Here is a 115,343-nt window from a genome sequence, read left to right as displayed (position 1 = left end):
GTCGTGGCATCCGCGAGGTGGGCGATGCCGAAGTCGGTGAGGACGACGCGGTCTGCTCAGAAGCCCGTTGTCCGGCTTGATGTCGCGGTGGACGATCCGCGCGTCGTGTGCCTCGGTGAGTGCGTCAAGCACGGCGGAGCCGATCTCCGCCACCCGCCGCACGGGCAGTCGGCCCTGCTCGCGGATCGCTGCGGCCAGGGACTGTCCGCGGATGAACTCCATCACGATGACGGGGGCGCCGTTGTGCTCCACGATGTCGTGGACGGTGATGATCCCGGGATGGCTGAGGGTGACCGCCGCGCGGGCCTCGCCGGTGAAGCGTCTGAGCAGCGTGCCTCGGTCCCCATCGTCCAGCCCAGGAGGGAAGGGGATCTCCTGGATGGCGACCTCGCGCCCGAAGAGCTGCCGGTCGAGACCCCGCCAGACCCGGCCCATGCCGCCCTGGCCGATCCGTTCGACAAGCTGGTACCGCCCGGCGATGAGTTCGGGGTTCTCCTCGGTCACGCGCCATACTGTAGGACCTGCTCCGACGATGATGTGACGATCGAGAACATGCACGCCGGCCGGCTGGAGAGGACACAGGCGGGTAGGGCGGGACCACCACAGTCGAACCTTGATCTCGGTAACTCCTCACCGTCACCACCGACGGCGCCACCGTCCTGGCCGACGAAGTCCAGTACAGCATCCGCGCCATCGACACCGGGGACGTCAATCCCTACTGACCCACCTCATGGCGCCGACCACTGACGGGGGCTGTGCGCCGAGTCTGCCAAGACGTGGTCATCACGGCCTCGCAATCGTGGTCCGGGATGAGTGAGCGCACCGCTCTCAGAGCGTCTTCGGCGGCCCGGCGAATACGTGTGACTGATTCCCAATCATGTTTGTCAAGGGCGTCGGGTACGTGGTGGAGGCCGGAAAGTGATCCTGGCTGCTCGCCGTTGCAGCGGGTGAGATCCTGAACGGATGAACGAGACATCCGCTGCTCTGGCGACCGCTCGGTGGCCGCTGACCGCGGCTGGGGAGACTGATTGGCTGCGGGACCTGGCCGACGATGACGGGCTCACCGGCTTCATGCCGCCGGCACTGCCCGACGCCGCCTGGGTGCTCCACTCCATGTACGAACACGAACTCGGGCCCACCGACATGTCCTATGTCGCGTATCAACGAGCCGTGCTGAATGGCGGCGGGCCCGAGATCATCCCGGGCCTCGATCCCGCGGACGTGTTCGGGGGGACGCCGGGTGAGCCCCGCGGCCCCCGTTGGCGCCGACTGCGCTGGGCGGAGCTCTCGCGGCGGACCGGTGATCCCGTGGCGCCCGAGGGGCGGCCCTGCTACCGCTCCTTCCCTTCGCTCCGGGAGCCGAGCGGCTGGCCTGTCGGCATCGACGGGCCGTCCGAGGGCAGCCTGGACCGGACCGACTGGAACCGCCTGGTCGACATCCTCACCGAGCACAGCCCGCAGGGTGCCGAGACACGCTGCCTGGCCTACTACAACCCGCTGTTGCAGAAGGCTGAGGACTTCGACAACCTGCACGTCCGGGCCGGCACGCTCGCGGATGCCAAGGCGTTGTACGACCACCCGGAGGAGGACGGTTGGACCCCGTCCAACCTCTGGGCCCAGGACCGGTCCTGGGTCCTCTGCACGGACTACGACCTCTGGGCCACCAAAGTGGCGGGCCCCGCCCCGCTTGTCGAGGCCCTCCTGAACGACACGGAAATCGAGGCCCTCCGACTGCCCTGGGCCCTCTGATCCCGACCGCCCAACCTGGGAACGATTAGGTGCGTCCAAGAGGCCACACGGAGCGCACAGTCACAAGAGCGCTATGCCGAGGTGAGATCGGGTTGGGGCGGCTCGGTGGTGAAGGTGCGGTGGTCGCGGATGAGAGCCCATAGGACGTCGAGACGGCGGCGGGCCAAAGCGAGGATCGCCTGCTTGTGGCTCTTGCCCTCGCTTCTTTTCCGGTCGTAGAACGTCTTCAACGTGGGGCAGAAACGGGCGGCGATTTGGGCGGAGAGGTAGAACACACGCAGGAGCCGGCGATGGTAGCGGTGTGGCCGGCGCATGTTGCCGCTGATCCGACCGGAGTCCCGTGGGACCGGTACGAGGCCGGCGACGCCGGCGAGGCGTCCCGCGGTGCCGAAGGCGTCCATATCCCCGCCGGTGCAGGCGATGAACTCCGCCCCCAGCTACGGGCCCATGCCGGGCATGCTGAGAACCACTTCCGCGTGGCGGTGCTCTCGGAATCGGGCCGCGATCCGTGCGTCGATGTCAGCGATCTCTTCGTCCAGAGCCAGGACCGTCCGGGCCAGGGTGTTCACCACGGTGGCCGCTGTGCTCTCCCCGGCCACGGCGGTGTGCTGGGCCCGAGCCGCGGCGACGGCCACATCGGCCACCGCCTGGGCGCCATGGACTTTGCGGTTCTTCAGCCAGGTCGCGAGCCGGGCCGATCCGGCGCAGGCTAGCCGGCGTTTGGTAAGCGGTCATCAGCACGAGGGCACCCTTGGAGGCGGCGTAGTCGAAGGCCCGTTCCAGGGCGGGAAAGTATTCCAGGAGTTGTGCCCGCATTCGGTTGATGGCGCGGGTGCGATCGGCTGCGAGGTCGTAGCGGCGGGCGGTGAGGATCTTCAGATCCACCGCGATCTTGTCCCATTCCTGCAAGGGCTGCAGGTCCTGGCGCATCCGTGCCTGGTCGGCTATGACGTAGGCATCCTTCGCATCGGTCTTGCCGTCGCCTCGGTAACCACGGGAGGCGTGGTGGACGGTCCGGCCAGGGATATAGCGGAGCCGCTGGCCGTGGTTGGCCAGGAGAGCGATCAGTAGAGCGCCGCCGCCGGCGTTCAGGTCGACGGCCCAGGTCACCGGGCTGTCCGCCGCGAGCGCGAGGACGTCACCTATCAGTTCTAGGAGCTCAGGCTCGTTGTTGGGAACCCGGCGTGAGAGCACCTTCGTCCCGTCCGTGTCGATCACCGTGCAGTGATGCGCGGCCTTGCCGGCATCCGTCCCCGCCCAGAGCTCGGGCACCCGAGCCTCCCTCGTCGTCCGGTGGACTGGTCCCTGCAGACGACCACGCCGACGTGTCCTTACGAAGCGATCTCTGTTCGCTTATCCCAATGAGTGGCCGTGTCGTCGCGGGGCGCTGGGCGGCCAATGCGCACCGCCCGGCCGGGGTACGCGGCGCCGACCTCGTGCGCGGCGCAACTCCACAGGGGGTACCGCGGGGGGCGGCGTGTTCGAACGTAGCGGCTCTTTTGCGGACGCGGGCACGGATCGCGAGAAGACCACCCGGGTGTGTGCCGGCCGCCTCGAAGGTGCCGATGCTAGCCGCCGTCCCGACCGCCCAGAGGTGTGACGCTCCGGGTGCTCACCCAGCCGCGAACCAGATCGAGCCACTCTCGCGGGCGCCGGATCTCGGGCCGGACCTGAAAGTACAGGAATCCTTTCCTCTGACATCGCCCCAGGTCAAAGCGCTCTCCTGCGCGAGTGGCGCCTGGCGTGAGGGGAGGCCAGAGATGACCGGATCACGGTACTGGTAGCTGCGGATTGTCAGTGGCGTGGGCGAGGGTCCGTCCGCAGAGCACAGCCGCACCACACCGAAGGAGACGGGTGCTGTCGACGCGTCATGCAAGCCGCCGCTCGGGCGACCGTCCCGCCGCCTTCCCCGTACGTGTGAATCGAACGAAGCGAGAGGAGCCGCCCACGCAGACGGCCCTTGCCGTCCGCGTCCCGCGTCGAACCTTCACTCGACTCGTCGCCCGCGGCTGCCCGTAGCGGCCCTGCGATCAGGTCCGTTTCCCGGGTGCTCTGCCCCCCCGTTCCGACCCCAGGAGAAATCGTGAATCCCGTCCGCTTGGTCACCCTTCACCCTGTTCTCGAGAACCCTCCTGCTGCGGCCGCCGAGGCCCTCGCGCATCGGCGGCCCGTCGACGTCCGCCGCGCTCTGTTCGCCGCAGCATCACGACCGTCATCGGGGTGGGGGGCATGATCAACCCGACCACTCCGCCTCCCGCCCTGCTCGCGTGGGCCAGCCGGGAACTCGCCGCCCGCCCTGCCGTCCAGGACGTCAGCCATCCACGCGAGAACTCACGCGTCTGGCAGCTAGACCTGCCCGGGGCTTCCCGCTTTTACCTGAAGATCTCACCCAAGGCCGTGATGTACGAGCGCGAAACGTTCGCGCTACGAAGTGTCGCACCGGCCCTCGGCGCCGGCGGTGCGCCGCAGCTGCGCGCCTCGAACGCCGAAGATCTGGCACTGCTGCTGACCGCCGTCCCAGGACGACCGCTCAAGCAGCTGGAGCTTTCGCCCTTGGAGGAAGCCCGCGCGCACTGGCATGGCGGCGCCCTGCTGGGCCGCCTCCACTCGGCCGGTGACCTCTCCGGCCGTCGCCGGGCCGAGGCAGAGCAGGCGCTGCGAGCCGCTGCTGACGGCGCCGAGGGGCACCTGGCGACGGCCGGGAACCGGCTGACCGTGCTGGAGCAGAGGCTCGTGCGCCGGCTGGCCGAGGAGCTGCGGGCCCTGCCGCCGGTGCCGCTCGCGTACATCCACGGCGACGCGTGGGACCGCAACCTCATGTGGTCGAGATCCCGGCAGCAGGCCGGATGGATCGACTTCGAGCGCTCCCGGCCCGCGACCGCCGTGCAGGACTTCGTGCTGATGGCGTCCTCCACCTGGACCGATCGGCCCGACCTGCGCGCCGCATGCCTCCAGGGCTACGGCCGCAACCTCACGCGCGAGGAGCAGCACGCCTTGAAGTGCCTCGCAGCGATCGACGCGGTGAGCTGCCTGGTGTGGGGACCGAAGCTCGACGACCCCCGCGTCACCGCACGCGGACGGCGCACCCTGGACCGGCTGATGGCGGGGGTGTTCGCATGACCGCACCGCACCACCGGACCGACTCCCCGGCCACCGCAGCGACCGTCGGCGGCGAAGCGGCGTCCCTCCCGGCCGCGCGGACGGGCGCTCCGCAGCCCTCGGCGCCGCCGGAGCTCGACTACAACGGGCGCAAGCACCGGCGGGCGATGGACGACGCCACCTTGTGGGACATGGCCCGCCGCATCCCCGCGGCCCTGATCCAGACGGCCCGCCTGGCCTGGTGCGTCGACCGGCACATGGCACTGACGATCGTGGTGTGCCAGCTGCTGTCCGGCGTCGGCACGGGGGTGATGCTCACCGCTGTCGCGAAGGCCATGCCGCAGCTGATGGTCGACGACCCCCGCCAGGGCCTGGCCCAGGCGTGGCCGGCGCTGACCGTCGCCGTCGTCGCGATGGCCACCGGCGCGTCCATGTGGATCCTCGCGGACTGGGCGACCCGGCGCCTGAACCCGCAGATCGCCTCGGCCGCGGACCTGCAGCTCGTGGATCTCCACATGCGGGCCGAACTCGCCGCCTACGACGCGGAAGGGTTCGGCGACCGGAGCCAGGCGGCGGAGATCGGCGCGCTGCGCGCCGTCGACCTCGCCGACGACGCCAAGACCCTCACCAACGGGCTCATCCAGCTCGCCTCCGCGGCCGTGGTCCTCACCACCTTGCACCCGCTGCTCTTCGGCGTGCTGCTGCTGTCCGTCGTCCCCCGCGGTCTCGGCGGCGTGATCGCCGCCCGGGTCGACTACCGCGTCCACGACCAGACCATCTCCGCCCGCAATGTCCGCGGCATGATGCGCTGGTGGCTGACGACGGCCGAGCTCGCCGACGAGCTCCGCGCCAACACCATGCGCGGCTACCTGCACTTTTGGTACCGGTCCATGTGCGACCGCGTCGAGACGCGGGAGGTCGCCGGGGCCCGCCCGTATCTGCGGATCACGCTGCTGGCCGCCTCGCTCGGCGGCCTGTTCACCCTCGGCATGTGGGCCTCGCTCGCCGGCCTGGTCCTCGCCGGTGCCATGACGACCGCGATCGCGGGCACCGCGGTCGTCGCGTCGCAGACCGCGGGTCGCGCACTGAACTCGATCATCCGCTACAGCACGGTGATGTTCCACCACGGCCTCTACCTCTCCGACTATTACGACTTCATCGACGAGGTCCGCGCCATGACCACCGCGCGCGGCACCGTACTGGCCAGGCCTCCGCAGCAGATCCGACTGGAAGGCGCCTCCTACACATACCCGAGCAAGGAGGCCGCGGCCGTCAAGCCAATCACCCTCACCCTGAACCGCGGCGAAGTCGTCGCCCTCGTCGGGGAGAACGGCGCCGGCAAGTCCACGCTGATCCGCATGCTCACCGGACTGACCGTCGCGAGCGACGGCAAAGTCCTGTGGGACGACATCGACCTGACCGACGCCGACGCGGAGTCGGTGTGGCGGCACGTGGGCCTGGTGCCGCAGAAGAACGGGCACTGGCCGCTCGCCGCCCGGGAGAACATCACCCTGGGCCAGCCCCGCGAGCACGGCGACGAGCGGATCTGGGACGCGGTCGAACGGGTCGGCATGACCAAGGCCCTGCGTGAACTCCCCAAGGGCTTGGAGACGCTGCTCGCCCGGTCGGTGTGGGGCGGCCACGAGCTGTCCGGAGGGCAGTGGCAGAGGCTGGCCTGCGCGCGGGCGATGTACAGGGAGCCGGCCGTGCTCGTCCTGGACGAGCCGACCAGCGAGATGGACGCCCGGGGAGAGCACCAGATCTTCCGGGAGCTGCGGGCCATGGCCTCGGACCGGATCACCGTGGTGGTCACCCACCGCCTCGACAACGTGAGGATGGCCGACCGAGTGATTGTTCTTGACCGGGGAACTGTCCGGGAACAGGGCTCCTTCGACGAACTCGTCGCGACCGAGGGGAGTCTGCTCGGCGAGCTGTACGCCCTCGCCCAGGACCGCTGACTCTCGGCCCCCAGCAGAGGTCCATGCGGGGCCGTGCAGCCGGCGCGGCCCCGCCACTCCCCCGACGCCAAGGAGCGCCATGCACAGCACCGAGCCCGAAGCCGTAAACGTCCGCGCCTGGAACACGTACGGCACCCACCATCTGCAGCGAGGCACCGACATCCCGGAAGTCGACCGCATCTCCTGGGGATTCTGGCCGACCGGCCCCGGCGCCGAAGTCCTCGGCGACCTGACCGGCCTGCGCGTCCTGGACCTGTGCTCCGGCCTGGGCAAACACGCCGCCCACCTGGTGCGCGAGCACGGCGCCACGGTCGACGCCGTCGAAGCATCCGCCAGCCAGCCAGCCAGCACGCACGCGCCGTCGCCCGCCACGACGGCCTCCCAGGTCTCACCCTCATCCACGCCGACGCCGTCGACCACCTGAACCATGCCGAACCCTACGACGTGATCTACTCCATCCACGGCTTCGGCTACCTCGACCCCCATCGCCTGCTGCCCGCCCTCCGGCCAGCCATGAAACCCCGCGGGCGCCTCGCCTTCTCCGTCCTGCACACCAACTCACACGGGCACGGCCCCTCTTCGAGCGTCACGCCGCGCGCGGAGATCCTGCCGCTCGCCGGCGCCCCGGACCAGAACGTCGAGATGTGGGTGCTCACCCCGAAGCTGTGGGAGGACCTCTGCGTCGACAACGGCCTCCTCATCGACGGGATCGACGCACTAGACGCCCCCGAGGACGACAATCCGGTCTCCGTCCGCCTCTACCGCGCGCACAGCCGATCCGCGTACTCGCGCGCATGACCCTTGACGAGCCCCGAGACTATGGGAGCCAGGGCGAGGTCGTACGTGAAGCCGCATTCCGCACAATCCGTCATGCACTCACGTTAAGCCGTCCGTCCCTGCCATGGCGTTCTGCCTGCGTCGATTCGTCGGCGTGAGGCCTCCGCGGCGCAGCTTGCTCGGCGTTGATGCGACGGTCACGAAATTCAGGCGACAGGACGATGCGCCTGCCGGACGATGACGGGCGGAGCGGGGAGGACGACGTATTGAAGAACGGGGAAGTGGTGACTCGGGGGTTGCTGGAGGCGCTGGATGCCGTCGTGTGGGACGGGCTTGAGACGGCATCTCCGGAGGAACCGGTCAAGAACGTGCAGCGGGCACTTCGTCGGCTCGCCTCGCGGGGTGCACAGGCGGTGGAGGGTGACTGCGACCCGCTCTACTCTCTCGTCACGCTGGACGGACGCGAGACGCCGTCCGCGGCCGCGGTCGCCCTGCCGTTCATCATCGCCCTTGCGGCCGACCCGGACAGGGGTGCGCGGGTTGGCCTCGTCGAACTCTTGGTGGCGCTGCACGCTCCGGCCTTGACGGGCGAGGACTGGTCCGGGGCGTGGGCACTGCTCTCGGACCCGGAGCCGGCGGTGCGGCGGGCGGCGCTGGCGCTGCCCGTCGGGATCGGACGGCTGCTGGAGCGGTGGCGGGTCGAGGCGGACCCGACGGTACGGCTGCCGCTGCTGCTCGCCTTGGGCGAGGCGGTTGCCGGCGCGGCAGTTTCCGGCGCGGCAGTTTCCGGCGCGGCGGTTTCCGGCGCGGCCAGGGAGCATGCCGACGACGCGCGAGCGGTCCTGGTCGGCGTACTGGACGGTGACGACCCGTTGCTGTGGGTCGCGGCCGTGCACGCCTCGGCGAAATCCGACCGGGAGATGCCGGTTCGTCAGATGGACCGACTGATCAAGGTGTTCTCCGATCTCACGCTGCGACCACGGTTCGAGGCGGTCTGGTACACCCCGGGCATAGAGAGTCCCTGGACCCGCGAGGACCTGGTCGTGTCGACGGCCTGGCTGCTCCGGCACGACCCCGGTGCGGAACTCGCCTTCGCCGTGAGGACGGTCGAAGCGGCGCAACGCTCCGGCGATGCCGCGCTGTGCCGGGAGGGGCTGGACGTCGCGTGGCGGCTCCTCACCGAACGGCGTTCCGTGGAGGCTGCCCTGCTGCCGCTCGCCGGCGGCCTGCTGACCGATCCGGACGGCGCCGTGCGGCTGAGGGCGGCGAACATCCTCGCGGTGCTGGGCCGGCGGGCGGCCCCGTACGCCGATCTGCTCGCCACCCTGCTCGACGACGACGCGGCCGACCCGTACCTCGACGGAACGGTCCGGGAGATCGCCCGGTGGGCCTTGACCCGGATCGATGACCCACGAGCGCTGCCGGGACTGGTCGAACAGCTCCGGGCCCAGGCAGAGGAGCAGGGCCGAGGTTATGTCGTGGGTGAGCCCCGGCGGCCGGAGATCGAGGACGTGCTGATCCCGCTGCGCGGGCACGCGGACGTCCTGCTGCCCGCGATCCGGGAAACGATCCGCAAGGGCACGGCCCGCGGCTTCCTTCAGGTGCTGGAAGCCTGGGGCGAGGACGCGCTGCCCGCCCTGCCCGAGCTCCTCCCGCTCCTGGCAGACACCCGGACCTCGGTCACGGTGCTCAGGATGCTGCTGGCGATGGGGCCGGCGGCCGCCTCAGCCGAGGAGGCCGTACGGACCTGCCAGATTCTGGACTACCCGGGCAATCACCACCTGGTGGCCAGGACGGTCGCAGCCATCGGAGGTGACCGCGAGGCTGCTCTGAGGCTCGTCGACGAGGCGGTGGCGGCCGCGGAAGAACCCGTCTTCGGGCCGATCAGCGCCCTTGCCGGATTCGGGCGCGACGCGGCGTCGCACGCGGACCGCGTGCGGGTCGCGATGGAAAGCACCGGGTACTGGCCGCGGCTCACCGCGGCGATCACGCTCTGGGAGATCACGGGCCGGGTCGAACCGAGCATGCGGGTCCTGGAGGAGTTCATCCTGCCGATCGCCGACGGCGGTGACGGCTTCGGCTTCTTCCAGGACGCCCTCCGTGCCGTGATCCGAATGGGCGAGATCAGTCCGGCGATCCGGGAAGCGCTGCTGGCGGTCCGGCAGTCGGAGCGCCGCCTGTCCGCGGAGGGGGGATATCCGATGGTTCTCCGCGACGAGGAACTGCGCGGCCTGATCGGCGAAGCCCTCGCGCTCGCGGGATGACCCCCCTTAGGATCATGGCGTGTTCGAGTACCACGGCTGGATCACCCTCAGGGAGACCGCCGGTGATGACGACGCAAGTCCTTACCTCCTTGACCTCCGGTGGATGAACGGCGAGCCCTTCATCCACCTGGGTGGCCATTCCAATCACCGCTCGTCGCCCGATGCCGTCGCTCTGTTCGAGTATGTGGCGACCGTTGCTCCCGGCTCCTACGGACTCCTCCACATCCGCGATGGCCCGCCGAGCGGCCGCTGTCCCGTCTCATTAGATCTTGCAGAGACAGGGCCGCTGACCTGCGGGCTGACAGGTTGAGTCGAGACCCAGGACAGGTGGAACAAGGAGTCTCGGGAGGGCCGTGGGCGGAGACGAGTGCTCGTCTCACCGATCATGGCGCGGGAGGGCAGCCCTGAGCTGAACTCCGTCAGAATGGTGAGACTCCGTCTCCGAAGGCCTTCCATCACGCCCAACGGGTTGGCCCCAACAGCACGGGGGCCCAAGGGGTTCGATGTCAGTGCATCCACGTACCGTCTGCCCATGGATGGTCAGTGGTCGCCTTCGTTCTCGATAGATGACGTCAGAACCTTGGAGCCCGTGCTGCGGTTCCTGAGGGCAAGCAACGCGAACAGGCGTGCTCCTTCCGTCGGGGATCGCACATGAGTGAAATACCGACGCCTGAAGCAGAAGACGTAAAACAGGCGTGGAGCCGCGTCACCAACTGGCTCGAACAGAACGCTCCCGACGTTTTCGCGACTCTTGGCGGCCCAGGCAGCCCGACAGCCGTCAGCGATGCTGAAGAGCGCATGGGACTGAAGCTGCCGAAAGAGCTGCGGCAGTGGCTCCTGGCGAACGACGTCGGTGCTGGGAAGCAACCCGATGCCGGCTCATGTCTGGTGGCGCTGGGATGCGCGGGAGTCATCCCCAGCGGCGGCCTCCTTCTCGGGCTCACGGACATCGAGCGTGTCTACTCACACAAGGTGGCCATGGAGGAGATGGAACCCTCCGAAGACCCGGACTATCCGTCCTGGCGCCGTGAGTGGGTGCCGATCGTCGCCGAGAGCGACGGCTTCTACGGCAGGTTCCTGAACACCCAGACTGGAGGCATCGGGTCTTGGAGTGAGGGCTCCAACCCTGAGGAGGGAAAATTCACCTCGTTGTTCGCCTTCTTTCGGGATGTAGCGGACCACCTGGAAGGGGTCTCCTCGGGCGTCGCAAGTGAGAGCACCGGGGGCCGGATGCACAATCACGGTCCGGAGGGCGAGGCGATACGGCTCTGGGCCCGCGCGAACGGCTACCTCGTCAATGACAACGGACGCATCCCTGCCCCCATCCGCGAGGCGTACGAAGCGTCACTGTGAGCAGCCCGGCAGCGAAGTCGCCGACCAAGGCGGCGAGCCGATTGGTGCCCTGGTTGGCTCCTGACGCTGTCAGTCCGCGCCGTCCTCGTCGTCGGGCCAGCAGCATCGGCGTGGACGTGCCGTTCTCCGCGTCGTGCGTCAACGCAATGTGCCTGAGCCGGTGCAATGTCCATCCCGCCAGGTCCTCGACGTCCTCGCGCCGGGCAAGCGGGTTCGCCAGCAGCCGGGTGGACTCCTCGAAGACCTCCTCCCCCCCGCCGGCGGTAGGAGCACCGGGCCCGGCTGGTCTCCTCGCACACGTCCAGCGTCGCGGTTCCGGCTGGGGCCTTGCGACCGGTCAGGAACAGGGGCCTGCGGGTGCGGCCGGCGATCAGGCGGGGCAAGATCTGGGCGGTGCCGGACTGCCAGTGGATCCACTCGGTCGCGCCGCCCTTGGCGGTGATCTTGCCGCGCTTGTCCTGCGGGTACAGGTCTTCCACGTTCAGGCTGCCTTCCGACGCCTCCTACCACGGCACCTACGCGGCGACCTGGGTCGCCATCAAGCTCCGCTGGGACCTGGCCGTCGACGACAACGAGCGCCAAGCCCTCCTCGGACTCGCCGTGGACTGCCCCACCACCACCGTGGTCTACGAGAGCGCTGCCTGAATCGGTGAGGCACTCCGCACGCGGCCCGACGACGTGGCTTCGTCAAGGAGCACCCAGACGCGTCCGCTGGGCGGTTGTCAGCTGGCGGGGAGGTGGTCGGCGATGAGCGCGGCGAACTCCTCGGGGTCGAGGATGCGGATGCCGAGTTCTTCGGCTTTGGCGCGCTTGGAGCCGGCCTTCTCGCCCGCGACCAGCAGGGTGGTGCGCTTGGACACCGATGACGATGCCTTTCCGCCGGCGCGCTCGATCAGCTCGTTCATTTCGTTGCGGGACAACGCCGCAAGGGGCCCGGACATCGAGCCGGTCACCACAACGGCTTGCCCGGCCAGCACGGCCGCCGACCCGGCCGCCGTGGCCTCGCCGCCGCTTGCGTCGCTCGCGTCGGCGGTGGGCTTGTGCTGCGGTTCGGTGACCTGGATGCCGACCTGCTGGGCCTGGAGTTTGTCCAGGAGCGGGGCGAGTTCGGTGAGTTCGGCCGTGATCACGCGGGCCTTCTCCGCCCCGATGCCGTCGACCCCGGCCAGCGTGTCGGCATCGGCGGCGCGGATGGCGGCCATCGAGCCGAAGTGCGCGGCGATCCGGCGGGACATCGTGCGCCCGGTGCCGCGGACGCCGAGGGCGCAGAAGACGCGGTTCAGTGCGGCGCCGCGGGCGGTCTCGATCGCGGTCAGGAGGTTGGTGGCGCTGGTCTCGCCCATCCGCTCCAGGCCGAGGAGCTGCTCCCGGGTGAGGGTGAACAGGTCGGCGATGTCGTTGACCAGGCCGGCCTCGACCAGCTGGACGGCGCGCGTGGTGCCGAGACCTTCGATGTCGAGCTGGTCGCGGCCGGCTGCGTAGATGAGCGAGGCCACGGCCTGGCAGCTGCGGCCGCGCACGCACCGCCACCGCTGCTCGGAGGTGTCGATAGCATCCCCGCAGCGCGGGCAGACCTCGGGGAAGACGATCGGGGTCTCGGCGCCGGTGCGTTGGTCGGCAAGGGGTGCCTCGACGCGGGGGATGACGTCGCCGGCCCGGTAGACGAACACCTGGTCGCCGATCATGAGCCCGCGGCGGGTGATGTCGGACGGGTTGTGGAGCGTGGCGTAGGTGACCGTGACCCCGTCGATGACCACGGGCTCCAGGACGGCGCGGGGTGCGATGATGCCGGTCCGGCCGACGTTCCATTCCACCGCCAGCAGGCGCGTCACCTTGTGCTCGGCCGCCAGTTTCCGGGCCACCGCCCACCTCGGGGCGCGAGAGCCGTTGCCAGCCTGCCGCTGGTCCTCGGCCGTGTCCGCCTTCACGACTACACCGTCGATCCCGAACGGCAGCTCTGCGCGCAGGCCGGCGATCACGTCGATACGTTCCTGCACCTGCTCCACCGTTTCGCAGCGCAGCGGGGCGGCTGCCGTGCTGGCGGCCGTGTTCGCCCCCAGGACGGCCAGTTTCTCCAACAGAGCCGTGTGGCCGAGATCGTCCAGGCCGATCGCGCCGTAGGCGAAGAAGGTCAGCTCGATCCGGTAGAGGCGGTCCTTGGCGCGCAGGGTGCCGGCCGCTCCGCTGCGTGGGTGCGCGAAGGGCACCGCTTCGTGGGCGAGGCGGATCCGGTTGGCTTCCTCGAACTGGGCGGTCGTCAGCAGCACCTCGCCGCGCAGTTCAACGTCGACCGGCTCGGTGAGCACCTTCGGAAGGCCCAGGACGGCGTCGGCGGTGTGCGTGATGTCCTCGCCGGCCAGCCCGTCACCGCGGGTCAGAAGCTGAACCAGCCGACCGGCCCGGTAGCGGGCGGCCACCGCCAGGCCGTCGAGCTTGGGCTCCACGCACCAGCCGGCCACCGGGCGGCCCAGACGCCGCTCCAGCCCGGCCGCCCATTCGGAGAGTTCGGGGGCGTCGAAGACGTTGTCGAGGGAGAGCATCGGCACCGAGTGCGGCACATCGCCCTGCACCGCCCCGCCCGCCACCTTCCCCGTCGGCGACTCGGCCAGCACCTCCTCCGGGTGGGCTTCCTCGTAGGCGGCGATAGCGCGCAGCAACCCGTCGTACTCGTCGTCACCAAGCGGGGTAGCCCCGTCGCCGTAGTACGCGGCCGACGCCGCAAGGGCAGTGGTCACAGCCTCCACATAGGCGGCAGGAGACAGCAGCAGGGCACTGGTTTCGGTCATGAAGGTCATCATGCTGCCCAGCACTGACAACGCCGCGGCCCCGATTGCGATGCCGTCTGGAACTTCCAGGCGATCGCATCGATCACCTCACGGTGGTCCCGCCATCGGCCACCTCGCCGCGGCGTCCGATCTGGGAGTAGCGGCTCGATCCGCGACCACTGCGCGTCAGGCAACGGCACGCCCGGGGCCAAGAGTCGACGACCGGAATTCCGCCCGGCGACCCGCGCCGACGAGGAACGGCTGACCGACTGGCTCGCCGATGAGATCTGCCCCGTGGAGCTGGTTGAGGATCGGCTGCGCAAGGCCCTGCTCGTCAGTGCCGCATCGAGCCCCCGGGCCGTATGGAGCCGAACGTCAACCCGTACGGAACCTTCCGCCTCATTCTTCTGGCTCCTCGACATCTACCGAGCCGAGTCCGCGTGACTACCTGCTCCGGCCCGGCACCGCTGTGCCAGGCCGAAGCGATCAGCCAGCGGACAGTCTGTGCCACCAGTGACCGCAGCCGCCGGAGCAGAAGCGCTCGCGGCGCCGCTCGTCGGCAACCGCGAGGACTGCGATCAGAAGCCGGAACGCCTTTCGACGTTCGCCGAGAGGCGTGAGACCGGCGATCTTTCCCAGTTGCTCGTCGATCCGGCCGCGTGAAATCAATACCGCGGGCGTATGCGTCGGGCGCAGCCCAGCACGGCGGATGCTCTCTGGCACATCGTCGGCGACAGCGCTCGCCTGGACACAGTGATGGCGTAGGAACAGCAGCACCTCGGACTGGTCTTCCGGGACGAGGTCGTCGAACCACTCGATGCCTTCAGACATGGGGCGTAGCCCCTGCGCGAGTTTATTGAGCCGGACGTCCCGTTCGTTCACCATTGCCCCCGGGAGATCAGGCGGCACTCGGCCGCGGCGCCGGCGCGGACTCACATCCGCCCTCGTCAGGACGCGTGCCCACAGCTTGCCGTGCGCAGCCGCTCGAGCACCAACTCATTACAAGCGGCATGGGTGCAGCCCTGTGGCCCGCCACGTGCAGGGACGGAACTCAGCTGCCCTCAGGCAGGAGCAGCGGCTACCCAAGCAGCGGTGACACAGCCTTCCTCCCAGTGCCACCACTCCTTCGCTTCACCGTGTTCCAAGAGTGTGCGGATCCGAGGCAGGTCCGCCTCAGGCGGGACATCCAGGGCCACCAACCGGAACTGCTCGATCCCCTCGCCGGTCGTGCCGAGGCGGTGGAAGCTCTCCAGCACGCTTTGGCGCGCGGCGGCTGAGCCGTCGTCCTTCAGTACGATCAGCCGGATCGTGCAGTTCTGAGACGGTCGGACCGTCTCCCCAGCCCAGAGAACACCATCGCCATCGAACTCCACATTGATGATGTCACCGCTGGCGACTCCGCGTACGAACCAGGGCGTGTTGTCCAACCGCACCGTGCCGTCGCCAAGGTCTACCGCCCACAGGCTCTCGACGCTTGCGGGCGGCCAGCCATCCTCATCTCTGTCCATCCGGAAGTGGACCTTCACGTGGGCGTCACTGATGTACATCCCCGAGCCATCATCCACACCGCATTCACGGGGCAGGCCCGGGGAGGGCGGTCGCGCGATGTCATCGGACCTGGACAGTGGCGCAGCTAAAGGTCGTGTCCTGGAGCAGCTCCGGAGTGATGGCCACGCCGGTCAGGTGCTCTGCCAGAGCGAACGCTGCTAGTGAGGACAGATCGGTTTCCGGAGACTCGTCCTTGAGGTGGAAGCCGATCCGCTCCATGGCGTCGAGGAGTTCGTCGGGTGCGGTGCCCCACCGGTCTTCCGGGAACATGGGGTCGAAGCAGAGTCGCAGAACCCGGTCCTCTGCCCAGAGGAACGTGCCGACAGCGTTGATGTTGACGAAGTGAGAGACCCAGCTCGCCTCGGCCGAGGCTGGCAGGACTCGATCTTCGGTGACTCCGAGGTAGCCGTTGGGCTCGATCAAGAGCGTCCAGGCACCCACGGTCGTCATGGCGACCAGCTGACGGTCACCCTCCTCCAGGTCGTACTGGGCAAAAGCGGCGTCGACCACGGCAGCTATGCCCAGCAGAGGAGCCTCCGGTCGTCCGTCGAGCCGCGCAATCAGCTCAGCAGGCGACAGACCTCGTACCAGGGTGAAGCAGTACGCCTCGGCGATGTCTGGAAAGTTGTTCTCGAACCACGCGTAGTCCGCTCCGGTCTTCGTCATGCCACCCATCCTTGCCCCTGTGTCTGACAGTGGCTGGCCCGGCCGCCGGGAGGGTAGGAAACGATCTTCGCCCATTCGGGAAGCGATCTTCGTGTGCCTCTCAAGTGCCTGCTCACAGGCACTTGCGCAGCGCCTCGACGAGCAGGCTCTAGACCCCTACACGACAGGGCCGCCGCTCTCCACGCCAGCGAACTTCACCTCACGGCTCAACAGCTTCGCACTCAGGTCGAGTCCCACCTCGACGCCATCACGGCAATCCTCCCACGAGCCGGCGAACACATCCGGGCTCTCACGATCGCCGCAGGCGAAACGGCCGCCTTAGCTGGATGGGTGGCCTGGGATCTGGGCGACCACCAAGCCGCCCGCTCGTACTACCAGGTCACACTGGACTGCGCCAAGGAAGCCGGACATCCGCCTCTGCGCGCCCTGGCCCTCGCATACGCCAGCTACGGCGCATCGAACCCAACCAGAGCACTGGAACTTCTCGGCCAGGCCACTGACGACCACGTCCTGACGCCAACCATGCACGAGGTCGTTGGGGGTAACCGAGCACCATGGGAGCTGCGGCGGTCACCAGTCACTGGGCTGGGAGAGGACGGTGGGGTTGGGTATTCCAGCGGGCTCAGGGGGCGGCAGTTTGCCCGTCCTTGTTGCACAGCGACGGCAGCACAGCAGTGGCAGGTCTTCGTATTCGTGATGGTCGAAGACTTCGCTGGGTTCGCAGTCAAGAAGCCGACTGATCATGAATCTAGCGTCTTCGGGCGACGCACCCAGCTCCATCAGGACGGCGGTCAGCCACTTCCCTCCTCCGCGGAGGCAGAGGAGCGTGTCGGTGGGATCTCTACAGATGGTGCATGTCGGCTGCTGTTGCATGGTCAACCCCATGAATGCTTGTACTTCTTGAGTATCCGTTCTGCCTGACATGTGCGCGTGGGCTTCCCTGGCCTGCAGTGATCGGGAATGCGGCCCGGTTACGGTCCTGTGTGAATGTAGGAAGCCCACAGAGTGGGTACGCGGGGTGCCTTGTCTCTGGCTCGGCGTACGGCGCTGCTGAGTGCTCGCGCTGCGTCGGTGGCTCCGGTCGCATCGTGGTCTGCAGCGGCGTTGAGGGTCGTGTAGACGTCGCGGGTGAGGTCCATGGCGGTTCTGACGCCGATGGGCCAGAGCGTTCCGATGACGTGGGTGTAGCCGATGAGCTGGAAGGCGGAAGCAATGTGGATGGCTTCGTCGGCGAGTGTGGGGTGTCCGTGCTGTGTGCTGCATGCGGACAGGAAGGCGAGCTCGGCGTCGTCGATGTGGAGTCGGGACAGCTTGAGTACGGAGAGGTTTCCGTCGTGCAGGGCGAGGTTGCTCTCTGACGGGCTGTTGAGGTCGCTCCAGCCGTGGCAGGCGAAATGCGCCCAGGCATGACCGGGGAGCGTGTTCAGGACCTGGTCGACCGTGGCCTGCGGGCCCACAAGAGGGTCGGTTGTGCCGGGGTATTGCCGGCTGAGGATCTCGACGGCCTCCCCGGCTTCGGGCAGGTCTGGCTGTCCTGGTGTGTGCGGCATGGCGACGACCAGGTGCGGTGCGTCGGGGCCGCTCGGCTGTTTCGCCCGCGCGCGGTTCAAGGTCTGCAGCGTGGGGGTGTAGGAGGAGACCACGCGGTCCATGACGGTCGGTGGGGCACCCTCGTCCAAGCAGCTGTGGTGTCCGGCCGCGTGCAGCGGCAGGAAATTGAGCGGGCCCGTGGGCGACCACCAGATCCGAGGCCACGGCTGCCCGGGTGCAGGTGATGTGGTCAGGCCGAGGGCGGTGAGGACAGGCTCGGCGAGGACGTCCCAGAGCCAGCCGAGAACGCTCTCCACGCGTTCTTCTGCATCCGAGCGTTCCACCACGTCCGCTTGGGCGTCTTGGGCGACGTCGACGGAGCGCACGAAGTCTTCGACCTGTGTGGTGACGGTCTCCCGGGTGAGGGCCGGCAGTGGTATTGCGAGGATCCCGTCCGAAGTCAGGGCGATCGCGTCGGAGCGGTAGTCACTGACGTTGACGGTGATGACTGGGCCCGCTCGGGCGGCAGTTCGCAGGTCGTCGAATCCATGTGGCAGCAGGAAGTGGTGTAGTTCGGGTTCGGGGCGACTGCGGATTTCCTCGATGAGGGAATCCCAGCGCAGCGAGGTCCTGTGGCGTCGGTCCACTGCACCGTGCTCCTGGGCAGGCGAGTCTGATGTGGGCGGCGCACCGGCGTGCAGGTCAGACTCGAGTTCCCGGCGTAGGGTTTCGTACTGTGCTGCTAGCTCGGGTGCGTGGTTGCGGAGTTCGGTGACTTCGCTGCGGGTCTCAAGGGCCTGCGCGATCAGTACTCCGCGTCCGCGCTCGAGCAGGTCCAGGGCCCGTTCCGGGTTGTTGTCCTGCAGGGCCGCTGCAGCGGCGTCGGATACGAGGCCGGGGAACCGGGAGAGTTGATGCTCCTGGTCGCTGCGCCAGAGGTGGCGTGCGGCGACGCGGGGCAGCAGGCTCACTGCTGTGGAGAGGCCTTGGGCCGCCTCCTCCCAGTGGTTGTCTCTGGCCTCCAGGTCGCCCCACGCACGGGCGGACGACAAGCGGATGTGAGGCGGCGCCGCACTCATGTGTGTCGCCTCCCGGAAGGCGGCTGTGGCCTGGTCGCTTGCGGTCGTGTCTCCCGGCAGGGCGTGCTGCTGCTGTGCGGACAGGGCGATGCCGAGGTTCACCAGCAGCTTCGCGCGGTCCGGGTGGCTCGCAGGGGTTGCGTCGGCTGCCGCTCGCTCCAGCCGCACTGCTTCGGCGAGTGCGTGGGTGTCGCCGGTGCACTGGTAGATCGTGCGGCGCGTGCTGCCGAGCTGGGACAGCACCATGGCGCGTTGGGGGCTTTGCTCCGGGGTCCGTGCAATGGCTTCGCTCAGGACGGTGGGTGCTTCCAGGAGAGGGGCCAGATCGCCGCTCTGTTCGTGCCACGCCATGAGCGCGCTGCCCAGGTTGACCAGAAGGCCGGGCTTGCGGGGGTCCTCGTCGTCGACGGCGCTGACCGCCGACCGTCCTGCCGTGACCGCTTCCCTGATGGTCGCCTCGTGCGGCACGCGTCGGTAGCGGACGACGAGGGCATGGCCGAGGTTGGTCAGGAATCCTGGTCGCGCGGGGTCCTTGGGGTGTGCTGCTTGTCCGGCTTCCCGCAGCTTGTCGATCGCATCGTCCAGCGAGGCCAAGTCCCCCGTCGCGTCGTAGCGCGCCCGCAGAGCGATACCCGCGGCGGACAGGGTGGCCGCGCGTCCCCGGTGTCCGGGCGGCGTTCGTTTCACCGCCTCCCGGTACAGGCCGATCGCCTCCTCCAGGACCGCCGGCTGGCCGGTGTCCTTATAGGACACGAGCAGGGCGTTGGCAAGGCCCCCGAGGGACGACCAACGGTCCTGGTGACCGACGGGGGTTGCCTCCAGTGCCTCCCGGCCAAGACCGATGGCCTCCTGCAGGGCCTCGGGGTCACCTACACGCTCGTGCCGTGCTTGAAGTGCACTGCTGAGAGCGAATCCGCGGTCGGGCCGGTCCTCGACGGGGCTCTTCGCGGCAGCGCCGCGCAGCAGGGTGATGGACTCGTCGAGGGCCTCCAGGTCGTCGACCCGTTCGTGCCAGGCGTGCAGAGTCTGACCGAGGCGGAATGCGTAGAGGGCCCATGTGGTGTCGTCCGCACCCGTCGCTGTGCCCGCTTCCACGGACTGCCGGCCGATGCTGACAGCTTCCGCAAGGACATCCAGATCCCCGGCGCGGATGTGCAGGTCCATCAGGCCGGTGCTCAGGGTAGACAGATAGCCGGCCAGGCGCGGGTCGAGGTCCGAGGTGTAGTCGACGGCGCGCCGCAGTAGCAGGTTCGCTTCCTCGATGGCGTGGCGGTCACGGGTGCCGGCCGCTTCCAGGAGATCGACGGCCTGGTTGTGCCAGGCGGTTACTTCGTCAAGGAATTCGGCTATCTGGCTCGGCACGATTGAGGGAACCTGCCGGTAGACAGGGCTCAGGTAGCGGACGGCGGCCGTCAGCTCGTCCCGCCCCTGCGTCTCGGGAAGGGCCACGTACCTGTCCCAGTGAAGCAAGCCCACCGCACACAGCACTTCCCAGTCGGCTGTGGGATGCGTACGGCTGTCCAGCAAGGCTGCGGCCTCGACGTCGGCAGCACGCCCCGTGACGGCCTTTAGGTTGCCCGTCGCACTGAACTCCTTCAGCCGTTCCATCACTGTGGCGAGCACGCTCTCCCGTGTCATCACTCCTCCGCAGGCCGCGAGACGGGCTCAAGAAAACCCGCCAGGTGGCTGGATGAATGCTCAACTACCACAACACGACATTCTCCGCATTACGTGCATATATTTCATATCGTAGTTGCGTGCGCATCCTGATGCACCCCCCTCCCCCGTCTCTCGTTCCTCCGGGGTGGCTGAGATGACCGATCACCGCAAAGACACCGCATGGCTCTGCGAGCAGCTGCCCGGGCTGCGCCGTCTCGTCGTGAAGAAGGGCACCGTGCAGACCCAGCAGCAGCTGGAGGCGATCGTCGAGACGGCCCGCACAGGCGGGGAGTTCAAGGAACCCCTCATGGAACTGGCACGGAGCCTAGGCGTCGGAGTCGACGACCTGATGGCATGGCGGGCCCACCCCATACCTCCCACATGCCGCCCGCCTGTCCGGTACGTCTGCCCGGAAAGGCTCTGCGTCCGCGAGTGGTACCCGGAGCCGAGCAAGAGGACTCCGTCCTGCGAGATCGCAGACCAGCAGCTTCGTGCCGAACGTGACCTGGACTAGCCATGCAGGAGTTCCTCGGCGAACTGGGCCGCAGGCTGGCCGAGAAATGGTTCTCTCTTCTCGTGCTGCCCGGTCTGCTGTTTCTCGCCTCCACCGCGGTCGCCGTCATTGCTGGCCAGCAGCGCTGGAACGACTGGTCGTATCTCATCCGGCGCAGCCGTGACTACGCCGCAGATCTCGACAAGCAGCCGGCGGTGACGCTCGTCCTGGCCGCGGTAGGGGTGTTGCTTGCCGCAGCGGTCGTCGGCCTTGCAGCCGGCGGCCTCGCAGGCGTGGTGCAGCGTCTGTGGCTGGGAGACTGGCCCCGCCCCTTGCACCCCTTGGCAACGCGCCTCACCCATCGGCTGCAAGAGCGGTGGAAGAACTGCGATGCCGCCGCCCAGAACAGGATCTCGCTGGCCGAACCTGACCGGCCGACATGGATGGGAAACTCGATCGGGGCAGTCAGGACCCGGGTGGAGCTCGCCTACGACCTGCACCTCGCAGAAACATGGCCCCTCCTGTGGCTGATCATGCCCGAGACATCCCGGACCGAAGTGGACCACGTCCGGTCCGAGTTCAACGACGCAGCGCGACTCGGTGCATGGGGACTGCTGTACCTCGCGCTCGGAGCCGTCTGGTGGCCTGCCTTCCTCATCGGGCTGGCCACTTGCCTGACCGGCTGGCGGCGCGGCCGGACCGCCATCGACGGCTTTTCAAAACTGACGGAAGCGGCCGTCGACATCTACGGCCCATGCCTAGCGAGAACTCTGGGCCTCGGGTCAGGCAATGCCCCGTTAGATCCGAAAACCGGCATGCTCATCACCCTGCTGGCACGCAAGAACACCTAGACACGTACTTGCGTGCCTCACCCGCCCCCACCTCTAACAGGTCATCTCATTTGGCGTGTTCGATAGTCTGTCGCCGTAGGGATCGTTGAGCGGCTGGTGCCGGATGAGTTGTGGGAGTTGCTCCAGCGGGTGGTGCCGGAGGCACCGACCCGTCCGCAAGGCGGTGGTCGGCGTCGGCACGGAGATCGGGAAGTGCTGGCCGCGATCGTGTTCGTCGCGACGTCAGGCTGCACGTGGCAGCAGCTGCCGCCCGCGTCGTTCGGCCCGTCGGGAGCCACGGCCCACCGCCGGTTCGCGGAGTGGTCGAAGGCGAGGGTGTGGGCCAAGCTCCACCGCCTGGTCCTCGACGAGCTCGGTGCCCGCGGTGAGCTGGACTGGTCCCGGTGCGCGATCGACTCGGTGAACATGCGGGCCCTGAAAAGGGGGATCTGACAGGCCCGAATCCTGTCGACCGGGGCAAGTACGGCTCGAAAGTCCACTTGACCACCGACCGCACGGGTCTGCCCTTGTCCGTCGGCATCTCCGGTGCCAACGTCCACGACAGTCAGGCCCTGATCCCGCTCGTGCAGGGCATACCGCCGATCCGCTCCCGCCGCGGTCGACGGCGGCGCAGACCGGGCAAGCTGCACGGCGACAAGGGATACGACTACAACCACCTGCGGCGATGGTTACGCAACCGCCGCATCACGCCCCGGATCGCCCGCAAAGGGACAGACTCCAGCCAGCGGCTGGGCCGACACCGCTGGACCATCGAACGCACCATGGCCTGGCTCGCCGGCTGCCGACGCCTCCACCGACGCTACGAACGCAAAGCCAGCCACTTCCTGGCCTTCACCAGCATCGCCTACACCCTCATCTGCTATCGCCGACTCCCCAAATGAGATGACCTGTAAGACGTGCACGACCTGCTGCCTGCAGCACTCGATGAGCTCGGCCTCACTGTCTATACGGTCCCCAGCGAGGCTGGCCAGGAAGCCGCTGTGCGAGCGCTCGCACGGTGCATGCTGGTCGGCCGGCTTGAACCGTGGGAGCTCACCTTTCGGATTCACCAGCGCTACGGGGAGCTGCCCCTGGCAAGGCGGCTCGCGGAACCCGATGACGCGTAGGACGGCGACGAAGTAGTGGCTCAGGTTGATGCTGAGGTCACGGCCGAAGCCCGCCGCCTCGCCGAGCCCACCCGCCTTCCCACTCACCCGCGAACGTTCCCGACTGTTAGGCAAAGGCCCCCCCAGTGGTGCCTCCACCACGAGGTCAGTGGCGACTCGGTTCACGGTGCAGGAACTGAAGGCGCTGTTGGGTCAGCTGCAGATGCCGGGCGTCAAGGCACGGCAAGGAGCGCAGCAGGAGGACCAGGTCGGGACCGGTGCCGAGTGCTGCGTTGCGGTCCTTGAGCTGTGTCCAGCAGTACAGGGCGCCGGCGGCCGCTGCGTGTACGGCTGGCGCGTCTGCGGCCTGGCGGGTCATGCGGGTCGTGGCGGCACGGGTCCACAGCTGGGTCGCGAGCTCGAAGTCACCTGCCATGCGGGCCAGGTCAGCCCGAATTTCCACCCACGCGATTGCTTCCAGCGAGGTGGTCCCGCAGGTCTGCAGGACGTGCTGCTCCCAGGCCTGTGCGAGTGCGGCTGCCTCAAGGTGCCGCCCGCTGGTGGCGAGGCCGTGGATATGCGGGCGCGGATCCTTTGCGGGAAGGGCCTTGTGCTGAAGTGCCCGGTCTGACAGATGAGGTTGCGCGTCCACAGGCAGGCCGTCGGCGGGAAGGCGTACGGCCGCCTCGACCGGCAGGAGCTCGGAAGGATGAGGGCCACGAACCAACGCATGCTGGCCTTGGGGCATCGCCTGCCAGGCGCCAGCCCCGCCCTGGCCAGGCGTCGATGCAGGCGTCACGACCGTATGAAGCGGTCTGCCCTCGTCCGGCCCCGACCTGCCAAAGGGAGCCCCTGGGAACGGCGCCGGCCCAGTAGTGCCAAGTTCCAGGGCGCTCGGTAGCACGATGCAACCAGGCGGCAGGGCGGCCGCGCCTGCCGCGAGAGCATGCAGCTGGAGGTTCGAGGGCCGCGTGGGGCTGGCGCGAAGCTGATCAATCCAGGCGCGGGTGTAACAGCTCACCACGTTGCCACTGCCGCTCCAGCCAGGCGGGGCAACCACTCCGTACACCTCCACGGCCGGAGTCGCGGGCAGACTGCCGTACTCCTGCAGCAACGGCCACGCAGCCTTGTCCGCCGCGACATCGAGCAGCACCGTCGTCAGTCCGGCGGGCCGCCCCCGAAGCTCCGTCCCCAGCCACCCCCACGGCAACGCGGTGTAGCGAACCGAGCCAGCCGTCGTCCCAGCCAATGCCAGATGCAGACGGCCACCCCGCCGGTCAACCGTCAACCTGCCCGAGAGATACACCATCAACGGGCCAGGCGTAGCGGCGGCCGTACGAAGCCGCGTCAGCACCGTGTTCGGATCCCGCGCCCCATCCAAGTACGTCGTGTCACACGGGACATCGCTGTTCAACAACACCGGCGCCTCGACCATCCCCAGCGCCGCCAGGTTTGCGCTCGGCGCCACCTGCACGCTGCGACGCCTCGTCGCAACATCCCCGGCTATGAGTAGTACGTGACCCCGCTGCCCCAGCCCGAAGTTGTGCATGAGCAGACCGTACCCAGTGCCAGGCGCCAAGCGAACGGCCACTCACCCTTGATCCAGAAACGTCACGTCTCGGCCCATGCCAGGCACCGGACGGCGTCGAGGCCGTGCCGCTCGGCCCAACGTTCGGTGAGCCGGGCGCGCTCGGCAGCCCCGACGATATCGGCGCCGGCCGCCTGGCCGCGGCCGTGCCCGCTGGTCGCCGCGGCCAGCGCCTACTGGGTCCGGATGCTCTGCTCGCGAAGACGTTCGGCTTCGGCCCGGCCCTGGGCGAGGTTGGTCTCGCGCTCAAGTATCCGCGTGCGGATCTGTCGAGTTTCCGTTCCAGCACGGTGTCCCAGACGTATCTCCGAGGACCATGTACGGGTCCCCGACCTGGACACCGAACAGGTTGGCGTACACCTGCTCGGGGTAGGCGTTTGTGGTGCACAGGACAACCTGGCGGGCGCCGAGGACAGGGCTGCGTGAACCACGAACCGTGTGGGACCTGCTCATCCAGCGGTAATTTTCCCTTTGCTTTCTGCGCGCGTGGAGCGCGCACCGGTGCCCGGCGAGCGGTCCGGCGCCGGGATCGGGCAGGCTCCGAAGGTCGTCCTCCACACGTCCGATCTGCTTGCGCTGATCGTGGAGGAAGACCTCACAGTCGAGGATCTGCTGCATCGCCCGGTCGAACGTCGGTGGCGCCCAGGGCGAGCCTGCCGCTGCCCACGCACCGGGCGATCCGCGGTCCGGCCCAACGGACCGGATTCACGACAGGAGAGGCCATGAAGGCGCGCCCCACCGAAGTCCATCGACGCCGCCGTCACACTGCGCAGGTTCCTGTCCGAGGGCACCCGCCGAGGTACAGGCGGAGCTTGGCGGTCTCAGCGCCCCAGCAACAGTCGGTGAGGATCTTTAACTATGAGTGTACTGTTTGCGGTTTCAAGTAGTGCTCAGGACCAGGAGACTCGTGTACCCGCCGCCGCACGCCTACTCGCCCACGCCCGCGCCTGCACGACGCTGGTGGCAGCATCCCGCCTTGATCATCACAATGCTGTTCTTTCTGCCGCCGGTGGGTATCGCACTCGCCTGGACAAGTCGTTGGAGCCAAACGAAAAAAATCGTCGCGACCGTCCTGTCCGGCATCTGGTTCTTGATCCCGCTACTGTCCGACCCACCGAAGAAGACAGACACCGACGCCAAGCCGCAGGCGCTCGCCACCGCACCGAGCACCAGCCCGAGCCCTAGCGCGAGCCCGTCCGCCCCTCCTAGCTTCGTCGGCCAGAGCCTCAAGGCAGCAAAAAAGGCGGCCTCCACCGCTGGGTACAACGCGACCTCGCATGACGCTGCTGACACCAACACAAGCCAGTGGGACGACGACAACTGGAAGGTGTGTTTCCAGACCCCGGCAGCCAAGCAGATCGGCAAGCTGCCGACGCTCGACTTCGGCGTGGTCCGCAACGAGGTCCCGTGCCCGGCCAAGGACGGCGAACCGATCCCGTATCCGAAGATGCCCAAGGTTGTCGGACAGACCTTCGCCAAGGCGTCCGAAGCACTCAAGCCGATCGGACTCCAGAAGATCGAGCCGCAGAGCGCGTACACCGACGTCACCCTTCCCGGCGCCGTGGACGATTGGGTGGTCTGCTTCCAGGAGCCCGCCGAGAACAAAGAACTCCGGACTCCCAAAACCACGACCGCCTACCTGCAGCTCGCTGCCCCCGGCACCGCGTGCCCGTCGTCGCAGCACACCGAACTGCACCCCAAGCCGGCGCCAGCCCCCAACGACGACGACTCCGACAACTCGTCCACAGGCGGCTCGACCTCAACGACCGGCGGCTCGGGCGGAGGCAGCGGCTCCGGTGGCTCCGGAGGAGGCAGCGTGTACTACAAGAACTGCACGGCCGCGCGAGCTGCCGGCGCCGCCCCTGTTCACAGGGGCGATCCGGGCTACGGCCGCCACTTGGACCGTGACGGCGACGGCGTCGGCTGCGAGTAGGCCACGCTCCCAAGGGAAGGAGGAATCATGTTCGGCCTCGTCAGCCTGATGATCAATCTATGCATCGTCTGGCCCCTCAAGCTCATGGTGCAGCTCTGCAAGGCCACGCTCCGGATGTTCGGCGTACGTATCTGACCCGAGCACCGCACAACGTAGCCCCCGCCCCCTGACCAGGGCGGGGGCTACGTCATTCCTGTCTCACCCGTACGCCGGAACCTTGGTGCAGCCCGATCACCGACTCCCGGATTCCTGATTGCGCTGGTCAGGTCGTAGGGCCGCTCGCGGGCACCGCAACCTCCGAGGGCGGCATCGCGGCTGGCCGGCACCAGCCGCAAGGAGGCGCTGGAGATCGCTGCCGAGTACGACAAGAAGGAGGCCGAGGCGTACCGGGAGCTGTACCGGGCCGGCCGTCCGCCGAGGACGCCGGGCGCGAGGAGTTGGCCGCCATCCGCAGTCCGGGGACGGTCGCCCTGTTCGAAGAGCAGGACTCCCGCAGGCAGGGCCCGTCCGACGTCGAGGAGCTGCAGACCCGCGCAAAATCGGGTAATCACACATAGGTGCGAGGCTCTGTTTTCGATGTCAGGCGTCACCACTGTGACCTGGACGTTCCATTTTGTCTCAACAGCACCGCTGTCCGGGGGCCTGCATCGGCAGCCGTCCGTTCCACCCACTCCCGCACAGTCACTGCTTGCTCGATGCGGCTGACGATGTCTTTCTTGGACGCCTTGTCCAAGGTCTCCGGGATCTTGTCGAAGGTGCCGGGAAGGATGTCGAGCAGACCCCAGATCTGTTCGCCGGTGCTGACAGTCAGGAGCTGCTGGCACCTCCACTGCAGCGGCATCTCTGGACGGTGCGTGAGCCGCTGGACGAGGGTAGGGAACACGTAATGCGTCGTCTCTGCGGCGAGGTGCTCTTGGAGCCAGTCGACCGGGAGACGCTGGCTGAAGCTGTGCATGGCGGCCTCTTGGGCCAGGTCCAGGAGCTGAGCGGTGTTGACGGCTCGGACAGTGCGGGGAAGGGTCGGGGTCATGTCGAGATGATGCCAAGAAGCCTCCGCGGGCCGGGAGGCCAGCTGGGTCGGGATGCGATCTGCCGACGGGCGGAACCCCAGACTTCCTCCTCGGAGGTGAGTTGCTCGGGGTCGTGGCCTTCCCATTCCGAGGCGGGCAGCTCGGCTGTCCGGAGCCTTCCCCTGGCGGAAGGACCCGACGCCGCAGGGTGGACCGAAGACTAGCGCGCAGAGCCGAGCTGGACGGTGACCCTGGCCCTCACCGATCCCGAGCACAACCGGCTCGGTCGACTGGCCACATTGTGGATCGGTGACTACGCCGTCCGACGAACACCCCGCCTCTGTGGATCCGCGGTGCCGTCGCAGACCAAGCGGCGCTTGGTACCTAGCGCGCCGGTGCCGGGGGGCGTGCGGACGGCACGTGACACGGTCGGCTACCTGAACTTTCTGCTGCAGAAAGCCGCAGAACCGATCGAGCACTTGGACCTGCTCGTCACGACCGGAGCTTTGCCATGGATTCAGTTCTGACTCGGGCGCTCCTCACGAGCACTCATGCGGATCCGAAGGACTGACCACTTCGGGTGGGATTCCTGGTTCTGATGGCGCCGGATGAGGCGCCATCTCTACGCTCGAACAACACGGGGCCGGCCGCGTGGTCGGCGAAGGACGAACTGGTGCAGGAGAGTACGTGCTCACCGAAGGTAAGCTGGTACGGGACCGGATTCCTCAGATCATCCGCGCCGACGGGGCCGAACCGGAGGTCTACGTGGCCGACCCGGCCGAGTACCGCCAGCGCCTTCGCGCCAAGCTGGCCGAGGAAGTCGCGGAGTATATGGAGGCGGACGAGACGGATGCCCCCGAGGAGCTCGCGGACGTCCTCGAGGTCGCCTTCGCGCTCGCCGCGGACCTCGGTGTCGATTCCGATCAGCTGGAGAAACTCCGCGCTTCCAAGGCCGAGCAGCGGGGAGGCTTTTCGGAGCGCATTGTCTGGACTGGCAACCGCTGACCCGCGGTGCCGGTCCCGCAACGCCTCTAAAGCCCGGGCTTGGCCAGCACGATGTGGCTCACTCCGGGCAGTGGCAGCCCAGGCGTCCCCGCCGCGGGGGCGAGGCCGGCGCGGCGGGCGAGCGCGGTGGTCTCCGCCGCGCTGATGCCGCGCTGGAACGTCCCCTTCCCCTCGCTCGACCAGTAGCCGTCATGGTGGGCCGTCCAGTTACTGCCCGCAGCGGTCTTCGTGATCGCCTCGGGGGAACGGGTGACGATCACGACGTGACCGCCAGGGCGGACGAAGTGGGCCGCTTCATGCAGCAGTTGGGCGCGGGAGTGCACCAGGCCGGTCCGGTAAGCGGGTGGCAGCCGGTTGTAGACGGCCGCTGCCATCGCGGCGGCTGCGCCCGGGTCTCCGTCGACGCGCAGGCAGGCGGCGGTGTCCATGGCGATCAGGGCGCGGGTCATCACCGATGGCGAGGTGGTCAGGGCCAGGGCGTCGTCTTGCGCCCGGTAGGCGGCGCGGGTGTCGCCGAGCAGCGTGTACGCCTGGGAGAGGTGCACCGCGTGCTTCTGGGCCGGGTATCCGAACCAGGTGTCCGCTGACTCGGGGCCGTCCAGCTGTTCGGCCAGGGTGCGGACGTCGTCCACTGCCCGGCGGGCGCCAGCCAGGTCGCCGACGGCGGCGAGGGCGCGGGCGTTGACGGCGGCCGCGAGCGCGGCCGCGCCGGAGGGGCGGCCGCCGGCTTCCCGGCGGGCCTGCGCGGCGATGCGGGCGGCCTGTCCCGGGGCGCCGTAGTTCAGGCCGACCATGGCGTGACGGCCCAGGACCCAGGCCGTCATCCGCCGGTCCCCGGACTCGCGGGCCGCTTTCTCTGCGGTGGCGAACCAGCGGTGCGCGTCGGCCTGATCGCCGCGGTCATGCTGGACGATGGCCACCAGGCCGGAGATCCCGGCGGCTGTACGCGCCAGGTCGGTACGGTCCCGCGCGGGGTGAGGCCGGCGCAGGACGGCGGCGAGGAGCGCCAGGTCCTCCCGCATCTCCCCGAGGACGGCATCGGGAGCCCGCCCGTTGTAGCCGCCCCGGTGCCGCTCGAACGCGCCTTCCAGGTAGGCGAGGTCCCCGGCGCCGCCGGCGTCCAGGCCGGTTTCGATGCCCTCCCGGGCCTGCGCGATGCCGGGCAGCACGGCGAACCCCGCCGTGGCCGCCGCCAGGGTGAACAGCTTGCGTCGCTTCACGTCGTCGTCCTCCATCCTCTGCTGCCTGCGGTGTCGCCGGGTGTTCTCCAGGGCCTGGTCCAGCTGCTCGTCGGTCAGGCCGTAGACGGTGCGGATCGCACCAGACCGGGGTCGGTAAGCGGCGCTCGGGCTCCCAGCGCTTCAGGTTCTCGACCGTGCACACGAGGCCGGCGGCGGTCATGCACTTGGCCTGCTGCTCGCGAGTCCGGTCCGCCCGTTCCCTGATGGTGCGCAGCAGCTCGCCGATTCCGTCCGGGCTCACCATGCCGGGCCTCCCCGAGTGTGGGTCTCGAAAGACCATCCTGGCCCCCCAACGCGGCACCCCACAGCGGGAATCGGCCCCCTGGAGCGGCCCTCCCCTGTGGTCTTCCCCGGACCTTCAATGGTCGAACGGAACCGGCCGGGACAACGCCTCCAGGGGCTCCCCATCCCAGCCGGCCCCGCACTGGCGCCCGCCTCGCCTGGGGGCGGCGGGCGCCGTCCACGCTCCATCCGACACGAGAGAAGGAGTACGTCATGAACCTGATCCTCTCCAGCCGCTCCATCAAGGGGGCCGCGACCCGGACCCCCGACGGCGGGGGCACCGGCAAGGGCGACGGCAACGACTGATCGCCGACCATGACCACCGCGATTGACGCGGCGGTCCGGAGCCTCGGCGGGGAATTCCTCGCCGAGGCTTTCGGCCGCTCCTACCAGCACTGGTCACAGGCCGCCGACCTCAGCGGCATGTTCACGTGGGACGACCTGAACGACCTGGTCGCCCGACACCGCCTCGACGCCCCGCGCCTGCGCCTGTTCAACGACGGGGAGCAGGTCCCGCCGTACGAGTACCTGCACACCTCGATCACCAAGCGCTCCGAAGTCCGCCACCGCGTCGAGCCCTCCGGCCTCCACCAACAGATCAGCGCCGGCGCCTCCCTGGTCCTGGACGCCGTCGACAAGCTCCACCCCGGCGTCCAGGCCCTGGCCGAGGCGCTGGAGCGGCACTTTCGTACCGACGTCCAGGCCAACCTGTACGCCTCCTGGCACCCCACCGAAGCCTTCGGTATCCACTGGGACGACCACGACACGGTGATCTTCCAGCTCGAAGGCGCGAAGCGCTGGAACCTGTACGGAGCCACCCGCACAGACCCGCTCCGCCTGGACGTCGAAGCCCCCGAGAAGCCCACCGGGCCGCCGCTCGCCAAAGTGATTCTGCAGGCCGGGGACATGCTCTATGTACCGCGGGGCTGGTGGCACGCGGTGGCTGCCACGCAGGGCCGCTCCCTGCACCTGACATGCGGGCTGACCCCAGTGACCGGCCACCACCTCCTGCTGTGGCTGGCCGGGCAGCTCCTCCACTCCCCCACCCTGCGGGCGGGCGTGCCCATCGTGGCCGGCCCCGCCGAGCGCACCGCGTACGCCGAGCAGCTACGCAAGGAGGTGTCCGAAGCCCTCCACCCGCACATCGTCTCGGAGTTCGCCGCCTCCCTGGACGCCCGCGACCCCGGCCGCCCGGCCCCCTCCCTCCCGTACATCGACGACGTCCCAGCCGACCCCGGGCTGGTCCTGGCCCTCACCACCGCCCGGGCCGCGCTGGAGGCAGCCGACGAGGCCGTCGTACTGCGCGCCGCCGGACACGAATGGGAGCTCCACCCATCCGTGCGCCCCGCGCTGGAGGCCCTGGTCTCCGGCGCCCGCCTGACCCTCGGAGAACTGGCCGACCGCTCCGGCCTCACCGTGGAACAGGTCGCGGCCCTCGCCACCGAGCTGGTATCCAAGGACGCGGCCGCCGTCTCCCAGCCGAGGTAGGGATCCGCCATGTTCGACGCCCCCGCACCCGCCACCGTCGACCGGATGCTGGCCGCCCAGCAGCACGCCGCAAACCAGTTCGGCCTGCGCGCCACCGGCCGGCGGGTGTGGGGGTACCGGGGCCGAACCTTGTCGGGGGCTGCCGGCCCGCACTGGCTCCGCGTCGTCTGCGCCGAGGCCGGCACCGAGGGCGACAAGCTGTGGAACGGCCCCTCCACCTCCCGCGCCCTCCCCGCGTCGGTGCCGCGCCCCGACCTGTTCCGCATTCGGGACTGGACCACTGAGGGCTACGCCTACCGGGCCGAGCTGTACGGCCTCGCCCCCGACCCGATCGTTTCCCCGCGTCCCGTCCTCGACGAAGACCCCGGCCTGCCCGGGACGTGGTGGAAGGAGATGGTCGCCGCCTTGGACACCCTCGCCGACGTACCGCCGCCGACAGACCGCGAAGCCGTACACGAGGAGTACCTCCGCCGCGTCATCCCCCAATTCACCGGCCACCAGCTCAACGACGCCATCACCTGGAGCACCGCCCACGGCGACCTCCACTACGGCAACATCACCCGCGGCCCACACATCCTGGACTGGGAAGGATGGGGCCGCGCCCCCTACGGCTCCGACGCCGCCACCCTGTACCTGTACGCACTGCTGGTCCCCGCCGCGGCCGCCCGCATCCGAACCGACCTCGCCCCCGTCCTGGACCGGCCCGAGGCCCGCACCGGCCTACTGACCGTGTGCGCCCAGGTCCTCCAGGCCCAGGACCGCACCGACTTCTACGCCGAGCTCGCCGGCCCCGTACGCGAGCAGTTGCCCCACCTGTAGCGGGGCTGCTGCACACCGGCCGCCGTTTCCATTAACCCGCGCTGGTGGAGCGGATCGCCGACCGACTCACCACCGACTACGGCCTGCTCCAGTCTGACCGGACTGGACGCCCACGGAACGAGCCGCGTATGCCCCGGATGCTCAGCTCCCCGTTGTCCGCCCTGCGTAGCACCTCGCCCCCGTTCTTCAGCGCCACCAGCCGGTCCGGGTGCCTCGTGAGTTGCCTCCGGTACCAGGAGCCCGGCAAGACGATGGTCCGCACGCCGACCGATCGGCGTGCGGACCAAAAGAAAAGAGGGGCAGTGGCCAGCGATGGCGAGTGCCCCTTCAAGTGCGCCGACCGCAGCACGGGGTGCAGACCCCCGCCGGGTGACACGGCTGGTCTTGGACGGTCCTGTCAATGATCAGGATGGACGGCCTGGACGCCGGTGCCGTCGTACAGCTCGGGCTCCAGAGTGAGCAGGTACCGGCCGGCGGGGAAGTCTGCCGAGGGGCGGGCCGCGTGGATGGCGTGGACGGAGGCCCAGCGGTGCCCGGCGTGCAGGAGCTCGGTGGCGGACAGGGCGGCGGCGGTGTCGAAGGGCTCGATCTCGATGAACCGCAGCCCGTTGATGTAGGCGAGCAGGCCGGGCCGCCCGGTATCACCCGCGGTCAGGGAGAGCACTGGGGCGTAGAGGGTGCCCAGGCCGCCGGAGGCTTGTACGTAGAACGCGGCGACGGCCTCGTTGTACGGGTCCTTGGGGTCGTGAAGGGCGGTAGCGGTCGTGTGGTCCAGGACGACCGCGATCGGCCCCACTACGCGGCCGCCGAGTCCTGGCTGGCGCCGAGGCGCTCCAGGAGGCCACGGGCCTTCGCCTCGGCCTCCTCGCTCGGCACGGTGCCCAGCATGGAGGCGAGCTCGGCACGGGCCTGCTCCGCGCGCTCCGCGTACTCGGCCTGGGTTGGACGGCCCTCAGCGAGCTCCTCGACGAGTTGCCGGATCGTGGTGCCTTGCTCGGTCGCCAGCGCGGCCAGGCGGTCACGGGTGGCCGCACTTACCTTGATGCTCGTTTCGTCTGCCATACACAGACTCTACTGCGGGTAGAGACCTGTGTGGAGGTTCCGGCGACACCGTGCCCGGTTTGTTCGGCTGGGCAAGCGGGGCGTGGTCGTTTCCACTGGAAACGACCACGACAGGCGGTTCCGCGCCTACCGTCCGCTGGAAGCGGCGACCGCTCCTTCTTCGCCCAGCCTGTGCAGGTCACGGAAATGATCAAGTTGCCTTCACCTCCCCCTCACCTGCCCCCTCCGAGCGTGAGGGAATACGAAAGCACAAGGGCCGCCCGGCAAGCCGGGCGGCCCTTGTCTGAGGTCTGAACCCTGGGGGTATGGCCTGCCCACTTTCGAGGGCTACCAGGGACGATTCCAGGGTCTTCGCCACCCAGTGTACCTACGATTGCCCCACCATGCACAGCACGCCGCCCACCAGCATCGAGCCGCCCGACGACAAGGCCGTCATCGAGCTGATCACCCCCGACCGGCTGAACCCCTACCTGACCGCGTGCGCTGGCGATTCCACCGCCGCACTCGCGCTGTACCGGTGGAACAGCGACCTCGCCGCAGCGTTCTTCGAACCGCTCGGGCATCTGGAGATCATGCTGCGCAACGCGCTGGACGCACGGCTCGTCGCCCGCCAGCAGCGCCGGGGCCGCACCACCGAGTGGTACATCGACAGGCAGGTCCCGCTCAGCGGCAAGGCCCGGGCCGATATCGCCCAGGCTCAGGAGCGTGCCGGACGGGCCGGCGCGACCATCCCGCGCGGGAAGATCATCGCGGAGCTGAGCTTCGGCTTCTGGCGCTTCCTGCTGGCCCGCCAGTACAAGACCAACCTGTGGCCCGACCTGGCCAGCGCCTTCCCCCACGCGCCCAACCGTGCCCTTGCCACGGTGGAAGATCCGGTCAAGCGGCTTCACAAGTTCCGCAACCGCATCGCCCACCACGAAGGCATCTGGCACCTGCCGCTCGAAGCCCGCCGAGACGACATCCACACCGTGCTCGGCTTCATAGCGCCAGCCGCCGCAACCTGGGTCGCCGACGCCTCCCGCATCGACGACGTCCTCGCCCGAAGCCCCTGACCTCGCGCCCTTCCCCCACGCTGTCTCCTCCCGAACGCCTGCGCGGGGCGCGGCCGCCACCCGGGTGCCTGTTTGCCGCCGGGTGTCACGGTCAGGCGGAGGGACGCAGCCTGGTGCCGCCGCCGCTGCCGTTCAGCGGGCTCAGGGTCTCCAGGTGGGCGCCTTTCACCCATGAGCCCAGCAGGTCGCGGTGCAGGGCCACGATGTCCTGGCCCAGCGCCAGGCCCAGTGCCGCCTTCGTGAACGCGCGGCAGGTGGTGACGAACAGCGCGACGTCGGCGCCGTGCTCGAGGCGGGCGGTGCGCGACGCGGCGCAGGATCTGCTCGTTCGTGTTGGGCGGTACGTCCGCGACGGCGGCCGGGCTGCCGGGCTTCCACGCACGGATCAGCTCGGGCAGGCGCAGCCGCTCAGGCCACCAAGGCAGCGCCTGTCCGGCGAGTGCGGCGACATCGCCCCATTCGGCTTCGTACTCGATACGGGGGTGAGCTACCTCGGCGGCGACCAGGGCGGGCCCGGTGATACCCACGTCGCCATACAGGGCGCAGACGGTGCGCACGCCGTCCGGGTTCCCGGCCTGGGTCAGGGCGGTGGCGACGTCGGTGGCGACCTTGCGGTTGTGGCTGTGCACGAAGCGGATCGTGCCGAGGGCGGTATGCCAATCCAGCGCCGGTCCACGCGAGGTGTCCTTGTAGCCGCCCCACCGGCCGGGCGTGAGGTCTTCAGGCAGCGGGCGCAGCAGCACGGCGCCGCGGTGGGAGAACTCCGGCGTCCGGGCCGCCCACTGGTAGAGCTGGGTACCGTCCCAGACCTCTTCGGGCTCCTTCCGGTCACCGGTCAGGCCGAGTGGCACGGGCGGCTCGGTCGGCTGGGGGAAGTCGTCGTACTTCCCTGCCAGCCGCCACAGGCCGGAAGGAGGTGACGCCCAGTACTGCCTGGACCTCCGTCTTGGACAGGTAACTGCTGTTCACGCCCATGTTGAGACTCCTCACCGCCCAAGGGCCGGCGGTGGCCCCGGCCAGATCATGGGACGGACCGGCCCCCGGCACGCGAAGAGCTCCTGGGCCTGCCCTAAGACAGCGTTTCTTATGGCTTGATCGTTCGTTGAACCGTGCATGGCGGATCTGGTTGAGCGGCTGGTGCCGGATGAGTTGTGGGCGTTGTTCCGGCGGGTGGTGCCTCCGACAGAGGTGATACGTCCGCAGGGCGGCGGCCGGCGCCGGGCGGGTGACCGCGAGGCCCTGGCCGCGATCGTCTTCGTGGCGACCTCAGGATGCACGTGGCGGCAACTGCCGCCGGTGTTCGGCCCGAGCTGGCAGACCGTCTACCGACGCTTCGCCCAGTGGAGCCGGGCCCGTGTCTGGGCCCGGCTCCACCGCGTCATCCTCGACGAACTCGGTGCCCGCGGGGAACTGGACTGGTCGCGGTGTGCGATCGACTCCGTCAGCCTGCGGGCGGCAAAAGGGGGCCACTGACGGGACCGAATCCGACCGACCGCGGCAAGTTGGGATCGAAGATCCACCTGATCACCGACCGGAACGGACTGCCTCTCTCGCTGGGCATCTCCGGCGCGAACATGCACGACAGCCTGGGCCTTGAACCGCTCGTGCGCGGGATCCCACCGATCCGGTCCCGGCGAGGACCGCGTCGACGGCGACCCGGCAAGCTCCATGCAGACAAGGGCTACGACTACGACCACCTGCGGCGATGGCTCCGCAAACGCGGCATCCGCCACCGCATCGCCCGCAAGGGCACCGAGTCCTCAAAGCGGCTCGGCCGCCACCGCTGGGTCGTCGAGAGGACCGTGTCCTGGCTCGCCGGCTGCCGCCGGCTCCACCGCCGCTACGAACGCAAGGCAGAACACTTCCTCGCCTTCGCTGGCATAGCCGCCGCCCTCATCTGCCACCGCCGCCTCACCAAATGAAACGACGTCTAATTCACACCTGCATTGGCTGAGAAGCTGCTGTTGGTCGTGGTGTCGATGCCCGCACCTGCCACTCGCGTTCCAGCTCAGGACAATGGCGAACAGAACGCCGGGACCGCATAACCCGATATGAGGGATGCACGGTGTTCCCCAGCACCGGCTCGATGCCGTCGTCGTCCCACACCGGCTCCACGGCCTGGTCCAGGTGCACGCGCAGCCGGCGGTGCCGGGAGGTGATGTCCACCAGTGAGCCGACCGGTGCCCCGTTCGGCTGGGCGAAGGCGATGTCGGCCTCCTCGCCCCTGTTCAGGAACCAGGCGGCGGCCGCGGACTTCACGTACAGGTGGTCGGCGCTGGAGATGCCTCGGGCCCGGCGGCCGCAGATGTGGGGTTGGCCGTCCGGGCCGGGGTGATGGGCGAAGTGACAGACCCGGGCGGTGTAAAGCTTCGTGGTCCGCTGGGCTCCGCATCCGCCGAGGAGCAGACCGCACCAGAACGTGTCGAGCTGATGCCGATGCCGGCAGGCGTCCAGCTCGATTGCCTCCAGCGGCAGCATCAGCGGCTCCTCCGAGTCCGCGCTGCCCAGCACCGCCGTCTGGATCTGCCGCCGGTCACCCCGCATACCCCCAGCCTTCGTTCCAACTTGACGTCGTCGGCTGGCTCCGCAGCGGGCCCTCCAGCGCGCTGACAGGAGCGGCGCACGATGGGCTCGGCCTGCCAACGGATCAGGTCACAGGCGGAAGCACCTTGTAGCGGAAGTCCACGGCCGCATCCCAGCCGACGGTCCCATAGCGGTGGTGCTGGCCGTCGCTGCTCACTGTCAAGAGCAGCGACGCGTTGGTATGGATGTGCTTTTCCTCAACCTGCCAGACGATCTCAAGGTCCTCACCCTCGCCAGCGTCGTGGCTTGTTCCGTCCGGCGTCTGCATACGCCACGTCAGGGGCCTGCTTTGCGGATCGACCGCGCGGCAGGTGAACCGCACAACGTCGCCGGGGCGCAGGGTCACGCCGGTCCGCACCATGAACATCTGATCTTGAGCCGAGATAGCTGTCTCGGTGCTGTGGCCGAAGCTGTCGCGCACGATTTCGACGCGGGGAAAGTATTCGCCGGAGGCGTCCTGGCCGCTGACGTGGATGGTCACTCGGTTCCTGATCTCTCCGGCGATGGCGCTCATCAGTTCCTGCTCGAACGGCAGGAGTTCCCGGCTATGTGCGACGGCGTTGCGCATAGCCTCGATGCGGTCCAGAAGGACGGTGATCTCCTTCTTGGCCCCCAGGGCTCCATCGAGGAGGTCCCAATGCCTGGTTACGAGTCGGGTCAGCTGGGTGAACTCGGCATAGGTGATCAAGCTCGCTGACACGGCGGCCGCACCTCGCTTGGTGCGGCGCTTGGCCTCTACCTCCTGCTTTTCACGGAGCCGGGCCAGGTCCTCGGTGGTGAAGACCTCCTGGAGCCAGTTGTCGCCGAACTTGTCGCGTAGCGAGATGGTAAGCAGTTCCCGCAGCGACCGTTCGCAGCTCGCGAGGGCTTCGGAAGGATCCATGAGAGGCATTGGACAATTCTCGCTGTCCGGGTGGTTAACAGCTAGCGGATTCCACAGAGCGCGGAGACAACGAGTGAGCCTCCGACACGGCGGCACGGCGACGCCGCCGTATGCCCGTGCCGCACGCGCTCTTGCGGGCCGGGCGCAGCGTGGCGGCCTCCGTCGCCGCGGCCTGACGGCGACGCTGGACGCGGCGGCCTGCTCGTCGGTCCGGTGTAGCAGGCGGGGATTACAGGGCGGGGGCGCACCGTTGGCAGCGGGCGTAGTTCCGACCGCCCTTGGGGCCGGTGCGCTCGGCAATCCATGCCCTGGCCTCCTCTGGGGTCATCGCCGTGAAGGAGGGGTAGGAGCGGGCGCCTTCGAAGATGTCGCGGTCGTAGGGCACGACGGTGTGGCTGTAGAGGTGCAGTGCCTGCGTGTACGCCTCGCCGACCGGGCGGGCGTAGTTGTCCGGGGTTTCCCGCTTGACCACCGAACATGTGGTGTCGTGAATCCCTCGGCGTCCGGCAGCGAAGGGGTACACCTCCGGCTGCTGAAGGCGGTGCCACAACACGTCCGACTGGTCGAGCAGCTTCTCGAACCACGAGCGCTGCTCTTCGCACAGGGCGCACCCGCCGGCTGCCTGGCAGCTGGCCCGGACCTTGGCAGGGTCCTCGAACGCCCTGCAGCCGAAGGGGCCGTACAACTTCTCGGCGGCTTCGAGGAGCAGGGCTCGGGCCGCGCTCGCTTCCACGATGCCTTGCTCAACATGCTCAAGGAGGTCAAGGACGGCTGGGAGTTCCACCGCGTACCCCCACCCTGCAGAGATCTCCCGCCGGCGCTCTTTCGCAAACAGGTCCCCGAACGACATGAGCACCCCGGGCAAAACGGCTCCACGGAACGTGAAATCTACCGCGACCCCTCCAGTGGACTCGCCGCCGTAGAGGTCGCCGTCACCCTCCACGTCCCATGGTTCCACGGTCACCGGGGTGGACTGTTCGGGAATGTGTACGGCCGCCGTGCTGCCCGTCGGCGTTTTGACATCGGGGCGGGGCTTCTTGGCGGAGGAACCCTGCTTTGTTCGGCGCTTCTTCGACATCTCACCGACTCCATCGTCCGACCGGCTCTCCTGGCTGACCACCCCGAGAGCCGGATATCCAGGGCAGCACATTCTGCCCCTTGGCACCCTCCTTCACGGACCGGCGGCTCAGCCGGTCTGACACGGACCGGCGGCTCAGCCGGTCTGATCCAGTGAGTAGGTTGCCCTCGGGACCTGGGCCGGCAGCTGGGCGAGTCCGGCCCGCTCGGCTCGGGCTCGGTGCAGTGCCCGCAGGCGTACGGCTTCGGCGTCACGGCGCCGCTGGACAAGTACAGCGTCGACAGGCGCTGGCTGATCGACGCGCACCGCCTCGGGCTCCGGGAACGCGTGACGGCTTGCCTCCCGAAGGACCCGGTTCTGCCGCCCGACGGCAGCCGCGGTGGCCGGGTCCGGCTGTCGCTGGGTGTGGGCCTGCTGGTGGGCCTCGAGTGCACGGCGGTAGCCGGCCGTCGCTGTTTCGCGCGTACGTACCGGACCCTGCACGACCGGTGCACTTCCCGGGACCGGCTCGGCGGCCGCGATGGGCGCGGGCAGGGGGCCGGGTGACAGCACGCGCACCGTACAGACCGCGTCGGTGCGCGCCGAGCGGTTGGCGTCGGTGATGATTCGCGACGCCTCCAGCCGGGCCTTCGTCGCCCAGGCCGTGGAGTCCGGGCGCAGCGTCAGCTCCCCGCGTTCCGCGTCGTAGCCGACCGCCGCGACGTGTTCGGCGAGGTCAGGGGCGAGGACCGCCCACCGCTCGCACAGCCCGGCGCCGGCTGTCGGGGTCTCCCAGCCGCGCTCGGCCATGAGCGCGGTGAACGCCTCGCCGAGGCCCATGGGGGCGCGGCCGTCGCGCCGGACCGTCCGGGTCAGCCGCGGCTTGTTCTTCGCCGTGCGGGCGCCGGTCTTCTTGGCGGCCTCCCGCGCGGCCCGCAGGGCGACACGGGCCAGGTCCACGCCGCTGGGCTCAGCACTCTGGCTCATCACGCCACCTCCCCGGCAAGCTCCCGGGAGCGGTGAGTGAGGCAGACGTTGCGGGTCGGCAGGGCCCTGCGGGTGCAGGGCACTTCACCGTCGAACCCGGAGCAGGCCCCCGGCACCGACGGCGCAGCGGGAGCGGCAACGGCGACAGTCAGGGCATCGGCCTCCTCGCGGCACAGCTTGCACAGACCGGTGTCGACGGCCCGCCCGGTCAGGAAGATCACGCACCCGCAGTCGCCACACGAGGCACGCCGCGGGCCTTCGGGCTCCCGGGGCACCAGAACCGGCGCGGGGCGCCGGATGGCGGCGTCCAGCTCACAGTCGGCGCAGCGCCCAAACGGTCCGGGTCGGGTGCCGTGCTGGGGGCACAGGCCCTGCTCCAGGCGCTGTTCGCACTGGCGGGCGGCGCGCTGGTCCTGGACGATTTCGGCGCACAGATCGCAGGCCGCGCCGGTCCGCCAGATGATGCTGGCCTCGCAGTCCTGGTAGCCGCAGCCCCAGCGGGGCAGGGCCACCCCCAGCAGCCACCGGCCCGGATCGCGGATGTCGGAGAGCATCACCTTGGCCAGGCGGGCCGTCAGCCGGTGCCGGAGACGGTCGGGGGCGGTGCCCTCGCGCAGCTGACGGCCCACCTCACGGGCGATCTTCCGGGCAACGAAGCTGCTCGTTACCTGCTCCAGCAGCACGTGGACCGGCTCCAGCACAGCGTAGATCTCCGGGCTCATGGCCAGCTGCGGTCCGGTGTGCGATGACCGGGACGACCCGCCATCCTTGCTGGTGCGCTTTTCGCTGCTCGGCTTCGAGGAGGGCTGGCTGATCTCACCCGCGCGCAGCGCGACACCACCCCCGCTGGTCGAACGTGTCGTCGCGGCAGCCGGGATTTCCACAGCCTCAGCGCCCTCAACTACCTGTACCTCGCCTACGGCGGGTGAGATGAGTGCACGCTCGTCATCCGGTGAGTCAGTCCTAGGTGATTCCTTAAAGGCGAGGGATCCCTCACCAACCAGGGAACCCGATCCCTCACCAACCAGGGAACCCGATCCCTCACCAACTTGGGAACTGGCCGACCCCTCAGAACCACTGTCCACAGCTGTCTCAGCGGCCTCCGGAGCAGCGCTGCAACCGTCGGCCGGGACGCCCGGCCGGGCCTCCGGAGCGAGGTCGTGCGCGATGTACAGGTTCCGGCCCCGCTGCCCCGCACGCCGCTGCACCGTCAACCAGCGCGCAGCCTCCACCTCGGTGACGACCGCTGACGCAGCCGTCACCGACAGCGCCTCGCCGGCCTTCTTGCCCGAGTGGTGCCAAAGACACGAGGCGAGCTCCGCCTCGGTCAACGCGATCCCCCGCGCCTGTGCGTACGCGACCAGCGCGTACACCCGAAGCTGCCGGGGCGTGAGGTCCTCCGCGGCCGCCACCGGCAGCCACACGAACGCCTCCTCACCAGACATCGGCCGTACCGACCGCACCGCCGACTGCCCCATCCCTCCCGGCAGCGTCCGGCGCGCCGAACGCAGCTCCACTACACCGTCCGGGCCCGGACGGCGTAGCTGCGTCATTCCTCGCTCCACCGACGCCGCCGACAGCCCCAGGTACGAGGCGATCGTCTCCGTCTTTGCCTGGCAGCCCTCCGGCCGCGACGCCAGCGCCTTCACCTTCACGTACACCGACAGCGACACGTCCTGATAGGCCGGCGACCACACCAGACGCATCGGCACACGAACCCGCTGCCGTCGTACCACCCCCGCACCCGGCACCGGCTGCAGCGCGCTCCGCTGGCCGGGAATCCTGACCGGGGCCCCGCCGACCTTGTCGACGTCGTCCCAGAGCGGGCGGTCCAGTACGGCGGCCGGCGCCGCCACGGCGCTCATCGGCCCACCGCCCCAACAGGAGCGGCGAAGACCGCATGGACTGAAAGCGTCTGTGTCGTCATCGAGGTGTACACGCCAAAGCGGACACCCCCCTGAGCAGTCGGAACGCGCGATTCGTCATCCACCCGCCGACCCTGCACAAGACGGCCTGTGGACAGAGCCCGCTGAGCCCGGATCACCCCCGGCGCTCCCGCGCGGCGGGCAGAAAGCTTGGAACCCGTTTCGTCACACGTGACGCGGCCCTGGCGGACGCCGCCGTCGACGGAGTTGTCGTCGACCTCCCAGATGGGGTGCACGAGCGGGGCGGCAGACACCGCGACCGCGCTCGCCGATCCGAGGCCGAAGGGGTTGCTCTTGTAGCTTCGTACCGGAAATCCAACTTCCGGTGGGAACCGCGTAAAGATGAATGAACCGGACACCGATCCCGTCACACGGGAAGCGGGAATGACTCGAACCGGACCGAATCGGACACGGTCGAGCTGACAGGGGACACCATTCTCGTGCACTATGGCGGGACACCAACCTTCATATGGATCGTCCCGACCCGCGACCAGGCCCCTGCCAAGGGACCTGACCACGGCCGAGCGCTCTGTACGGACGGAGCCCCGAGCCCGACGGCCTGCCAAAGCCGCCGGAACCCGGGGTGACGCTGGTGGCTCAACAGAGGCCCCCTGCCAAAGGGACTTCTGAGGAGCCGGGGTGGTCCGCTGCCAAGCGGACCGGGTGACCCGCTCGCCAAAGCGGGGTTTTGCAGGGAACAGATCCAGCTCTATGAGCTGGAGCCCAGGACCGGGGCCTAATCCGGGAACTGGGCGGCCGACCTGATGGTCGGCGAGATGGGCCGCGCGGGGCCACAGTGGATTGCTAGTCCACCTATCGGCGCGCGCGGCCGATGGCCGCTAGGTCATGCCGACCCCCTCGAACTCGAGCGGAGTCGGCGCATACCCAAAGGCGCGCCCGATGGCGTGATCGCGAAGACGAAACGGCGCAGATACGCGTGCAGTTCCGCAGACGCGGGTACTCTTCATCCCGCGATCACCTCCCATCAGGTCTCGCCCAAACGAGGCTTCGCCCCGTTCGAGAGCCCTGGGACCCGGCATGGTCCTGGGGCTTTCGCCGTTTCCGATGATCCACAGCCTAGCCTCATGTCCCGACACAACCGCAGGATGAATTCCAGCAACGTCCGACGTGCCTCGAGTGCCGAGTCCACCCGACGGGAATCGCGGAAAATTCATCGGTCACCTGTTTCGCGCGGCCAGCCCAGAGCGGTCAACAGGGTGTCGGGCTGCCCGTCGTAGACAATGTGGGTCTCGTCAGTGTCGGGCTCGTGAAACCGGCCTGCGAATCGGATCAGGTCCTCCTCACTGAACTCGATCGAGTTGGGGTCGATGTCAGCGAGCTGATTCCGTTCCCGGATCCGTGACCAGCGCACGTCATGCGGGACCGGCAAGTACACCAGGACTGGAATGCCACCGGACTCCATCACCAGGGCCTGCCACTCGGCCCGCTCCTCCGGCGTCCAGAAGCCGTGGTCGACCACGACATCCTCGCCAGCCTCCACGAGAGCGCGGAGTTCAGCAGCGATGTCGTTGAGGACAGGAGCTTCTCGAACCCGAAACTCCCCCCGGGGGAAGTCAACGCCGTACCTGCCGTAACGGCGGAACATCTCCTCGTCCGGACACAACCGCTTGAAGCCAGCCCTTGCGAGCGCCAACGCCAGCGTTGTCTTACCGGCACCTGGCATTCCCGTCATCAGAACCACGCAAGGCCCCTGCATAAGCACGCCTCCGGCTAGGGCGGAACTGATGCGAGCGATCTCAGGCTCCCTTTCCTCGGTCAGAGCCTCAACCCGCTTTGCGCGCAGGAGATCGCCGAGGCGCTGCTCCAGACAACTGATCAGGGTGTCATCCATGGCGAAGGTGTAGGTCGTGGTCAGCACGTCATATCCGCCGTTTCGACACGAGTACGGCCGGGGGCGCCGAGGTCCACGCCGAACTCCAGAGGTCGGCCTTCGCCGTCGAGGAACCGAGCGGAGAGGACCAGGATCGCTTCCCTCGAGGCGGGATCGAGCTCCAGGAGCTGGGCGTCCTCGGCGGTGGCGATGCGGGCTGCCGTCTCGTCCATGCGTTTCACAGCGTGCCGACCCGTTTCCCTGGCGATGAGGTCCAAGGACGTGCCGCCAACGAGACGTTCGCTGCGGACCAGTGCGGGCACGGCGTGGGCGAACTCTGCCGGAATCCAAGACGTCGAGTGCGCGACGATGCCGTGCCGGTCGCGATAGACGCGAGTTCGCCGGATGACGTCGACTCCAGCCTCTACGTCGAGCGCGGCCGCAACGTCCTGCGGGGCGGGAGTGAGTGCTGCGGTGTGTCCGTCCGACCGCTCCCCGGCGCCCCAGGAGGAGCCGGTGTGTTTTCCACGCTCCAGGCGCTGGGCTCCGGAGGAGAGCGGTACGGGCTGGCCGATGCGCACGTATGCCGCGGTAGCGTCGTCAGACCGCTTGAAGCGCGGCCATCGCTCGCCAACCGGATCAGCAAGCTCGGCCTCACGGGTACGGGCGATAAGCGCTGCCGGCCCCTCCGAGCGCAGCAGGTCGAGGAGTTGCGCCCAGCTCAGGGCACCGAAGCTGTCGACGAGGCGGCTCGCGCCGTCCGTCAGCAGAGCGGCCTGCCGGACCCGGGCGAGGTCGACCGTCCCGGCGATCGCCTCGTCTGCAGCGGCCGGGTCGGTTGCTGCCACCCAGTAGCCGCCGGGCCGGTTCCGGAGCCGACGCTGGACAGTGACAAGTGCGGAGACGCGAGCGGCATGCTCTGGAGTGCCGGTCGGACCCTGCAGGGCGGCGCGCATCTCTTCGCCAGCAACCTCCTCGACCCGCTTGTCGGTGATCGTACGAACGCCCTCGTCGCCGAGGTCCAGCACCAGCACGTTGTCGGAGAGCACCAGGTAGTCGAGGACGTCGTCGCGCTCCCGGATCATCACGACGGTCGAGGCGGGCACGGCGTCCTGGTCCAATGCACAGGTGTCCCGATGAAGGTCGTTCACCTCGGCGATGGCGGTTCGCAGCGCTGCGCGCAGCGACACCGCGTTGTCGCCAATCAGGTTGATCAAGCATGTGCCGAGCTGCCGTACGAACCATGGGGTGCCATGGACGCACCCCATGGGAAGGTCCTTCGGGGCTGACAGGCCGTCCAGCACGACGACCCCGGTAGGGCTGACGTGGACGATGTCCTCGTTCGCATGGCCCACACCCTGGGTCGATGCCATGGATACCTGCACGTCAGGCCCCTTCCGGGCGGTAGAAGGGCGTGATGCGCTCGCTTTCGACGATCTCCAGCGTCTCCGGGTCGAACCGACTGGAGATGAGCGTGGAGAACCTCTTGGCCTTTAGCTCACGGTGCACGTCGGCCAGTTCGTTGGCGAGCCAGTGAACGACGCCGCCGGAGCCGCGGGCGTGGATGCCTGCGATGTAGAGGAAGGTTCCCTGGCCATCTGGCCGGGGCAGCCGGCCAAAGTACGCGACATCACCGTTCTCGCCGCGGTCCATAGGGGAGCGATACACCTGGCCGGTGTTGCGGTCGATGAGGTGCCAGCCGTCCTCGTCCCTGCCGAACCGCAGGTGAGGGTCGCCCTCGAGGATCTGCTCGATCAAGGGCGAGAGCCGCGGACCGCAGATCACGATCAAGTTGTTGCGGTTGAGTCGGACGTTGCCTCCGAGGGGGATCCGCTCGAACCCGATCTCAAGGCCGACCTCTACGGCCAGTTCACGAAGCCGCTCGTACGTTTGGACGTCCTCGGTAGCGATCACAGGTCCCTGCACCGGCTTGTCTCGGCCGTCCCTCAGCCTTCCGTCCTCGAGCTTTTCAGCGAGGGCCACGACGACCTTCCCTGAGCCGAGGAACAGTCGCTCCGGCGGTGCTCCCTTGGCGAGCTGGCTCACTCGGCCCTTGCTGATGCCCAGTTCGGCCGCCAGCTGGGTGCTGTTCAGCTGGCCCACGCGCAGCGTCTCGTTCATCGCCTCGTTGCGCACGACCTGGAACTCGTTGCCGTAGTCCTGTACCCGGCCAACGAGTGTGTGGGCGACTTTCGCGCGCTCCAGAGGATCGGGCACTTCCTTGAGCTGGGACAAGACCACGTCGTAGGTCGCATCGAGCTGCTCTTTCAGAGCGGGCAGAGCCTCGTCGAGCGGTTCCATGCCGTGCCTCCCTTCCTGAGGTGTCATGTTTACCTCATTAAACCGCATCGGTTCAAGGTGGTTGACGCGCGCCGTGACGAGACCTATGGTTTCGGTAGCCGAGCGGTTTAGGGCGCTAAATCCATCGGTTGCGTTCGCTACATCGGCACGTCAAGCGCCCACCACTGCAGGACGCACTTCCCCCGAAGAGGGGGAGGGCCAGGGTCGATAGCTCCACCAAATCCCCTGGGCCGGTCACCTGACTGGATGCCTCTGTCTGCACGTCGCAGCGCAGATGCGCTGTCTGTCCATCAGGACGCCGGGATCGACCCGCGCGGCCTGACGGGCGGAGAGAGCACCGCGACGCGCCCCGTCCCTTCGAACACGAGGAGTCCCCATGACCACGACGCCTGCGATGCCGACGGCCTGCAAGCGCCGCCGCAAGACCCGCACCCCGAACGTCAACTACCTCACGCCGATCACCGCCTCCGACCTCAAGGTCAACGAGATCGACCTGACACCCGGCAAGGAGCACCTGGTCTGCCCCGACTGCTCCACCTGGGTTCCGATCACCGGCACGCTGGGCACGCCGAAGCTGGTGCCCCACCACACCGGCCGCGCCAAGACCGCCGAACCGCGCCGCTGCACGGCCGGTAGCAACCGACTCGTCACCATCGACGTCGAGGCCGACGCCTGGCGCACGAAGCTGATCGAGGGGGCCCCGACCGCCGCCTGCCGGCGCGCCACCAAGGTGCTGCCGAAGCCGAAGGTGAAGACGGCCCCGGCCGCCACCCAGATCAAGCCCGCCCCGATCAACGCGGAGCAGGTCAGCCGGGCGTTCCGCCAGCACCAGCAGCAGTGCCTGGCCTGCAAGGGCGAGGCCAAGAACCGAGACGGGCAGACGCTGCCTTGCCCCGACGGAGAGCGCGTGGCCGTCACTGTCCTCCGGCTGCTCCGCCAGGAGCCCAAGCGGGAGGCCCTGCGCGAATTCTTCGCCCGGGAGCGCCGGCGCTTCGACCGCCAGTACGCCGCAGCGGCCCCCGCGAAGCGGGCGTCCGAGTGGGCCGCAGTGCTGCCGAAGGTGAAGGACGCCGACACCCGACGCTCGCAGCTGCCCGTCGGCGACAGGCCGACCGACGCCCGCAACGTGCCGCTCGCCCCGGGCGACGAGAAGGCGTTCGACCAGCGGCAGGCCGAGCTGGGCAGGCAGTACGCCGCCCGGAAGGACCTGGCCCCGACGGCGGCCTGACCAGCACACCGCGACGAACGATCACGGCCTCGACCGCCCTGCACGACGGGGCGGCCGAGGCCGTGGCTGCTCGTACGGCAGTCATGAAACGACGAACCCCCGGGCTTAGGCCCCCGGGGGTCGTCTTTGCAGTCACCCTCCGGAAAGGGAAGACGCACATGCACAGGATGACATCCACTCAGGCCCGCCGGATGCGGCGCCCGGTGCTCCAGGCCGCGATCGACGCCGGCGCCAAGTGCGCCCAGGCCGACCCCGACCTCTTCTTCCGGGCCGACGGCGAGCCGCCGGCCACTTGGCAGGCGCAGCGCGCCGAGGCGATCCGCTTCTGCCACGGCTGCCCCGTCCGGGCGGCCTGCGAGGAGCTGGCCCTGCGTGACGGCGACGGCAACGACCGCGTCGACGACCTGGTCCGCGGCGGCCGTTCTGGCTACGAGCTGGTCGCCCTCCGCGAGCTCCAGGCCCAGCGCCTGGCCGCCGCGATCACCGCCGACGAGGCCAGCGACCAGGAGTGGAACAAGCTCACGGACCTCGCCGTGAAGCTGAACCGCGAAGCCCGCAGGATGCCGACCCGGAGCGGTGGCATGCCGCACCAGGCCGTACTCCTGGGGCAGCAGAACGAGCGGATCGCCGAGCTCGCCGCCAAGCTGGCTGTGGTGCGCACCGCCCGTCGCGCCCGGACCGGTTGGGAGGTCGCGGCATGACCGCCACCCTGACCCCGCGCGCCGGGAAGATCGACGACATCCGGCGCGAGGACGACTCCCGCGGCTACGAGCGGGACGAGACCGACTCCTTCCACCAGGTCGGCACCATGCTGCGCACGATGGCCGAGCGGGACGACGCCCGGATCCCCAAAGGCCGCCGCGCCCGGCGCACCCTCGCCGAGATGGCCCCCGGCTACGTCCGGCCCCCGCTGCTGTCCTTCAACGTGCCGTTCCGCGCGGCGGACGACGCCTGCGTCCTGTGCGGCTTCTGGACCTGCCGCTGCGGCCAGAACGCCGCCGCCCCGGCGCCGTCGGCGAGCGCGACGGGCACGGTCCGGTGAGCGGCTGCGGCCACCCGCCGACCCTGGTCACCGTGAACTCCACCGGTGCGGACGGCAAGCCGTACCAGTCGGTCAAGCACGAGCCCTGCACCTGCGGGACGCCGCCGCAGCCGCAGCCCGAACAGGAGTAGCCGGCTTGCACATACCGGCCGCCCGTACTGCCCAGCACCACGGGGTACGGGCCATCGCCGCGCGCGGCCTGACCCACCCCCTCACCCAGGCGCTCCTGGCGGCCGCCGTGCTCACCGCGGCGGCCGCCTGGGACGCAGGCCACCGCGTCACCGACATCCACCCGCCCCTCGCCCGACGCGGCAAGAACTGAATACCCGGCGTCCCGCCCGACGGGCCCGGAGGCCAGATTCTCGACCGCAGCCCTGGCCCGCCGCGTACCGGCCGTCGCCCTCTGGGATGCCGCCCTTTCACATGCCTTCGGTCCGGGAGAGTCTCGGGCCCGTCACTCGCCAGGAGAGCCACATGCAGCGCAGCACCAAGCTCGACACCGCGACGACCCCGACCGGCAGCCGGCTGCCGAAGTCCCTGTGCACGCACCGGCCGACGTGCCCGACCGCCGACAGCCCCGACCGCGAGGCCGCGCGCACCATCGCCTCCCACCCCGAACAGGGCTGGAGCCTTCTCTGCAACTCCGTCCTGGTCTTCGAGGACACCGGGGAACTGCTGCCCGACGGCCGGATCATCGACCCGCACCGGCCCGTCGGGGCCATGCGTGCCGGGCTGCCCTTCCGGCTTGCGGACACGCACGCGCTCATCGAGGGCACGGTCGGCAGCGGCAAGACCGACAGCGCCGCGTTCCACAAGATGGCGACCCTGGCCAACTCCTCCCGGTCGGCCTGACGACTGCCTGACCCGCCCGCACCGACCGCCGAACATCTGGCGGCCGGGTCGGGCGGTGAAGGGGAGCCGGACAGCCCGGACCATCAGGACTGAGGAGTTGCTGTGCCCGACACCGCACAGAGCACCGCCCCCGTGACCACATACAAGCGGGGTCAGTACGTCCTCTACCGCAACCCGGAGATGTTCTGGACCGGGCAGGAGGGCCACACCTTCGTCTGCCGTGTCGAGCGGATCTGCGTGGGCGGGACCACCTACGACCTGACCCCGCTGCCGTCGGGCCGCCAGATCGGCGCCGCGAGCCCCGAGTACATGCGGCCGCTGCCGGCCGTCGACGCGATGCGCGACATCGACACCGCCCCGCTCAACACCGGTACGGCCGCCGACATGACCCCGGCCGCCGTCGCCTGGCTCACCCAGCAGGCCGCCACCATCTCCCGGCGCCCGGAACTGCCGCCCCACAGCGGCTGACCCGGCCACGCTCCCCCACCCCTTCCTCCGTCTGCCGACCGGCCCCCGGTCGGCCGATGCAGGAAGCGCACTGCCAGAAAGGACTTCCCGCTGTGACCACCCGACGCCCTGCCCGCCGGCCCGCCACGAAGCCCACGACGAAGAAGACCACCGCCGCCGACCAGTCCGCCGAGCCCACCGAGACCGCCACCGCTGTGGCCGAGCCCACCGCGACCGCCCCGGTGGAGGAAACCGAGGCGCTGGTGACCTCCGCGCGCGCCGAGGCCGACCAACTGCTCGCCGCCGCCCGCACCGAAGCCGCGTCCCTGGTGGACCAGGCCCGCCGGCAGGTCGACGACGCGGACGCCGCCGCCCTGAAGGCGCAGAGCGAGGCGGAGGAGATCCTGGCGGCGGCGACCGCGCAGGCCGAGCGGATGCGCAAGCTCACCGACGAGCAGATCACCGCGGCCGAGGAGACCGTGCAACGCGCCCGCACGATCGCCGACGGCGACCTGGCCGCCGCCGAGCAGACCCTGGCCCGCCGCCGCCAGGCCGCCGAGAAGCTCCAGGCCGAAGCCGAGCTGGAGGCCGGCCGGATCGTGGAAGCGGCCCGCACCCGGGCCGAGCAGATCCGCGCCGAGGCCGAGGAGGACAAGACCCGCGCCCAGACCGAATCCGACGCCACCACCGCGCACGCCGCGCACCTGGTGGAGGAAGCCAAGCAGCGGGCCGCGGACCTCATCGCGGCCGCCGAGGCCGACGCGGAGGCCCGGCGCGAGGCCGCGGCGCAGATGCGCGAGCAGGCGGAGAAGGACTCCGAGCAGCTGCGCACGCAGGCCCGCGACGGAGTGGCCGCCGCCGAGGAGGACGCGGCCCGGATTCTGGACGCCGCCCGCAGCCAGGCCCGTGAGGTGCTGCGGGAGGCCGAGGACGATGCCGACGATCGCCGCACGGAGGCGCAGCAGACGCTCCAGGCGGCGCAGGAGCAGGCCGAGGACGAGGTCCTCAAGGTCCGCTCGCTGGCCGAGGCGAAGGCCGCCGGGGTCATCACCGGCGCGGAAGCCGCGGCCGCCGAACGGATCGCGGTCGCCGAGAAGGAAGCCGCACGGCTGGTCGCCGCCGCCGAGGAGGAAGCCGAGTCGGTTCGCTCCCGCTTCCGCTACGAGCAGCAGGAGGTGTGGCAGGAGCTGACCGCCTCTCGCGAGGAGATCGCCAAGGCGCAGGCGCTCATCGCACTCCAGGAGAAGCGGAAGAACTTCGTCAACACCTGGGGCCCCCGGGTGGCGCTCGGCGCGACGATCGTCCTCACCGCGTCCGGCGAGTTCGCTCTGGCCAAGCTGTCCGGCTGGCCGTGGCAGGTCGCCTGGGCGCTGCCGCTCGCGATCGACGTGTACGTCGTGCAGGCGTTCCGCCGGCACCGCGACGTCGCCGCCGCGCTCATCCTCATGGTCGCCGCGAACGCCGCCTACCACCTGGCGGCCGCCGGCCTCGTCGGCGTCGAGACGCCCGTCGGCGACAAGCTGAAGCCGCTGTGGTGGCTGATCGTGTCGGTAGCCGCCATCGCCCCGTGGGTGATGTGGCGCATCCACCAGATCACCAAGGAACCCGGTGAGACGGCCCCCGGTGAGACCGGCACAGCCACGACGGCGCAGCCGGATGAGACCGACCGCACCCGGCTCACCGGTGAGACCGACACCGCCCGGTCCGCCGATCTCACCGCCCCCGGTGAGACGGTCCCGCACCCGCGCACCGCTCCGGCGACCCTGGCTGAGACGGCCGAGGGTGAGACGCGGTGGGCCCTTGAGACGACACCCGGTGAGACCGGGGCCCCGGTGAGCACGACTGAGACGACGTCTCACACGGGTGAGACCCGCAGGTCAGACCGTGAGACGAACACCAGCACCGGGGGCGCGGTCGCCCTCCCGCTGCGCTCGGTTGAGACGAACCGCCCCGCCCTCGCCCGGGACGCTGAGATCGAAGGACAGGTCACCTCGCTGCTGAGCCTCATGTACCGGCGGCAGGGCCTCGACACCGTCTCAGTCGACGAGGCCAAGGACATCCTCGGCGTCTCACGGGCCACCGCCGGCCGCCGACTTGAGATCGCACGGTCCCGCTACACGAACGTCTCGTGAGACGACGCGGCCAACCCGGCCGCGCCAGCCACCCCGCCAGACCGAGAGGAGCTCCTCCTGTGAGCACGTCCCAGTACGTGATCGGCATGGTCCTCGTCCTGGCAGCTCTGGCCGCCCTCGTGGCCACGCCGCTGCTGATCGTCCACTCCCGCACGACGTACGACCACGGCCCCAGCTGCTTCTGGTGCCACCCGCGCCTGCCGCGCGGGCGCACCCGGCACTGACCGCCCCGCACAGCGTCCGACACCAACAGTGAAGGCCAGCCCAAGTCGAATTTGGGCTGGCCTTCGCCGCGACTGCCGGAAGCAGCAACAGCCTGCCCAGTAGACCAGATCCACCGCCCCCAGCAGGCCCGGTCATCCGTACTGGGACCTCCTCTGTCCTCAGCTTCGGCGAGCCCGGCCCAGCCGGTCCTCGCCGGAGCTGTCGCGCCCTCGCCGAGACGCGCAAATGACGACAAAAGCACCTGACCTTCCAAGGAGGAACCAGCGTGACCCACGACCGCGAACGCGAATACATCGACCAGAGATTCACCAACCTGACTGCCGGCGTGGAGTGGGAGCAGCCCGCCCCCACCCCCTACGGACCGCCCGTCAAGGCCCCGATGACGGGACAGACCAAGGCCCTGCTCGCGATGGCCGGACTGGTCATCGTCGGCGCCAGCGCGGTCGGCGTTTCCGCCTTCAGCGCGTCCTCCGGGCAGGCCGAGGTGCGGGCCCAGGAGCTTGCGCTCCAGGCCCAGCAGCTCGAGGTGGAGCGGGCCAAGGTCAACGTCCCGGACGCGAAAGCGGAAGAGCGGCGCATCGCCGGATTCCAGGCGTGCATCGAGAAGGCCGGCATGAACAAGGACGTCTGCGCGCAGGCGTTCCCGCCCGCCAACACAACGAACCTCGGGGGCTCCCGGGGCGCGGCCAACGTGTCCTCCGTTTCCGACTCCAACCAGGGCGGAGGGTCTGGCATCACGGGAGGTCTCGTCATCGCCGGAGTGGCGGTCGTCGGGATCGGATTCATGGTCCGCAAGGCCAACAAGGCCGGTAACGCCGCGTAAGTTCCTTCCTTCCCTCCCACACGGAAAGGCCCGTTCCCGCGCCCCATGGGGCCGTGAACGGGCCTTTCGGTCGGGAGGGAAGGAAGGAAGGAAGTCACAGAAAGTGAGGATTCCGCAGTGTCGACCCCGCCCGCCCCGCCCCCGATGCCCCCTCAGCCGCCCGTCGGCGCTGCCCCGGCCAGCCCCCCGGCCCAGGCCCCCGCGCCGCCCTCCACCCCCGCTCCGACCGCCCCGGCTGGGGGCGGCATCCTCGCTCCGGTTACGCTCGCCCGCCCCACCCGGGACGCCTCCGGAGGATCCGCCGCCTACGCCTCCCAGGAGGAGAACGGCAGCACGGACAGCAAGCCCGGCAAGGGGGTGAAGAACACCGCGAGCCCCGGTATGTGGAAGGGGATCGCCGCCTACATCGCGAACCGTCCGCAGCGGAAGATCGCGGTTCAGCACACGATCAGCGAGATCCGCGGAACGTCCACCGATCGCAAGATCAACCACGGGATCACGGAGAAGAAGGGCGCCACCTCCGACACGAAGTCGAACCGAACGGCGACCACCGCCCACGCCAGCAAGAGTGACAAGTCCGCCAAGGACCACAGCGCCCGCGACGCCAAGACCTCGGCGGCCAGCACCAAGGCCGACAAGAACAGCCGCGACGCGAAGACCGCCGACACCCGCAGCTCCGCGGACAAGAACAGCCGGGACGCCAAGACGGCCGACACGCGTAGCTCGGCGGACAAGAACAGCAACACCCGGGACGCGAAGACGGCCGACACCCGCAGTTCCGCGGACAAGAACAGCCGCGATGCGAAGACAGCCTCGGACCGCAAGGACCACAACACCCGCCAGCAGACGGGCAAGTCGTCCGCGGACACCCAGGACCGTACGGCCCGCGACGACAAGACCAGCCGCAAGACCGACACCAACGGGCGGCAACCGCCGGAGAGCAAGCCCGCCTCCGCCACCACGCCGCCGAAGGCCCCCGCCCCCGGCACAGCTACCGCACCCCCCACTCCGGCCAAGGCCGTGGACAAGCCCACGGCGGTGAAGCCGGACCCGGCCACCACGAAGCCGGGTCCCCAGCCCGCGCCCGGCGCGCCGGCGCCCGGCCCGTCCGCACCGACCAGTCCGGCTCCGGCCGGGCCGACCGGTCCGTCCGGCCCCGCTCCCACCGGCAAGCGGGGCAAGGTCAGGCTCCGCAAGGGCCCCTACAGCGCGCAGCCCGCGCGCGAGGAGGGCTTCAAGGCCGGTGCGCAGCAGGCCGCCGTCGAAGCGGACAAGGCCGCGTGGAAGGACGGCTACGCGGACGGCCAGCAGGCCATCCGTGACAAGGCCGCCCGAGACAAGGCGCAGATGGACGCCGCCCGTGACCGAACCCGAGGAGTTCCGCCCGTGCCCGCCAATCCCACCGTCCCGCCGGCTCCGTCCACTCCCCCCGCGCCCGCTTCGGGGGCGCCGGGAGTGACGCCCCTGGGGGCGAAGGTCGTCGGCGACAACGTGCAGCTGTCCAACGGCACCACCCTGACCCGCGGCGAGGTCCTCAACCTGCGCGCCTTCACCCGGTTCCTTCACGGCAAGGAGCAGCAGACCCACCAGATCACCGACCAGTGCAAGCAAGCCAAGGAAGTCTCGGCGAACCGCGTCAAACAGATCCAGCAGCTGATCGAGCAGTGCCAGGACCCGAAGATCAAGGGCGGCAAGCACCTGGTCGCCTCCCTGCAGAAGCTCCACGACGCCACCGAGGCCCAGGCAAAGGAGGCCGACAAGATGCACGCCAACGCGGCGCGCGGCATCGACGCTCTGCAGACCCTCAACAAGAACGCGGAGACCCGCCACGGCGGCGTCTACAAGGCCGTGGCCGACTCCCCCGAGACCAGCCCCGCCGAACGCGCCTTCTACACCCGATAGGAGCCCCCGATGGCAGAGACCACCTACCGCGCGCTGCGCGCCGAGGTACAGAAGGTCGCCTACTCCGTGGCCAGGGAGGGCGAGACGATCCGGGAGATCGGCCAGCGCGCCGACCAGAACGCCCAGCGGGTGGCCCAGGTCGCCGACAACCTGGCGAACCTCGAAGTCGACACCCACACCACCGGCGAGGCCAAGGACACGGCGCGGATCATGCGCGGCCTGTCCCAGGTCGCCATCGCCGCGGCGTCGGCCGCCGACAACGTCGGCGGCGCCGCGCGTGCCGCCGACGCCCAGGCCCAGAAGTCCCACGAGGGCATCGACGAGCAGGTCGGTGCGATGACCGTCCCCATGGCCCGCGCCTCTTTCTACGAACAGGAGTAACCGAGCATGTCCGAGATCACCGTGACCCGCCGCCCTCAACTCGCCGACCAGGTCCCCGCGCTGGTCTCGGTGATCGCCCCGCCCGTCCTCAGCGCGCTGACCCCGCTCCTCGAGCCCGGCCTCGCCGCCCTCACCGCGGCCGCCACGGTCTGCGGCAGCGCCGCCTTCGCCACCCACTACGTGGGCCGCGTCCCGGCGAACATCGTCAACGCCACGGGGATCGGGGACGTCCTGGCCGCCCAGCGCTCCACGCTGCTCGGCTCCAGCCTCCTGACCTCCATGGCCGTCGTACCGGGCGCGTTCCTCGGCCCCGCGTACGCGGACGCCCTCATGGCCGGCTTCCTCGACCCGGCCAGCATCTCCGGGCTTGTCTCCGCCGCCTGGTGGACGATGTGGGCCGGCCTCACCATCAAGCTCCGCCCCGCCCTGGCCGCCCGCAAGGTCCGCATCACCGCCCCCACCCCGGAGGCCGGCCCGGCCGCCGCCCCGGGGCCGGGGGGCCTCTACAAGGTGTGGGCCGACCACATCTCCGGCGAGGGCGGCGCGCACCCGGGCCAGCACCTCGTCGGCGTGAGCGACACCGGGGACCGGTGGGAGGGGATCATCGAGGCCCCCCAGGGCCGGTCGGTGAACGTCTCCGCCGAGTCCGTCGGCTCCGCGTACCGGGTCCCGGCCGAGTGGGTCAGCTTCGCGGCCGGCCACCACCCCGGCGAGCAGTACGTCACCGTGCGCCGGACCCCGCCGGCGGAGCTGGACCCCACCACGATGGAGGGGATGTGGGCCCGCCTGGTCCGGCCGACGGTCATGCCGGGCACCCACCTCAAGGACGCCCAGGTCGACCCGGCGACCGGCGGCTGGGTGGCGTGGGTTGTGGCCGACGAGGACAAGGCGTCCCTGCCCGTTCCCAACCGCACGGACCTGGTGGGGGCGCTGCGGTCCACCATGACCCTGGTCGACTACCAGCCCAACAAGTCCGACCCTCGCAAGGCGAAGATCCACATCATGGAGAAGAACCCCCTGGAGGACGGGGTGCCCTTCCCCGGCCCGCAGGTGCTCAAGCCGTCCCCGGGCGGATACATCTCCATCGGGCGCGGCGTCTCCGGCCGCCCCGCCCGCCTCCAGCTCTTCGACCCCGTCCTCGGCGCCCAGCACGTGTTCATCGCCGGGGTCACCGGCTCCGGCAAGGGCGGCGCCGTCCAGATCATCGCCCTCGCCGGACACCTCGCCGGGATGGCGATCATCTACGCCGACCCCAAGGGCAGCTCCAACCCCGACGTCGAGACGATGGCCGCCTACGCCGCCACCGGCGACGACGCGATCAAGGCCCTGCGCCTGTCCTACGCCATCCTCAAGCACCGGATCGCCGAGTCGGCACGCCTGGGCCGGAAGAACTTCAAGGCGACGGACGACTGCCCGTGGGTCATGACGGTCGTGGACGAGACCCACATGATCACCGACACGGCCACCGAGACCGGCAAGGAAGCGGTGTTCATCCTGGACAAGCTCGCCTCGCTGGGCCGCAACCTCGGCATGACGCTGCTGATCGTCAACCAGGCCGTCAACGCCGCCAAGCTCGGCGGAGACACCGCGATCCGCACCAACGTCATCCAGGGCGGCGCGATGATCATGCTGCGCACCGACAGCGCCCAGTCCAACCTCGTGACCGTGGAGGGCTTCGAGGGCATCGACCCCGGCGCGATCCCCGCCGCCTGGAACATCGAGGACGAGCCCCTCATCTGGTCCGACGACCTGCCCATCAACGACCCGGCGAGGACGTTCGGCCTCGGCTACGTCGGCTCGCCCGGCGAGCCGGTGCAGATGATGCGGACCTGGGTCCTGGAATCCGCCGCCCCCTACATCCGCCACGACGCCATCATCTGGCCGCAGGACTTCACCAGCTGGAACGACCGGCACCAGATCGCTGACACCCCCGTGAACGGCGACGGCGACACCCCTGCCGGCAGCAGCGGCTCGGGCTGGGGCAGCGGCGGATACGAACCCCCGCCCAGCGGCGGGTTCAAGGCGCCGGCCGAACCCGCCGCGGACGTCGCCATCCTGGCCTGCCTCGACGACCACGCCGGCCTGGAGATGCCCAAAGCCACGATCCTCGCCCTCACCGGCCTCAACGAGAAGACGCTCTCCAACACGCTGACCGACCTGGTCAAGAAGGGAGCCATCGAACGCGTCAAGAACGGCGTCTACCGCAAGAACGCATAGAAGGGAGCAAGAACCCATGCTCGGCAACCTCGCGAGGCCCGCACACCGTGCCGGCCTCCCCCGCCCCGATGCCCGAGCCGTGCAGGGCCTGATCGGCCAGGTCGACACGGTGTTCGCCACCGGCCCGGCTGGCTACCCGGAGCCCAGCATCCGCCACACCCTGCGCACCGGCCGGGAGCTGATCATCCGATACGGCTGGACCCGCGGAACCCTCTGCGACCGACACGGCCTGTGCCTCCTCGGGTCCGTCCAGACCGCCGCCCTCGCCTACGACCCGACCGTATGGGCACTCGAAGTGAAGGCGGCGGAACTCCGGCTGATGGACACCCTCGGCACCGCCGACCCCCACGAGCTCCCCCGCTTCAACAACCGCCAGACGTGGGCCGGCCCGGTCCTCGACCTCCTGCTCCGCGCCGCGAACTGACCCAACTCGGGCTCCTGTAACCCCTGCGCGCACGACCCCGACTGCGGTTTCATGAGGCCATGCAACCGAGCGAGGGCAGCAGCGACTTCGAGGCGCCGTGCAACTGCGGCGCCCTCGGCGACCACGAGCCCAACCGGGACTGCTCCCATCAGCCGGTCATCCACATCGAAGTGACCGGTGGCCGCTCGGCCTGCCTCGAAGCCCTCGGAGTGCTCCGAGCGCACTACCACGTGTTCCCTGAGCACGAGTGGCAGGACCCGAACAGCGAGCAGTGGGTGTTCCAGCTCGGCGCCGTCCGGAACTACTGGCGGCCGCTCGCGCCGGCCCCGGCGCTCACCGCACCGGCGGCGCCCACCCCGGAAGCCGCCGTACTCGCCTGCCTCCACGACGCGCTCGGCCTGGAAGTCGACGAGAACGCCATCGGCGCCCTCACCAACCTGACCGGCGAAACCCTCACCACCACCCTGACCGCCCTGGTCAAGGTCGGCAAGATCGAACACGTCCGGCCCGGCTACTACCGCAAGAACACCTAGCCGCACCCCCCCAGCTCAGCCCCCCGCCCCGCCCGGAGACCCTTCCCGGCGGGGCGTCGCACTGTCCTGCCCAAAACCCAGCCACCAGGAGACACCGCCCGTGCGCCGCTACGCCTACCGCTGCACCGTCTGCCGCACCACCAGCCCCGTCGTCCACCAGCCCGACGACCTGGCCGCCGAAGGCGCAGCCCACCGCCTCGCACTCCACGGCGGGCACATACCCGACAACGAAGGCGCCGGTGAAGTCGACCGCCTCGGCCGCTGGTACACCGCCCTGTCCCCGCTGATCGCGATGCACGCGCGCCTCGCGGACGGACTCAGCGACCTCCGCGACCCCAAGGGCATCGGCCACCCCTTCTGGGCCACCGCCGCCGCCACCCTCGTCCTCGGCAGCGCGGCCGCCCTCATCCTCGGCGTCATCTCCGCCGCCTTCTGAACCCTGCTCCGACTGCCCTGCCTGGTCACCGGCAGCCGCCCGCCCGCACTCGGGCGGCCGACTGCCGGTGACCGGACAGGCCGACCGGCCTACACGCTCAACCCGCGCCCGCCGACCCGCACCCCGAGGCTGGTGGGCGCATCCACGTCCAACTTCACCGACACGGAAGGGTTCATCGTGCTCACCCCCCGCCCCCGCCGCGGGACCAGGAGCGGGCGCTGGACCGCGCGATGGCTGCTCGGCAGACGTGCCCTCTGCCCACCTGCGGCCGAAGGTACGTGTTCTGCCTCCAGGCTGCTGATCGTCCTGCCAGGGCTTTGTACTGATTCCGTGTCTCGGCAAAAGTGGTTAGTGGCGTGAGGAAATGCCGTAGCGGTCCTTCGTCTTGCCCCTCAGCGGATGCGGACTTTGAGGTACAAGTCGCCACGGTCGCCTTCACTGTCTGGGTGCCCCATGCGCGGCAGGAGGAGGAAAGTGCCCGCACTGAGGCCAGGCGCGAAGGCGATGGTGACGGACTGGGGCGTGCCGGGGAGGTGACCGGAGCCTCCGCAAAAATTGCAAAGCCCCTTCGCGCTCACTCCCCGTCCGCTGCAGGTGGCACACATCTCACGGACGTCTGCAAGGAAGGTCGTGGGTCCGCCTGATTGGGCTGCTGCGTGGCTGAGGTGCAATTCCTGAACAGCCGGGCCTCTGTCGACGGGCACTCCGTTAAAGGCGTCTTTCAGTTGTTGCCACAGAGCCGGGCGCGGGGGTGCGGGGACGCTCTCGGTGAAGGTGGGCGCGGGCTCGGCATGCGGATCGGTGCGCTGCGTGTTCTGGGGTGCCTTCAGACGTAGCAGCTGCTCGGCAGCGGCGGCGATGTCGGCAAGGATTGATGCGGGAAGCCACGCCTGCGCCAGGTCGGGTTTTGGGATTGCACGGAGGACAGCGAGCAGTGGTGGGCGCCGATATGGGTTCTTGTCGAGAAGTGCTGCCAGCAACTCGGCTACGTGGGGTTCCACTCCGGTGAGATCCGGCGGTTCGTGAACGGACCGGTATTGCACCTGTTCCCAGGGCCCTTGTCCGAAGGGGTGTCGGCCGGTCGCCGCGTAGGCGAGTACCCCTCCGAAGGCGAAGAGATCAGCGCGCTCGTCCGCTGTTGCGGAGGTGAGATACTCGGGCGCCATGTATCCGATCGTGCCGATGGCTTGGCCCACTTTCGTTAGGGCGCTGTCGCTGTGTGCACGGGCGATGCCGAAGTCGATCAGGCACGGACCGGTGCGTGACAGTAAGACGTTGGCTGGCTTCAGGTCTCGGTGCACAGTGCCGGTCTCGTGGACCGTGTGCAGAGCGGTTCCCAGCTGGTGAGCCAAACCTGCCCATACGGGCGATTCCAGTGGGCCGTGCCTGATGACCGCGTCAGCAAGGGTGGGGCCAGCGATGTACTCGGTAGCCAGCCATGGCTGAGGCGCGTCCGTGTCCGCAGCAACGATCCTGACCAGCCCTGGTCCCGTCGTTCCTTGTGCGAGGCGAACTTCGCGCACGAACCGGCGGCGGAACTCGCTGTCGTGGGCGTACTGGGGGTGCACCACTTTGATGGCCACTGCGTTGCCCTGCGGCCCGCGGCCTATGTAGACCACACCCATCCCGCCTTGACCAAGCCGCCCCAGCAGCTGATAGCCGCCAATCTTGACTGGGTCATCCGTACGTAGCTGCTGCACTGTTCCCCCATCTTTATGGCCCAGGCAACATGCCATCCGTTGGAGTCCCTGTGGGCAAGAGACTTTGCGGACTCGTTTATCGCCGCAGGTCCCCGCCTCAACAGGAAGACAACGGCTGCGGAACAAGTGCTCTCCGCCAGTACCGCTCAAGACCCTCGGCTCGTGCCTGGAATGCCACGACGGCACCCCGGCCGACCCCAGCTCCTACTTCGCGCCCCCGGCCAACCACTGGCTTGCCGCCTGACCCCATCCCGGCCTGGGACGAGCCGCCCTTCTAATACTTCGTCGCCCCGGCCGGAATCCGGCCGGGACGAAAGCGCATCGCGGGGCGCCCGCAGCATCGACCAAGGGCTGGGCCGCCCCGCACACCCCACCCGAACATCCCAGATGAGGAGCACCCAGCATGACCGATCGCCTCCGCGCCATTGAGGGCCTCGCCCTGGTCGCCGCCCTGACCGCCGTCTTCGACGGGGTCCACGGCCTCGGGGACCAGTTCGTCCAGAACAGCCACGACGCTTCGACCAAGGGCATGCACGGCTCCCACCTGGTCTACAAGAACGACGGTTCCCCCGTGACGGAGGACCCCTGGCGCCACGGCCCCGAAGGCCGCACCTGCACCGCCAGCGCGTACGGCAGGCGCTCGGTCAGCCGGCACGTCGCCAGCTACTCCACCGTGCAGCTCGCCTCGACCCTCGCGGTCACCCGCACCCTGGGCTACCGCGTTCCCGCGACCGCGCTCCTGACCAGCGCCGCGATCAACGCGGTCACCCACGGAATTCTGGACCGGCGCGACCCGCTGATCTGGCTCGCCGAGAAGGCCGGTAAGGGCGGCTACATCAAGCACGCCACCGTCGTCCGCAAGGCCGGCGGCGAGGGCACCGAGTACCCCAAGGCCGTCCAGGACGTCTCCGGTCCGGGTACCGCGCTGATGGAGCTGGACCAGGCGGCCCACCGCGCGATCGGCGTGGCCGCGGCCCTGGTCACCACCTGGTTCACCCTGCGCAAGGGCGACCGCCGGTGACCCCCGCCGCCCGCACCCGGCTCCAGCGTGTCCGCGCCTCCCAAGCTCGCCCTGCAGTAGATCGGGGACGAGCTGGGCGGTCCGGTCGACGCCGAGCTCCTGGCGGAGACGCTGTTGTTCAATCCGCTGACTAGCCCCGCGACTTCGAGGCCCGATCTTGGGCACCTTCGTTCTCGTCTCCGCAGGCCCCGTTGGACAGCACCACTAGGAGGAACCAGTGTCATACCCGCGACTGCTCACCCCCGAGGAGAAGCTCGCCGACGCGAAGAAGCTGTTGAGCCTTCCGCCTATCGTCGCGATCTGCGGCTCTACCCGCTTCATGACCGAGATGAACGAGGCCGATCTGCGGGAGACCGCAGCCGGGCGGATCGTCGTCAAGCCGGGCTGTGACATGAAGTCGCCGCACGCACTCTGGGCCGATCCTGTCGAGGGCGAGGGGTTGAAGGCTCGGCTTGACGAGCTGCACCGGGCGAAGATTCGGCTCGCCGATGAGGTGCTCGTGGTCGGCGACTACATCGGAGACAGCACCCGAGCCGAAATCGCCTACGCCCGGTCACTGGGCAAGCCCGTGCGGTTCACGCACCCCGAGGTCGACCGTGGCGCCTGACCGCCCGCTGCCATGTCAACAACCAGGGTCGGCAGCCCACCGCACCTGACCGTGTCGCGGTGGCTTCGGCCACCGCCCACTCCACACCCTCAGCAGGCATCTCTTGGAATTGATCACTAGCGCAGGGTTGGACACCAACTCTTCCCCAGTCGGTGCAGCCGGCCTTGCCGCGCACCGCCGCACGGTCCACAACCCGCGCCGTGACTACGGCGACCACCGCATCGGTCCACCTCGGCTTCTGGCCCTTCCGAAGGAGATCCGCTCATGCCCATGTCCCAGACCACCCGCGCCTACTACGCCGCCCACACCCAGGCCCTGCGCGACCACGGCGCGATGAACGCCGCCCGCATCTGGCCGCGCCAGGCCCTGCAGTACACCACCGTCAACGCTCCAAGTTCCTGCCGTTCCCCTCCCGGCTGCCCGACAGGTCGGTAGCCCCGGCCGTCCGCTCCGCCCTTAAGAAGCACACCGTCCACGAGTACGACGTCGCCGCCCGCGACGGCTCCCCGCTGCGCATCGTCTACATCCGCCACGCCCCCGGCACCTGGTCCGGTGGCGAGGACGTGATCGACGTCTACGAGGTCCCGACCGCGCTCGGGTGATGGTCCTCCGTGCCGCCCCGCCCCCTGCCGCCACCGGCCGGGGCCGGGGCAGTCGCGGTGGTCCCTCACCACCGCGAGCACGAGAGGAGCTGGACGTCATGACCAAGGACTACTTCGAGGTGGACGTCCCCATACGGAACACCGAGGGCCTGCGCGGCGTGCACGTCTTCACCGGCCAGGCAGACAGCGACAGCGCCGCCATCAAGGCCGCGCACGAGGTGTACAACGCGGCCCGCGCCGCGGCGGCAGCTGGACGCGAGATCCCCCACGGGCGCCCGGACGGCTGGGGCGCCTGCGGCTACCGGCCCGGCTGGGAGCTCGACTGGCCCGCCGCGAAGGCCGGCCCCTGGAAGAGCCCGTACAGCTGGCTCACCCGCCGGCCCTTCGAGCTGTAGCTCTGCCCCGGGACAGACGCACATCGGCGTCCAAACCAGTTCGCCTGCCCCGGGCCTTCCCTCCCGTACGAGACGAGACGGAGACCCAAGTATGTCCTCCCACCGCGACGTCGACCACGCCCTCGCCTACCCGGAACCGCCGCCCTCGCCGCTCTGGCACCGCCACGGCCCCAAGCCCCGGCCGGTCACCCCCGGCCAGCAGCAGCGCAACTGCGAGCTGCTACTCCGCGCCCAATACACCCCCCGACCCCGCACCCCGCGCACCGCCAAGACCCGGACAGAGGACCGATGATGACCAACCCCCAGACCCACCTCGCCATAGACGGCTACCTCGACGCGATCCCGGCCCCCGGCACCAGCTGGGGCACCGCCACGTTCGACCTGATCCACTCCCCCGGCGACGCGGACCAGCTCATCCCCGACGCCCCGGACACCATGTACGCCTGCACCACCTCCGACCCGCGCATCGCCGACGCGCTGCTGCGCGAGATCCAGCCCGGCGACCTTCTCCGTGTCACCGGCACCGTCCTCCAGCCCGACACCGAAGGCGCCCCGGCCCGGCTCACCGTCGACGCCCTGGAGGTCCTGGACACCGCCCCACTCCCCGTGCTGCACGACCTCGTGATCGAGCGCTGGGGCAACTACGCGAGCGTCTTCGACGCCGACCGCGACGGCGTCCCCGTGTTCACCGTCGATGGGAAGTGAATCGGCGAAGCCGCCAACCCCGACGCCATCAGCGACCTCATGGAGGCCTACGAGAACGGCACCACGCCATGAAGACCATGCTCCCCGCGCAGCGCACCGTCCTGGAGCGGTTCCCCGCCGGCCACCCCCGCGGCTCCTGGCCCGCTGACGAATACGCGGCGGCCCAGCGCGCCCAGGGCACCGACGCCCGCGTCGTGATGGACCTCGCCAGCGACCAGTTCCTCGTCGTCACCGACCCCGCCCACTCCTAACCGAGAGGCGAACATGACCGAGATGAAGCCCGCGACCGTCCAGTACACCGCCGACGTTGTCGTCCTGACCCGCAGTGGCCACGTCCTGCTGGTCGAGCGGGGCTGGCCGCCCTTCGAAGGTGCCTGGGCGCTGCCGGGAGGTTACGTCGAGGCCGGGGAGGCGCCGTACGCGACGGCAGACCGCGAGCTCGCCGAGGAGGTCAGCGTTGAGGTACCGGTCGGCGCCCTGCACCAGATCGGCGTCTGGGACCAGTCCGACCGGGCCCCGTGTGGCACCTTCGTCACCTTCACCTACATGGCCCATCGTCCTCGACGGTACGAAGGCCACCGCGGGGACGACTCCTGCGAAGCCCGCTGGTGGCCGCTGAACGACCTGCCCGGACAGATGGCGTTCGACCACGCCGACATCATTATGTCGGACTCTCAAGCTGCAGATGGCTCCAGGCATCCTGCGGGGGGGAGCGCCAGTACGGAACCCTGGCCTCAGCCCGACATCACCACGCATCGCTCGTTCCCAAAGGATCCAACGAAGCCGGTGCCGTAAGCACCCAGGCATGGACGGGTGAGGGGAGACGGGGTGCTTACGGCGTAAGCACCCCGAGGGGGGATCGGTCGCGTGTCGCGGGTGGTATGTCAGGGCCGAAGAGCGAGTACAGCGCTGCCGAAGTGGGGTGACTCGTGTTCGCGCAGTCCGGCGCGGGATGAGCCAGGGCCGCGACGAGATCGTGCAGCCGCTGGCGCTGTGTGTCGCGGCTTTACTGAACCAGGTGATCCGGCTGCTGCAGAAGGCCGAGCCTGTCCCGTCGTGAAGCGCCCTGACCTTCTGGGACTGGCTCCGTGGCGCTCACAAGGGGCGATAGAGTCGTGACTGCGCTTGGAGGTTGAGAGCTTCAGCGCCAGAGCCGTGGTCAGTCACGCCGACATGTGACCTCGCACGGCCTGACAGATACACCGATCTTCCGCGGCAACCGATCCGGCAGGGCGCAGACGACGAGGCGACCTTGGGGCGAGGGAACCCGAGGAGATTGCTGAGTTGTTGCTGCGTCGGCCAGCAGTGCTCAACCCATCGTCCGCATATGGCGGGCGATGCGAAGCCACCCCTTATTCAGGGCGGCTCGGTTGAGCCTGCCCTCGCGCTCTACCTGGCCGCCTTCCCGCATCGGAAGGAAAACGACCTTGAGCGGGTCGCATGACATGGCTGTCTGGGTAGCCGTAGCCACCCTGTTCTCCGCGCTTGTGGGCGTTGTTACGGGACTGTTCGCCGCGCAGTTGGGGGCAAGCCCGCTTGCCTGCTGGGGTGGGGGAGGTGCTGCGTTTCTGTCGATCGCGACTATCGCCTTGATGGCTATCGGGTTGTTCGTCGCATAGCTCCGAACCCGGGGACAGGAGGCTTTCGTGCGACGTCTCGTTCGGGTCCTTCGTGGGCCAGCACAGGCTCCCGCTCGCCAGGTGGGTTGCTCCAGTTGAGTACAGGGCCGGTCCGGATACTGGCTCGAGGGGCTGGGCAGTTGCCAGGGGTTGGGATGGCCGGTCCAGTTGGTCGACAAGCCTTCGGCGGCCAGCTCGTGGAGGTGGATCCCTCGCCACGCTGATGCTGTCCCGTGTTGGTCCGCCTGGACGGGACAGCCCCCGGCAGCGCCCGGTGCTGTGAGTAGCAGGAGTGTCGGAACGGGTGCTTACGCCGTAAGCACCCGTCTGTCTCCGCCAGCGAGGTCCTTGTTGGCATCTGAGAGGGAACTAACGCAGCTTGGAGGCAAAACACCCCTAACGGAATGTCTGAAATTCTGTATGGCGACAGTATGCTGCCGTGTATGTCATCTCCGAACTCCGGAGGCGAGCGGGAGAAGCTGATCTCCAAGTTGCCCGCCTATCTCCAGCAGGCCCTCAAGGTCCGTGCAGCCCAACTGCAGACGGACATGCAGGACGCCGTCACCGCTGGCATCCACTCCTGGCGCAGCTGCACCGACGAGCTTCCTACCGTCAACACGGCCGGCGCCGCGTCATTCGGCACCTTCCTCCCGGAAGGCCTCTACGACGTCTTCAAGGAAGACTGTCGTACCCGGGGTGTCTCCTACATCCAGGGGCTAGCCCAGTCGGTCGAGCTGTGGCTGACGGAGAATCCCGCTGGCCACGAGGCTCCGCCGACCACGCGACGCATCATCGTCTGCAACCAGAAGGGCGGCGTCGGCAAGACCGCCATCTCGGCGGGCCTCGCCCAGGCACTCGCGGAAGGTGCCATCGATCCCGACGAAGCAATGGCGGCGGCGATCGAAGCGGCGGAGAGCGGTCAGCGTGTCCTGCTGGTCGACTACGACGCACAGGGGCATCTATCCCACCAGCTCGGCCTGAAGGCTATCCCCGCCGGGGAGGAAAGCCTCATTACGCACATGCTCCACCGCGAGCAGGCCAACCTTTCGCTGCTCGACCTGACCGTGGTCATAGAGGGTGCACGGTTCGGCGGTCGGCTTCGGATCCTGCCGGCCGCGTTCGACGCCTTCCTGCTGGACTCCGGACTCACCGTCTTCCGCGGCCCGCGCCACGCCACCCTGGAGAGGGCAATGGCGCCCATCGAGGAGCACTTCGACGTCATCGTCATCGACTCCCCGCCCAGCCTGGGCTTGGCGATGGACGCCGCGCTTTTCTACGGCCGCCAGCGCGACGATGAGGCTCCCGGCGCCTCCGGCCTAGTTATCCCGGTGGAAGCAGAGGACACCTCCGCCCAGGCGTACGGCATGCTCATCCAGCAAACCGATTCCCTGGCCCGCGACTACGACATCGTCATCGAGCAGATCGGTCTGGTCGTCAACAAGTTCGACTCCCGGCGCGGCTATATCGCCACCTCCTCCCTCGACAAGTGGAAGGCCCTCGGTACGCCTCCGGTTCTGGCCGTAGTCCCTGACCTCAAGGAACAGCGCGAGGCAGTACGCAAACAGCGTCCTCTCCTGGACTACTCCCCCGACTGCGATCAGTCCCACGCAATGAGGAAGATCGCCCGGGCGGTGAAGGTATGAGCAAAGCAGACATGTTGGGGGACTCCGCGACCTTCGACGCAGTGACGCAGCCCATGAGCAGTCGGGCCGCTGCGTTCGCCCGGTTCAGCGGACAGGACAACGCTGAGGCGACAGAGCAGCCGACCCGCCCTGCGGAGGGGATGCGGCTCGCGGTCGACTCGCTGGCCCACAATCCGTACAACCCGCGCGAAGAACTCCAGGACATCGAGGACCTTGCCGACAGCCTCGCGGCCCGCGGCCTCATCCAGCCTGTAGCCGTCGTTACCCGGCAGGCCTTTCTGACCGCCCACCCCGACCACGAGCAGAGCATCGGCGACGCCGCGTACGTCGTCGTCGACGGCAACCGGCGACTGGCTGCCGCAGTCATGGCAGGGCTCGACGACCTTCCCGCTCACCTCGACGACTCACTCGCCGAGGATGCCGACACTCTCCTCGAGAACGCTCTCGTGGCGGCAGTCCACAACAAGGACCTGGAACCCATCGAGCAAGCCCGGGCCCTGGAAAAGTTGGTGGCCAAGCACGGCTCCCAGCGCCAGGTCGCGAAGGCTTTGCACAAGTCCTCCGGCTGGGTAACTCAACGGCTCGCCCTGCTGAAGCTCACCCCCGAGCTGCAGCAGGCCGTTGAGGCCAAGACTCTCCCAGTTGAGGTGGCCCGGCAGGTGGGACAGCTGCCGCAGCAACAACAGCACGGGGCAGCCCAAGAGGCCCTCGCGGCCCGTGCCGCCGCCAAGTCGCGTCGTAAAAGCGAGCTGGCATCCAATGAGGGTGCTTACGCCGTAAGCACCCCACCGCAGGATGATCAGGTCCAGGGGACGGAAGCACGTCCTGTCCGAGTAGTGCCCCAGCCCGACGGAGCCGCTGGCGCTCAAGACACAAGCTCGCCCCAGCACCCTGCGGGGGAGCGCCAGGTGCCGGCGCCCGCTGCGGGAGCAGCAGCAGCCGCGGGCGCGACAGTGCTGGATGTGCACGACACTCCGCAGCAGGAGGTCACCACCGCGACCGTCGTACCCTGGCACGACGGCATCGCCGTCATGGACCTGGCTCTCGCAGAGTTGAGCCCAAAGCAGCGATCCCGCCTCCTACACCGCTACATCGAACGCAGCGGCAGCACGGAAGGCCTGCTCGCCGATCTTTCCCGCGGTCTCCCCCAGGAAGGACGCCGCCAGCTCGCGGAGATCCTCGGGCAAGTTGCGGACCGTCTACGTGCGGTGTAGGCGCGCATCTCAGGGGAGGTAGCCCAGCCGCCCATTTGGGAGGCTGGGCTTCTCGCGGCCCACGCCGCTTCGTCAGCCTTCTGGCATCACGGCCGCAGCGAGCGTGGCCCCACAAGCGCATCCAGCCGGGCGAGTGAGGACCTACCGGGACTAACGAGCTCGTGCATGGTTGGCGGTGCGACGTCGAAAGGTGCAGGTAGGCCTGGTGGTCACTGCCGCTGATCGGGCTTGCGGGTGGCGGTCTGCTGGTGGGAGAGCAGGCCGGCGACCGCTTGGATCGTGTCACTCATGTGCTCGCGTCGGCTGTGGTGGCGGGCGAGTGCTCGCCAGTTCTTGAGGTGTGCGATGCCGTGCTCGACCCTGATCCGGCGGGAGGAATGCGCCTTGCGCTGGCGTTCGTAGATCTCCTCGTACCAGTCCGGTGGGTTCTTCTTGAACTTGCGGTGTGGTGGCGTCACCACCTGGCCACCGGTCTGGGCGGCCAGCCCCTGGTAGCCCGCATCGGCCAGGATCTCGACGGGCGGGCCGCCGGCTAGGTTTTTGACCAGGCCTAACTGCCGGGCGTGGGTGATGTCGGCGCAACTTGCGGGCTGGGCTGGACTGCAGAACAGAAGCCTGCCGCTGGCATCGGTGAGGACCATGGCTTTGACGGCGTTCTGCTTGTTCTTGCCGGAGATGAACTTCTCCCGGTCCTTGCGGCCGACAGCGGGCCTGCGGACCCGGATTTCGGTGCCGTCGATGATGCCGGTCTGTCCGCTGGTGCCGAGATGGCCGATGACCTCGGCGAGGGTGCGGAGCCGGATGCCGGCCGCGATGGTGCAGCCGCGTGCCGCGAGTAGGGGCCGCACCTCGCCGATCGCCCGGGTGATGGTGGAGCGGTCGACGTCGAACCAGCAGGCCAGCACATCGTGGGTGGCACCGTGGCGAAGGTGGACGAGTGTGGCCAGGAGGCGGTCGATGAAGACCAGCCGGTGCTTCGCGCCGGCGCCGACGGCCCGCTTCCGTGGCCTGGACTCCAGTCTCGCCTGGTGCCGTTCCTGCCATAGAGGGCCTACCTCGGCGACGAGTTCGGCGATCACCTCGGCCGACAACCCCGTGATCCTCCGGTCGCTGATGATCGCCGCACGCGACCCGTTCCCCACCACACGAACATGATCAGGGATCACGATCCAGCGCCGCACCGCCAACCATGCACGAGCTCGTAAAGGGTGTTGCAGAAGGTCCGGCTTCGGCAGGCCGAAGTGGCGCCTGACCTGGTCTTTCACTGTGTCATGGCGAGGTTGTGCATGGTGGCGACGGCCTGGACGGCGTGGTGGAGGCCGTCTCCTTTTTGGCGGCAGTCGCGGAGGATCTTCCAGTTCTTCATGCGGGCGAAGGTGTGCTCGACGCGGGCCCGGACCCGTCGGTGTTCGGCGTTGTCCTCCTCCTGGCCGCGCAGGAGGGGGCGTCCTGCCCTTCTGCGGTGCGGGACGATCAGGCCGGTTCCCAGGTAGGCGCCGTCCGCGATCACCGTCGTGCCGGCCGCCGCGGCCGGCAGATCCGACTCCCGCCAGACGTGGGCATCGGCCTTGTTCCCCGGCGCCGGCCGGGCGCTCGCGACGACCAGGCGGGTGTCGGCGTCGATGATGACCTGCACGTTCGCCGAGAAGCGGTAGTTGCGGGAGGAGGCGGCGATGGTGCGGTCGCGGACTGGGATGAGGGTGCCGTCCACGATCCACAACCGCTCGACCTCGGCGACCGGCCGCGGGGCCGGCTCCAACGCGAGCAACGGACGCAGCCGCTGGATGACCCTGCAGACGGTGGCCGGGGAGATCCCGAAGAGCGGAGCGAGCTGGCGCATCGTGAGGTTGGTGCGGTAGTACACGGCAACCAGCAGCACCCGGTCCGCCAGCGGCAGGCACCACGGGCGGCCGCCACGGGCCCGTTCCCGCCCCGCTCCCGCACCACCTTCACCAGCTTCGCGAACCGATCCATCCGCAAGCCCGTGAACGTCTCCACCCACACCGACTCAGCCCTCAACACCCCACCCATACAGGGAAAATGCCCGGAGATGAGCCTTCTGCAACACCCTTTAAGCCTCGAACGGGGTTGGCGTTCGAGTGAGGGCGCAGGATGTCCCGTGCACACTCAAACGCATTGAGTTAGGTCCGCCGGCTCCGGCCTTCAGTACGGATTCGGGGCGTACGTCGAACGGGATGTCGGGGATCCCGCTGCAAGCAGCTGGGAAGCTGGCGGTCCTGTCAGTGGCTATGGGTACTCTCACGCGGTGATTATCGACCGTGATGCCAATGTCACGCCGCACCGCTACCAACATGCAGTTGTCCGCAAAGAGATGGGTCGCCTCATCGCACGTGGGGACAAGGACGATCTTCTCGCCTGTTTGCTGTGGACGGGCGAGTGCCGGATAGCCGAGACCATCTGCAAAGCGTGGGAGGACCACGTTGGGTGGCTGCGCAAGGAGAGGGACGAAGCCAAGCACCGCAGTCAAAGTCGCCTGGGCCACTGGGATCAGGTCTCCATCGACTGCCGTGCTGCCGCAAGCGACCTACAGGAGGGTCTGGAGATCGAGCTCGTCGAGGCGAAGCAGGCGCTGGCCGAGGCGACTGTCCTCAGCTCCGAGATCAGCGAGCACTTCGGCCTCAACCTGGAAGCGCGGGCGCAAGCCGAGAAGGCACACGGCTACACCCTCGACACTCTTGCCATTCTGCGTAACCAGCTGGAGCAAGCTCAGTCCCGGCTGGCTGACCTCCTTGCGCATGACCGCAGGCAGCTCCACGATCTCGCCATCACCGAGTCCTTCAAGAGGCGCGCAGAGCGGACGCTCACCCTGGCGCAGATCGACCAGATGTCCGCGACAGCCTTCAGAGAGCTGGTCCAACAACTGCTGGCAACGGATGTCCACCCGGTCGTCACGCCTGTGGGCCGCTCCCTGCTCGCATCACTCGGTAGCGGGCGCCGTATATCGGTCACCGCAAAACACGTACGCAGAAGCCAGGCAGGGGGCCTGCCCAACGATGCGGTAAGCACGTCCGTTGTGCACGAGGCGCACAGGGCGGCTGTCTCTGCAGACGCAGAAGCGATTGTCGTCACCAACGGCACCATCACCCAGCCCGCTCTCCGCTACGCGGCCGCCAACCAGGTACGCCTGATCGACCGCACAAAACTTCAGCGCTGGGCCGAGTGGGGCGAGCCCATGACCCCCACCGGGGCGGCATGATGCACATCAACTGGAAGAGCAGAACAGTCATGCCCGCCTTCGAAGACCTGAGGCTGAAGGAAGCACTGTCACAGTTCGTCAGCGACGCCACCGACGACGATCTCCTCGCGGCCTTTCTCCACATGACCGAAGGCCGCTTCATCGATCAGACTTTCGAGCAGCTCTACGCATTAGAACAAGAGGTGGAAGCCGAACACGACCACTTCTGCCGCTTCGCGGCGGACTTACTCACCCCTACCGGTCGTGACTCTTCGCAGGCCAACATGAAGCTGCGCGAGGCCTTCCGGGCAGAGCTGGTCAACATCAGGGCGGCCGAGAACGAGTTGCTCGAGATCCACGACACGTTGAGGAAGCTCAGCAGCTCGCATCTTGCGAAGCGGCATCATCGCAGCAACCGCGACTGCCACACAGAGATGGATCGCGTGGGGGAGATCATCCACGAGCAGGCCCGGACACGCCGACGTCTGGACGCAGCGGTACGCGGGCACAGGGAGGTCATGCACGAGATCGCCCTAAGAGAAGTTGCCTTCCAGGCCTTTGCCACGACGAGCGACAGCATCAGCAAGCCCGAGTTCGACTCGATGACCCCGATCGAGTTCGAGCAAGCCACCGCGGCTCTAGCCCGCCGCGACGGCCTGATCGTCACCCAGCGCCAAGGCGGCCCCCGAGACCTGGGCGCCGACGTCGTCGCTCACACCCTGGACGGCCGGAAGATCGTCTTTCAGTGCAAGCATCGCCAGCCCGGAGGCCGCCCCGTAGGCTCCCAGGCAATTCAGACGATCAACGGCACGGCTCGCCCTGTGCACAAGGCAGATATCGTCATCGCGATCACGAACACATCCTTCACAGCCCCCGCCCACCAGCTAGCTAAGGCTCAAGACATCCGCCTCGTCTGGGGAGTCGATCTCATCCGCTGGGCCACATGGGGCACGCCCTTGCTGCAGGTCCTCGGACTGCCCGAGCCCGATGTGTGGATTGCGTGACGCGAGCAACGCGGTTGCGGAACCTCTTCGGTGAGCAGGGCTGGCACCCATCCGCTGACCGAATCCAGGCCGACCTGCTGCCAAGGCGCATCCAGGCATCATGTGTTCAAGGCCGATGCCCTCGCACGCCGGGTGACGGTAACCGGCGTCGCGTTCGCCTTCCGTCCGCACCCGACGGTCTACTTGCTGTGGCGTTGGGGGATAAGGAGACCCGGCGGGCGTTCGAGGCCGCGCACGTCGCGCACCCGGCGGACGAAACGATCGGGATTTCGCACGGTGGCGTTGGGGAGCTGTGCCTGGGCGACAGCGACGCAGGGCGTAGCGGGTGATTGCCCAGGTTGTGGCTGTCAGGGTTCGACGATAAACCGGTCCCCCTTGTGGAGGTTGCAGATCCAATGACTTAGCTGGACGTTGCTAAGTGAGTGTTCGCCACCAGCCGTTAGAGGTATTCGATGGTCCAGAGTGGCGCTCCACATGTCAGGCCACGCCCGCTGCGGATCGACGGGGGTACGGCAGATCTGGCAGCACCACTCATCTCGTTCGTAGACAACGAAAGGATCCAATCGCTCGATCGTGCCGTCGATACCCAACTTGCGCATGCGCGCCGCATAGCTGCCTGCCGAGCGAGACTCGCGCTTCAGCCGCTCCGATCTGGAGGCATACGCCGGCGTCCACATCCGGGGCACCGAGTGCCGACCGCATACGTAAGCCGACCAGGTGTACTCCTGGCCGTTGACGTCTACGTCGCGGATGATCTCGCCGTACCAGCGCCACGTGCCCCCCTCAGCCTCGAAGGCTGCGAACGTTTCGAGACGACGGAGCCCCAGGTATGGGCCCAGGATCAGACTGGTCGGCGTCCACGAGGCATCAGTGAGGTAGTAAAACGCCGAGCCGGTCTGCGTATGAATGGCTGCAGCCACGCGACTGAGATCCCAGCGATCCGTGCGGAGTTCACTGGGCAGAACGTGGGAAGGAAGGTCTACCGCCCGGTGCACCGCAGTCATCGACCCATGTCGTTCCACCAGATCTCCGGGCTTCGGGGAGTAGCCGAAGAGCTCGTATGGGAAGGAAGCCTCCGCTGCCAAGGTGCGGAACACCCGAGGTGGCCGTGGAGGCTGCGGATCGGGTGCGAACACAGGCGGCGGGGTGAACTCACCACGCTCGACCTTCCGATTGAACCGACGGTTCAGGTTCAGATTGCAGCGCGGCGAACACACGTGCCGATCACGATGCTTCCAATGCGCGTTAGCCGGTACAGGCTGGTCGCAGACCCGACAAGGCTCACCACCCTTCGCGCGACTCTCAGCCAGAAGCTGCTCATCGCGCCACTCCCAGTACGCGCTGTCATTGCCCATGGTTTCCCCTTGTGTATGTGTCGGTGGGAGCCGAGCCCATGAAGGTCACCACCGGTTTGGGCCAGCTTGTCAGCGGAAGTACCCAGCGCGCAGGTCGTCCACGAAGGCGGTCAAGGCACTCGAGGCGTTGGCGTGCCTTGCAGGCGTAGTGGCCTTCGCGGGCTCGCGGTGAACTGACCGGAGGCGAGGCCCCCCGGCTGCTGAGGTGAGAACTCTTCCTCCCGGTACACCGCGGTCCGTCACCGTGCGTAAGAGGTGTGCGGGTGCGGACGATGCCCTGCGCTCCCGCATCACGGTGCGCTCCACCGGGTGGCTGGTGGGGAAGGTTGCGCTAGTAGCGGGAGCTGCCCCTGCCCGGCCCCGACTTCGCCCACACCATCCGTACCCTTCTGGCCGCGGCCGCTGACCAACCCGACAGCCCCAGCGACATCCCGGCCCGCCCTCAAGCCCGTACCACCCGGCGGCGAAACACCGACCGCGCCACACGACGCACACGCCGCAAGGTCGACGAGGCAGCGACCCACTGAACTACAGCCGGCGGCTCCCCCGGCGGTCTGCCGCCGAGGGAGCCGACCGGGGTGCTCTTCCTCGTTTCGGTGACGTGGTGTGCTCAGCGATGGCCGGTGGTCGGGCGAGAGGCGCACTGGTGCGGGCTCGATGACGGTGGAGTCGGTTGCATGACGATGCCGGGGCCGCGCGGCGCAGTAATCGCACGGCGTTGTCAGGCGTCGTTGTCGCGGGGGAGGGGCGGCATTTCCTTCCTCCAGTGGTCGAGTTGGAGCAGGTGGCAACCGGCGGGGCGCCAGCGGTCCCGGATGACTTCTCTCAGCGGGAAGGGCGATTGGGCGCTGAGGACCAGGTACACCAGCTCCTCGGTGATCGTGGGGCAGAGGGGACAGGCGATTCCGGCTCGTGTGATTTCCATGCGTCGGAGGGTGCACACACCGGCGGCTTACCGTCTCGGGCTGGTGTGGCGGCCCGCCTGGCGGGCGGGCCGGTGAAGACTTAGTGATGGCTTCCCGCCCGGCGGATCAGACCCCAGACCGCGCTTTCGCACAGGGCACAAGCGATGTTCCATGGCCCGGTGATCAGCATGTCGAAGGTCAGTCCGGGTAGCGGGTGGCGCTATCTCTTCCGCGGTGTGATGGTCGGCGACGGCCGGCGCACCGCGCCTGCGGGGCGCCCGGGCGCGGCGAGGGCACCACCGCGGCGCGGTGCGACGGCCGGCGCACCGCGGACACACCGCTGCGGGCCGCCGCCCCCCAACCATGACGCCGTAGCGTCGTGCCGACTCAGCCTTCGGCCCCTGCGAGCGATAACGCCGTTATCAGCCCGCTGGCTGCCCACTTAACCTCGGTCCCGCAGAAGACCGATAACGCCGTTATCACCTCCAAGACACAGAACCGGCGCGCCGAGCACCCGCCGACTGATAAGGGCGTTATCACCGACGAAGCCCCGTCCGCACGTCCAATGGACCTTCAGCCGGTGCCTCCTGTGCCGTGGCACGACGGCAACGCCGTTATGGACCTCGTCATGGCCACCCTGGATGAAGACCAGCGAAGCCGATTCCTCCATCGCTATGTCGAGCGCAGCGGCAGCAAGGAGGCATTGGTCCCTGACCTCGCGCGTGGCCTCCCCCGAGAAGGGCGCCTCCAACTCGCTTCGATCTTGTCCGCAGTCGCGGCCGACCTGGGCGCTCTCTGATCGACATACCGATCAAGGACTGGGCTCATGCAGTGCTCATCCTCAGAGGCCGGATTCGGAGAGATTCCGGCCTCTTCGTCTGGATGGACCGTTGCGCAGCTGGGGAGCTATAGCCTCGATCTTTCGTGACGGCCCGCTGGCTTCTTTGCCGGGCCGTTTCGGTCGTTCGGGCTGGTGGTGGGGATGTTGATGGCCCGACTGTCGCGTCGGGTGGGCGCCGGGTTCCACAGCTCCGGTGGGGTGCTTCAGGTTCGTTGGGACGGGTGAGTCTGTTGGTCAGCCGGGGTTCGGGAGGGCGTCGAGTCGCTCGAGCGCGCCGGTGATGACGTCGGTCCAGGGCCAGTGGCGTGCGAATCTCAGGTGTCGGCGGCGGGCGGTCGTGACGAGCTGGGCGGCGGCGGAGAAGAGGCGGAGCCTCATGCGGCGGGGCTCCCACCTGCGGGTTTCGCCGGTCAGGGCGAGCATGGGCATCCAGGCCAGCAAGTCCAGGGCGATCTGGACGATCTCCAGCCAGATCTGGTTCTGTGCCGTCTTGTGCAGGGGCAGGTTGCGCAGGCCGGTGGCGCGGGCGTTTCGGATGCGGTCCTCAGCCCGTGCGCGTTGACGGTGTCGCAGTTCGAGGGCGGCGATCGGGACGTTGGTGGTGTTGGTGGCAAACGCGGTGAGCCGCAACCCGTCGGCATCGGTGAACCGCAACTGCGCTCCGGGGTGAGGGCGTTCTTTGCGGACGATCAGCCGCATTCCCTTCGGCCAGCCTCTGAGGACATCACCGTCGAGGTCGGCGACCCAAGCACCGTCCCGGATCTCACCTTCCGGTTCGACGGCCGCCGTCCAGGCGGCGGGCGGAACCTTGAGGACGGCCTGGTGGATCTGCTCGGTGATCGTCATGCCGACCGAGTACGACAGCCACCTGCCTCGTTGGGCGAGCCAGGCGACGAACTCGTGGGTGCCGCCGCCGGCGTCGGTACGGATCAGCGTCCGCCGTCCGCGCCGGTACTTCTTCGGCAGCTGGGCCAGGGCGAGTCGGGCCGTGGTGATGTGATCGGCGGCGGTGTTGCTGCCTGCGTTGCCCGGCCTGAGCAGGCCGGCCACCGGCTCCCCGCTGCCACCGCTTCCGTGATCGACGAAGGCCATCAGCGGATGGTGCCCGAAGGTCTTCTTCCAGGTCGCGGTGGCATCTTGCTTCTCGGAATGGGCCAGCACCAGCACCCCGTCCAGGTCCACGATCACCTGACCTGTGGCGGCGTCCGGGGCCGCGTCCTTGGCCAGAGCCCAGACGTGCGCGCGCGCTTCGGCCCGCGCGGCCCGGATCGCGTGCAGGGCCTTCGGCCCGGCCGCGGCGAGGGTGTCGATGAGACGGGAGACCGTCGGGTCGGAGGCCACCGGGCCGAACACGGCCGGCTCGGCCCGCAGCATCCCCACATCCGCGAGGCAGTCCCCGCCCAGCGCGACCGCCAGAGCCACGTCCAGCAGGACCTTGCCCGGATCGTGCACCGCCCGAGGACGGCGCCAAGATGTCAGCGCCGCCGTTATCGCCTGGTCCAGCCCGGCTTTGCGAGCGGTCTCGACCAAGAGGACAGCACCGGCCTGAGACACCACCGCCCGGCCGCCGCCCTGGATGTGGACGTGTGGATAGGACCCGGTACGCTTCTTCACCTGAGAAGTGCCTCCGACGGCGGCAGGAACAAGGACCTCGACAATCCTTATTCTTGCTGGTCAGAGGCACTTTTCGCTTACCTGACCACCCGTCGGACAGCCAGCTTCATGAAAGCGCGAAACTAATGTTTAACCTCATCTTCGCAGCTCTCGTCCTAGCCATCATGGCAGGGCTGCTGATGCTGCGTCGCGGCGTTAGACAGTTTCCACGATGGCACAAGCAGCCTATTGCGCTCGTCAGTTCCGCCTTGATCGCTGGCGGCTTCACGGTCATGGTGTGGGGCTTCGGCGTCTTCGCAGGAGGTCTGGACGTTCGGGAAACCTGCGAACTTACCCATCACACCACCTACGACCAGGCATGGCGTGACCGCACGGGAGCGGACGGCACGTCCTACTTCCCGTTGGCCAACGCATGCAACGAGCACATCAGTCTCGTGCCCGCATGGGTGAACCCCACGGTCGTCGTTCTCGCTGTCCTCACCGTCAGTGCTCTTGCCCTTGCTCTGTTCCGGATCGCTTATGCGATTTTCCACAGGAAGAAGCTGGTCTCCTCGTGAACGGATCAGCGTCCGGCGTCCGCGCGCGCTTCTTCACCTGGGAAGTGCCTTCGACGGCGGCAGGGACAAGGACCTCGATAGTCCTTATTCTTGCTGGTCAGAGGCACTTTTCGCTTACCTGACCACCCGTCGGACAGCCAGCTTCATGAAAGCGCGAGGATAGAGCGCAGTGGAACTCCGGGGCGGGCGGGGCTCGTGGGGGTGGGGCGCAGCATTCGCACGGCACCATCAGCTGTCGCCGTAGTGCTCCCACATCACCTCCAACCACTCGGGCCGGTCCGCCTGGCAGCCGGAGCATCGGCGCCCTGTGATGCGCTCGGCGATGGGGAAGTCGGACTGCGCAGAGTGCCCTTGGAGCACTGCCAAGAGCAGCGGATCGTTGCAGAGGGGGCAGGGCTCGCCGTACCTGGTGATGTTCATGCGGGGGAGAGTGCGAACCTCGGCGCGGATTCGACGAGCGATGATGCTGCTCGCTGCGGCTGGCGGCAGCACCGTCCCCATTTTTGTCGGCCAGTAGTGGGCCAGCGAAGTGCCTTCTGGCGTGAGACGCGCCCCCGCCTCGTCGAAGCGGGGGGCTTTGGTGAAGGTCGCGCCGAATGGCGCCTCGCCGGTGAAGGTCGCGCCGTCGAACCGGGCGGCGTCCATGAAGAGCGCGTGCTCGAACCAGGCGGTGCCGTTAAAGGTCGCGCGATGGAACCTAGCAGTGTCATTGGAGCCCGTGACGTGGAAACGGCGTCACCCTCAACGTCACGCTCTCTTTTGGTTCACTACCAGCGCGCGGCGCTCGAATTCCTCATCGGTTTCGCCTGCTCGGCCTGCTTGAGTCGCCTACTCCATCCGCCGTACGGGCGGTTACACGCAAACCCTCTCACCGTTCCCCCGACTCGACATGCCGTGCATCCGGCGAGACGATGGAACGGCGTCCCCGGATCTCTGGAGCCGCGGTCGGCCCTGCAATGCAGACGTTCTTCGACCGCGGTGGCCTCTCGGGCGCCAATACGGGCTACTCAGCCTGGTACCGCATACCAAGTGCCCACGATTTCCCTAAAAAGAAGGTGCATCGATGAACAGGCGTATGCGAATAGCTGTAATGTCTCCCCTCTCGATTTCGGCACTGGCACTCGGTTCGGTGACGTTCTTCGCGACACCGGCACAATCGGCCAGCTCGTCCTGCGCGATGGCCCAGGGCGCAGCGGGAACTACGATCACGGTCACCGGCAAGAATTTCGTGCCGAACAAGACCGTGATCGTCGACTCCGGCGGCGCGGACGCCACTATCAAAGCGAACGTCAACGGCGCATTCACACTGCTGTTGCCCGGCGCAACAGGCACGGTCACCGCACAGCAGGTCAATGGAGCTGCAGTCAAATGCGGATCGGTCGAGGAGCAGGAGGCGTCCGAAAGTAGGGCCTCGTTTGACGAGGGCTGGCAGGCGGGATTCAAGAGGGGCAAGGCCACCTGCAAGACGACGCCGCTGCAGGGCGACGTTGCGAACACCGAGCAGTTCAACAAAGGCTTCGCGGCCGGCGCAAGTGACGCAGTGCAAAAGTTCTGCCGGTAGGACTGTGGTCGTGACAGGCATGCAACTCAGCAATGTCCAGCGGTAGCTCGTCGCGCCGTACCTGCCGATCGGTAGGTACGGCCCGTACTCCGAGCGGTTCCGGTCCAGTGCCTAAGACGTCGTTTCATTTGGTGAGGCGGCGGTGGCAGATGAGGGCGGCGGCTATGCCAGCGAAGGCGAGGAAGTGTTCTGCCTTGCGTTCGTAGCGGCGGTGGAGCCGGCGGCAGCCGGCGAGCCAGGACACGGTCCTCTCGACGACCCAGCGGTGGCGGCCGAGCCGCTTTGAGGACTCGGTGCCCTTGCGGGCGATGCGGTGGCGGATGCCGCGTTTGCGGAGCCATCGCCGCAGGTGGTCGTAGTCGTAGCCCTTGTCTGCATGGAGCTTGCCGGGTCGCCGTCGACGCGGTCCTCGCCGGGACCGGATCGGTGGGATCCCGCGCACGAGCGGTTCAAGGCCCAGGCTGTCGTGCATGTTCGCGCCGGAGATGCCCAGCGAGAGAGGCAGTCCGTTCCGGTCGGTGATCAGGTGGATCTTCGATCCCAACTTGCCGCGGTCGGTCGGATTCGGTCCCGTCAGTGGCCCCCTTTTGCCGCCCGCAGGCTGACGGAGTCGATCGCACACCGCGACCAGTCCAGTTCCCCGCGGGCACCGAGTTCGTCGAGGATGACGCGGTGGAGCCGGGCCCAGACACGGGCCCGGCTCCACTGGGCGAAGCGTCGGTAGACGGTCTGCCAGCTCGGGCCGAACACCGGCGGCAGTTGCCGCCACGTGCATCCTGAGGTCGCCACGAAGACGATCGCGGCCAGGGCCTCGCGGTCACCCGCCCGGCGCCGGCCGCCGCCCTGCGGACGTATCACCTCTGTCGGAGGCACCACCCGCCGGAACAACACCCACAACTCATCCGGCACCAGCCGCTCAACCAGATCCGCCATGCACGGTTCAACGAACGATCAAGCCATAAGAAACGCTGTCTAAGGGCTGTCTACCTGTCCAGCCTGCCGGCAGATTTGGGGCACAGGCGGTGCCTGATCGGTACTGGATCGTCTGTTACCTACTGACCGGCGTAGAGGGCAGCAGCTCACTCCTCGCCAGGTTCGGGACTCCACACGGTTGGGCCGCCGCCGCGCCACTCGATCAATCGCGTGTCGTCCAGGTCGACGTTGTCGGGGTCGAGGCCGGCGCGGCGAAGGAACTCGAATAGGTCGGCGGGGCCGAGGGCGCGGCCGAGGATTTCGCCGTCGCAGCGGACCCGGCGTCCGCCCTGGGCGTCGGGCGGGTAGACGATGATGCGCGGGGCGGGACTCATCCCTCCACCCTGCTGCGAGGTGGTCATTCCAGCACTCCGAGTGCGGTGTCGGGGCGGCATTGGGGGCAGGCGGGGACGCCTTGGGCCTTGGGCGAGTAGGTCGCGGATCTGGTCGGCGGTGGCGGGGGCGCAGCGTTTGCCCGTGTCCCAGCACGTTCCGACGTGGACGCGGCCCGGGGGTCGGCCGGCGCCGATCTCGCGCTCGACCAACCACGCGGGCGGCTCCTTCGGCGGGCGTCGGCGCGCGGCGGCCTCCTCGGCGGCCTCGGCGGCGTTCAGTGCCCGCTCGGCGCGGCCGAGCTCGCCGCGCAGGTAGGTGACCAGCGTTCGCAGACGCGGCATATCCGGAGGCAGGACGGACATGGTTCAGCCTCCGTACTGCGCCTGCCGCAGCGCCCTGCAGGCCGTGCACAGCGGGTTCCCGCCCGTCCCGTACCTGCATGTGGGGGCGTGGCACCGGGCGCATGGTCCGGTCTGGCTCGGCGCCCACGTGACGAGCTGCGGGCGGGGCTTGGGGGTGTGCTCGGGCTCGTTCATGCCGTCTCCCGTTCCGCGGGTGTCGGAGTGTGGCTGCGGGCTGCGCGGCGCAGCTCGACGCCGCCGGCCCGCCAGCCGGCGGGGGCCGTCCAGTAGGGGTGGGTGTACAGGCGCCCGGAGAGGGTGATCAATCGGCGCCGCAGCGCGGTCGAACCGGAGGCGGGCGGGGCCTCGGCGAGATCGGTGTAAGCACGTAGCCACGCCCTTTGGAGGGCGAGCAGGTCATCGGGGAAACGGAACGGTGGCCTCACCTCTCTATTGCAACACGTGTTCGAATATCTGCGCGAGTGTCGCCACCGGGTCACGACGCGGATGTGTGGTCGGCGGCTCCCGGCGGGGGCAAGGCGGTGATCGCGGGGCGGTCACGCCGTACCCGTCGCGCAGCCCGGCAGCGGGCGCGGCGGCCCCGCCGCCGGGCCGCCGTGCCCGGTCCGGGTGAGGCTGGTCCTGGGTGCCGTGCGAGGGCGAGGAGGCCGGTCATGCTGCGTCCGCCGGTGGAGCCGATGTTGGCGCAGGCCGCCGAGGTGGTCCCGCCGGTGCGTCCGCTCGCCTCGAAGGTTGCGTATGAGCAGAAGTTCGACGGGTACCGGGCGCTGGTGTTCACCCCGGCCGCCCCGGGTGGGCGGGTGCTGCTCCAGACCCGCCGCGGTTCCCTGGTCCAGGGCGCGTTTCCGGATCTCGTCGCGGCCGCCGAGCAGCTGCCCGCCGGCCTGGTCCTCGATGGCGAATTGCTCGTGTGGGACGCCGGGTCCGGCGCCCTGTCGTTCGAGGGTTTGCAGCGTCGCGCCGCCGCCCGCGCCGGCGGCGCCCACGCACTGGCCGCGAAGCTGCCGGCCTTTTTCGTGGCGTTCGACGTCTTGCAGCAAGGCGGCCGGGAGCTGCTCGACCTGCCGTATGTGGAGCGCCGCGCCCGCCTGGAGGCACTGTTCACCGATTACGCCCTGACGGCCCCGTGGACGCTGTGTCCGATGACGACAGATCCGGCGAAGGCGCGGGAGTGGCTGGAATCCTGGACGGAGGTGTCCGGCGTCGAGGGCATCGTGGTCAAGCCCCAGACCAGCCGCTACATGCCGGGCCACAGGGGGGCGTGGATCAAGGTCAGACGCCGGGACACCACCGAGGCGATCATCGGCGCCGTCACCGGCACTCTCACCCGCCCGCAGCTCCTGATCCTCGGCCGCCACGACCACACGGGCCGGCTGCGTGCGGTCGGCCGCACTGTCCCGCTGCGCACGGAGGCGGCCCGTCTGGTGGCGGAGCACCTGACGGCCGCCGGCCCCGGTCACCCGTGGGAGGGCGTCACGTTCGCCGCGACCTGGGGAACCCGTGACGTCCTGGATGTGCGCCTGGTCCGCCCCGACCTGGTGGCCGAGGTCAGCGCCGACCGCTCGATCGACCGGGGCGGCGTGTGGCGCCACCCGCTGCGCTTCAAGCGGCTGCGCCTGGATTTGGGTGTCGAGGACGTTTCCCGGTTCGGGCAGGGGCGGGAGGCGGCCGGACACTCCGACCCGGTCCCGCCCGCCTGACCGGTGCGCCGCGCCGGTGGGTCGTCTTCGGCGCGCCAGCACTCAGGGCGGCGGCCACCCTGGCCCCGGTGGTGGCTACGACATTCACGAGGCTTGGGCCGGCGTCCATGACGCCGGCCTTATTTGTCTTGCTGCCGCGGCCCAGCAGGTGCCCCTTGCGGCGGTTGATCTTGACGTTCGACCTGGGCTTTACCGTCGAAGCGCGGGGGGCTATTCGTCCACGGGAACGAGGTGCGTGCCGTAGTCGATCACCGTGCCATGACTCTTGGCCTTCTGTCGTTCTGCCGGTGTGACGCATAGGGTGTCGCCCTTGAACTTCTCGCGCCAGACGTAGCCGGGCATGCAGGTGCTCGGCCCGTAGGCGCCTCCACCGGGCTGTCGGTGGGGATTCTGGTTGTGGGCCTTCTGTCGCGCTGCCGGTGTGACGCACAGGGTGTCGCCGTCAAAACTGTCACGCCAGACGTAGCCGGGCTTGCACGTGTCCGGCCCGTAGGCCCCTCCACCGGGCTGCCGGTTAGGGTTACTGCCGTCGGACGGAAGACTCTTCACGGAGGTCTGAGTCTGGGGCGCGATCGCCGCAGTGGCGGGCAGCGCGACGCCTGCGGTGATGATAGCGGCCGAGGCGAAGACGATCATGGAACGCGGGATCCGGCGCTTGGACGTTGCGGCGGTCGGGCTGGGGCGGTCATACGACATGAGTACTCCTTGCGGGTAGTGGCCGCCGAAACTGCCGGGCGATCTGCGCCCGAGCGACCGGCGGCTGGTTGAAGCGGGGACCTTGACAGGCCGCCGTTCTCCTGGCTGGTCTCGCTGTCTTCGCGGCGTGACCACGCTTCAAGTAGGCGCGTCGGTGGGAGCCAACGTCATGCCCCTGGAGGACGTGTCTTGACGGGAGGGCGCGGGTCTGAACGGCTCGGTGCCCACTGCCCTCGAAACGACAAGCCCCGACCGGCGGCAGCGCGCGGCGACCTCGCCCTGCGGGCGTCCCACGCGGTGATATCCGGAAGTCGGTATTCATACTCGCGGGGTCGGAGGTCTTCTTCGTGCGGCCGAAGTGGCGTTTCGCCGGTGAATCCGGCGCCCCGGGCGGGTGAACCGCCTGCTCGGGGCCTTTCGGAGCACGGGTCGGGGCCGGTACAACCACCGTCGTGATGATCATCATGCGGGCCGCGACCGCGGCCGCCGCTGCCCTCGCCCTGTCCCTCCCCCGACACCGCGACCGCGGACACCACCGCACAGCACGCCGTACCGCAGGTCCTCCCGATGGGCGTCGCGGTGTCCGCCCTGCCCGTCCAGACGGAGGACCGTACCGGCTACCAGCGCACCTCCTTCTTCAAGCACTGGAACGCTGGCGACATCCCCGCGGACGGCTGCAACACCCGGGCGGAGCTTCTGCTGTCCGAGGCGGTGGAGTCTCCGGAGGTCGGACCGGGCTGTGCGCTGACCGGTGGGGTGTGGTGGTCGTACTACGACGACACCACTGTTACCGAGGCGTCCAAGCTGGACATTGACCACATGGTCCCGCTCGCGGAGGCGTGGGATTCGGGGGCCAGTGGGTGGACGGCGAAGCGGCGGGAGGCGTATGCGAACGACCAGGGCCAGGCGGCCTCTCTGGTGGCGGTGACGGCCCGTTCGAACCGGAGTAAGAGAGCATCTGATCTAGGTAGTTGGTGTTTTGGGATGTTCTTGTGACTGCGCGCGTCGATGATCGTTGTCAGGGGTATGACAGCCCGGCGTGCCTATCGCAGTGACGTCTCGGACGCCCGGTGGGCCTTGATCGAGCCGGTGTTCGCTGCCTGGCGAGCCGCCCGCTCAGGACCCGGGACCGCAGCGCGCGTGCATGATCTGAGAGAGATCGTGAACGCGATCCTCTACGTCAACCGCACGGGGATTCCTTGGGAGTACCTGCCGCACGACTTCCCCGCCGTGCAAAACCGTCTATGACTACTACGCCAAGTGGGAGGCGGACGGAACCACCGAGCAGGTCCAGGTCCACGATCTGTTGCGGGACAAAACCCGCCGGGTCAACGCCCGAACGGTGGAGCCGTCCGCGGCCGTGGTGGACGCGCAGAGCGTCAGTACCTGTTTGTGAGGCGACCATGACAAGCAGCTGCGTCGGTGAATGGTTCACTTGCCAGGGATAGCTTCGGGTGGCCGGGGACGGGGAGGGTGTGTGGAAGAGCCAGGTTTCCGTGTACTGCTGACAGAGGCAGGTGACCGGAAGGTCGAGGCGGTCCGTGCGATGCGTACGGTCACCGGTCTCAGTCTCTGGAACAGCAAACTTCTCCTCGACAGTGCGCCCGTAGCGGTCACCGAACCCAACTGGCTCGAAGTCGCAGAAGAGGCGGCCAGGGTCCTTGAGAACGCTGGCGCCCACGCGACAGTGCTGTGCGACTGGTGCGACCGCACCATCACGCGGGGGGCGGCGCCCATCGACGCAGCCCCGTGCAAGGGGCCGTGGCCTGCCGAAGCCTGCAGGGCGAGTTGCCCACCCGCCGCGCTACCTGCTTGTGAGTAGGGTCGATGTCGTGACTGCTCATGACCCTGGCCAGCCGTGCCTGCCGACTGGCTTTGTTCATGAGAACGGGTTCTGGCTCAGGTTCTGTGGTCCGTGACTGTGGGTCACCGATTAGATCTCGAACAGGGCTTCCTCTTGTGGCGGGATCGGAGGGTCAAGGACGTCGCGGAGGCGGGTGATGTCCTGGCGCCACTTCGACCAGTTCGCGGCTTCGGCCCACAGCTCGGCGAGTTCAGACTGGTTGGAGACCACTTGATCCAGGGCGTCGACGGCGAGCATTCGAAGGTCTGCGGGCAACTCCGGTAGCGGCTCTGAAGGGCCATAGTTCGAGCACGGCCGATCGCAGTCAGAATGCTGGGCAACGACCAGAGCCGCCGCGCCCACGGCTCGCTCGCCGTCGTAGATACCCAGGAAGTCCGCGGGCCCGGCGGCACGCTTGAGCACGCCCCGGATCATGGCTTCGCGCTCTTCCAGTGCTGCCTCGTCCAGGTCACCGGCGAAGTCGGCGGCGGTGTCGTTGTCGAAGGGGCCGATGTCCCAGGTGCCCATGTCTCTCCTCGTGCGGTCGTCTGGGGATCGTCGCACTGGCCACTGACAGTGCGCTCAGGAGGCAAGCAGCACCCGCTTGCGCAGGAGGTTGAAGCCAGCGCGTCCATACATCTGCCGCTTGATCATTTTGATGCGGTTGACATGGCCTTCGACTGCGCCCGAGCTCCAGGGCAGGGTGAGACCGGCGATGACGGCATCGCGGTCGCGGTCGATGCCGGCGGCAAGGGTATGGAGACTGGGCAGATCGTCCTGCCGGACGGCGACGAGCCAGTCCGGGAGACGCTCGCCCTGGCGCTCGGTCAGCATGACGGCGAAGGCGCGGACGTCTCGGGTGAGCGCGTCGATCTCGGGGCAGTGGGTGCGCACGGTTTTGAGCAGCAGTTGTTCGGGCTCGGGAAGGGTTTCCGGTCGCCGGAGAATCCATCCGGCGACCGTTCGGGGTGAGGGCGGCCGGGCGACTACCGGTCGTGGGGAAGTGCGCTTCTTGTGCAGGTAGGCGCGGACGCGCTGGTAGCTGCCCTTGTAGCCGAGCGGCACGATCTCTTCCCACAGCTTCCAGGCGTTGGTGCAGCCCTCGTTCCACCGGTCGTCCAGGTAGGGCTTGTAGTCATCGAGGACCGAGGGCCGGTTCTGCCACTGGCCGGTGAACAGCTCCTCCGGAGCCTTGGCCTCGGCGAGCTGCTTGACGGTCCGCCAGGTCATGCCGAGCTGCCGCTGGACCGAGCGACGACAGTGCCCGGCTTCCAGCAGTGCGTGGACGTCGGCGTGCCGAGCCCTGGTGCGGTCGGCGAAACGATGGCCGGTCGGCCATGGCGAGCCAGAGGAATCCTTCTCCGGCGCAGGCTCCGGATCGGGATCGGGATCGGGATCGGGGGCGGCCGTAACAAGGGCGCGGAGGCAGCGGCGGTGCTGAGCGACGGCCCGTTCGGCAGCCTCGCTCACGTTGTGCCAGAGGTGCCAGCGGTCCGCGACCTGGACCGCCTGTGGAGCGCCGACGGTGGCACCTTCGGCGAAGAACGGCGCCCGGTCACGGCAGATCACCTCAACGCCCGGCCGCGCGGCGAGCCAGGCCGCCAGGCTGGACGCCTCCCGGTCGGGCAGCAGGTCGATGGGGCGGCGGGTCTCGATGTCGATGAGGACGGTGCCGTAGTGGCGGCCCTTCCGGGTCGCGTACTCGTCAACGCCGACAACCCGTGGTGCGGCCACCTCGGGCTCGGGAAGCGCGTCCACCAGACGAAGCACCGTGCTGCGGCTGACGGAAACGCCGAGAACGCCGGCGATGCGGGCCCCGGCCCGGCCCGCGAGCGCCAAGCCGACCGACGCCAGGGTCGAGCGCAACCGTTCGGTCCGCTGACTGTGCCGGCGCGTCAGGCCCGGTATCTGCTCGACGAAGGTACGGCGTGCGCAGTCCGAGTTTCCACAGGTGAACCGTCGGACCTTCACTTGAAGGACAACCCGTCGGCCTCCGCTGGGAACATCATCAGGAAACCGCAGGTAGGAACCGTGAACCCGGTTCGACCAGGTGCCACAGACCGGGCACGCGGCGCCGTCGGCGGTGCATTGGGCGTCAACGCGCACTATCGCGACGTTCACGTCTACCGACAGCACCGCGACGGCTGCGATCGACGGGAACAGCAACTCCTTGAGCCGGAGCAGGACCTCTTCCACGGCCCTGAACATTCAGCCCAACTGTGTTGCCCAGGGATCATTTTCAGGCGACTTCACCCACAGCTCGAAGAGGCCCAGCAGTCACGGAGAGTGGCCGTGTCACAGAAGTTGAGCCAGAGCCCGTTCTCGTGGACAAAGCCAGCCGACCATTGACCAGCTGTGTGCTCTACGGGACTTCATCCACGGCCGGGCATACCACGCCAGTTCCATCGCTATCCGGTTCCGCGGGGAGCCTGCTCATCCGGCGGGTTCTGCGATAGCGGAGGTGCCCCGGGTTTCTCAGGCCGTCTATGACGTGGTGCGCCGCTTGAGCATGGAGCTGTATGCCGAGCTGGAAGGGGGCCAGCCCGGACCCTCGGCTGACGCTGCATGGGCAGTGATTCTTACGATCGCGACGGTGTGGCGGAACTCGCCTGACCTGCCCGAGGAACTGCGCCCGCTGCTTCAGGCCGCTGAGTCACGCCATGCGTGAGCATTGACGTCCCAAGGTGTCCTTGGCCTTGTTCCGTCGCGTTCGTGCTGTTCAGGCGGCTTGTGTCAGGTCGGGCGGAGTGAGGGCCGGGCCGGTGAGCTTCTTCTTCTGGGTGATACGCCGGGTCATGAGGGTGATGGCAGCCCAGGTGATGAGGGCTTCGCTGTGCTGGCCTCTCGTAGTCGCGTGCGTGTCGGCGGGCGTGCATCAGCCAGGCCAGCGTGCGCTCGACGACCCACCGGCGGGGCAGGACGACGAATCCGGTGGCGTCTTTGGGCCGGCTGACAGTCTTGATAGTGAGCCGTAGGTGCTGTTTGGCCCAGGTGACGAGCTGGCCGGCGTAGGCGGAGTCGGCCCAGACGATGGTGATCTCGGGGTGCATGAGGCGGAGTCGGAAGAGGACTTCCTTGGCGGCGTCGCGGTCGGTCATGTCGGCGGGGGTGACCATGACCAGCAGCGGGAGACCTCGGGTATCAACAACGATGTGCCGTTTGCGGCCGTTGATCTTCTTCGCCGCGTCGTAACCGCGTGACTCCTTGCCGACGGTCTCGGCGGCCTTGACGCTCTGGGAGTCGATCACGGTGGCGACGGCTCGGGGGCCTTTGCCCATGTCGCGGCGGATGCGTCCGCGCAGGTGGTCGCGAATTTGGCCGATGACGCCGGCCGCCGTCCATCTCGCCATGAAGCCCCAGACCGTGCGCCATGGCGGGTAGTCGGCCGGGAGGGCTCGCCACTTGCATCCCGTGTCGACGACGTAGCGGATGGCGTCGACGATCTCCCGTCTGGGGTGCTTCTCGGGGGCCCCGCCAGCCTTGGTTTCGCAGGCCGGGACGGGCAGGAGCGGTTCGAGTAGGGCCCACTCGGCGTCGGTGGTATCCGAGGGATATCGGCGGATGCGCATCAGGGGCTCCCGGGTGACCTCGAAAACGGGGGCGGCGGGCCCGGCTTGGCCGGGCCCGCCGCCCCCGCGTGGGTTGATCAGGCGGTCGCGATGAGGTCGAGGGTGGATTCGATGGAGTTGAGCTGGGCGACGATGTGCTTGACCCACTTGTCGCCCGGGTGGGCGGCGGCGTGGGGTGCGACGGTGCCGGTGATGAACCGGCGGAACGCGGTGAGCTTCTCGTTGATCACCTGCCGTTCGTAGGCTTCCAGGGCGGCTCGTTCGGCTCCGAGCTGGTAGCCGTCGGCCCTGGTCCAGATCAGTGGCGGCCAGTTGTTGGCGGCGATGATGTCGCGCAGGCAGGCCAGTCCTGCCCGTACTTGGCTGGGTGAGAGTTCGCTGGCCGCAACGATCTGGTGGAAGAGGAGGCCCGCGGGGCGGGCCTCGAAGAGGATGAAGCGGAGGGTGTCGGCGTGCCGCTCTGCGGCCTGGCCCCGGCGCCGTGACGCGCGGGGCATGGTTACTGGCCGCTCAGGAGACGGGCGAGTTCGCCGTCGACGTCGACCTTGCCGGTGTCGACCGCGGTCTCGATCCAGTCCAGCGTGGCCCTCACGCGGGCCACGTTCTCGTGGACGATCGCCTTTTCGTCCTCGCCGAGCTGGCGGTCCCGCAGCCCCGGAACGGTACGGCCGGCGGAGGCGACGAAGGAGTGGCAGGCCGTGACCAGGTCCATGAACTCCATGGTCCGCTCGATCCTGCGGACCGCCGGCGCGACCGGACTCGTGTGCTCGAAGTGCTCGCGGGCCTGGCGGCCCCGCTCGACCTGGGCGTGATTGACCTCGTGCCGGGCCCGGTCATCGGACATCGCCTTGAACGCGACATCCGGCCTGCGCAGGAGACCCGTGGTGACCTCGGTGGCGACGGACTCGTCACGGGTCAGCTCTTCCACGACTCGGACCTTGTCCTCCCGGCTGACCTGGGCGGTGACCGCCGGGCGCTTCAGGAGGCCGGTGGTCACCGCAGCGGCGACGCCTTCGTCGCGGGTCAGTTCCTCCACGACCCGGACCTTGTCCTCGGCGCTGACCTGCGCGGCCACGGTCGGTCGGCGCAGGAGCTCGGTGGTCACAGCCGCGGCCACCTGCTCGTCCCGGGCCAGGGCATGAATCGCGCTGACCTTCTCCTCAGGTGAGATGGGAGTCTCCACCTGATTGCCGACCCGCCGGCTGGCGTCGTCGACCGACCAGCGGGTCTTGCCCTTGGGCGGAGTACAGATCGCGGCGAACCGCTCTTCCTCGTCCTCGATACCCGCCAGGATGCGGTGGACCTTGAATGAAACGTCCGGCCTGCGGCGCTCCTTCGGCCACCGCGAGGCGGTGAACCGGGCCGCCTTGACCGCGCTGAAGGACAACCCGATGTCCTCCGCGAGCCTGGTCAGCGAGACGCGGACGACCGGAATCCGCTCGCCTGCGGTCCGTCCGCCGACCTCACGCAGCGGCTCGATCTCCAGGGCACGGTCCCCGATGACGAACGACGCGCGGGACTGCTGCTCGACCACTTCACGCAGCTCAGCCACGATCTGCTCGTATCGCTGCTTGCTGACGCTTCCGACCTCGATGTGATTTTCGGGCATTGGCTTTCACCACCCAGGGCGGACCGGGGCACGGCTCTCAAGACCGTGACAGAACGCGGTCCGCTGCCCTCACAGCGTCAGACCAGAAAACCTCTGATCGCAACAAACCTCGTGGAAATGAACGGAATTGGACATAGCGTGACCGGATGGGCGTTCGCCCTGCGGTTACCGTGACCGCTCGCCGAACGAGTCGTTCCGAGCCCGCCAGGCCCTCACCTTGCACCGCCCCGAGCAATACAGGGCGTTCGACCGCCGGTCCAACCCGGCGATCCACCGCGTCCCACAGACGGTGCACTCCACCACGCCGGCCCCGTCCCGCACCGCCGCCAGCCGCTTGCGCAACCTCTGCTGATGACGCCATGACCTGGAACGACAAGCCGACGAGCAGAACACCGCACCCGGGCCGGCACCGGGCGCCAAAGCCTCATCACATCCCCGGCACCGACGCTCACCACCCCGCCCAGCGCCAGCAGACACCCCACCAGATTAGGCCGCCGGGGCGGCCAAATCAGGGGATCGGAAACAAGTACTAAGGACCGCGAGCAGTACCTCGACGCAACCGGAGAAGCCGAAGCGGCGCCCCAGCCCGGCAAGGTCGACGACGTCGAGCCCGGCGCCCCGGAGAACCTCCCCCTGAGTCACGAGTGCTCTTACGAACAGCGCCTGCAGGAGAAGAAACGGCGCGGCAGCACCCCCCGCGATACAGGCGAGCCCGTCGCCACCGGCACCATCCCCGCCAAGGACACCCCGCCCTCACCGCAGCCCCAGCCCACCACGTTCCTCACCCACGTCGCCGCCCAGCACCGTACCGGTCCGCTCACGACAATCCCGCAGCAACGGGTCCCGGCGCCCGCTCCACCGGCCCCGCCTGGCACACCTCCATGGGGGTCGCCCGGATCTCCACGGCAGGCACCCCAAGCACCCTGGCCGGCCAAGCCCTCCGTACCGACCCCAGCGAAGCCCACATCCCCGCAGCCCGCCACGAGCCCTTCCGCTCTACCGAGGCCAGACCGCGGCGCCCGGGCCGCAGAGCTGGGCTGCAGGCCGGACCAGATCGGCCCCTGCGCCAAGTGGTCAGTTGACTGCACCAACTCGGTAATCGGGTCAGGGTCCGGCACCTTCCACTCTGCCGTAGTCGTCCAGTCGTAACCCTCTGGAACGATCAGTAAGAGGACAGTGCGATCAGAGGTCTGGCCTGAGACCCAGATCCGGATGATGGGCCTGGACTGCCCGCCGGAGCCGCACGCGGAGGTGGGGCCGCGCCAGTGAGCCGCGGGCGAGGGCGAGGACCGTGTCGCCAGGGAGGGTCGAGCCGTCCCTGCCGAGCATGTCGGCGAGCAGCCGGGTCACCGGTTCCCGGGCGGGTGAGTCGTCGGGCAGGAGCGCCACAGCGTGATCCACCCTGAGGTACAGCGCTGCCAGCTCATCGCCTGCAAGTCCGACGCTGCCGCCGATCAGCAGCCGCAGCACATCGTGGGCCAGTGAGGTTGCCTGCTGTCCCTCACCGAGGGAGGTAAAGGCGGTCACGGCTGGCCCCAGCCACTCCATGACCGGATCCATCGCATGCCGTACCACCAAATCGTTTGTGCCTCCGGACACGTCCATCTTGTGCCACACCGTCTCCCAGTAGGGTCGGGACCAGTGCGCGATGTCGCGCCGGGGGAGGCGGTACAGCCAGTACATGTCCAAAGGGTCCGGCGGGGACAGTTCCCCCCTGCGCAGGCGGATCTCCAGTCGTCGGCCGCCCTCTGCACGGCTACGGTGAACCGAGACCGACAGTGCGAAGTCCGCCCACTGCTGCTCGTCGAACGACGACCGCCAGAGCAGCGCGTGCCGGTGCCATGCATCGCCGGAGTCCGATGAGTCCGGGAACAGCCTCTCCGCGGTGATGCTCTCCGATAGCAGCAGCACCATCAGGATGAGGTTGGCACCGTAGACGCCGTGCCGTGCCGACGTGCGGTTCTCTGCGGGACGATACGCAGGGTGGGGGTCGTCCGTCCGCGTCGTGTGCTGCCGGAAGACGCGTACGAGCAGCTGACTCAGCCGCTCGCGTTCGCTGTCCGGCAACCGACGCACCATCGACTCCCCGAACCGCAAGATCTGCCGTGAGGAGAGCGGGGCATACGACAGCAGCGCGTAGGCCAGGTCGTCGTTGACGCGGCTCGTGCCGAGGGACAGGGCCGGCCGGTCGGTGAGCAGCCCGGTCAGGACGTGCAGCGCCAGCCGTACGACCAGGTACTCGCCGAAGGTGGCGTGCAGGAACTCGTACGTGGACAGCACGCGACCGTCACGGATGGACTGGGCGCGTTGGACGAAGAAGAACCGGCCCAGCGCCACCTCGGCCGCACCAAGTGGGGCACGGAACCCTGAGGTGCTCGTGGGGGGGCGGCCCAGCAGTGCCGTGAGGTCCTCGTCGAGCTCCGCCGCCGAAACCCACTGTCGACGCCGGTTGAGCTGGGCGAACGCGACCAGGGAAAGGCGCTGGAGCTCCTGCTCGACGCGCTCTGCCAGTCGGTCCTCCGGTATGGCCCCGAGCGCGGTCTTGTCCACCTCCCGGTGGGCGAAGGAGGTGAGCAGTTCCTCGTACAGCTCGGCCTCGTCGAGCGGGGCGTCCCCTTCGTGGCCATCGCGTCCTTCGCGCCTGTCGCGTCGTAGGCCGTTGTCCGTGGCGTCGTACAGCGCCATCAGCAGCAGCAGTAGCGGCTGCGCGGCCAGCGACTCGTGCCGGGCGATGGCATCCCAGGGCAGCGGTTGCAGCCCCCGGGCCGCGAGGTTGCTTGCGTTGGCCTCGTTCCACAGCTCCAGCCAACGGCGCACCTGGGCGGGACGGAATGGCTCCAGGCGCAGGGCGACGAGTCCCTCCGGGTACCGGGTGCGGTCGGCGACGGCCGTACGGCTGGTGACCAGCGCTCGCACTGGCCGGCCGTGCTCCGCTTCGCGCTGCTGGAAACGGGCGACGCGGACGAGGAAGTCGCTGTGGTGGACGCCGGTGGTCTGCAGCAGCTCGTCGAAACCGTCCAAGAGCAGCACCGGTACCGCACCGCCTGCCGAGCGGACCAGCTCCGGCCAGGACACCCGCTCCCCCGTGGCCGCCCGTACCGCCTGCTCGAGTTGCTCCTGCAGGTCGTCCTCGGCGCGTACGTCGCGCAGCGGCACCCGAACGGGAAGGAATCCGGCAGACGGGAGCCGGGCAGCGAGGACCCGGGTCAGGACGGACTTGCCGGCGCCGGGCTGGCCCAGCACAAGCAGCGGGGAGCCGACTCCGGCGGGGGAGGTGAGGGCCCCTGCGAGGTAGCCCGTCAGGTCGCGGCGTACGGGCATCTCCTCCCACCAGGCCTCGCTCGACGGGGCACCGGTGCTGGCCACTGCACGCACTCGAAAGTCCGGATCCAGGTACATGTCCTGCAGGGCAGGCACGCTGATGCCGTCGGGCGCGGTTGAGGTTTCCAGCACGGGCCGGGTGAGCGCTGCCTCATGGGCGAGGGAGAGGGCGGCCGCGACGTCCGTCGGCGGACGTATCGCCCGAGCCACTTCGGACAGCAGCTCCTCCACGCCGACCAGCGCGAGCCGTACCCGCTCTCGGGTGGCCTGGTGCTCAACCTGTGCCACCCAGAATCCGAACTCGGGTGCCTGCTGGGCCAGCTGCGCGTAGAAACCCTCGTATTGCTGGACCGCCCTGCGGGGCAGCTCGGTGGCCAGCACCCGCCGTGCCGAGGTCCGGTCAAACTCCGTCAGGTCGCCCCAGACCTGTAGCCCTTCGACGAAGCCGAGAAATCGCTCCGACAGTCCCCCGTACCAGCGCCGCATCGCCGCCGTCACGTCCTCGAATGGGCGGTGGGGTGCGGGCTGGGGCGCGTCGACCGCAGCCAGCGACTGCGCGAACGCCGCACCGCCCGGCGGATCCGGGGCGCCCGCGAGGGCGAGTTGTTCGCTTCGGGTGAGCTCCAGATCATCGACGCCGAAAGGCAGGTCCGACTCACCGAGCGCTTGGAACCATGCGACGACGACGATCACGGTATGGGCGGCCTGCAACAGCTCCGTGCGCTCGGAGCGCCCTTCCGACCGACCCAGGCGCCGCCCCAGATTCCGTACTGCGTCACGTCCCAGGCCGACGATGCGGCCCCGGGCGTCGGCGATTCGCAGCACCCCGTCCCCGATACCGCCCGTTGCCGCGTTCAGCGCTCCACCCAAAGCCCGGTCCAGTGCGGCGACGGCGGGCGGATCGCCGCCGAGCAGCACCAATGCGTCCGAGAACGACAGCAGTCTGCGCACGCTCACCCTGCCCCCATGAAGACCCGTCCGTCGCTGACACGCCCGCGCTGATCTCCCACCTACGTGCAGGGGCGCTACCCAGTGGACCCTGCCCGGACACTGTCGCATGGGGGAGTCCGGGGGACCTGCGGTTCAGGACAAGAGCCCACCACGGGGCTCGCGTTCGTGCCGGCCCGCACGCCGGCGAGGCGCTGCTCCGAGGGATAAAATTTGCGCCGGCCCTGGAGCCCGGTGAACGAGCCACTCTCCGACTCGCCCCCTCGATGTCCTATACGACATTCATTGTCGAGGCTCAGCGCCCTGCTGCTACGCCCACCTCACGAGACGAGCCGCACTTCCTGGTGCCGTGGTGCAGAGAAGCTACGAGCTGACCTGCAAGTACGGGGACCGCGGTAACCCCCTCTGCAGGCCCTGCCGGGAACAACGCAAAGCCAGAAAGCCCCGTTAGACCCCACGGGAAAAACCCGAGCCTGGAGCCCAGAATCTGCCGCATCCGAATCTGCGTGCAGCAGACGCCCTCTTCGTGAACGGCGAGACAGGGAGAAGGATGGCGGCATCCAAAGACGTACCCGAGGTGCTCAGTTGGACTGAGCCAGGTTTTCGGCGCGCTGTCCTGCTTCCTGCCATGGCTTCGGCCCCCCCCGCAGAACCAGCCACCAGCCCTCCTGTACCGCACCCGCCCGCCACCATGAGAGGACCCCCCACCCGACCAACCGCCTGCCGCACGGCACTCTGAAAGGGGCCACGCACCAGATGAGCGACCCGTACGAGAGCTACGTGTTTGACCATTCCAGGGGCTGGATGAGCCTGGACATCTACTACGAGCCGGGCCTCAACGTCGCCACTCTCCACCGCACCGGTCATATCTCCGTGAAGCAGGGTGACAGCCGCTACGCCGACACCTGGATCGACCGGCTTCAGGACTGCAAGCCCATCGCGCTGCACACGTTCCTCGTGGAGGACGAGAAGATCCCGGCCCTGTTCCAGCCGTGCGTCTACGACGACAAGGACAGCCCGTCCGCAATCGGTGGCAGCGGTTGCCTGTGCCGAAAGTCCATGACCGACCCAATCACCGGCCTGCCCGTCGTCCGCGAGCACTACCGCACCCGCAGCGGCAACATCGAGAGCTGGACCTACAAGACAATCACCAGCCGCGGCTTGCCCGAGGGAAGGATTGTCCGCAGCCTGATCGTCGACAAGCGCGAGTTCTGGATGAGGGACGACGAGTCCGAGCTCCACTTCCTGCCCCACACCGACTCCTCCGGCTACGGCATCGGCTACGGCGGAGGGGGCCCCTACGCCCTCTGCCAGATGATCGAGCAGCTGGTCGAATCGGACGGCGCCAACTCCACCCCCGTCCGCTGGCGCGACAAACCCAACGGGGCACTCGCCGCCTGGGCCCGCAACGATGAGATCAGCCACCAGGGCGAGTACACGATCAAGGAACTCCGCTCCATGATCCACTAACCCCCGCCACACCTCGCGGCCCCGTCCTCACGGCGGGGGCCGCCCGTACTGAGGTCGGCCACGTGCCTTGCACGACTCGGACTTCAAGCCGGGCACCCCCAACACGGTGTGGCCGCCCTTGTGGCTTCGGGGCCACCACACCCCTCCACATCAAGGAGCAGCAGCATGCTCCCTGGTGCTGGTGACTGCTACTGGTGAGTGAGTGGTGACTGCCGGCAGTGAGCTTTTCGGTGAGTAGCCGAAGCCGGCCGGTGACGCCCGTTACGCGCGCCGTGCACGGCGGTGTGCGCCGTCGCGCAGCCGGTTGTGGCCTGGCGGAGGGCGGGGTGTTCGGCGCGCACTGCTGCGCTGGGGTCAGTCGCGGTCGCGGTCCCGCGTGGTGCGGGGGCCGAGGGGTCGCCGGCCGGGGACGGTCTGGTGGTCGTCGGTGACGGCCTGGGCGGGCGGGGCCATGTCGGTGCCTTCGGCGGCGAGTCGGGCCCGGCGCCCGCCGTGGGGCTCGGCGGCAGGTGTGGCGGGGCGGGGGCCGGTGCCCAGTGGGCGGCGCTCGGTCATGCAGCCAGTCTCCCGGCGCCCGGTCCGCCCCCGTCAACCGGGGGGGAAGCCAAGGGGGAAGCCTGGGGGGAAGCCTCGGGGGAACCTGGAGGGGGAAGCCTAGGGGGAAGGCATATTTCCGGCGGGTCTGCATTTTGCCTGGTCAACCCACCTTTCCCCGCTGGTGAGTAGCCGGACTTATATGTGTGGAGGGGTAGGAAGGTGCTGCGCTGGCCCGTATCGGGCGGAGTGTCCGAAGGTCCTGTGGCGTGCTGAGTGTGTCGCTGTGGGAGTGTGATCACTGGCGGGTCGGGAGGCACGGGTGCGCGGGTTTGCGGGCGGTCGGTGCGGCGGTGGTGCCAGCTGGGTGCGGTGGGGTCAAGGCGGGACCGGGAAGGCCGCGGTGACCTCGCTGGTGGGTGATGGCGGCGCCTTCGAAGACCACGCGTGAGCGGGCGGCGGCGGCGCTGGTCGCGTGCCTGACCTCACAGACGCTTTGAGGAGGCGGGTGGCACACCCAGGTCGGGGATACCGGGCGTTCCGAAATAGTGGGCGTCCCACGCGATCAGTTTGTCTCGCAGACGAGTGAACTCACTGGTCAGATCCCACACGTCCTCGCTGGATACCAGGTCTATGTCTGGACGGCTGAGACCCTTCGTTCCTTTGACGATGCGCCAACCGTAGGCGTCGTCGTCGCGCACCCAGCAACTGTGGATGTAGCGGTTGCGTTCCTCGAAGCTGATCGCGCATAGATCAAGGTCATGCAGCAGCGCGGACCGGGCTTGGACGGAGACCCGATCTTCGGGGACTGCGGCTAGCCGAGTTTTGGCCTCGTTGATGAAGTGCGAGACGGGGGCGTTCGGTTTGTCCGTGTAGGGCCGCTCTGCGGCGCCGAGATGGGCGTAGAGGCCGTGCAGCACGTACTCGACCTCGGCGGCGCGCTGTACGAGCAGGCCCAGGCCCAGGGTCAGAGCCGCCTGATCTTCGCTCATCCCCTGCAGCAGCTCAGCTGTACCAGGAGCAATCTCAGGTGCCCCGGGCTGAGGGTCGCCGTATGGAGGCGGAACGGACATGGGGACCCTCTCGACGCTGTTGATAGAGGCGGAAAGTCCGACCGTTGTCGTTGTCGAAGGGTTGTACGGAATCTCCGTGGAGGCTCTGGACGACGCAGCCGGCGGAGGTCGAGGGGTCCCGGTGTGACTGGCGCCTCGACATTACCGCCGGCCGCCGGGGGACATCGTCTATACGGTGTCGGCCGGACCGAGGCCAGGCTGGGCCGGTTTAGCCGCGCGAGCATGTCGACGGCGGTACCGGTGAAGCCCAGCCGTCACAGTGGCGACGATGAATGTGGCGCCAAGGCTTCCGAAAAACTCGGGAAGGGCGTCGCGCAGCAGGGCAGTGGTTGCGTTCACGAGGCGGCCCTGGCCGACGGGCGGCTTGAGGCAGCGTATCGTTCCTCGCGCTCCACCCCGAGTCGCCGGAGCTTGCGCATAACGCGCTGCCCCATGTTCTCTGGCAGGCCGGCGTCCGTAGCTGCCTCGGCCCAGGTTCCTCCGCCTACGGCGAAGGCCCGAGCCACCCGCTGCTCGTCCTCCTGGAGCCGGTCGAAGACCGTTCCAGCATCTCGGCGTTCGGGGTACCAGGGCATGACCTCGTTCTCGATCCGGTGTGAGCCGGCCACGAGCTCGTGGAGGGTCTCACCGGATGGCAGCCGGTAGTCCAGCATCCACACTCGTCCAGGCCCACTCTTGCGCTGCCACAGCGGCATGAGCTGCCGGTGCACGACAGACGCCTCGCGACGGAGGTAGCTGAGCGCGTCGTCCACCTTGGGTGGCTCGGTAGTGAGTTCATCGAGCCAGTCGCCGAGCAACGCGGTCGAAACGGCCTCCAGCCACGTGGCATCAGAGCTCGTCAGGCCCAGATGGCGCCGCCCGAAGGCGGCCACGGTCGGCTTCCAGTCATTCAGGCCCGTGCTCTCCAGGATGGTTCGCCGTGCATTGAGAGCTGCAGCGATCGTGTGCCTGGCTCGTGTGCGGGTGAGGGCGTCGGGACTGGACAGGCTCAGGCGGGCGAAGTGGAGCAGCGTGCGCCCAATCGTCACCGCGAGGGAGTTTCCTGCAAGGCGCCTGCTGCGCGCCCGGGCGGCCACGAGTGGGACGAGATCTTCCTGGCCCAGATCGGCTGCAATGACACTGGTAGCGTCAGGTTCGGGTAGGTCCGCAGCTACGAGGGTGAGCCATGGACGCTCGTACTTCTCGCGGAACAGGTCTACGTAGCCGCTGCGCCGGATTCTTGGTCGAGGACGCCAGTACCCGTGCGTGGTGGCCCCGAGACCCAAGACGAGCAAGGGTCGGTCGAGCTCCAGCTCCAGTTCGACGAGGGTCCACAAGCCGTTTCCGAACGTGGCGAATCTGGCCAGGGCCTGGGCCCAATTGGACGGTGTCATGGGACTCCTTTGAGGGATGGGAAGGGGTTCTCCACCCCTCGGGCCCCGCCGCGGCCCGATCTGTCAAAGCATTTGTGTGGGAAATCAGAAGTTGATGCGGGAGCCATCGCCGCCCGCAGAGAGCCGGGACGCCCCCGCAGCTGGAGGGGGCAGTGCGGCAGTGTCGCGCATCCCGATGTACCGGACAGCGGACGAGCTGGCGGGCCGGGTCAGGACAGGGTGGTGGGTTTGCGGGGTGGGGGGATGGCTCGTGGGAGTTCCCACAGGGGCCGTGACCCGGCGGCCCATTGGGCGAGGAGGTGGCGGTCGACCAGATGCAGGTGCTGGGACTTGGCGAAGTCGGCGGCGTTGGCGGTGATGCGGCCGTTGGTGAGCATGACCAGGACGTCGCCGCCGTGGATCTGGCGGCCGGTGCCGTTGAGGACGTGGAGGTCGGGGGTCCCGACGGGTTTGCCGGACCAGCCGGCCTTGCGGTGTTTGCAATGGATGACCCAGCGCCGGCCGTAGGGGTCGGTGGCTTTCACGTCGGCTCCGTTGTCGCCGCGGCCGCCGACTTGCTGGGCGTCGGTGCAGCCGTCGCGGTGCATCAGGTCCCGCACCGCGAACTCGAACTGCCGGTGGTGGAGACGGTCGAGCTGCTCGACCGCGTAGCGCAATCCTTGTGAGCGGACCTGCTCCCATTGCGCGGCCTCTTTCCGCCGCCACACCCACGCTGCGCCGGCGACCGCGGCTACCAGGAGCGCGACCACCACCACCCCCGGGTGCTCGGCCAGCCACCGCAGCACCCCCACCACAAGGCTCAGGCCCACGGCGCCTACCAGAGCGATCAGCCCCAGCTTCTCGATGTCGGAGTTTTTGCGCCTGCGGGGACGGCGGCCGCCGCCGGCTCGCCGCGCGGGCGGGCGCCGGGTCACTGGCCGCTGCTCGGGCTGGGGAAGACGATCGGATAGGAGACCGTCGGCGTCGGTACCACGACCGGTTTGTCCCAGCCGGGCCACTTGATCGGATACACCGTCGACTGCGGCCCCGGCACCTGCTCCACCGGCGCAGCACCGCCCATCGGCTTGCTGCCGAAGACGAAGATCGCCAGCCCGAACATGATGAGCAGACCGACCTGCTTGCTCGAACCGGCCGGGTTCCGCCAGTGCGCCCGGACGATCGAACCGTTGCGTAAGTGCTCCCGGACAGACGGCATACAGGGCTCCCCTCCCAGTCAGGCTGTGCTCCCCGCACAACGGCCATATCAAAGCACTTGGGACTGACATCACGTCACTGCGCTGTAACCTTGGGTGATCATCTTCCCGGCTGTAGGTCGGAGGTTGGTGCCGTGCTTGGGCCAATTGGACTTGTTCAGGGCCTCGGCAAAGCCGCTCGTGAGTCGGTCGCGGCCTGTCTCTTCCGTAGTGGTCCCAGCTCGCGGGCGCAGGTCAGGCAGCGACATGATGGGACAATCCGGCCAGGTCCCCACTTCGCCGGGGCCCTGGGCTTCTCCTCCTCGGCCCGGGTCTGGAAGGTGTCGAGGCCGACCTGTCGGAAGGCAAGCAGGCTGAAGACGCCGTGCCGGCCGATCAACGGATGCACCCGGTGGTCCTTTAGTGGGCTGTCTTCGTGGTCAGTTCGTATGCCTGGATTTCGTTGTCCGTCCGTACGTAGACGTGGGTGGGGCTGGCGGCGAGGAAGCTTCTGTCGAGTTTCCCGGAAAAGATCCAGTCGATTTCACCGGTTGCGGCGTCATGTGCTTGCACCCACCCTTCTGTGGGTGTGCCGCTCGCGAATATAGCCTGCCCTGCAATCGCGAGTATCCTCTGATGGGTCACGTCATGCTTTTTCCAGAGTTTCTTGCCGGTCTTCTTGTCGATGCCGTGGATGTGGCTTTTATCGGCCGTGATCAGCATGCTGCCGGTCAGTTGGGGTGACCATGCCGTTCCATCGTCAAGCTTTGTAGCCCACAGGTTTTTTCCTGTGGCCAGATCGAGGGCGTACACGGACCCGTCTTTTGACGCGATGTAGACGACCCCCTCTTCGATGGCCATGTTTCCTTCGAGCAGGCCGAACGACGGTGTCGTGTAGGTCCAAAGAATTTTTCCGTCTTTGCCTGACAATGCTTTGACTTTTCCGTTGTGAGTGGACAATACGAGAGTGTCGCCGGATGCCTCGATGTCGTCGATCCACATGTCTGCGGTCTCTTCGTATTTCCAGAGGTCGTGTCCGAGAGTTCGGTCTGCTGTCAGAATTTTCCCGCCGATTTCCGCATGGACGCCTGAGGAAGTAACCTCGGGGGAATTGCGGGGGTTGCCGATGACGGGGGAGAAATATGTCGCTTTTTCTTTACCGGTGGACCAGTCCAGCGCAATGATCTTTCCCCCGTAGGCGGATACGTACACGGCGTCTTCTGCGGGCAGCGGGCACGAAATTTTGCTTTCCCGGTATACCCACTTGGTTTGGCCGGTGACCGCATCACGCATCGTCACGTCGTCAGCACCGGAATCGAGAAGGACCTTGTGCTTCTCGCTGTACAGGGGGCAGTACCGTTTTCCGGTGACGGGCGTCGTCCACACGGGGGAGTTGGAGACGTCGTGGACCGGGCTCTGCGGCGGCTTTTCCGTTTCCTTCGGGGGGGCTTTGTCGCAGCCCGACAGCGGCAGCATGAACGCCGTCAGGGCCAGGAGACCGCGTACCAGTGTCCTTGGCATGGTGCTCATCCCAGAGCATCCTTACGGAAGAAGTACAGGCGCTGGTTGTGGCTGTTGGCGTACACGCCGTCGGATGTGGCTGCCGTGCCCGGGATGGAGTTGACGTTGGCGAAGCAGTCCGTGCGGGTGCCGTCGGTGATCTGGTAGGCGCAGAGCTGCTCATTGTCATACGCGGCGTAGACGCGATCAGTAGAGGCTGACAGGTAGCCGTAGACCTGTGCCTCCTCTGCTGTCTTGGCGAATGACCACTTCATTGCCCCGCTCGTCTGGTCAAGGGCGATGAGCGCTACGCCGTCATTGAGTGGAGCTGTGAAGATCAGCAGTCCGGAGGCCGCCAGCATGTCTCTGCTGTACACCGTGTAATCCCGGTGCCACAGTTCGTTGCCATTGCTGGAGTCGAGAGCGACGATCTGCTTGCTGGTGGCGACGATCAGCGCGGTGCCGGCCATGATGGGATCTTGGTCCTTGTCGATGCTCTCAAGCGCCTTGCTCCATCTGACCGTCCCGGTCTTGAGGTCCAGGGCGCTCACTTCACCCTTTTCGTTGCTGAGGTAGACCTTGTCCTTCGTCAGCGCCGGACGTCCGACGATCGGCTCGTCCACCGGCACGGACCACCGGTCGTTGCCGTCACCCGGACTCACGGAGACCACCTTGGATCTGTGGACTTCCACGAGGGAGCCCTCAGCGGCGGCGATGGAGTCGAGGAAGTCCGACTTCGTCCATTTCACCTCCCCGGTCCGGGTGTCGATCGTCTTGAGTTCGCCGTCGGAGTAGATATGAGTGAGTCCGCCTGACGTCACCGGGCGTCCGTTGCGGCCCTTGGTCGGCACGGTCCACAACTGCTTGCCCGTCTGCGCGTTGACCCCGTAGACCTCGCCGCTCCAGGCCGCGGCGACCACTACCGCGCCGTCCAGCACGGGCCGGCCATCCAAGGGCTGTGGGAGCGCCAGAGCCCACTGCGGCGTGGGCCCCTGCGCCGCCGGCTCATCGGTGACTGAGTCATCGGGCGAGTTCTTGTCCCCACCATCGCCGCGCTGCCCCCACAGCAAGCCGGCGATCGCCGTGGCCAACATGAGCAGGGCGATCACCGCGTAGAGCCGAATCAGGATCCTCGGATCTTTATCGAGGCCCGGGTCGTCCCAAGGCCACCGCAATCTGCCCCGAAGGCCACCGGCGGCGCGGGCGGGCGGCTTCTCCGGTGGCCGTGACGCGGCTGGGGACACGGGCTCGGGCACGGGTACGGGTGTGCCCTCGCCTCCATCCGGGCCGTCACTGTCGTCACCAGCGGGCTCTTCGGCTGGGGCGGCGCCGGCGGGCGTTGTTCCACGGTCAGGAACAACCACAGCCTGCGCTTCGATAAGGAGGACGGTCTTCTCCACCGAGCGCCAGGCCGCGTCCACCGTCTCCTCGGCTTCCGCGACAGCCTCGCCCGGTGCACTGGGGTGCTCAAGCAGGGCGTCCCGCGAGCGGAAGGCTGCCACCAGCCGGCTCTCAAGATCCGCAATGTGCTTCTGGGCGTCGGTCAGCTTCCGCATCGCGGCCGTCTCCCGCTCCCTGCATGCGGTGAGCTTGTCCGCCAGATCGCGACGGTGCCGGCGCGCCGCGGACAACCGCTCACCGATCACCGCGCGCGAATGGAGGACGACCTCGTGCCGGGAGCCCAGCTCGCTACTACGGGCTTCGGCCTGTGCCAGTGCGGCCGCAACCTGATCGAGCTCGGTACGAAGGGACTGCTCAGCCCGCTCCAGGTCTGCCACCCGGTCACGGAACTGCGACATCTGCTCCGCCAGCGCGGTGTTCTCGCCCTTCAAAAGCTTCTCGGAACGGGCCGATTCGGCGCGCTGCTGCACCAGCAGGTCCTGAAGGCGACGAATCTCTTTGTGCGCGGCCTGCTGCTCCGACCTGGCGCCCCGGGCGGCACGCGTCAGCTGATCCTGCTGATCCTGCAGCCGCCTCACCTCGTTCTCCGAAGCCTCCTCGCGTTGCTGACGCTGGGCTTCCTCGCGTTCAGCCTTTCCGGCTTCAAACTCCAGACGTGCCACCACAGCCCGCGCCTCCCGCAGGCTCTCCTGACACTTCACCAATTCGATTTGGTCGAGCCGGTGCTTCTCGAGGGCCTCGTCGCGCTCGCCGACCACCCGGTCGCGCATGTCCATCAACCGGTAAAGGTCGTGCAGTTTCCCGTTGCTGTGCTCCAATACCTTGTAGTACTTCTCCAGCACGTACTCGCGCACTCCGTCAGGAAGCGGCTGACCCACCACCTCTTCCGCGTACGCAAGCAGCCGCAGCACCTGATCGCGGTCTCCCGGCAACTGCTCACCGGAACGGAAGCGGGACAACTGCGCACCGCTGAAGCCCTTGCCCATCCCGGCGGAAATCTGCGCCGTGGTTACCCCCAAAGCGGCGAGCCGGTCGAAGAACTCCCCGCGCATGACCTCCGCAAACTCGCGCCGCGACTCGCTGACGTCCGACAGGTCCTTCGGCTGCCGGCCCTGTCTGCGCTGCGGGTGACCAGCCTCGGGAACACTCCCGCCATCATCCTTCGGGACCATCGCGCCCCCCTGCGCCGGCCACTTCTTTGATTCGTGCCGTGACCAGTGCTTTTCCCTGTAGTGGTACAAACATTCGTCCTCAAAAGTTGCCTTCATCGCCGAACACGGCGCCCATGAAAGCCAGTTGAGGAACACGGAGACAATCATGCTGGACCGCACCCGTACAGGTCACTCGAACAGTACGAACCGACCTGCCATGCGAGCACGACGCTCCCTCTCCGGCTCTGCCGCAGCATGGGCAGCTGTGATCATGCTGGCCGCCCCGATCCACGCCGCCCCCAACCCCGCAGACCCCCCGGTCGCCAGCCAGCAGACCGCCGCCCCCGCCGCCCCCGCCGCCCCCGCACCCCCCGCCGCCCCCGCCGCCCCCGCACCGACCGTGCCAGCCGCGCAGCAGCCAGCCTCGCCGCCCCTCCCCACTCCGCAGTACGACACCCAGCCGCCCGGAGTCAGCGCCTATCTGCCCACAGACACCCTCATCACCATCCTCGTGATCACCGCCCTCTTCATCCTCAGCCTCCGCTATGGCCCCACCCTCGCCACCACTGGCATCAAGGCCCTGCTCCGCCTCTTCCAGAACACCCCTCCCGCGCCGTGAGGCCGAACCCCGGCCGGCTCCGGCTCCCGGAGGTGGCCGGGGCTGTAAGGCGGCCGGGAGTTGCTCGACCTGCCGTATGTGGAGCGCCGCGCCCGCCTGGAGGCCCTGTTCGCCGAGCACGCTTTGACGGCCCCGTGGACGCTGTGTCCGATGGCGACGGACGCGGCCACGGCGCGGGAGTGGCTGGAGTCCTGGACGGACGCATCGGGTGTCGAGGGCATCGTGGTCAAGCCCCTGACCAGCCGCTACATGCCGGGCCACAGGGAGGTGTGGATCAAGGTCAGACGCCGGGACACCACCGAGGCGATCATCGGCGCCGTCACCGGCACCCTCACCCGTCTCGGCCTGCTCGTCCTCGGCCGCCACGACCACGACGGCCGGCTCCGCGCGGTCGGCCGCACCGTCCCACTGCGCCCGGAGGCAGCCCGCCTTGTGGCGCAGCACCTGGCCGCCGCCGGCCCCGGGCCCAGCGCCGGCTGTGGGGCGGGTGCGGGCCGAATCCATGGAATCCTCTGTTCCTTGGCGCATGCGTAGGTGCAGTGGCGTTTCGCCGGTGAATCCGGCGCCCCCGGGCGGGTGAACTGCCGCTCCGCGCCCTGTTGCCGGTGCCACGGGGGCCGGTAGAACCACCGTCGTGATGATCTTGACGATGCGGGCAGCGACCGCGGCCGCCGCTGTCCTCGCCCTGTCCCTGCCCGCCGCTACCGCGACCGCTGACACCACCGTGCAGCACGCCGTACCGCAGGTCCTCCCGATGGGCGTCGCGGTGTCCGCCCTGCCCGTCCAGGCGGAGGAGCGTACCGGCTACCAGCGCACCTCCTTCAAGCACTGGAACGCCGGCGACATCCCGGCGGACGGCTGCAACACGAGGGCGGAGGTTCTGCTGTCCGAGGCGGTGGAGTTCCCGGAGATCGGGCCGGGCTGTGCGCTGACCGGTGGGTTGTGGTGGTCGTACTACGACGACACCACCGTCACGGAGGCGTCCAAGCTGGACATCGACCACATGGTCCCGCTCGCGGAGGCGTGGGACAGCGGGGCGTCGGCGTGGACGCCGGCGCGGCGTGAGGTGTACGCGAACGACCAGGGCCAGCTGTCCTCGCTGGTGGCGGTGACGGCCCGTTCGAACCGGAGCAAGGCGGACCAGGACCCGGCGCAGTGGCTGCCGCCGTCGCCGGATGCGCTGTGTCGGTACGGCGCGGAGTGGACCGCGACCAAGCTCCGCTGGGGCCTGGCGGTGGATGGGGCGGAGCGGGAGCGGCTGCTGGACATCGCGGCCGGCTGCGGCGGCACCGACGTGGAGTTCACCCCCGCCCCGTAGTGCCGAGTCCGTCTGTGAAGGGTCGTCATCCGTCAGGTTGGCGGCCCTTCTTACTTCGCCGAACTCGTTGTGGATGTGGAATTCACGGTTATAAAATAACCGCCATGCTCACACCTGAGGATGCGTCACACATCACGCGGGCCACGGAAGGTCTGTCCGCGCCCCTCTACGAAGCACTGGACTACGGTTACATCGCTGCCCACGGCCACTACAACGACTCGGGCATGACTGGCAACGGCTACACCAAGGGCCGGACCGATCTCGTCCGCGACCACACGCGCCGCTTCATCGAACGCCGTCACGCCGACGGGCTCGACCTCGGCGGCTGGGAGCCCATCCAGACCTCCAGTGGGCGCCTGCACCTGCGCCAAGGGATGATGACCGTCCGCGTCCTGCACGCCACCCCGTACGAGATGGTTCCGGCCCCCGGGAAGAACCGGGCCCGGATCACCTACTATGAGAATCGAACGCTTGACCTGTTCGGCGTGGCGGGCAGCAACCTCATCGCAGTCTGGCTCTCGCCACCCGAGGAGGGCGGGGAGATCTCGGTCCGCATCGTTCGCCCGATAGGTGAATGGAAGCCGGGACGGGCCGCGAAGTTCGACCTGTACTACGAGCTCCCCCGCAACACTGAGTCGTTTACCGGCTGGGAGTTCATCCCGGACGACGAGGGCTTCACACTGCCCTTCGAGTTCGACGAGGACGTGCGCGAAGAGGGTGAAGGAAGTAGTGCGTGATCCAGCGGAGCGCATCCGGACCCTGAGGTCCCTGATGGGCCTCACCCAGGGGGAGCTCGCGCAGGCCGCCGGCGTCTCGCAGCCACTGATCTCACAGATCCAAAAAGGCATCAAGCCGGTCAGCGACGACGTCCTCGCGCGCATCGCCGCCGCGACCGGCACACCCATTTCGTTCTTCGACGTGGACCCCTCCGACCTCCCCGCCGACACACTGGCCTTCCGCAAGAAGGCCAGCGCCTCGGCCAAGGAAGTCGCGCGGGTGGAGGCAACGGTCAGGGAGGCGTACCGGGTCGCCGTACGCCTCATGGCCGAGACCAAGGTCCGCCGCACCACCCTGCCGGTGGCCGAAGGCACCCTCACCCCTGACGAAATCGAAGACCTGGCCAGCCAGACCCGCGCCGCCCTGGGCATCGCCTCGGACGGAGTGATCGGACACGTCATCCGCGCCTGCGAACGGGCCGGTATCCCCGTGGTCCCGCTCATGCTCCTCGATGCCGACGGCGCCGGCGAGGAAGCCGTGGTTGGGCACTCCGGCGTCTCCTGCTGGAAGGGCACCACAGGTCCGTCCATGATCAGCTACTTCTCCGCCGGAAGCGGAGACAGGCAGCGATTCACCACCGCCCACGAACTGGGACACCTCGTCCTCCACCCCCACCGCCGCGCCGGCCTGGACCCCAAGCAAGCCGAAACTGAGGCACACCGCTTCGCGGGCGCCTTCCTGCTACCGAAGGAACGCGCGGAGGAAGCATTCAGCGGCCCGCTGATGCTCCGCGAGTTCGCCGTCCTCAAGCAGCGCTGGGGCATCTCCATCCAGGCTCTGATCAACCGTGCTCACGACCTCGGTCACATCGACCAAACCCGCCGCGAGAGCCTCTACAAGCAGCTCGCCGCCCGGGGCTGGCGGACCAACGAGCCCGTCGCCGTGCATCCTGAGCAGCCCACCCTCCTCCGCGCCATGCTCGGCCGCAAGTACGGCGAGCCGCCGTCACTGCTCCAGGCCGCCGAAGACTTCGGTCTGCACCCCGTCCTCATGCGTTCCCTCGCACCGGACGTCGCCGCCGACCCGGCTCCGCGCCGTACGGCCCCCGTGATCAGCCTTGCCGCTCGCCGCCGCAAAGGCGCACGCCTTCAAGCCCTCTGACCGGCCGCCGGACAGAGCCGAGAGGAACCCCGGCGACAACGCGTCACCGAAATGATGCGGGCCCCGGCCCAGACACCCTGGCGCGCTTAGGGCCGGGGGCGCCGCCCCGATGGGGCGGCGCCGGGGCCCTCACAGCTGTCCGCACTTCTCCAAGATGTTCTGCACCACGTGGTACGCGCCGACGAACGTGCCGCCGGCCCAGCCGAGCGAGGCGAGCGCCTCCGCTCCGAGGTGACGCGAGACCGTGAACGCGACCAGCGCGGCGAAGGCCGCGCCGACCACACAGAGCGAAATCGCCATGGCCTTCTTACCAGTGGCGGGCACCTCGGGCGGGGTGCTGGCCGGCGGTCCCGAGGGCGAGGCCAGCGGGTTGGGCGGGGTCGTCGGGGTGGTCACGCGGCACCTGCTTGCTGCTTGTCGTGGGGGGTCTTGGCCGTCGTGTGGAGCTGGGCGGGGATCCAGATCCGCCGCTCGCGGGCCGCCTGGTAGAGGGTCTTGCGGAAGCGCGTCTTACAAGTGCGGACCGCGCCGTTGGTGATCTTCATGGTGTCCGCGATCTCGGTGTCCGTCAGGCCGTGGACGGTCAGGCTGATGACGGCCTGCGTCTGGGGGGTCTGCTCGGCCAGGATGTCCTCGAAGTTGTTCGTGAGGACGATGGCCTCGGGCTCGGCGAGGTAGCCGGGCGCCTGGAGCAGGCTGAGGATCCCTCCGCCTCCGCCGGGCGCCTCCTCGGCGAAGTCGCGGAGTGCGTGCAGCTCGGCCCACTTGACCCGTGCCTGCGCCCAGCTCAGGTACGCGCGACGGAACTCCCAGATGCACGTGCCGATGAAGTACGACCGCAGGCAGCTGGCCCCGCGGGGACCCTTGTGGTTCGGGTTCCACTCCTTGTTGATGAGCGCGTTGGTGCGGAACTTCTTGAGGGCGCTGACCTGCATGTCGATGAGGATTTCGTCGCGGGCGGCGGCGTCGGCCCGCAGGGCGGCCAGGTCCTCGGGGTGGATCCAGAACGTGATGCCCCGCTCGTTGAAGCGCTCCATCGCGAGCCGGCCGAGCGAGCCGTCGCGGATCATGCCCTTCAGGATCGACTCGGTCTCCAACAGCAGCTCGTCCTGGAATACCTCGTACACCCGGCCCTTGAAGCCGTAGTAGGCCAGCTCCTGGACGCGGGCGATGTCCGCCTGGATCCGGGCCGCCTGGTCGTCGGGCAGTCCCTTGTCGACGGCCTGCGCGATCTGGTCATCCGTATGCATAAAACCCTCCCCGGTCTTGCGCTGCTCTGAGTCGCGACGATGTTCAACTGCGCGCGCGCGATTTCAGGAGCAGTCGCCTGGTTGTACGGGCTGATGTGCCGCGGAAACCCGTGAATGTCACACGTGATCTAAATTTTTTTGAAATTTCCGAGTCTGAAACTCTCCGCAGCTCTCTGACCTGCATGAACGCAGTGCATCGCCGGAAACTTGGCACCTGCTCGTTCCGGGCCGGGCCGGTCGAGCCGTTCCGCCGCCGGGCCCTCATCGTCGTCGGCGCTCTGCGGCGCGCGGTGTCCGCGGCGCGGTGACCGCGCGCCCGACTTCGGTCGAGCGCGGCCCCTCGGTGGCCGCTGCCGCCCCCCGCCCGGGTGAATCAGGACCCTCGCGTACGCGTAGGCGGCTTATGCGGTGTGCTCCCAACTTGCCCCAGAATCAGGGCTATTGAAAATAAACCGGATCTTTCGGCATGTTTCCGGCGCGGCCCGATCGTCGGGCCGATCGAAGTGCGATCGGAGTGCGATTCAGATGGTGCGTTCGGTACGGGAGAGCTACGACGAGAACCAGGCGGCGGGCCGGCTGCGGGTGCCTCTGGCGGCGTGGCGGTGGGCGGTCGGCCACCTCGCCCGCGCGGGTCTGCTGGTCCGCCTCGGCGGGGACGCCGAGTGCCCCGACGTCCACCCGGACCAGGTGGCCGCCCTCGCCCGGCGCAGGGACCTGCCGGCCCTGCTCGACCGGCACGTCCCCCTCGGCCCGGACCAGGCCGCCCGCCGCCTCGGCGTCCGAAGGGTCGACTTCGACCAGGTCGTACGCCTCGGTTGGGTCGCACCGGTCGGCTCGGTGCAGATCGACTACAAGCGGCAGGGCGGCGTGACCACGGTCCCGTTGTACTCCGCCGAGGACGTCGCGCTGCTCCCCGTCGTCCGGCCCACGGTGGACTGGCGGGTGGTGTACGCCGTCCCTGCGGGGCGCCGCTCGCCGCTCGCTGGGCTTGAGCCGGCCCCGGTGTGGGAGCGGGTGTTGTTGGCAGAGGTGGCGCGGATGGCTCGGGTGGGCCGGGCCGCGGTGGTGAATTGGTGCCGCTGGCACCCCGACTTCCCCGCCCCGGTGGACGGCACCGATGTGCACCCGCAGTTCGACCGGGCGGCGGTGGTCGCCTGGCTGCTTGCCCACGACAAGATCGAGGTGCCCGTGGCCATGCCGTCGGCCTCGCTGGTCGTGGTCGGCGCCGGAGGCCGTACGTTCCGGTTCCGGCTCGATGGTCCGTGGCTGGACCTGGCCGACGATGCCGAAGGAGAGGATCAGTTGTCCGGCTGGTCAACCGATGCGGACGCCGACGAGCTGGCCGCCCTGGCGGCGGGGGAGTTCGGGACATCGGTGGGCCGGCTGACTGCGCCGGGAACGGTGCCGTTGGCCGTGCTGGGGGAGGTGCGGGTGATCGAGCGGTTCCGGTCGGGGTCGGGTGGCCTGCGGGTGACGCTGGCCTGGCCGGCCGGCCTGCGGGGAGCCGCCGCGGACGGGTCGGGGGGCGGGGTGGTCCGGCACGAGGTGCCGTACGTCGGCCTGGGCGAGGAGTGCGTGTGCCGCCGGCACGACTGCGGCGGCCTGGTCCTGGTGACTCGTGCGCCGAGCACGGCCGGGCTGTCGGCCCGGTGCTGGAGTGGCACCTCGGCGGCGGCATCCGCTGCGCGGCGCTGCACCGCCGCCGTGCGGAGGGCGCGCACGTGGGCTGACTGGGCCGTGCCGGGCGGGCCGGGTGACCGGCCCGCTGCGGGGCGCGGGCCGGTGCCCAAGGCGCGGCGTTCGATCACGTACTCAGTTTCCCGGCTCCGCGGCTGGAGCGGGACGGCCAATCCTCGCGTCACCGACTGGACCTCACTGCCCTTGCGTTCGCGCGGGCGAGCCGGGTCGGTTTCACAGTTGGGTACGGGGTCGGGCATGACTCACCCCCCACTGCCGGGAAGTTTATTTCTCAACGTCGAATGATGCTCTGGCACATGGCCGTCGAGATGCCAGGAAGGTGCACCGGTGGAAAAATGGTGAAGTGAGACTTCTCCGCAAAAGCGCCGCTTGTTTTTGGAGGAAGACACAATGAGTGTTAAGCAGCGCCGAAGCCGGTACCACGCAGTGATGGCAAGACAAGGCCATCTAAGGAAGCTGCGCGGCAAGCAGGGGCTCCAGGCTCATATGGAGCTGAACCGGCTATGGGAGCTGACTCGACAGCATGGCGTCCCGCCTAACCCTATTCCGGGAGCGTATACCGTTGCAGCCCTCGTTCAAGATGGGGAGTGTCAAGCCGAGGAACCCCCCAAGCCCTTCTGGGGGCCGATCGGCAGGGACGGTTACTTGCTTTATTGTTGCACTCACAGACAGGAGCACTGCTACCGCATCGGCTGGGCAGAACGATGAAGGCAACGTTCCTGAACGCGCTCACGACGCTTGGGATCGCGCTCTTGGGTGCGGGGTGGGCCTTCGTGCTCTACAAGGCGCTCTGGGGTCTCGTTGCCATCCCGGTAGCCGTAGCCAGTGCTGGGCAAGCGCTGTTCCTGGTCGGAAAACGCATGGTAGGCACACGCCCTGAGGGTTCCATACGCCTGATGGAATGGGGCTTCTTGGGCCCTTTTTCCTTGCCGTCATCGGGGCCGGAGCAATCATCTTGATTGCCGCCAAGTTTGCACCAGGAGAAAAGGCAACGCCGGAGGAGAAGGGCATCATCACAGCCGCTAGTGGAGCTATCGTGGCGGCGATTGCCTCTGTCCTTGTCGGCAAGAATGAGTCCCCATGGGTCAGCTGGGTCGACAATCGAATTAGTCAAGCGTTCCAGAGGTCTTTCCGTAATTACTTCGTGCTTGGCAGCCCGCCACAAAAGGCTGTTTTCTCAATCCACTTTGGAGAGTATGAGGGGTGGGGGCGGAAGGCCAGACAAGCGCGTGTCACCGAGATCGCGGATGCGCTTAAAACAGGCACTCATAGACTCACACCCCGCCCTGAGGAGCATGAGGCGTGGTGAATTATGCGACGTCTGATTTCCCCGATTCCGTCTGACTGCATGTCAGGTGAGGGTTGATGGGTGTGGTTGGAGGTGTGTTCGGGGCGTAAGGGCCGGTCCGCTGGCCACTCGTGGCCGGTTAGGCCGCGCGGCTGCGTGGGGGCCGTTGCGGCGGGTTGTCCCTAAGTGCCTGTTTCTGATCCCGCCCGCGCAGGTCAGCGGGATGACGTGGAAGTGCAGGTGAGAGTCGCCGTTCGCAGAACGGTCACGGTGACGGTTCCGCGAACGGAACTACTGGGGCTGGTGAGTGAGAGAGACCAGAGGCCGGACTCACCCGGTGAACCTAACTGCGGTGTGCCGTTGACGGCCGCGAACGTGGCCCAGACTGCCCGTGGTCCCCAGGTAGCGAGAAACCGCAGCGGCGGCATGGCGTGGCCCAGGTGGCCTTGCCGGGGTACTGCCACGAGGCGATATTGCACTGCGCGGGGCGTGCCGCTGGCGTGGATCCGATCCCCTTGCACCATCGTGATTCTGGTGGAGCCTGAGATTATCGTCGGAATTGTCGGCCTCGGAGGCACCTTGATTGGTGCTATTGCCGCGTTCGGGGGCGTTGTCTATCAGCAAGGCAAGCAGGCAGAGCATGCGCGAGAGCGACGGCGCGACGAGCGGGCCGAGGCCGCTACAGACAGCCTCCTGGCAGATGTGGAGACCGTGCGAAAGCTTGTCATGGCTGGACACGGCAAGGATCTTTCGGACGACTCGGAAGAGGCTCGCCTGTGGAGGGAAGCGCTCGACGAGACCATCATTGGGATCCGTCTCGGCTCGCTCCGGATCCCGAACGAAGACCTGCGTAGGAACATCCTTGCGGCTTGTGCATTCGGCTTCGGTCGATACCACCTTCTGGAGGCGAGCGGTCTGAATTCCACCTCGGTGCTGATGGTTCGCATGTGTGTTGAGGTGCAGAACGTTCTCGGTGCCTACCTTCGAGGGGCGCCAGCCCCTCGACTTCAGTTTCTGGCTCTCGCCCGCAACATGTACGACATTGAGTTCCCCAAGACAGGTTCGTGAGCTGCACAGGCGGGTTCAGACACAGGCACTAACGCGAGCTGTGCCATGCGCTCAAAACCGGCGAGGACATCAAGGACGACCGGCGTAGCCTCCGCCTACACGCCCAAATGGGCCGGGGGAACCCCCCATGGTGTCGTGAGGAGGATCTCAGGGCCACACATCAGTCACGCTTGCTTGGCGTACCTCGCTGTCCCGGGTCTCCGTAAAGGCCACCGTATTAGGTTGATGTGACGTATCGACATCTCCCCACGCATATGCGACAAGGTGCTCCTCTTCCCCCGCGTGCCCCTTGTCGTAACACCACCAGTTTTGACGCATCTCGTGGATCTCTTGGACCGCATTTCCCTGTACATATACACATTGCAGTACTTGGTCGTGTTTCACGGGGTTGCGTAGCTCCAGTGCCCAGGGGTTGATTCTCGCGCGCGGAGCCGGCGTGCCCTTATCTTCCAGACTGCCCCGTTTTGGAGCCACCAAGATCATTACCGAGTGGTCCCAGGGCGAGTCAACGCACGCCGCATCGTCGTGATTTGGTGCCGACCAGGGCATGAACCAGCAGGGATCGCGAATGTATGAGTCCGGAGTGCCGCAGCGCCAAGCGCTTGGATCGAAGGTTCCATGCGCCCCAGTCCAGCAGTTGCCTCCGGTGATACGTTGAGTCTCCTTGAACGGGGGGATCAATTCACCGGAGTCAGCGGCAAGATGCACGTAATGCACTTGGGTAGGCCCCAAGGAGGGTTGCTCGGCGGTGCAGCTAGCGGCAACTTGCTGAACCATCACACCGACTACTGCCACAATGAAAACGCCGAGCAGCTTCTTGAAGTGGGTGGCCGCCCACCGATACAGCCGCACCAGATTACTCTGACTCGTACGGTCTTCCGAAGGCTCTGAGGACATCACATCAGAAAGCATTTGCGATCTTCTGCGCTAGCCCATGTCGCCACGCAGAGCCATCACCTGCATGCCTGAGTGTCGCCTGCGAGCGGCTGAGCAGCGAGACTTTCACGACAGCCAAGGCCTCGAAGCAAGTACTCAGGTGTTGACGGAACTCCGTGGCCGCACCGCGTCTGACGCCCGAAGAGCCACCTTCCCGGCCGGACGCCATGCAGGGGGCCGCAGTGCCGAGGGCGGGCGTCAGCCGGTCGGAAGTGGTACCAGCGGCCCACTCTTCGCCGATCCGCTGGGAGGTGAGGGACTGCCGTCCCTGACGTCATTCGCCGAGGGCTGCAGGCTGCGCCCGCCCCAGCCGCCGCGCCCCAAGCCGTCCCGGAGCCGGCGAAGGACGGAGCCAGCTCAGAAAGAGTTCGCGAAGACCATCTGGCCGGTGTGTACTGCGCATTACGGGCTTACGTGGGCCAGTGATGAACCCGATCTGATGCAGGGATGCCCGTACCCACCTCCGCACACGCGGAAGACCATCGAGCGTCGGAAGAAGGGGTGGTTGCCACCGGACTATGGGCTGCGTGAGCTTCGCCATTTGCGCTGACGAGCCCGACATGGGTGGTGACAGACCTGTCGTCGGTCAGTGGATCTGGTACGGGATGATCTTTCCAGAGTCAATCCCTTACTCAGATTGAAGCAGCTTCATTGGTGGTCTGGTTCGATGAGGTCTCCTCAAGGCTTCGTGATCATGTTTTCATCTCTGGCTATCTGGGGAGGATCGGCGTGCGGCACTGCTGCCGGTCCAGCCCCCATGAGGCCGAGTCGGCTCCACGTTGCTCGTCACCCGGCTGACAGGAATCGGCATACAGATGACAGTGGACTTCGTCATCCGCTACAGCAGCACGGGTGAGCCGCGGGCTGCGTTTGCTGCCAGCCGCCCGCGAAGCGGGCTGGTCCTGGAGGCGGAGCCGGAAGGACCGGGTGGGGGAGCGGAGCGGACCCGCCCAACGGGCCGTAGGTCCGGACCCCGTGAAACGGGGTCACCCAGGCCTGCGGAGCAGGCCGTTCGGGGTGGAGCGAAGCGAAACCCCGACTAGTCCGGAGCGAAGCGCAGGACTCCGGCCCGAAGGGCCGGCTAGGACCGCGAAGCGGTCCGCCGCCGAGCGCAGCGAGGCGGTTCTCTCCTGAGCGCGCAGCGCTCAGGAACC

Annotated in this window: 103 protein-coding genes and 8 pseudogenes (1 of these 111 running past the window's edge); 62 read left to right on the top strand and 49 right to left on the bottom strand. The window is 68.4% G+C overall.

The genetic code is table 11. The annotated features are described in order from the left end of the window. Positions 1-435, bottom strand: a pseudogene (locus tag OHA81_RS33105) (serine/threonine-protein kinase); its annotated part reaches 270 nt to the left of the window's first position; the annotation flags it as partial. 528 nt (positions 436-963) lie between these two features. Here OHA81_RS33105 and OHA81_RS33100 point away from each other — a divergent pair. After that, positions 964-1,749: a hypothetical protein gene (locus OHA81_RS33100; RefSeq protein WP_329202899.1), complete on the top strand. Its 786-nt coding sequence runs from the start codon at positions 964-966 to the stop codon at positions 1,747-1,749. 71 nt (positions 1,750-1,820) lie between these two features. Here the strand turns inward: OHA81_RS33100 and OHA81_RS33095 are convergent. Continuing rightward, a pseudogene (locus OHA81_RS33095) lies at positions 1,821-3,021 on the bottom strand (IS110 family transposase). 957 nt (positions 3,022-3,978) lie between these two features. On the opposite strand from OHA81_RS33095, the gene OHA81_RS33090 reads away from it, so the two are divergent. The 8 genes from OHA81_RS33090 to OHA81_RS33055 all read left to right on the top strand — a co-directional run bounded on the left by OHA81_RS33090 (position 3,979) and on the right by OHA81_RS33055 (position 11,845). Beyond that, positions 3,979-4,869: a phosphotransferase enzyme family protein gene (locus OHA81_RS33090; protein WP_329202898.1), complete on the top strand. Its 891-nt coding sequence runs from the start codon at positions 3,979-3,981 to the stop codon at positions 4,867-4,869. Continuing rightward, positions 4,866-6,806: an ABC transporter ATP-binding protein gene (locus tag OHA81_RS33085; RefSeq protein ID WP_329202897.1), complete on the top strand. Its 1,941-nt coding sequence runs from the start codon at positions 4,866-4,868 to the stop codon at positions 6,804-6,806. The genes OHA81_RS33090 and OHA81_RS33085 overlap by 4 nt, the downstream gene beginning before the upstream one ends. Positions 6,807-6,885: 79 nt before the next feature. Next, on the top strand, positions 6,886-7,230 hold the full coding sequence (locus OHA81_RS33080; protein ID WP_329202896.1) for a hypothetical protein: 345 nt from the start codon (positions 6,886-6,888) through the stop codon (positions 7,228-7,230). Positions 7,231-7,250: 20 nt separating this feature from the next. Then, positions 7,251-7,604, top strand: a complete 354-nt coding sequence (locus OHA81_RS33075) for a hypothetical protein (protein WP_329202895.1) — start codon at positions 7,251-7,253, stop codon at positions 7,602-7,604. 200 nt (positions 7,605-7,804) lie between these two features. After that, on the top strand, positions 7,805-9,847 hold the full coding sequence (locus OHA81_RS33070) for a hypothetical protein (protein WP_329202893.1): 2,043 nt from the start codon (positions 7,805-7,807) through the stop codon (positions 9,845-9,847). A 19-nt stretch (positions 9,848-9,866) separates the two neighbouring features. After that, on the top strand, positions 9,867-10,157 hold the full coding sequence (locus OHA81_RS33065) for an Imm7 family immunity protein (protein WP_329202891.1): 291 nt from the start codon (positions 9,867-9,869) through the stop codon (positions 10,155-10,157). 341 nt (positions 10,158-10,498) lie between these two features. Further along, complete coding sequence (locus OHA81_RS33060) at positions 10,499-11,200, top strand: Lsr2 family DNA-binding protein (protein WP_329202889.1); 702 nt, start codon at positions 10,499-10,501, stop codon at positions 11,198-11,200. A 357-nt stretch (positions 11,201-11,557) separates the two neighbouring features. Then, positions 11,558-11,845 (top strand): hypothetical protein, encoded by a 288-nt coding sequence (locus OHA81_RS33055; RefSeq protein WP_329202887.1) that lies wholly within the window; start codon positions 11,558-11,560, stop codon positions 11,843-11,845. Positions 11,846-11,922: 77 nt separating this feature from the next. On the opposite strand, the gene ligA is transcribed toward OHA81_RS33055, so the two are convergent. The 6 genes from ligA to OHA81_RS33025 form a co-directional block, all read right to left on the bottom strand. Then, positions 11,923-13,995, bottom strand: coding sequence for an NAD-dependent DNA ligase LigA (ligA, locus tag OHA81_RS33050; protein ID WP_329203371.1), 2,073 nt, complete (start codon positions 13,993-13,995; stop codon positions 11,923-11,925). Continuing rightward, the gene (locus tag OHA81_RS34740; RefSeq protein ID WP_443056814.1) at positions 13,995-14,387 is read right to left on the bottom strand and encodes a transposase; all 393 of its coding nucleotides are present in this window, start codon (positions 14,385-14,387) and stop codon (positions 13,995-13,997) included. The genes ligA and OHA81_RS34740 overlap by 1 nt, the downstream gene beginning before the upstream one ends. A gap of 64 nt (positions 14,388-14,451) precedes the next feature. Continuing rightward, positions 14,452-14,796, bottom strand: a complete 345-nt coding sequence (locus tag OHA81_RS33045) for a DUF5958 family protein (RefSeq protein WP_443056813.1) — start codon at positions 14,794-14,796, stop codon at positions 14,452-14,454. A 230-nt stretch (positions 14,797-15,026) separates the two neighbouring features. Further along, the gene (locus tag OHA81_RS33040; RefSeq protein WP_329202882.1) at positions 15,027-15,512 is read right to left on the bottom strand and encodes a DUF4265 domain-containing protein; all 486 of its coding nucleotides are present in this window, start codon (positions 15,510-15,512) and stop codon (positions 15,027-15,029) included. A 61-nt stretch (positions 15,513-15,573) separates the two neighbouring features. Further along, positions 15,574-16,179: a DUF6461 domain-containing protein gene (locus tag OHA81_RS33035; protein WP_329202880.1), complete on the bottom strand. Its 606-nt coding sequence runs from the start codon at positions 16,177-16,179 to the stop codon at positions 15,574-15,576. A gap of 971 nt (positions 16,180-17,150) precedes the next feature. Further along, a complete protein-coding gene (locus OHA81_RS33025) occupies positions 17,151-20,426 on the bottom strand; it encodes a CHAT domain-containing protein (RefSeq protein WP_329202878.1) in 3,276 nt (1,091 codons plus the stop codon). A gap of 175 nt (positions 20,427-20,601) precedes the next feature. On the opposite strand from OHA81_RS33025, the gene OHA81_RS33020 reads away from it, so the two are divergent. The 3 genes from OHA81_RS33020 to OHA81_RS33010 all read left to right on the top strand — a co-directional run bounded on the left by OHA81_RS33020 (position 20,602) and on the right by OHA81_RS33010 (position 22,672). Further along, on the top strand, positions 20,602-20,961 hold the full coding sequence (locus OHA81_RS33020; RefSeq protein ID WP_329202876.1) for a hypothetical protein: 360 nt from the start codon (positions 20,602-20,604) through the stop codon (positions 20,959-20,961). A 2-nt stretch (positions 20,962-20,963) separates the two neighbouring features. After that, the gene (locus OHA81_RS33015; RefSeq protein ID WP_329202874.1) at positions 20,964-21,791 is read left to right on the top strand and encodes a hypothetical protein; all 828 of its coding nucleotides are present in this window, start codon (positions 20,964-20,966) and stop codon (positions 21,789-21,791) included. Between the two features lie 81 nt (positions 21,792-21,872). Then, positions 21,873-22,672, top strand: a protein-coding gene (locus OHA81_RS33010) for an IS5 family transposase (RefSeq protein WP_329203369.1) whose coding sequence is annotated in 2 segments (ribosomal slippage) — positions 21,873-22,212 and positions 22,212-22,672 — 801 coding nt in all. Because the reading frame shifts where the segments join, the coding sequence is not laid out codon by codon here. 370 nt (positions 22,673-23,042) lie between these two features. On the opposite strand, the gene OHA81_RS33005 is transcribed toward OHA81_RS33010, so the two are convergent. Then, positions 23,043-24,425, bottom strand: coding sequence for a hypothetical protein (locus OHA81_RS33005; protein ID WP_329202872.1), 1,383 nt, complete (start codon positions 24,423-24,425; stop codon positions 23,043-23,045). 1,015 nt (positions 24,426-25,440) lie between these two features. Between OHA81_RS33005 and OHA81_RS33000 the strand changes: the two genes are divergently transcribed. Beyond that, a complete protein-coding gene (locus OHA81_RS33000) occupies positions 25,441-26,397 on the top strand; it encodes an excalibur calcium-binding domain-containing protein (protein ID WP_329202870.1) in 957 nt (318 codons plus the stop codon). A gap of 586 nt (positions 26,398-26,983) precedes the next feature. Here the strand turns inward: OHA81_RS33000 and OHA81_RS32995 are convergent. Further along, positions 26,984-27,427, bottom strand: coding sequence for a hypothetical protein (locus OHA81_RS32995; RefSeq protein WP_329202869.1), 444 nt, complete (start codon positions 27,425-27,427; stop codon positions 26,984-26,986). 225 nt (positions 27,428-27,652) lie between these two features. Between OHA81_RS32995 and OHA81_RS32990 the strand changes: the two genes are divergently transcribed. Together OHA81_RS32990 and OHA81_RS32985 are read left to right on the top strand one after the other, a co-directional pair. Continuing rightward, complete coding sequence (locus OHA81_RS32990) at positions 27,653-27,934, top strand: hypothetical protein (protein WP_329202867.1); 282 nt, start codon at positions 27,653-27,655, stop codon at positions 27,932-27,934. Positions 27,935-28,094: 160 nt separating this feature from the next. After that, positions 28,095-28,412, top strand: a complete 318-nt coding sequence (locus tag OHA81_RS32985; RefSeq protein WP_329202865.1) for a nucleoside triphosphate pyrophosphohydrolase — start codon at positions 28,095-28,097, stop codon at positions 28,410-28,412. 26 nt (positions 28,413-28,438) lie between these two features. Here OHA81_RS32985 and OHA81_RS32980 read toward each other — a convergent pair whose 3' ends face one another. Further along, on the bottom strand, positions 28,439-29,632 hold the full coding sequence (locus OHA81_RS32980) for a transcriptional regulator (RefSeq protein ID WP_329202863.1): 1,194 nt from the start codon (positions 29,630-29,632) through the stop codon (positions 28,439-28,441). Positions 29,633-30,250: 618 nt separating this feature from the next. Between OHA81_RS32980 and OHA81_RS32975 the strand changes: the two genes are divergently transcribed. Continuing rightward, entirely contained in the window at positions 30,251-31,423 is a 1,173-nt protein-coding gene (locus OHA81_RS32975; protein ID WP_329202861.1) for a JmjC domain-containing protein, read from the top strand. Positions 31,424-31,432: 9 nt separating this feature from the next. Continuing rightward, a complete protein-coding gene (locus tag OHA81_RS32970) occupies positions 31,433-32,242 on the top strand; it encodes a hypothetical protein (protein WP_329202859.1) in 810 nt (269 codons plus the stop codon). Between the two features lie 397 nt (positions 32,243-32,639). Here OHA81_RS32970 and OHA81_RS32965 read toward each other — a convergent pair whose 3' ends face one another. Next, a complete protein-coding gene (locus OHA81_RS32965) occupies positions 32,640-33,038 on the bottom strand; it encodes a hypothetical protein (RefSeq protein WP_329202857.1) in 399 nt (132 codons plus the stop codon). Then, positions 33,038-33,304 (bottom strand): hypothetical protein, encoded by a 267-nt coding sequence (locus OHA81_RS32960; RefSeq protein WP_329202855.1) that lies wholly within the window; start codon positions 33,302-33,304, stop codon positions 33,038-33,040. Before OHA81_RS32960 ends, OHA81_RS32965 begins: the two co-directional genes overlap by 1 nt. Before the next feature lie 383 nt (positions 33,305-33,687). Here OHA81_RS32960 and OHA81_RS32955 point away from each other — a divergent pair, with 383 nt between their 5' ends. Beyond that, positions 33,688-34,356: a hypothetical protein gene (locus tag OHA81_RS32955; RefSeq protein WP_329202853.1), complete on the top strand. Its 669-nt coding sequence runs from the start codon at positions 33,688-33,690 to the stop codon at positions 34,354-34,356. A gap of 91 nt (positions 34,357-34,447) precedes the next feature. On the opposite strand, the gene OHA81_RS32950 is transcribed toward OHA81_RS32955, so the two are convergent. Then, positions 34,448-34,738, bottom strand: coding sequence for a hypothetical protein (locus OHA81_RS32950; protein WP_329202851.1), 291 nt, complete (start codon positions 34,736-34,738; stop codon positions 34,448-34,450). 731 nt (positions 34,739-35,469) lie between these two features. On the opposite strand from OHA81_RS32950, the gene OHA81_RS32945 reads away from it, so the two are divergent. Beyond that, positions 35,470-36,278, top strand: a protein-coding gene (locus tag OHA81_RS32945) for an IS5 family transposase (RefSeq protein WP_443056812.1) whose coding sequence is annotated in 2 segments (ribosomal slippage) — positions 35,470-35,817 and positions 35,820-36,278 — 807 coding nt in all. Because the reading frame shifts where the segments join, the coding sequence is not laid out codon by codon here. A 13-nt stretch (positions 36,279-36,291) separates the two neighbouring features. Here the strand turns inward: OHA81_RS32945 and OHA81_RS32940 are convergent. The 8 genes from OHA81_RS32940 to OHA81_RS32905 all read right to left on the bottom strand — a co-directional run bounded on the left by OHA81_RS32940 (position 36,292) and on the right by OHA81_RS32905 (position 45,923). Then, positions 36,292-36,834 carry a hypothetical protein gene (locus OHA81_RS32940; protein ID WP_329202846.1) on the bottom strand — a complete coding sequence of 181 codons (543 nt, stop codon included), beginning with the start codon at positions 36,832-36,834 and terminating at the stop codon, positions 36,292-36,294. A 169-nt stretch (positions 36,835-37,003) separates the two neighbouring features. Next, the gene (locus OHA81_RS32935; protein WP_329202844.1) at positions 37,004-37,822 is read right to left on the bottom strand and encodes a hypothetical protein; all 819 of its coding nucleotides are present in this window, start codon (positions 37,820-37,822) and stop codon (positions 37,004-37,006) included. Between the two features lie 229 nt (positions 37,823-38,051). After that, positions 38,052-38,900 (bottom strand): hypothetical protein, encoded by an 849-nt coding sequence (locus tag OHA81_RS32930; protein ID WP_329202842.1) that lies wholly within the window; start codon positions 38,898-38,900, stop codon positions 38,052-38,054. A gap of 135 nt (positions 38,901-39,035) precedes the next feature. Next, positions 39,036-39,866, bottom strand: a complete 831-nt coding sequence (locus OHA81_RS32925) for a DciA family protein (protein ID WP_329202840.1) — start codon at positions 39,864-39,866, stop codon at positions 39,036-39,038. Beyond that, entirely contained in the window at positions 39,866-41,731 is a 1,866-nt protein-coding gene (locus OHA81_RS32920; RefSeq protein ID WP_329202837.1) for a hypothetical protein, read from the bottom strand. The genes OHA81_RS32925 and OHA81_RS32920 overlap by 1 nt, the downstream gene beginning before the upstream one ends. Positions 41,732-42,962: 1,231 nt before the next feature. Then, positions 42,963-43,670 (bottom strand): AAA family ATPase, encoded by a 708-nt coding sequence (locus OHA81_RS32915; RefSeq protein ID WP_329202836.1) that lies wholly within the window; start codon positions 43,668-43,670, stop codon positions 42,963-42,965. Continuing rightward, entirely contained in the window at positions 43,664-45,007 is a 1,344-nt protein-coding gene (locus tag OHA81_RS32910) for a UTRA domain-containing protein (protein ID WP_329202835.1), read from the bottom strand. The genes OHA81_RS32915 and OHA81_RS32910 overlap by 7 nt, the downstream gene beginning before the upstream one ends. A 1-nt stretch (position 45,008) precedes the next feature. Next, positions 45,009-45,923, bottom strand: coding sequence for a sigma-70 family RNA polymerase sigma factor (locus tag OHA81_RS32905; RefSeq protein WP_329202833.1), 915 nt, complete (start codon positions 45,921-45,923; stop codon positions 45,009-45,011). A 376-nt stretch (positions 45,924-46,299) separates the two neighbouring features. On the opposite strand from OHA81_RS32905, the gene OHA81_RS32900 reads away from it, so the two are divergent. From OHA81_RS32900 to OHA81_RS32830, 15 genes and pseudogenes are all read left to right on the top strand, one after another. Further along, positions 46,300-47,151 carry a hypothetical protein gene (locus OHA81_RS32900; protein WP_329202832.1) on the top strand — a complete coding sequence of 284 codons (852 nt, stop codon included), beginning with the start codon at positions 46,300-46,302 and terminating at the stop codon, positions 47,149-47,151. 167 nt (positions 47,152-47,318) lie between these two features. After that, positions 47,319-47,852 (top strand): WhiB family transcriptional regulator, encoded by a 534-nt coding sequence (locus OHA81_RS32895; protein ID WP_329202830.1) that lies wholly within the window; start codon positions 47,319-47,321, stop codon positions 47,850-47,852. Next, positions 47,849-48,193, top strand: coding sequence for a hypothetical protein (locus OHA81_RS32890; RefSeq protein ID WP_329202828.1), 345 nt, complete (start codon positions 47,849-47,851; stop codon positions 48,191-48,193). Before OHA81_RS32895 ends, OHA81_RS32890 begins: the two co-directional genes overlap by 4 nt. Positions 48,194-48,329: 136 nt before the next feature. Continuing rightward, complete coding sequence (locus OHA81_RS32885) at positions 48,330-48,515, top strand: hypothetical protein (RefSeq protein WP_329202826.1); 186 nt, start codon at positions 48,330-48,332, stop codon at positions 48,513-48,515. A 215-nt stretch (positions 48,516-48,730) separates the two neighbouring features. Beyond that, a pseudogene (locus tag OHA81_RS32880) lies at positions 48,731-48,922 on the top strand (DUF5999 family protein); the annotation flags it as partial. A gap of 225 nt (positions 48,923-49,147) precedes the next feature. Next, a complete protein-coding gene (locus OHA81_RS32875) occupies positions 49,148-49,513 on the top strand; it encodes a hypothetical protein (protein WP_329202824.1) in 366 nt (121 codons plus the stop codon). Positions 49,514-49,605: 92 nt separating this feature from the next. Further along, a complete protein-coding gene (locus OHA81_RS32870; RefSeq protein ID WP_329202823.1) occupies positions 49,606-51,624 on the top strand; it encodes a hypothetical protein in 2,019 nt (672 codons plus the stop codon). A gap of 59 nt (positions 51,625-51,683) precedes the next feature. After that, complete coding sequence (locus OHA81_RS32865) at positions 51,684-51,848, top strand: hypothetical protein (protein WP_329202821.1); 165 nt, start codon at positions 51,684-51,686, stop codon at positions 51,846-51,848. A 266-nt stretch (positions 51,849-52,114) separates the two neighbouring features. Then, positions 52,115-52,672 (top strand): hypothetical protein, encoded by a 558-nt coding sequence (locus OHA81_RS32860; protein ID WP_329202819.1) that lies wholly within the window; start codon positions 52,115-52,117, stop codon positions 52,670-52,672. 117 nt (positions 52,673-52,789) lie between these two features. Further along, positions 52,790-54,574, top strand: a complete 1,785-nt coding sequence (locus OHA81_RS32855) for a hypothetical protein (RefSeq protein WP_329202818.1) — start codon at positions 52,790-52,792, stop codon at positions 54,572-54,574. Between the two features lie 9 nt (positions 54,575-54,583). Next, positions 54,584-54,955, top strand: coding sequence for a hypothetical protein (locus tag OHA81_RS32850; protein ID WP_329202815.1), 372 nt, complete (start codon positions 54,584-54,586; stop codon positions 54,953-54,955). Between the two features lie 6 nt (positions 54,956-54,961). Further along, entirely contained in the window at positions 54,962-57,172 is a 2,211-nt protein-coding gene (locus tag OHA81_RS32845; RefSeq protein ID WP_329202814.1) for a hypothetical protein, read from the top strand. A 16-nt stretch (positions 57,173-57,188) separates the two neighbouring features. Next, entirely contained in the window at positions 57,189-57,596 is a 408-nt protein-coding gene (locus OHA81_RS32840) for a DUF6197 family protein (RefSeq protein WP_329202812.1), read from the top strand. A 59-nt stretch (positions 57,597-57,655) separates the two neighbouring features. Next, on the top strand, positions 57,656-58,129 hold the full coding sequence (locus OHA81_RS32835) for a hypothetical protein (protein ID WP_329202809.1): 474 nt from the start codon (positions 57,656-57,658) through the stop codon (positions 58,127-58,129). A 100-nt stretch (positions 58,130-58,229) separates the two neighbouring features. Next, positions 58,230-58,565, top strand: coding sequence for a hypothetical protein (locus tag OHA81_RS32830; RefSeq protein WP_329202807.1), 336 nt, complete (start codon positions 58,230-58,232; stop codon positions 58,563-58,565). Between the two features lie 392 nt (positions 58,566-58,957). Here the strand turns inward: OHA81_RS32830 and OHA81_RS32825 are convergent, their stop codons facing one another. Then, positions 58,958-60,265, bottom strand: a complete 1,308-nt coding sequence (locus OHA81_RS32825) for a serine/threonine-protein kinase (RefSeq protein ID WP_329202805.1) — start codon at positions 60,263-60,265, stop codon at positions 58,958-58,960. Positions 60,266-60,668: 403 nt separating this feature from the next. Here OHA81_RS32825 and OHA81_RS32820 point away from each other — a divergent pair, with 403 nt between their 5' ends. The 10 genes from OHA81_RS32820 (at position 60,669) to OHA81_RS32775 (ending at position 68,071) form a co-directional block, all read left to right on the top strand. Beyond that, positions 60,669-61,286, top strand: coding sequence for a hypothetical protein (locus OHA81_RS32820; RefSeq protein ID WP_329202803.1), 618 nt, complete (start codon positions 60,669-60,671; stop codon positions 61,284-61,286). 217 nt (positions 61,287-61,503) lie between these two features. Beyond that, entirely contained in the window at positions 61,504-61,893 is a 390-nt protein-coding gene (locus OHA81_RS32815) for a hypothetical protein (RefSeq protein WP_329202802.1), read from the top strand. A gap of 264 nt (positions 61,894-62,157) precedes the next feature. After that, on the top strand, positions 62,158-62,328 hold the full coding sequence (locus OHA81_RS32810; protein WP_329202800.1) for a hypothetical protein: 171 nt from the start codon (positions 62,158-62,160) through the stop codon (positions 62,326-62,328). A gap of 265 nt (positions 62,329-62,593) precedes the next feature. Continuing rightward, positions 62,594-62,890: a hypothetical protein gene (locus tag OHA81_RS32805; protein WP_329202798.1), complete on the top strand. Its 297-nt coding sequence runs from the start codon at positions 62,594-62,596 to the stop codon at positions 62,888-62,890. Positions 62,891-62,981: 91 nt separating this feature from the next. After that, positions 62,982-63,182, top strand: coding sequence for a hypothetical protein (locus OHA81_RS32800; RefSeq protein ID WP_329202796.1), 201 nt, complete (start codon positions 62,982-62,984; stop codon positions 63,180-63,182). After that, a complete protein-coding gene (locus OHA81_RS32795) occupies positions 63,179-63,595 on the top strand; it encodes a hypothetical protein (protein WP_329202794.1) in 417 nt (138 codons plus the stop codon). The genes OHA81_RS32800 and OHA81_RS32795 overlap by 4 nt, the downstream gene beginning before the upstream one ends. Positions 63,596-63,663: 68 nt before the next feature. Next, entirely contained in the window at positions 63,664-63,846 is a 183-nt protein-coding gene (locus OHA81_RS32790) for a hypothetical protein (protein ID WP_329202792.1), read from the top strand. A 13-nt stretch (positions 63,847-63,859) separates the two neighbouring features. Further along, positions 63,860-64,390: an NUDIX hydrolase gene (locus OHA81_RS32785; RefSeq protein WP_329202790.1), complete on the top strand. Its 531-nt coding sequence runs from the start codon at positions 63,860-63,862 to the stop codon at positions 64,388-64,390. A 1,267-nt stretch (positions 64,391-65,657) separates the two neighbouring features. Continuing rightward, positions 65,658-66,857 (top strand): ParA family protein, encoded by a 1,200-nt coding sequence (locus OHA81_RS32780; protein ID WP_329202788.1) that lies wholly within the window; start codon positions 65,658-65,660, stop codon positions 66,855-66,857. Further along, positions 66,854-68,071 carry a ParB/RepB/Spo0J family partition protein gene (locus OHA81_RS32775; protein ID WP_329202786.1) on the top strand — a complete coding sequence of 406 codons (1,218 nt, stop codon included), beginning with the start codon at positions 66,854-66,856 and terminating at the stop codon, positions 68,069-68,071. Before OHA81_RS32780 ends, OHA81_RS32775 begins: the two co-directional genes overlap by 4 nt. Positions 68,072-68,280: 209 nt before the next feature. Here the strand turns inward: OHA81_RS32775 and OHA81_RS32770 are convergent, their stop codons facing one another. After that, entirely contained in the window at positions 68,281-69,216 is a 936-nt protein-coding gene (locus OHA81_RS32770) for a transposase family protein (protein WP_329203367.1), read from the bottom strand. 116 nt (positions 69,217-69,332) lie between these two features. Beyond that, positions 69,333-70,102 (bottom strand): annotated as a pseudogene (locus tag OHA81_RS32765) (transposase). Positions 70,103-70,337: 235 nt separating this feature from the next. On the opposite strand from OHA81_RS32765, the gene OHA81_RS32760 reads away from it, so the two are divergent. Together OHA81_RS32760 and OHA81_RS32755 are read left to right on the top strand one after the other, a co-directional pair. Then, positions 70,338-71,288 carry a restriction endonuclease gene (locus tag OHA81_RS32760; protein WP_329202785.1) on the top strand — a complete coding sequence of 317 codons (951 nt, stop codon included), beginning with the start codon at positions 70,338-70,340 and terminating at the stop codon, positions 71,286-71,288. Continuing rightward, entirely contained in the window at positions 71,285-72,271 is a 987-nt protein-coding gene (locus OHA81_RS32755; RefSeq protein ID WP_329202784.1) for a restriction endonuclease, read from the top strand. Before OHA81_RS32760 ends, OHA81_RS32755 begins: the two co-directional genes overlap by 4 nt. A gap of 347 nt (positions 72,272-72,618) precedes the next feature. Here OHA81_RS32755 and OHA81_RS32750 read toward each other — a convergent pair whose 3' ends face one another. From OHA81_RS32750 to OHA81_RS32740, 3 genes are all read right to left on the bottom strand, one after another. Beyond that, on the bottom strand, positions 72,619-73,626 hold the full coding sequence (locus tag OHA81_RS32750; protein WP_329202782.1) for an HNH endonuclease: 1,008 nt from the start codon (positions 73,624-73,626) through the stop codon (positions 72,619-72,621). A 721-nt stretch (positions 73,627-74,347) separates the two neighbouring features. After that, positions 74,348-74,551 carry a hypothetical protein gene (locus OHA81_RS32745; protein ID WP_329202780.1) on the bottom strand — a complete coding sequence of 68 codons (204 nt, stop codon included), beginning with the start codon at positions 74,549-74,551 and terminating at the stop codon, positions 74,348-74,350. Between the two features lie 1,055 nt (positions 74,552-75,606). Then, positions 75,607-76,986, bottom strand: coding sequence for an IS1380 family transposase (locus tag OHA81_RS32740; protein WP_329202778.1), 1,380 nt, complete (start codon positions 76,984-76,986; stop codon positions 75,607-75,609). Between the two features lie 164 nt (positions 76,987-77,150). Here OHA81_RS32740 and OHA81_RS32735 point away from each other — a divergent pair, with 164 nt between their 5' ends. Continuing rightward, complete coding sequence (locus OHA81_RS32735) at positions 77,151-77,543, top strand: hypothetical protein (protein WP_329202776.1); 393 nt, start codon at positions 77,151-77,153, stop codon at positions 77,541-77,543. A 228-nt stretch (positions 77,544-77,771) separates the two neighbouring features. Here the strand turns inward: OHA81_RS32735 and OHA81_RS32730 are convergent. Continuing rightward, positions 77,772-78,239, bottom strand: a pseudogene (locus OHA81_RS32730) (pentapeptide repeat-containing protein); the annotation flags it as partial. 367 nt (positions 78,240-78,606) lie between these two features. On the opposite strand from OHA81_RS32730, the gene OHA81_RS32725 reads away from it, so the two are divergent. Further along, complete coding sequence (locus OHA81_RS32725) at positions 78,607-79,104, top strand: hypothetical protein (RefSeq protein ID WP_329202774.1); 498 nt, start codon at positions 78,607-78,609, stop codon at positions 79,102-79,104. Positions 79,105-79,228: 124 nt separating this feature from the next. Here the strand turns inward: OHA81_RS32725 and OHA81_RS32720 are convergent. The 3 genes from OHA81_RS32720 to OHA81_RS32710 all read right to left on the bottom strand — a co-directional run bounded on the left by OHA81_RS32720 (position 79,229) and on the right by OHA81_RS32710 (position 81,199). Then, positions 79,229-80,037, bottom strand: a protein-coding gene (locus OHA81_RS32720; protein ID WP_443056811.1) for an IS5 family transposase whose coding sequence is annotated in 2 segments (ribosomal slippage) — positions 79,229-79,687 and positions 79,690-80,037 — 807 coding nt in all. Because the reading frame shifts where the segments join, the coding sequence is not laid out codon by codon here. A gap of 146 nt (positions 80,038-80,183) precedes the next feature. Continuing rightward, the gene (locus OHA81_RS32715; RefSeq protein WP_329202770.1) at positions 80,184-80,753 is read right to left on the bottom strand and encodes a DUF6233 domain-containing protein; all 570 of its coding nucleotides are present in this window, start codon (positions 80,751-80,753) and stop codon (positions 80,184-80,186) included. 191 nt (positions 80,754-80,944) lie between these two features. Then, the gene (locus tag OHA81_RS32710) at positions 80,945-81,199 is read right to left on the bottom strand and encodes a hypothetical protein (RefSeq protein WP_329202769.1); all 255 of its coding nucleotides are present in this window, start codon (positions 81,197-81,199) and stop codon (positions 80,945-80,947) included. A gap of 228 nt (positions 81,200-81,427) precedes the next feature. Here OHA81_RS32710 and OHA81_RS32705 point away from each other — a divergent pair, with 228 nt between their 5' ends. Continuing rightward, the gene (locus tag OHA81_RS32705) at positions 81,428-82,474 is read left to right on the top strand and encodes an ATP-dependent DNA ligase (protein ID WP_329202767.1); all 1,047 of its coding nucleotides are present in this window, start codon (positions 81,428-81,430) and stop codon (positions 82,472-82,474) included. 210 nt (positions 82,475-82,684) lie between these two features. Here the strand turns inward: OHA81_RS32705 and OHA81_RS32700 are convergent, their stop codons facing one another. Further along, positions 82,685-83,170, bottom strand: coding sequence for a hypothetical protein (locus OHA81_RS32700; RefSeq protein ID WP_329202765.1), 486 nt, complete (start codon positions 83,168-83,170; stop codon positions 82,685-82,687). 567 nt (positions 83,171-83,737) lie between these two features. Here OHA81_RS32700 and OHA81_RS32695 point away from each other — a divergent pair. The 3 genes and pseudogenes from OHA81_RS32695 to OHA81_RS32685 all read left to right on the top strand — a co-directional run. Continuing rightward, positions 83,738-84,145 (top strand): annotated as a pseudogene (locus OHA81_RS32695) (GmrSD restriction endonuclease domain-containing protein); the annotation flags it as partial. Positions 84,146-84,196: 51 nt separating this feature from the next. Then, a pseudogene (locus OHA81_RS32690) lies at positions 84,197-84,438 on the top strand (transposase); the annotation flags it as partial. Positions 84,439-84,596: 158 nt separating this feature from the next. After that, positions 84,597-84,992 (top strand): ribosomal protein L7/L12, encoded by a 396-nt coding sequence (locus OHA81_RS32685; protein WP_329202763.1) that lies wholly within the window; start codon positions 84,597-84,599, stop codon positions 84,990-84,992. Between the two features lie 111 nt (positions 84,993-85,103). Here OHA81_RS32685 and OHA81_RS32680 read toward each other — a convergent pair whose 3' ends face one another. The 6 genes and pseudogenes from OHA81_RS32680 to OHA81_RS32655 form a co-directional block, all read right to left on the bottom strand. Continuing rightward, complete coding sequence (locus tag OHA81_RS32680; protein WP_052875988.1) at positions 85,104-85,541, bottom strand: DUF4259 domain-containing protein; 438 nt, start codon at positions 85,539-85,541, stop codon at positions 85,104-85,106. A gap of 54 nt (positions 85,542-85,595) precedes the next feature. Next, entirely contained in the window at positions 85,596-87,209 is a 1,614-nt protein-coding gene (locus tag OHA81_RS32675; protein WP_329202759.1) for an ISL3 family transposase, read from the bottom strand. 523 nt (positions 87,210-87,732) lie between these two features. Beyond that, positions 87,733-88,582: pseudogene (locus OHA81_RS32670) on the bottom strand (IS5 family transposase). A 77-nt stretch (positions 88,583-88,659) separates the two neighbouring features. Next, positions 88,660-89,079 carry a RacP protein gene (locus OHA81_RS32665; protein WP_329202757.1) on the bottom strand — a complete coding sequence of 140 codons (420 nt, stop codon included), beginning with the start codon at positions 89,077-89,079 and terminating at the stop codon, positions 88,660-88,662. Between the two features lie 2 nt (positions 89,080-89,081). Then, positions 89,082-90,191: a DUF6192 family protein gene (locus OHA81_RS32660; RefSeq protein ID WP_329202756.1), complete on the bottom strand. Its 1,110-nt coding sequence runs from the start codon at positions 90,189-90,191 to the stop codon at positions 89,082-89,084. 1,182 nt (positions 90,192-91,373) lie between these two features. Continuing rightward, positions 91,374-94,469: an NACHT domain-containing protein gene (locus tag OHA81_RS32655; RefSeq protein WP_329202754.1), complete on the bottom strand. Its 3,096-nt coding sequence runs from the start codon at positions 94,467-94,469 to the stop codon at positions 91,374-91,376. A 747-nt stretch (positions 94,470-95,216) separates the two neighbouring features. Between OHA81_RS32655 and OHA81_RS32650 the strand changes: the two genes are divergently transcribed. Continuing rightward, on the top strand, positions 95,217-95,930 hold the full coding sequence (locus OHA81_RS32650) for a hypothetical protein (RefSeq protein ID WP_329202752.1): 714 nt from the start codon (positions 95,217-95,219) through the stop codon (positions 95,928-95,930). Between the two features lie 354 nt (positions 95,931-96,284). Here the strand turns inward: OHA81_RS32650 and OHA81_RS32645 are convergent, their stop codons facing one another. The 7 genes from OHA81_RS32645 to OHA81_RS32615 form a co-directional block, all read right to left on the bottom strand. Beyond that, positions 96,285-96,485, bottom strand: a complete 201-nt coding sequence (locus tag OHA81_RS32645; RefSeq protein WP_329202751.1) for a hypothetical protein — start codon at positions 96,483-96,485, stop codon at positions 96,285-96,287. A 464-nt stretch (positions 96,486-96,949) separates the two neighbouring features. Further along, positions 96,950-97,456 (bottom strand): hypothetical protein, encoded by a 507-nt coding sequence (locus OHA81_RS32640; RefSeq protein ID WP_329202749.1) that lies wholly within the window; start codon positions 97,454-97,456, stop codon positions 96,950-96,952. A 416-nt stretch (positions 97,457-97,872) separates the two neighbouring features. Further along, complete coding sequence (locus OHA81_RS32635; RefSeq protein WP_329202747.1) at positions 97,873-98,910, bottom strand: hypothetical protein; 1,038 nt, start codon at positions 98,908-98,910, stop codon at positions 97,873-97,875. Positions 98,911-99,119: 209 nt separating this feature from the next. After that, on the bottom strand, positions 99,120-99,824 hold the full coding sequence (locus tag OHA81_RS32630; protein WP_329202746.1) for a restriction endonuclease: 705 nt from the start codon (positions 99,822-99,824) through the stop codon (positions 99,120-99,122). Continuing rightward, positions 99,821-100,105: a hypothetical protein gene (locus OHA81_RS32625; RefSeq protein WP_329202745.1), complete on the bottom strand. Its 285-nt coding sequence runs from the start codon at positions 100,103-100,105 to the stop codon at positions 99,821-99,823. The genes OHA81_RS32630 and OHA81_RS32625 overlap by 4 nt, the downstream gene beginning before the upstream one ends. Before the next feature lie 397 nt (positions 100,106-100,502). Next, positions 100,503-101,612, bottom strand: a complete 1,110-nt coding sequence (locus OHA81_RS32620; RefSeq protein WP_329202743.1) for a PQQ-binding-like beta-propeller repeat protein — start codon at positions 101,610-101,612, stop codon at positions 100,503-100,505. Continuing rightward, positions 101,609-104,290: an outer membrane protein assembly factor BamB family protein gene (locus tag OHA81_RS32615; RefSeq protein ID WP_329202740.1), complete on the bottom strand. Its 2,682-nt coding sequence runs from the start codon at positions 104,288-104,290 to the stop codon at positions 101,609-101,611. The genes OHA81_RS32620 and OHA81_RS32615 overlap by 4 nt, the downstream gene beginning before the upstream one ends. A 61-nt stretch (positions 104,291-104,351) precedes the next feature. Here OHA81_RS32615 and OHA81_RS32610 point away from each other — a divergent pair, with 61 nt between their 5' ends. The 5 genes from OHA81_RS32610 (at position 104,352) to OHA81_RS32590 (ending at position 107,949) form a co-directional block, all read left to right on the top strand. Further along, positions 104,352-104,753 carry a hypothetical protein gene (locus tag OHA81_RS32610; protein WP_329202738.1) on the top strand — a complete coding sequence of 134 codons (402 nt, stop codon included), beginning with the start codon at positions 104,352-104,354 and terminating at the stop codon, positions 104,751-104,753. Positions 104,754-104,813: 60 nt separating this feature from the next. Next, complete coding sequence (locus OHA81_RS32605) at positions 104,814-105,287, top strand: ATP-dependent DNA ligase (RefSeq protein WP_329202736.1); 474 nt, start codon at positions 104,814-104,816, stop codon at positions 105,285-105,287. Between the two features lie 115 nt (positions 105,288-105,402). Continuing rightward, on the top strand, positions 105,403-106,071 hold the full coding sequence (locus OHA81_RS32600) for an HNH endonuclease family protein (RefSeq protein ID WP_329202734.1): 669 nt from the start codon (positions 105,403-105,405) through the stop codon (positions 106,069-106,071). A gap of 104 nt (positions 106,072-106,175) precedes the next feature. Then, positions 106,176-106,808: a hypothetical protein gene (locus tag OHA81_RS32595; protein WP_329202732.1), complete on the top strand. Its 633-nt coding sequence runs from the start codon at positions 106,176-106,178 to the stop codon at positions 106,806-106,808. Beyond that, complete coding sequence (locus OHA81_RS32590) at positions 106,801-107,949, top strand: helix-turn-helix domain-containing protein (protein WP_329202730.1); 1,149 nt, start codon at positions 106,801-106,803, stop codon at positions 107,947-107,949. The genes OHA81_RS32595 and OHA81_RS32590 overlap by 8 nt, the downstream gene beginning before the upstream one ends. Before the next feature lie 129 nt (positions 107,950-108,078). On the opposite strand, the gene OHA81_RS32585 is transcribed toward OHA81_RS32590, so the two are convergent. Further along, complete coding sequence (locus tag OHA81_RS32585; protein WP_329202728.1) at positions 108,079-108,345, bottom strand: hypothetical protein; 267 nt, start codon at positions 108,343-108,345, stop codon at positions 108,079-108,081. Further along, on the bottom strand, positions 108,342-109,199 hold the full coding sequence (locus OHA81_RS32580; RefSeq protein ID WP_329202726.1) for a hypothetical protein: 858 nt from the start codon (positions 109,197-109,199) through the stop codon (positions 108,342-108,344). The genes OHA81_RS32585 and OHA81_RS32580 overlap by 4 nt, the downstream gene beginning before the upstream one ends. 182 nt (positions 109,200-109,381) lie before the next feature. Between OHA81_RS32580 and OHA81_RS32575 the strand changes: the two genes are divergently transcribed. The 4 genes from OHA81_RS32575 (at position 109,382) to OHA81_RS32560 (ending at position 113,253) form a co-directional block, all read left to right on the top strand. Further along, entirely contained in the window at positions 109,382-109,507 is a 126-nt protein-coding gene (locus OHA81_RS32575; protein ID WP_329202724.1) for a hypothetical protein, read from the top strand. A gap of 217 nt (positions 109,508-109,724) precedes the next feature. Next, positions 109,725-111,182 (top strand): hypothetical protein, encoded by a 1,458-nt coding sequence (locus OHA81_RS32570; protein ID WP_329202722.1) that lies wholly within the window; start codon positions 109,725-109,727, stop codon positions 111,180-111,182. Between the two features lie 616 nt (positions 111,183-111,798). Beyond that, positions 111,799-112,206 carry a hypothetical protein gene (locus OHA81_RS32565; RefSeq protein ID WP_329202720.1) on the top strand — a complete coding sequence of 136 codons (408 nt, stop codon included), beginning with the start codon at positions 111,799-111,801 and terminating at the stop codon, positions 112,204-112,206. A gap of 513 nt (positions 112,207-112,719) precedes the next feature. After that, positions 112,720-113,253, top strand: a complete 534-nt coding sequence (locus OHA81_RS32560; protein WP_329202718.1) for a hypothetical protein — start codon at positions 112,720-112,722, stop codon at positions 113,251-113,253. 147 nt (positions 113,254-113,400) lie between these two features. Here the strand turns inward: OHA81_RS32560 and OHA81_RS32555 are convergent, their stop codons facing one another. Then, positions 113,401-114,165 carry a hypothetical protein gene (locus tag OHA81_RS32555; RefSeq protein ID WP_329202716.1) on the bottom strand — a complete coding sequence of 255 codons (765 nt, stop codon included), beginning with the start codon at positions 114,163-114,165 and terminating at the stop codon, positions 113,401-113,403. Positions 114,166-115,343 lie beyond the last annotated feature (1,178 nt).

The organism is Streptomyces sp. NBC_00667, assembly GCF_036226825.1.
Classification (GTDB): Bacteria; Actinomycetota; Actinomycetes; order Streptomycetales; family Streptomycetaceae; genus Streptomyces.
This window is presented reverse-complemented; position numbering and strand designations above follow the sequence as displayed.

Coding starts and splice junctions, on each gene's coding strand:
- OHA81_RS32575 (WP_329202724.1), top strand. CDS start 109,382: ATGAACGCAGTGCATCGCCGGAAACTTGGCACCTGCTCGTTCCGGGCC.
- OHA81_RS32795 (WP_329202794.1), top strand. CDS start 63,179: ATGATGACCAACCCCCAGACCCACCTCGCCATAGACGGCTACCTCGAC.
- OHA81_RS32600 (WP_329202734.1), top strand. CDS start 105,403: ATGCGGGCAGCGACCGCGGCCGCCGCTGTCCTCGCCCTGTCCCTGCCC.
- OHA81_RS33035 (WP_329202880.1), bottom strand. CDS start 16,179: ATGACGAAGACCGGAGCGGACTACGCGTGGTTCGAGAACAACTTTCCA.
- OHA81_RS33070 (WP_329202893.1), top strand. CDS start 7,805: ATGCGCCTGCCGGACGATGACGGGCGGAGCGGGGAGGACGACGTATTG.
- ligA (WP_329203371.1), bottom strand. CDS start 13,995: ATGACCTTCATGACCGAAACCAGTGCCCTGCTGCTGTCTCCTGCCGCC.
- OHA81_RS32840 (WP_329202812.1), top strand. CDS start 57,189: ATGCTCGGCAACCTCGCGAGGCCCGCACACCGTGCCGGCCTCCCCCGC.
- OHA81_RS32960 (WP_329202855.1), bottom strand. CDS start 33,304: ATGGCAGACGAAACGAGCATCAAGGTAAGTGCGGCCACCCGTGACCGC.
- OHA81_RS32820 (WP_329202803.1), top strand. CDS start 60,669: ATGACCGATCGCCTCCGCGCCATTGAGGGCCTCGCCCTGGTCGCCGCC.
- OHA81_RS33015 (WP_329202874.1), top strand. CDS start 20,964: ATGCAGGAGTTCCTCGGCGAACTGGGCCGCAGGCTGGCCGAGAAATGG.
- OHA81_RS32750 (WP_329202782.1), bottom strand. CDS start 73,626: ATGGGCAATGACAGCGCGTACTGGGAGTGGCGCGATGAGCAGCTTCTG.
- OHA81_RS32595 (WP_329202732.1), top strand. CDS start 106,176: ATGCTCACACCTGAGGATGCGTCACACATCACGCGGGCCACGGAAGGT.
- OHA81_RS32955 (WP_329202853.1), top strand. CDS start 33,688: ATGCACAGCACGCCGCCCACCAGCATCGAGCCGCCCGACGACAAGGCC.
- OHA81_RS32810 (WP_329202800.1), top strand. CDS start 62,158: ATGCCCATGTCCCAGACCACCCGCGCCTACTACGCCGCCCACACCCAG.
- OHA81_RS32620 (WP_329202743.1), bottom strand. CDS start 101,612: ATGAGCACCATGCCAAGGACACTGGTACGCGGTCTCCTGGCCCTGACG.
- OHA81_RS33060 (WP_329202889.1), top strand. CDS start 10,499: ATGAGTGAAATACCGACGCCTGAAGCAGAAGACGTAAAACAGGCGTGG.
- OHA81_RS32715 (WP_329202770.1), bottom strand. CDS start 80,753: ATGCCGCGTCTGCGAACGCTGGTCACCTACCTGCGCGGCGAGCTCGGC.
- OHA81_RS32895 (WP_329202830.1), top strand. CDS start 47,319: ATGACATCCACTCAGGCCCGCCGGATGCGGCGCCCGGTGCTCCAGGCC.
- OHA81_RS32685 (WP_329202763.1), top strand. CDS start 84,597: ATGGTTCACTTGCCAGGGATAGCTTCGGGTGGCCGGGGACGGGGAGGG.
- OHA81_RS32635 (WP_329202747.1), bottom strand. CDS start 98,910: ATGACACCGTCCAATTGGGCCCAGGCCCTGGCCAGATTCGCCACGTTC.
- OHA81_RS33020 (WP_329202876.1), top strand. CDS start 20,602: ATGACCGATCACCGCAAAGACACCGCATGGCTCTGCGAGCAGCTGCCC.
- OHA81_RS32640 (WP_329202749.1), bottom strand. CDS start 97,456: ATGAGCGAAGATCAGGCGGCTCTGACCCTGGGCCTGGGCCTGCTCGTA.
- OHA81_RS32610 (WP_329202738.1), top strand. CDS start 104,352: ATGCGAGCACGACGCTCCCTCTCCGGCTCTGCCGCAGCATGGGCAGCT.
- OHA81_RS32925 (WP_329202840.1), bottom strand. CDS start 39,866: ATGAGCCAGAGTGCTGAGCCCAGCGGCGTGGACCTGGCCCGTGTCGCC.
- OHA81_RS32570 (WP_329202722.1), top strand. CDS start 109,725: ATGGTGCGTTCGGTACGGGAGAGCTACGACGAGAACCAGGCGGCGGGC.
- OHA81_RS32920 (WP_329202837.1), bottom strand. CDS start 41,731: ATGAGCGCCGTGGCGGCGCCGGCCGCCGTACTGGACCGCCCGCTCTGG.
- OHA81_RS32705 (WP_329202767.1), top strand. CDS start 81,428: ATGCTGCGTCCGCCGGTGGAGCCGATGTTGGCGCAGGCCGCCGAGGTG.
- OHA81_RS32975 (WP_329202861.1), top strand. CDS start 30,251: ATGACCACCGCGATTGACGCGGCGGTCCGGAGCCTCGGCGGGGAATTC.
- OHA81_RS32580 (WP_329202726.1), bottom strand. CDS start 109,199: ATGCATACGGATGACCAGATCGCGCAGGCCGTCGACAAGGGACTGCCC.
- OHA81_RS32745 (WP_329202780.1), bottom strand. CDS start 74,551: ATGGAAATCACACGAGCCGGAATCGCCTGTCCCCTCTGCCCCACGATC.
- OHA81_RS32680 (WP_052875988.1), bottom strand. CDS start 85,541: ATGGGCACCTGGGACATCGGCCCCTTCGACAACGACACCGCCGCCGAC.
- OHA81_RS32775 (WP_329202786.1), top strand. CDS start 66,854: ATGAGCAAAGCAGACATGTTGGGGGACTCCGCGACCTTCGACGCAGTG.
- OHA81_RS32565 (WP_329202720.1), top strand. CDS start 111,799: ATGGGGCTTCTTGGGCCCTTTTTCCTTGCCGTCATCGGGGCCGGAGCA.
- OHA81_RS32905 (WP_329202833.1), bottom strand. CDS start 45,923: ATGGAACCGCTCGACGAGGCTCTGCCCGCTCTGAAAGAGCAGCTCGAT.
- OHA81_RS32785 (WP_329202790.1), top strand. CDS start 63,860: ATGACCGAGATGAAGCCCGCGACCGTCCAGTACACCGCCGACGTTGTC.
- OHA81_RS33100 (WP_329202899.1), top strand. CDS start 964: ATGAACGAGACATCCGCTGCTCTGGCGACCGCTCGGTGGCCGCTGACC.
- OHA81_RS33005 (WP_329202872.1), bottom strand. CDS start 24,425: ATGCACAACTTCGGGCTGGGGCAGCGGGGTCACGTACTACTCATAGCC.
- OHA81_RS32995 (WP_329202869.1), bottom strand. CDS start 27,427: ATGACCCCGACCCTTCCCCGCACTGTCCGAGCCGTCAACACCGCTCAG.
- OHA81_RS32625 (WP_329202745.1), bottom strand. CDS start 100,105: ATGCCGTCTGTCCGGGAGCACTTACGCAACGGTTCGATCGTCCGGGCG.
- OHA81_RS32930 (WP_329202842.1), bottom strand. CDS start 38,900: ATGTCGAAGAAGCGCCGAACAAAGCAGGGTTCCTCCGCCAAGAAGCCC.
- OHA81_RS32645 (WP_329202751.1), bottom strand. CDS start 96,485: ATGACCGAGCGCCGCCCACTGGGCACCGGCCCCCGCCCCGCCACACCT.
- OHA81_RS32835 (WP_329202809.1), top strand. CDS start 57,656: ATGCAACCGAGCGAGGGCAGCAGCGACTTCGAGGCGCCGTGCAACTGC.
- OHA81_RS33085 (WP_329202897.1), top strand. CDS start 4,866: ATGACCGCACCGCACCACCGGACCGACTCCCCGGCCACCGCAGCGACC.
- OHA81_RS33040 (WP_329202882.1), bottom strand. CDS start 15,512: ATGTACATCAGTGACGCCCACGTGAAGGTCCACTTCCGGATGGACAGA.
- OHA81_RS32650 (WP_329202752.1), top strand. CDS start 95,217: ATGAGCGACCCGTACGAGAGCTACGTGTTTGACCATTCCAGGGGCTGG.
- OHA81_RS32755 (WP_329202784.1), top strand. CDS start 71,285: ATGATGCACATCAACTGGAAGAGCAGAACAGTCATGCCCGCCTTCGAA.
- OHA81_RS32935 (WP_329202844.1), bottom strand. CDS start 37,822: ATGGATCCTTCCGAAGCCCTCGCGAGCTGCGAACGGTCGCTGCGGGAA.
- OHA81_RS33090 (WP_329202898.1), top strand. CDS start 3,979: ATGATCAACCCGACCACTCCGCCTCCCGCCCTGCTCGCGTGGGCCAGC.
- OHA81_RS32890 (WP_329202828.1), top strand. CDS start 47,849: ATGACCGCCACCCTGACCCCGCGCGCCGGGAAGATCGACGACATCCGG.
- OHA81_RS33045 (WP_443056813.1), bottom strand. CDS start 14,796: ATGTCTGAAGGCATCGAGTGGTTCGACGACCTCGTCCCGGAAGACCAG.
- OHA81_RS32700 (WP_329202765.1), bottom strand. CDS start 83,170: ATGTCGTATGACCGCCCCAGCCCGACCGCCGCAACGTCCAAGCGCCGG.
- OHA81_RS32845 (WP_329202814.1), top strand. CDS start 54,962: ATGTCCGAGATCACCGTGACCCGCCGCCCTCAACTCGCCGACCAGGTC.
- OHA81_RS32725 (WP_329202774.1), top strand. CDS start 78,607: ATGAACAGGCGTATGCGAATAGCTGTAATGTCTCCCCTCTCGATTTCG.
- OHA81_RS32800 (WP_329202796.1), top strand. CDS start 62,982: ATGTCCTCCCACCGCGACGTCGACCACGCCCTCGCCTACCCGGAACCG.
- OHA81_RS32940 (WP_329202846.1), bottom strand. CDS start 36,834: ATGCTGCCGCTGGAGGCAATCGAGCTGGACGCCTGCCGGCATCGGCAT.
- OHA81_RS32900 (WP_329202832.1), top strand. CDS start 46,300: ATGACCACGACGCCTGCGATGCCGACGGCCTGCAAGCGCCGCCGCAAG.
- OHA81_RS32555 (WP_329202716.1), bottom strand. CDS start 114,165: ATGCTTTCTGATGTGATGTCCTCAGAGCCTTCGGAAGACCGTACGAGT.
- OHA81_RS32970 (WP_329202859.1), top strand. CDS start 31,433: ATGTTCGACGCCCCCGCACCCGCCACCGTCGACCGGATGCTGGCCGCC.
- OHA81_RS32660 (WP_329202756.1), bottom strand. CDS start 90,191: ATGCCCGAAAATCACATCGAGGTCGGAAGCGTCAGCAAGCAGCGATAC.
- OHA81_RS32805 (WP_329202798.1), top strand. CDS start 62,594: ATGACCAAGGACTACTTCGAGGTGGACGTCCCCATACGGAACACCGAG.
- OHA81_RS33080 (WP_329202896.1), top strand. CDS start 6,886: ATGCACAGCACCGAGCCCGAAGCCGTAAACGTCCGCGCCTGGAACACG.
- OHA81_RS33025 (WP_329202878.1), bottom strand. CDS start 20,426: ATGACACGGGAGAGCGTGCTCGCCACAGTGATGGAACGGCTGAAGGAG.
- OHA81_RS32735 (WP_329202776.1), top strand. CDS start 77,151: ATGGCAGGGCTGCTGATGCTGCGTCGCGGCGTTAGACAGTTTCCACGA.
- OHA81_RS32790 (WP_329202792.1), top strand. CDS start 63,664: ATGAAGACCATGCTCCCCGCGCAGCGCACCGTCCTGGAGCGGTTCCCC.
- OHA81_RS34740 (WP_443056814.1), bottom strand. CDS start 14,387: ATGTCGAGGAGCCAGAAGAATGAGGCGGAAGGTTCCGTACGGGTTGAC.
- OHA81_RS32665 (WP_329202757.1), bottom strand. CDS start 89,079: ATGCCCCGCGCGTCACGGCGCCGGGGCCAGGCCGCAGAGCGGCACGCC.
- OHA81_RS32850 (WP_329202815.1), top strand. CDS start 54,584: ATGGCAGAGACCACCTACCGCGCGCTGCGCGCCGAGGTACAGAAGGTC.
- OHA81_RS32780 (WP_329202788.1), top strand. CDS start 65,658: ATGTCATCTCCGAACTCCGGAGGCGAGCGGGAGAAGCTGATCTCCAAG.